Origin of the sequence: Vibrio injensis (assembly GCF_001895205.1) — a bacterium.
Classification (GTDB): domain Bacteria; phylum Pseudomonadota; class Gammaproteobacteria; order Enterobacterales; family Vibrionaceae; genus Vibrio; species Vibrio injensis.
Map to the genome: position 1 here is coordinate 288,358 of NZ_BDJF01000016.1, position 115,343 is coordinate 403,700.

100 protein-coding genes, 1 tRNA gene and 2 pseudogenes (2 of these 103 only partly in view) are annotated in these 115,343 nt (G+C 43.7%); 43 read left to right on the forward strand and 60 right to left on the reverse strand.

What is annotated here, in order from left to right:
- Positions 1–609, forward strand: the 3' portion of a protein-coding gene (locus BSR11_RS06450; RefSeq protein ID WP_004395036.1) for a MurR/RpiR family transcriptional regulator. The gene continues 246 nt to the left of window position 1, outside the view; the window shows 609 of its 855 coding nt (coding positions 247–855); its start codon lies off the left edge, out of view; its stop codon occupies positions 607–609.
- Between the two features lie 84 nt (positions 610–693).
- On the opposite strand, the gene BSR11_RS06455 is transcribed toward BSR11_RS06450, so the two are convergent.
- Positions 694–1,947 carry an iron-containing alcohol dehydrogenase gene (locus BSR11_RS06455; protein ID WP_072669622.1) on the reverse strand — a complete coding sequence of 418 codons (1,254 nt, stop codon included), beginning with the start codon at positions 1,945–1,947 and terminating at the stop codon, positions 694–696.
- 268 nt (positions 1,948–2,215) lie between these two features.
- Here BSR11_RS06455 and BSR11_RS06460 point away from each other — a divergent pair, with 268 nt between their 5' ends.
- Together BSR11_RS06460 and BSR11_RS06465 are read left to right on the forward strand one after the other, a co-directional pair.
- Positions 2,216–2,482: a GrxA family glutaredoxin gene (locus tag BSR11_RS06460; protein WP_072669623.1), complete on the forward strand. Its 267-nt coding sequence runs from the start codon at positions 2,216–2,218 to the stop codon at positions 2,480–2,482.
- A gap of 179 nt (positions 2,483–2,661) precedes the next feature.
- On the forward strand, positions 2,662–4,344 hold the full coding sequence (locus BSR11_RS06465; RefSeq protein ID WP_072669624.1) for an aspartate:alanine antiporter: 1,683 nt from the start codon (positions 2,662–2,664) through the stop codon (positions 4,342–4,344).
- An 89-nt stretch (positions 4,345–4,433) separates the two neighbouring features.
- On the opposite strand, the gene fabV is transcribed toward BSR11_RS06465, so the two are convergent.
- The 3 genes and pseudogenes from fabV to psrA all read right to left on the reverse strand — a co-directional run bounded on the left by fabV (position 4,434) and on the right by psrA (position 8,874).
- Positions 4,434–5,636 (reverse strand): enoyl-ACP reductase FabV, encoded by a 1,203-nt coding sequence (gene fabV, locus BSR11_RS06470; protein ID WP_072669625.1) that lies wholly within the window; start codon positions 5,634–5,636, stop codon positions 4,434–4,436.
- Positions 5,637–5,884: 248 nt separating this feature from the next.
- A pseudogene (locus BSR11_RS06475) lies at positions 5,885–8,186 on the reverse strand (acyl-CoA dehydrogenase).
- Positions 8,187–8,247: 61 nt separating this feature from the next.
- Positions 8,248–8,874, reverse strand: a complete 627-nt coding sequence (gene psrA, locus BSR11_RS06480) for a TetR family transcriptional repressor PsrA (RefSeq protein WP_181397466.1) — start codon at positions 8,872–8,874, stop codon at positions 8,248–8,250.
- A 506-nt stretch (positions 8,875–9,380) separates the two neighbouring features.
- Between psrA and BSR11_RS06485 the strand changes: the two genes are divergently transcribed.
- Positions 9,381–10,277, forward strand: coding sequence for a pyridoxal-phosphate dependent enzyme (locus BSR11_RS06485; protein ID WP_072669627.1), 897 nt, complete (start codon positions 9,381–9,383; stop codon positions 10,275–10,277).
- A gap of 64 nt (positions 10,278–10,341) precedes the next feature.
- Here the strand turns inward: BSR11_RS06485 and arsJ are convergent, their stop codons facing one another.
- From arsJ to BSR11_RS06505, 4 genes are all read right to left on the reverse strand, one after another.
- On the reverse strand, positions 10,342–11,568 hold the full coding sequence (gene arsJ, locus BSR11_RS06490; protein WP_072669628.1) for an organoarsenical effux MFS transporter ArsJ: 1,227 nt from the start codon (positions 11,566–11,568) through the stop codon (positions 10,342–10,344).
- A 53-nt stretch (positions 11,569–11,621) separates the two neighbouring features.
- Positions 11,622–12,116 carry a cyclin-dependent kinase inhibitor 3 family protein gene (locus tag BSR11_RS06495; RefSeq protein WP_072669629.1) on the reverse strand — a complete coding sequence of 165 codons (495 nt, stop codon included), beginning with the start codon at positions 12,114–12,116 and terminating at the stop codon, positions 11,622–11,624.
- Positions 12,117–12,126: 10 nt separating this feature from the next.
- Positions 12,127–13,128, reverse strand: a complete 1,002-nt coding sequence (locus tag BSR11_RS06500; RefSeq protein ID WP_072669630.1) for an ArsJ-associated glyceraldehyde-3-phosphate dehydrogenase — start codon at positions 13,126–13,128, stop codon at positions 12,127–12,129.
- Positions 13,129–13,196: 68 nt separating this feature from the next.
- Positions 13,197–13,538, reverse strand: a complete 342-nt coding sequence (locus tag BSR11_RS06505; RefSeq protein WP_072669631.1) for a metalloregulator ArsR/SmtB family transcription factor — start codon at positions 13,536–13,538, stop codon at positions 13,197–13,199.
- A gap of 337 nt (positions 13,539–13,875) precedes the next feature.
- Here BSR11_RS06505 and BSR11_RS06510 point away from each other — a divergent pair, with 337 nt between their 5' ends.
- The 5 genes from BSR11_RS06510 to phoU all read left to right on the forward strand — a co-directional run bounded on the left by BSR11_RS06510 (position 13,876) and on the right by phoU (position 19,356).
- A complete protein-coding gene (locus BSR11_RS06510) occupies positions 13,876–14,898 on the forward strand; it encodes a substrate-binding domain-containing protein (RefSeq protein WP_072669632.1) in 1,023 nt (340 codons plus the stop codon).
- 71 nt (positions 14,899–14,969) lie between these two features.
- A complete protein-coding gene (gene pstC, locus BSR11_RS06515; protein WP_072669633.1) occupies positions 14,970–16,355 on the forward strand; it encodes a phosphate ABC transporter permease subunit PstC in 1,386 nt (461 codons plus the stop codon).
- A 4-nt stretch (positions 16,356–16,359) separates the two neighbouring features.
- Complete coding sequence (gene pstA / locus BSR11_RS06520) at positions 16,360–17,742, forward strand: phosphate ABC transporter permease PstA (protein ID WP_240004048.1); 1,383 nt, start codon at positions 16,360–16,362, stop codon at positions 17,740–17,742.
- Between the two features lie 39 nt (positions 17,743–17,781).
- Entirely contained in the window at positions 17,782–18,588 is an 807-nt protein-coding gene (pstB, locus tag BSR11_RS06525; protein WP_422636401.1) for a phosphate ABC transporter ATP-binding protein PstB, read from the forward strand.
- A gap of 24 nt (positions 18,589–18,612) precedes the next feature.
- The gene (gene phoU / locus BSR11_RS06530; RefSeq protein ID WP_072669635.1) at positions 18,613–19,356 is read left to right on the forward strand and encodes a phosphate signaling complex protein PhoU; all 744 of its coding nucleotides are present in this window, start codon (positions 18,613–18,615) and stop codon (positions 19,354–19,356) included.
- Positions 19,357–19,509: 153 nt separating this feature from the next.
- On the opposite strand, the gene arsB is transcribed toward phoU, so the two are convergent.
- Positions 19,510–20,526 (reverse strand): ACR3 family arsenite efflux transporter, encoded by a 1,017-nt coding sequence (gene arsB, locus BSR11_RS06535; protein WP_072669636.1) that lies wholly within the window; start codon positions 20,524–20,526, stop codon positions 19,510–19,512.
- A 405-nt stretch (positions 20,527–20,931) separates the two neighbouring features.
- On the reverse strand, positions 20,932–21,108 hold the full coding sequence (locus BSR11_RS17275) for a hypothetical protein (protein ID WP_167363646.1): 177 nt from the start codon (positions 21,106–21,108) through the stop codon (positions 20,932–20,934).
- A 244-nt stretch (positions 21,109–21,352) separates the two neighbouring features.
- Here BSR11_RS17275 and BSR11_RS06540 point away from each other — a divergent pair, with 244 nt between their 5' ends.
- Positions 21,353–23,077, forward strand: coding sequence for an SgrR family transcriptional regulator (locus BSR11_RS06540; protein WP_072669637.1), 1,725 nt, complete (start codon positions 21,353–21,355; stop codon positions 23,075–23,077).
- A 52-nt stretch (positions 23,078–23,129) separates the two neighbouring features.
- Here BSR11_RS06540 and BSR11_RS06545 read toward each other — a convergent pair whose 3' ends face one another.
- Positions 23,130–23,456 carry a metalloregulator ArsR/SmtB family transcription factor gene (locus BSR11_RS06545; RefSeq protein ID WP_072669638.1) on the reverse strand — a complete coding sequence of 109 codons (327 nt, stop codon included), beginning with the start codon at positions 23,454–23,456 and terminating at the stop codon, positions 23,130–23,132.
- A gap of 275 nt (positions 23,457–23,731) precedes the next feature.
- Here BSR11_RS06545 and BSR11_RS06550 point away from each other — a divergent pair, with 275 nt between their 5' ends.
- Both BSR11_RS06550 and BSR11_RS06555 read left to right on the forward strand, forming a co-directional pair.
- Positions 23,732–25,222, forward strand: coding sequence for a SulP family inorganic anion transporter (locus BSR11_RS06550; RefSeq protein ID WP_072669639.1), 1,491 nt, complete (start codon positions 23,732–23,734; stop codon positions 25,220–25,222).
- A 10-nt stretch (positions 25,223–25,232) separates the two neighbouring features.
- Complete coding sequence (locus BSR11_RS06555; protein ID WP_072669640.1) at positions 25,233–26,081, forward strand: universal stress protein; 849 nt, start codon at positions 25,233–25,235, stop codon at positions 26,079–26,081.
- A 102-nt stretch (positions 26,082–26,183) separates the two neighbouring features.
- Here the strand turns inward: BSR11_RS06555 and BSR11_RS06560 are convergent, their stop codons facing one another.
- From BSR11_RS06560 to BSR11_RS06575, 4 genes are all read right to left on the reverse strand, one after another.
- Positions 26,184–27,827, reverse strand: a complete 1,644-nt coding sequence (locus BSR11_RS06560; protein ID WP_072669641.1) for a BCCT family transporter — start codon at positions 27,825–27,827, stop codon at positions 26,184–26,186.
- A 240-nt stretch (positions 27,828–28,067) separates the two neighbouring features.
- Positions 28,068–28,925 (reverse strand): hypothetical protein, encoded by an 858-nt coding sequence (locus BSR11_RS06565; protein WP_072669642.1) that lies wholly within the window; start codon positions 28,923–28,925, stop codon positions 28,068–28,070.
- Positions 28,925–29,782, reverse strand: a complete 858-nt coding sequence (locus tag BSR11_RS06570) for an ABC transporter ATP-binding protein (RefSeq protein ID WP_072669643.1) — start codon at positions 29,780–29,782, stop codon at positions 28,925–28,927. Before BSR11_RS06570 ends, BSR11_RS06565 begins: the two co-directional genes overlap by 1 nt.
- Positions 29,779–30,150: a GntR family transcriptional regulator gene (locus tag BSR11_RS06575; RefSeq protein WP_072669644.1), complete on the reverse strand. Its 372-nt coding sequence runs from the start codon at positions 30,148–30,150 to the stop codon at positions 29,779–29,781. Before BSR11_RS06575 ends, BSR11_RS06570 begins: the two co-directional genes overlap by 4 nt.
- Before the next feature lie 230 nt (positions 30,151–30,380).
- Here BSR11_RS06575 and BSR11_RS06580 point away from each other — a divergent pair, with 230 nt between their 5' ends.
- Positions 30,381–31,064, forward strand: a complete 684-nt coding sequence (locus BSR11_RS06580) for a VC0807 family protein (protein WP_072669645.1) — start codon at positions 30,381–30,383, stop codon at positions 31,062–31,064.
- Positions 31,065–31,140: 76 nt separating this feature from the next.
- Here the strand turns inward: BSR11_RS06580 and BSR11_RS06585 are convergent, their stop codons facing one another.
- From BSR11_RS06585 to sufB, 7 genes are all read right to left on the reverse strand, one after another.
- The gene (locus BSR11_RS06585; RefSeq protein ID WP_072669646.1) at positions 31,141–31,551 is read right to left on the reverse strand and encodes a SufE family protein; all 411 of its coding nucleotides are present in this window, start codon (positions 31,549–31,551) and stop codon (positions 31,141–31,143) included.
- An 86-nt stretch (positions 31,552–31,637) separates the two neighbouring features.
- Positions 31,638–32,171 carry a putative Fe-S cluster assembly protein SufT gene (gene sufT, locus BSR11_RS06590; protein WP_072669647.1) on the reverse strand — a complete coding sequence of 178 codons (534 nt, stop codon included), beginning with the start codon at positions 32,169–32,171 and terminating at the stop codon, positions 31,638–31,640.
- 45 nt (positions 32,172–32,216) lie between these two features.
- Positions 32,217–32,582 carry a HesB/IscA family protein gene (locus tag BSR11_RS06595; RefSeq protein WP_072669648.1) on the reverse strand — a complete coding sequence of 122 codons (366 nt, stop codon included), beginning with the start codon at positions 32,580–32,582 and terminating at the stop codon, positions 32,217–32,219.
- A 10-nt stretch (positions 32,583–32,592) separates the two neighbouring features.
- Positions 32,593–33,825, reverse strand: a complete 1,233-nt coding sequence (locus tag BSR11_RS06600) for an aminotransferase class V-fold PLP-dependent enzyme (protein WP_240004049.1) — start codon at positions 33,823–33,825, stop codon at positions 32,593–32,595.
- Positions 33,822–35,081: a Fe-S cluster assembly protein SufD gene (gene sufD / locus BSR11_RS06605; protein ID WP_072669649.1), complete on the reverse strand. Its 1,260-nt coding sequence runs from the start codon at positions 35,079–35,081 to the stop codon at positions 33,822–33,824. Before sufD ends, BSR11_RS06600 begins: the two co-directional genes overlap by 4 nt.
- Positions 35,081–35,842, reverse strand: a complete 762-nt coding sequence (gene sufC, locus BSR11_RS06610; protein ID WP_072669650.1) for a Fe-S cluster assembly ATPase SufC — start codon at positions 35,840–35,842, stop codon at positions 35,081–35,083. Before sufC ends, sufD begins: the two co-directional genes overlap by 1 nt.
- Positions 35,843–35,849: 7 nt before the next feature.
- Entirely contained in the window at positions 35,850–37,286 is a 1,437-nt protein-coding gene (sufB, locus tag BSR11_RS06615; protein WP_072669651.1) for a Fe-S cluster assembly protein SufB, read from the reverse strand.
- A gap of 390 nt (positions 37,287–37,676) precedes the next feature.
- Here sufB and BSR11_RS06620 point away from each other — a divergent pair, with 390 nt between their 5' ends.
- From BSR11_RS06620 to BSR11_RS06630, 3 genes are all read left to right on the forward strand, one after another.
- Positions 37,677–38,267 (forward strand): LemA family protein, encoded by a 591-nt coding sequence (locus BSR11_RS06620; RefSeq protein WP_072669652.1) that lies wholly within the window; start codon positions 37,677–37,679, stop codon positions 38,265–38,267.
- Positions 38,267–40,171 carry a M48 family metallopeptidase gene (locus BSR11_RS06625; protein ID WP_072669653.1) on the forward strand — a complete coding sequence of 635 codons (1,905 nt, stop codon included), beginning with the start codon at positions 38,267–38,269 and terminating at the stop codon, positions 40,169–40,171. The genes BSR11_RS06620 and BSR11_RS06625 overlap by 1 nt, the downstream gene beginning before the upstream one ends.
- Positions 40,172–40,525: 354 nt before the next feature.
- Positions 40,526–42,181 carry a S1 family peptidase gene (locus tag BSR11_RS06630; RefSeq protein WP_072669654.1) on the forward strand — a complete coding sequence of 552 codons (1,656 nt, stop codon included), beginning with the start codon at positions 40,526–40,528 and terminating at the stop codon, positions 42,179–42,181.
- A gap of 84 nt (positions 42,182–42,265) precedes the next feature.
- On the opposite strand, the gene BSR11_RS06635 is transcribed toward BSR11_RS06630, so the two are convergent.
- The 3 genes from BSR11_RS06635 to BSR11_RS06645 form a co-directional block, all read right to left on the reverse strand.
- Positions 42,266–42,934: a DUF1826 domain-containing protein gene (locus tag BSR11_RS06635; RefSeq protein ID WP_072669655.1), complete on the reverse strand. Its 669-nt coding sequence runs from the start codon at positions 42,932–42,934 to the stop codon at positions 42,266–42,268.
- Complete coding sequence (gene zigA / locus BSR11_RS06640; RefSeq protein WP_072669656.1) at positions 42,931–44,136, reverse strand: zinc metallochaperone GTPase ZigA; 1,206 nt, start codon at positions 44,134–44,136, stop codon at positions 42,931–42,933. Before zigA ends, BSR11_RS06635 begins: the two co-directional genes overlap by 4 nt.
- 277 nt (positions 44,137–44,413) lie before the next feature.
- A complete protein-coding gene (locus BSR11_RS06645; protein WP_083544921.1) occupies positions 44,414–44,668 on the reverse strand; it encodes an alternative ribosome-rescue factor A in 255 nt (84 codons plus the stop codon).
- Between the two features lie 306 nt (positions 44,669–44,974).
- On the opposite strand from BSR11_RS06645, the gene BSR11_RS06650 reads away from it, so the two are divergent.
- Positions 44,975–46,120: a DUF418 domain-containing protein gene (locus BSR11_RS06650; RefSeq protein WP_072669657.1), complete on the forward strand. Its 1,146-nt coding sequence runs from the start codon at positions 44,975–44,977 to the stop codon at positions 46,118–46,120.
- A gap of 216 nt (positions 46,121–46,336) precedes the next feature.
- Here the strand turns inward: BSR11_RS06650 and BSR11_RS06655 are convergent.
- Positions 46,337–46,424, reverse strand: a tRNA-Ser gene (locus BSR11_RS06655).
- A 218-nt stretch (positions 46,425–46,642) separates the two neighbouring features.
- On the opposite strand from BSR11_RS06655, the gene BSR11_RS06660 reads away from it, so the two are divergent.
- Entirely contained in the window at positions 46,643–47,218 is a 576-nt protein-coding gene (locus tag BSR11_RS06660) for a UPF0149 family protein (protein ID WP_072669658.1), read from the forward strand.
- A 72-nt stretch (positions 47,219–47,290) separates the two neighbouring features.
- Here BSR11_RS06660 and nadA read toward each other — a convergent pair whose 3' ends face one another.
- The 16 genes from nadA to cysS all read right to left on the reverse strand — a co-directional run bounded on the left by nadA (position 47,291) and on the right by cysS (position 61,816).
- Entirely contained in the window at positions 47,291–48,352 is a 1,062-nt protein-coding gene (nadA, locus tag BSR11_RS06665; protein WP_072669659.1) for a quinolinate synthase NadA, read from the reverse strand.
- A 150-nt stretch (positions 48,353–48,502) separates the two neighbouring features.
- Entirely contained in the window at positions 48,503–49,282 is a 780-nt protein-coding gene (gene ybgF / locus BSR11_RS06670; protein WP_072669660.1) for a tol-pal system protein YbgF, read from the reverse strand.
- 14 nt (positions 49,283–49,296) lie between these two features.
- Complete coding sequence (gene pal, locus BSR11_RS06675) at positions 49,297–49,836, reverse strand: peptidoglycan-associated lipoprotein Pal (protein WP_072669661.1); 540 nt, start codon at positions 49,834–49,836, stop codon at positions 49,297–49,299.
- A 47-nt stretch (positions 49,837–49,883) separates the two neighbouring features.
- Complete coding sequence (gene tolB, locus BSR11_RS06680; protein WP_375152940.1) at positions 49,884–51,188, reverse strand: Tol-Pal system beta propeller repeat protein TolB; 1,305 nt, start codon at positions 51,186–51,188, stop codon at positions 49,884–49,886.
- 60 nt (positions 51,189–51,248) lie between these two features.
- On the reverse strand, positions 51,249–52,328 hold the full coding sequence (tolA, locus tag BSR11_RS06685) for a cell envelope integrity protein TolA (RefSeq protein ID WP_072669663.1): 1,080 nt from the start codon (positions 52,326–52,328) through the stop codon (positions 51,249–51,251).
- A gap of 17 nt (positions 52,329–52,345) precedes the next feature.
- On the reverse strand, positions 52,346–52,786 hold the full coding sequence (locus tag BSR11_RS06690) for an ExbD/TolR family protein (protein ID WP_072669664.1): 441 nt from the start codon (positions 52,784–52,786) through the stop codon (positions 52,346–52,348).
- Positions 52,787–52,789: 3 nt separating this feature from the next.
- Positions 52,790–53,473, reverse strand: a complete 684-nt coding sequence (gene tolQ, locus BSR11_RS06695; protein WP_072669665.1) for a protein TolQ — start codon at positions 53,471–53,473, stop codon at positions 52,790–52,792.
- Entirely contained in the window at positions 53,463–53,873 is a 411-nt protein-coding gene (gene ybgC, locus BSR11_RS06700; protein WP_072669666.1) for a tol-pal system-associated acyl-CoA thioesterase, read from the reverse strand. Before ybgC ends, tolQ begins: the two co-directional genes overlap by 11 nt.
- 174 nt (positions 53,874–54,047) lie before the next feature.
- Complete coding sequence (ybgE, locus tag BSR11_RS06705; RefSeq protein WP_072669667.1) at positions 54,048–54,359, reverse strand: cyd operon protein YbgE; 312 nt, start codon at positions 54,357–54,359, stop codon at positions 54,048–54,050.
- Entirely contained in the window at positions 54,352–54,459 is a 108-nt protein-coding gene (gene cydX / locus BSR11_RS06710; RefSeq protein ID WP_010319196.1) for a cytochrome bd-I oxidase subunit CydX, read from the reverse strand. The genes ybgE and cydX overlap by 8 nt, the downstream gene beginning before the upstream one ends.
- 11 nt (positions 54,460–54,470) lie before the next feature.
- Complete coding sequence (gene cydB / locus BSR11_RS06715) at positions 54,471–55,607, reverse strand: cytochrome d ubiquinol oxidase subunit II (RefSeq protein ID WP_072669668.1); 1,137 nt, start codon at positions 55,605–55,607, stop codon at positions 54,471–54,473.
- Positions 55,608–55,623: 16 nt separating this feature from the next.
- Complete coding sequence (gene cydA / locus BSR11_RS06720; protein ID WP_072669669.1) at positions 55,624–57,210, reverse strand: cytochrome ubiquinol oxidase subunit I; 1,587 nt, start codon at positions 57,208–57,210, stop codon at positions 55,624–55,626.
- 703 nt (positions 57,211–57,913) lie between these two features.
- Positions 57,914–58,918, reverse strand: coding sequence for a Holliday junction branch migration DNA helicase RuvB (ruvB, locus tag BSR11_RS06725; RefSeq protein WP_072669670.1), 1,005 nt, complete (start codon positions 58,916–58,918; stop codon positions 57,914–57,916).
- 111 nt (positions 58,919–59,029) lie between these two features.
- Entirely contained in the window at positions 59,030–59,647 is a 618-nt protein-coding gene (gene ruvA / locus BSR11_RS06730) for a Holliday junction branch migration protein RuvA (RefSeq protein WP_072669671.1), read from the reverse strand.
- Between the two features lie 75 nt (positions 59,648–59,722).
- Complete coding sequence (gene ruvC / locus BSR11_RS06735) at positions 59,723–60,244, reverse strand: crossover junction endodeoxyribonuclease RuvC (protein ID WP_072669672.1); 522 nt, start codon at positions 60,242–60,244, stop codon at positions 59,723–59,725.
- 189 nt (positions 60,245–60,433) lie between these two features.
- Positions 60,434–61,816 (reverse strand): cysteine--tRNA ligase, encoded by a 1,383-nt coding sequence (gene cysS / locus BSR11_RS06740; protein WP_072669673.1) that lies wholly within the window; start codon positions 61,814–61,816, stop codon positions 60,434–60,436.
- A gap of 146 nt (positions 61,817–61,962) precedes the next feature.
- Between cysS and BSR11_RS06745 the strand changes: the two genes are divergently transcribed.
- The 4 genes from BSR11_RS06745 to BSR11_RS06760 all read left to right on the forward strand — a co-directional run bounded on the left by BSR11_RS06745 (position 61,963) and on the right by BSR11_RS06760 (position 65,073).
- Complete coding sequence (locus BSR11_RS06745) at positions 61,963–62,457, forward strand: peptidylprolyl isomerase (RefSeq protein WP_004394955.1); 495 nt, start codon at positions 61,963–61,965, stop codon at positions 62,455–62,457.
- A 39-nt stretch (positions 62,458–62,496) separates the two neighbouring features.
- Positions 62,497–63,228, forward strand: coding sequence for a UDP-2,3-diacylglucosamine diphosphatase (lpxH, locus tag BSR11_RS06750; RefSeq protein ID WP_072669674.1), 732 nt, complete (start codon positions 62,497–62,499; stop codon positions 63,226–63,228).
- A gap of 115 nt (positions 63,229–63,343) precedes the next feature.
- A complete protein-coding gene (locus BSR11_RS06755) occupies positions 63,344–64,555 on the forward strand; it encodes an EAL and HDOD domain-containing protein (RefSeq protein ID WP_072669675.1) in 1,212 nt (403 codons plus the stop codon).
- 59 nt (positions 64,556–64,614) lie between these two features.
- Positions 64,615–65,073, forward strand: a complete 459-nt coding sequence (locus BSR11_RS06760; protein WP_072669676.1) for a YchJ family protein — start codon at positions 64,615–64,617, stop codon at positions 65,071–65,073.
- A gap of 21 nt (positions 65,074–65,094) precedes the next feature.
- Here the strand turns inward: BSR11_RS06760 and BSR11_RS06765 are convergent, their stop codons facing one another.
- Positions 65,095–65,763 carry a DUF2057 family protein gene (locus BSR11_RS06765; protein WP_072669677.1) on the reverse strand — a complete coding sequence of 223 codons (669 nt, stop codon included), beginning with the start codon at positions 65,761–65,763 and terminating at the stop codon, positions 65,095–65,097.
- A 72-nt stretch (positions 65,764–65,835) separates the two neighbouring features.
- A complete protein-coding gene (locus BSR11_RS06770; RefSeq protein ID WP_072669678.1) occupies positions 65,836–66,795 on the reverse strand; it encodes a porin in 960 nt (319 codons plus the stop codon).
- Positions 66,796–67,344: 549 nt separating this feature from the next.
- Here BSR11_RS06770 and dinG point away from each other — a divergent pair.
- From dinG to xthA, 4 genes are read left to right on the forward strand one after another with little or no spacing between them, the layout of a single operon-like run.
- Complete coding sequence (gene dinG, locus BSR11_RS06775) at positions 67,345–69,417, forward strand: ATP-dependent DNA helicase DinG (RefSeq protein WP_072669679.1); 2,073 nt, start codon at positions 67,345–67,347, stop codon at positions 69,415–69,417.
- Positions 69,418–69,419: 2 nt separating this feature from the next.
- The gene (gene priC, locus BSR11_RS06780) at positions 69,420–70,052 is read left to right on the forward strand and encodes a primosomal replication protein PriC (RefSeq protein WP_072669680.1); all 633 of its coding nucleotides are present in this window, start codon (positions 69,420–69,422) and stop codon (positions 70,050–70,052) included.
- 17 nt (positions 70,053–70,069) lie between these two features.
- Positions 70,070–70,231, forward strand: a complete 162-nt coding sequence (gene rsmS / locus BSR11_RS06785) for a pleiotropic regulatory protein RsmS (RefSeq protein ID WP_072669681.1) — start codon at positions 70,070–70,072, stop codon at positions 70,229–70,231.
- Complete coding sequence (gene xthA, locus BSR11_RS06790) at positions 70,228–71,040, forward strand: exodeoxyribonuclease III (RefSeq protein ID WP_072669682.1); 813 nt, start codon at positions 70,228–70,230, stop codon at positions 71,038–71,040. Before rsmS ends, xthA begins: the two co-directional genes overlap by 4 nt.
- A gap of 101 nt (positions 71,041–71,141) precedes the next feature.
- Here xthA and BSR11_RS06795 read toward each other — a convergent pair whose 3' ends face one another.
- The 4 genes from BSR11_RS06795 to BSR11_RS06810 form a co-directional block, all read right to left on the reverse strand.
- Complete coding sequence (locus BSR11_RS06795) at positions 71,142–71,819, reverse strand: ABC transporter permease (protein WP_072669683.1); 678 nt, start codon at positions 71,817–71,819, stop codon at positions 71,142–71,144.
- 2 nt (positions 71,820–71,821) lie between these two features.
- Positions 71,822–72,562, reverse strand: a complete 741-nt coding sequence (locus BSR11_RS06800; RefSeq protein WP_072669684.1) for an ABC transporter permease — start codon at positions 72,560–72,562, stop codon at positions 71,822–71,824.
- A gap of 63 nt (positions 72,563–72,625) precedes the next feature.
- Entirely contained in the window at positions 72,626–73,402 is a 777-nt protein-coding gene (locus tag BSR11_RS06805; RefSeq protein WP_004394944.1) for an ABC transporter substrate-binding protein, read from the reverse strand.
- A 147-nt stretch (positions 73,403–73,549) separates the two neighbouring features.
- Positions 73,550–74,320 (reverse strand): ABC transporter ATP-binding protein, encoded by a 771-nt coding sequence (locus BSR11_RS06810; protein WP_072669685.1) that lies wholly within the window; start codon positions 74,318–74,320, stop codon positions 73,550–73,552.
- A gap of 662 nt (positions 74,321–74,982) precedes the next feature.
- On the opposite strand from BSR11_RS06810, the pseudogene BSR11_RS06815 reads away from it, so the two are divergent.
- From BSR11_RS06815 to BSR11_RS06835, 5 genes and pseudogenes are all read left to right on the forward strand, one after another.
- Positions 74,983–76,544: pseudogene (locus tag BSR11_RS06815) on the forward strand (DUF3360 family protein).
- Between the two features lie 313 nt (positions 76,545–76,857).
- On the forward strand, positions 76,858–79,134 hold the full coding sequence (pflB, locus tag BSR11_RS06820) for a formate C-acetyltransferase (RefSeq protein WP_072669686.1): 2,277 nt from the start codon (positions 76,858–76,860) through the stop codon (positions 79,132–79,134).
- A gap of 219 nt (positions 79,135–79,353) precedes the next feature.
- Positions 79,354–80,346, forward strand: coding sequence for a lipid A deacylase LpxR family protein (locus tag BSR11_RS06825; protein WP_072669687.1), 993 nt, complete (start codon positions 79,354–79,356; stop codon positions 80,344–80,346).
- A gap of 190 nt (positions 80,347–80,536) precedes the next feature.
- Positions 80,537–81,277 (forward strand): pyruvate formate lyase 1-activating protein, encoded by a 741-nt coding sequence (pflA, locus tag BSR11_RS06830; protein ID WP_072669688.1) that lies wholly within the window; start codon positions 80,537–80,539, stop codon positions 81,275–81,277.
- 275 nt (positions 81,278–81,552) lie between these two features.
- Complete coding sequence (locus BSR11_RS06835; protein ID WP_072669689.1) at positions 81,553–82,053, forward strand: YfbU family protein; 501 nt, start codon at positions 81,553–81,555, stop codon at positions 82,051–82,053.
- Between the two features lie 118 nt (positions 82,054–82,171).
- On the opposite strand, the gene BSR11_RS06840 is transcribed toward BSR11_RS06835, so the two are convergent.
- The gene (locus BSR11_RS06840) at positions 82,172–82,927 is read right to left on the reverse strand and encodes a MipA/OmpV family protein (RefSeq protein WP_072669690.1); all 756 of its coding nucleotides are present in this window, start codon (positions 82,925–82,927) and stop codon (positions 82,172–82,174) included.
- 300 nt (positions 82,928–83,227) lie between these two features.
- On the opposite strand from BSR11_RS06840, the gene BSR11_RS06845 reads away from it, so the two are divergent.
- The 3 genes from BSR11_RS06845 (at position 83,228) to BSR11_RS06855 (ending at position 88,083) form a co-directional block, all read left to right on the forward strand.
- Entirely contained in the window at positions 83,228–85,162 is a 1,935-nt protein-coding gene (locus BSR11_RS06845) for a PrkA family serine protein kinase (RefSeq protein ID WP_004394936.1), read from the forward strand.
- Between the two features lie 107 nt (positions 85,163–85,269).
- Positions 85,270–86,538, forward strand: coding sequence for a YeaH/YhbH family protein (locus BSR11_RS06850; protein ID WP_072669691.1), 1,269 nt, complete (start codon positions 85,270–85,272; stop codon positions 86,536–86,538).
- 12 nt (positions 86,539–86,550) lie between these two features.
- Entirely contained in the window at positions 86,551–88,083 is a 1,533-nt protein-coding gene (locus BSR11_RS06855) for a SpoVR family protein (protein ID WP_072669692.1), read from the forward strand.
- Between the two features lie 268 nt (positions 88,084–88,351).
- Here BSR11_RS06855 and kdsB read toward each other — a convergent pair whose 3' ends face one another.
- Genes kdsB through BSR11_RS06880 form a run of 5 tightly spaced genes read right to left on the reverse strand, consistent with a single transcriptional unit; the run spans position 88,352 to position 94,292 of the window.
- Entirely contained in the window at positions 88,352–89,098 is a 747-nt protein-coding gene (gene kdsB / locus BSR11_RS06860; protein WP_072669693.1) for a 3-deoxy-manno-octulosonate cytidylyltransferase, read from the reverse strand.
- Positions 89,098–89,277, reverse strand: coding sequence for a Trm112 family protein (locus BSR11_RS06865; protein WP_072669694.1), 180 nt, complete (start codon positions 89,275–89,277; stop codon positions 89,098–89,100). The genes kdsB and BSR11_RS06865 overlap by 1 nt, the downstream gene beginning before the upstream one ends.
- A complete protein-coding gene (gene lpxK / locus BSR11_RS06870; RefSeq protein ID WP_072669695.1) occupies positions 89,258–90,265 on the reverse strand; it encodes a tetraacyldisaccharide 4'-kinase in 1,008 nt (335 codons plus the stop codon). The genes BSR11_RS06865 and lpxK overlap by 20 nt, the downstream gene beginning before the upstream one ends.
- A 3-nt stretch (positions 90,266–90,268) precedes the next feature.
- Positions 90,269–92,017, reverse strand: a complete 1,749-nt coding sequence (gene msbA / locus BSR11_RS06875) for a lipid A ABC transporter ATP-binding protein/permease MsbA (RefSeq protein WP_072669696.1) — start codon at positions 92,015–92,017, stop codon at positions 90,269–90,271.
- Between the two features lie 31 nt (positions 92,018–92,048).
- Positions 92,049–94,292: a DNA internalization-related competence protein ComEC/Rec2 gene (locus tag BSR11_RS06880; RefSeq protein ID WP_072669697.1), complete on the reverse strand. Its 2,244-nt coding sequence runs from the start codon at positions 94,290–94,292 to the stop codon at positions 92,049–92,051.
- A gap of 8 nt (positions 94,293–94,300) precedes the next feature.
- Here BSR11_RS06880 and BSR11_RS06885 point away from each other — a divergent pair, with 8 nt between their 5' ends.
- The gene (locus tag BSR11_RS06885; RefSeq protein WP_072669698.1) at positions 94,301–94,822 is read left to right on the forward strand and encodes a DUF2062 domain-containing protein; all 522 of its coding nucleotides are present in this window, start codon (positions 94,301–94,303) and stop codon (positions 94,820–94,822) included.
- A 147-nt stretch (positions 94,823–94,969) separates the two neighbouring features.
- Here the strand turns inward: BSR11_RS06885 and lolE are convergent, their stop codons facing one another.
- The 3 genes from lolE to lolC are packed head-to-tail and all read right to left on the reverse strand — an operon-like array spanning position 94,970 to position 98,101.
- Positions 94,970–96,214: a lipoprotein-releasing ABC transporter permease subunit LolE gene (gene lolE / locus BSR11_RS06890; protein ID WP_072669699.1), complete on the reverse strand. Its 1,245-nt coding sequence runs from the start codon at positions 96,212–96,214 to the stop codon at positions 94,970–94,972.
- Entirely contained in the window at positions 96,214–96,900 is a 687-nt protein-coding gene (lolD, locus tag BSR11_RS06895) for a lipoprotein-releasing ABC transporter ATP-binding protein LolD (protein WP_072669700.1), read from the reverse strand. The genes lolE and lolD overlap by 1 nt, the downstream gene beginning before the upstream one ends.
- On the reverse strand, positions 96,893–98,101 hold the full coding sequence (gene lolC, locus BSR11_RS06900; protein WP_072669701.1) for a lipoprotein-releasing ABC transporter permease subunit LolC: 1,209 nt from the start codon (positions 98,099–98,101) through the stop codon (positions 96,893–96,895). Before lolC ends, lolD begins: the two co-directional genes overlap by 8 nt.
- Positions 98,102–98,319: 218 nt before the next feature.
- Here lolC and BSR11_RS06905 point away from each other — a divergent pair, with 218 nt between their 5' ends.
- The 7 genes from BSR11_RS06905 (at position 98,320) to BSR11_RS06935 (ending at position 108,591) form a co-directional block, all read left to right on the forward strand.
- Positions 98,320–98,889, forward strand: a complete 570-nt coding sequence (locus tag BSR11_RS06905; RefSeq protein ID WP_072669702.1) for a PilZ domain-containing protein — start codon at positions 98,320–98,322, stop codon at positions 98,887–98,889.
- A 14-nt stretch (positions 98,890–98,903) separates the two neighbouring features.
- Positions 98,904–102,365: a transcription-repair coupling factor gene (mfd, locus tag BSR11_RS06910; RefSeq protein ID WP_072669703.1), complete on the forward strand. Its 3,462-nt coding sequence runs from the start codon at positions 98,904–98,906 to the stop codon at positions 102,363–102,365.
- Positions 102,366–102,416: 51 nt separating this feature from the next.
- Positions 102,417–103,187, forward strand: coding sequence for a peptidoglycan binding protein CsiV (locus BSR11_RS06915; protein WP_072669704.1), 771 nt, complete (start codon positions 102,417–102,419; stop codon positions 103,185–103,187).
- A gap of 94 nt (positions 103,188–103,281) precedes the next feature.
- The gene (locus BSR11_RS06920; protein ID WP_072669705.1) at positions 103,282–103,872 is read left to right on the forward strand and encodes a GNAT family N-acetyltransferase; all 591 of its coding nucleotides are present in this window, start codon (positions 103,282–103,284) and stop codon (positions 103,870–103,872) included.
- A gap of 233 nt (positions 103,873–104,105) precedes the next feature.
- Positions 104,106–105,638 (forward strand): nitric oxide reductase transcriptional regulator NorR, encoded by a 1,533-nt coding sequence (gene norR / locus BSR11_RS06925; RefSeq protein ID WP_072669706.1) that lies wholly within the window; start codon positions 104,106–104,108, stop codon positions 105,636–105,638.
- 192 nt (positions 105,639–105,830) lie between these two features.
- The gene (gene hcp / locus BSR11_RS06930) at positions 105,831–107,492 is read left to right on the forward strand and encodes a hydroxylamine reductase (protein WP_072669707.1); all 1,662 of its coding nucleotides are present in this window, start codon (positions 105,831–105,833) and stop codon (positions 107,490–107,492) included.
- A 55-nt stretch (positions 107,493–107,547) separates the two neighbouring features.
- On the forward strand, positions 107,548–108,591 hold the full coding sequence (locus BSR11_RS06935) for an FAD-binding oxidoreductase (protein ID WP_072669708.1): 1,044 nt from the start codon (positions 107,548–107,550) through the stop codon (positions 108,589–108,591).
- A 147-nt stretch (positions 108,592–108,738) separates the two neighbouring features.
- Here the strand turns inward: BSR11_RS06935 and BSR11_RS06940 are convergent, their stop codons facing one another.
- Together BSR11_RS06940 and adhE are read right to left on the reverse strand one after the other, a co-directional pair.
- A complete protein-coding gene (locus tag BSR11_RS06940) occupies positions 108,739–110,028 on the reverse strand; it encodes an NAD(P)/FAD-dependent oxidoreductase (RefSeq protein ID WP_072669709.1) in 1,290 nt (429 codons plus the stop codon).
- Between the two features lie 424 nt (positions 110,029–110,452).
- On the reverse strand, positions 110,453–113,125 hold the full coding sequence (adhE, locus tag BSR11_RS06945; RefSeq protein ID WP_072669710.1) for a bifunctional acetaldehyde-CoA/alcohol dehydrogenase: 2,673 nt from the start codon (positions 113,123–113,125) through the stop codon (positions 110,453–110,455).
- 628 nt (positions 113,126–113,753) lie between these two features.
- Here adhE and BSR11_RS06950 point away from each other — a divergent pair.
- Positions 113,754–114,389 carry a YchE family NAAT transporter gene (locus BSR11_RS06950; protein WP_072669711.1) on the forward strand — a complete coding sequence of 212 codons (636 nt, stop codon included), beginning with the start codon at positions 113,754–113,756 and terminating at the stop codon, positions 114,387–114,389.
- 95 nt (positions 114,390–114,484) lie between these two features.
- On the opposite strand, the gene asd is transcribed toward BSR11_RS06950, so the two are convergent.
- Positions 114,485–115,343 carry the 3' portion of an aspartate-semialdehyde dehydrogenase gene (gene asd / locus BSR11_RS06955; RefSeq protein ID WP_072669712.1) on the reverse strand. The gene runs 257 nt beyond the window's last position, so the window shows 859 of its 1,116 coding nt (coding positions 258–1,116); its start codon lies off the right edge, out of view; its stop codon occupies positions 114,485–114,487.

Here is a 115,343-nt window from a genome sequence, read left to right on the forward strand (position 1 = left end):
CGCAACGTGGAAGAAGACGATGGTCCCGATGCGTATACCCATAAGATTTTCGAATCGACCATGGCCTGTTTGGATGTTGCCAAAAATAGTCTCGACCCAATGCAAATTAACCGAGCGGTTGACCTATTAACACAAGCCAAGCGCATTTCGTTTTTTGGTTTAGGCGCATCCTCTTCCGTCGCACGTGATGCACAAAACAAATTCATTCGTTTTAATATTCCGATCTCTTGTTTTGAAGATATTGTTATGCAACGGATGAGCTGCATTAACTGTACCGACAATGATGTGATCGTGTTGATTTCTCATACCGGACGAACAAAAAGCCAAGTTGAAATCGCTAATCTTGCACGAGAAAATGGCGCAACCGTTATTGCTATTACCGCAAAAGACTCGCCGTTAGATAAAGCGAGCTCTTTATCGATTTGTCTTGATGTCCCTGAAGATACCGATGTTTACATGCCGATGGCGAGTCGAGTTGTGCAGATGACGGTGATTGATGTGTTAGCGACCGGTTTCACTTTGCGCCGAGGTTCTGGTTTTAGAGAAAACCTCAAACGCGTTAAAGACGTGTTAAAAGACTCTCGCTACGATAAATTATCGCAGTTTTAATTCTTTTTTCTCTCCCCCAACCGAAAAAGAGAATGGAGCTATTCATGGCTATAAGATGAATAGCTCCATTCTCTTTCTACTTTTTTAGCTTCCTTGTTCACTTCCTTCGACAAGGCGAGAATTATAAATCCACTGCAATCTTTTCTCGCTAACCAAAGGCGGGATAATATTCTGCGTTTCTGATTGAGAACATGAACAAACTTGCCATAAAATATACACTAATCTCTCATAAGTTAACGGAAATGGGTTGCCTTTAATCGCTTGTGACCGCAGCGCATCCGTAGCGACTTGCTCGAAAGAAGTAGTGCATACCCCAAATTGACTCAAGGACGGAAGTTGTAACTTGTCGAGCATCATCTGCACCCAAAGAATACTATCATCGATGTTGACATTTTTACGCTTCGTCAGTAATTGCGCAATTCGGTAATAACGCTGCAATACTTCCGTACGTTGGGCCTTTTTGGCCGCATGAATATTCTCTCGCATTACATACGGGGCAAGACGAGCGGTGATCACGCTGTGCGGTGCGTCGAGCTTACCTCCCAACGCAGAGGCCAATCCATGCGCAGCCCCCAACTTAGCGTTAGTGATTGCCATTCCACCCAACATGGCCGCAAAGGATAAATCCTCACGAGCAGGTTTATCATCCAAACAACACGCAGCAAGCGTTGAACGTGATAAACGGCGCAATCCCTCTTCACAGATCATATCCGTTAAAGGATTAGGCTCACCGCAAACATAAGCCTCCATGAGATGAGTAAAAGCGTCCATGGCACCACGACCAGATGTATAACGATCGGTGCCGTACGTTAAACTCGGATCGATAATCGCCACGGCGGCCAGCATATCAGGGCTACGTAAACTCACTTTAACTTTATCTTGCCCTGATTTTAACACTGCGTTTTTCGTGACTTCCGAGCCCGTACTGGCGGTGGTTGGAATCGCAATAAATGGCAATGGCTTAGCTTTGAGTGGCACATTACGACCGACGACTTCAACATAGTCATACACATTTCCTTGATTAGGAATAATCGCCGCTAAAGCCTTTCCCATGTCTAAAACACTACCGCCTCCGATAGCCACCACCACCTGTGGCTGAAAGCGTCGCCCAACGATAGCCGCTTCTTCGACCATAGTAATATTGGGCTCACCATCAATAGCAACGTGCTGATAGGGCATTTTTTGCTGTTGTAAATAATCACTGATCACTTGAGCACGTTGCACATTTTTACCTGATACCAGTAGCACACTGTAACCATATTGATTGATCAGCGACAACGAGTTTTGCAGTGCCCCCGCACCGAATACAATTCGATTCGATGTTATAAACTGGAACATGTGCCCTCCACCCAATCACTCTAACAACATTTAGTGTGCTTCTCTTTGTAAAATTTTTTTTTGACTCAGTGCAACCTGTTGCTAAATAACTCAAACTTCATCTCAGACTATGCACGACATCACAATAGATAGTATAAGCATCGCTGCTTTATTTAACTTGGGCATAAATTATCCAATCAATTTTACCTATTAAAACAACTGGTAAATGACGCTTTATTTCCTAATTCGAATCGGGCATAGTGACGCAAACGAAACAGAGGAGAAAGTGATGTTCGTAGTGATTTTTGGCCGCCCGGCTTGCCCATATTGTGTCCGTGCAAAAGAGCACGCAGAAACCTTAAAAGCGAAACGTGATGACTTCAATTACCGTTATGTTGATATTCATGAAGAAGGCATTACTAAAGCTGATCTAGAAAAAACCGTTGGCAAGCCTGTTGAAACAGTGCCACAAATTTTTATTGATCAACAACATATTGGCGGCTGCACTGAATTTGAAGCCTATGCAAAAGAGCATTTAGGTCTATTTGACGAATAAGCTTTCGACACACCATTTTTAATCTTAGTCAACCCGCTGATGTTTCGCGGGTTTTTTAATAACTTATTTATTAAAAAATGACCTTGCCCTGAAAAAATTCACTTATCTTTTTGCCTATTTACGATACAATCGTCACAATTTAATCATCCTCCTCTTGCATGCCAATATTGAGCTAAATTGTGAATATCGACGTCGTACTGTTGTTAGAACAAAACCCTATCTTATTGATCTTCGTTGTCCTCGCCATTGGCTTGGCATTTGGCAAAATTCGCTTTGGTAGTTTGCAATTAGGCAACTCGATTGGCGTGCTGATCACCTCTCTTGTTATGGGGCACTTGGGCTTTTCATTTAATGCCGAAGCGTTAACGATTGGCTTTATGCTGTTCATTTATTGTGTAGGAATTGAAGCGGGGCCAAACTTCTTTGGTATCTTCTTTCGTGATGGTAAGCATTATTTAATTTTAAGCCTAGTTGTGTTAGTTACTGCCACCAGTTTAACCTATTCCGCCAGCCATTTTTTTAATCTCGATTATGGCTTAGCGGCTGGGATGATGGCCGGAGCGTTAACGTCGACTCCTGTCTTGGTGGGTGCACAAGATGCCCTAAACTCTGGTCTCGCCAGTATTCCCCGTAATATGGATCTGACCTTGATTTTAGAAAATGTCTCGGTTGGCTATGCGATGGCCTATCTGATTGGCCTGATCAGTATGATCATGTTTGCGAAGTTACTGCCTAAGTTACAAAAACAAAATCTCTCTGATTCAGCGCAACAAATTGCTCAAGAACGGGGAATTGGCGGCAGCGGACAACGCAAGGTCTATTTGCCGATCATTCGTGCTTATCGGGTTGGCCCAGAGCTAACCAATTGGATTGATGGCAGAAATTTACGAGAGCTTGGTATCTATCGTCAAACTGGATGCTATATCGAGCGTATTCGTCGCAATGGTATTCTTGCCCACCCTGATGGTGATGCTATTTTGCAAGAAGGTGATGAAATTGCTTTAGTCGGTTTTCCAGACAGTCATGCACGCCTCGATCCGAGCTTTCGTAATGGTAAAGAAGTGTTTGATAGAAACTTACTTGACCTACGGATCACTGAAGAAGAAATTGTCGTCAAAAGTGACAGTATTGCTGGAAAAAGGTTGTCTGATTTAAACCTCTCAGAATATGGCTGTTTCTTGAACCGCGTGGTGCGTGCGCAAATTGAAATGCCGATGGATCTCGATATTGTGCTGGCGAAAGGCGATGTACTTCAGGTCAGTGGAGAAAAAAGTCGTGTTAAAGGGCTAGCCGAACGAATCGGTTTTATCTCTATTCATAGTCAGATGGCCGATCTCATGGCTTTTTGTAGCTTTTTCATTTTAGGGATTCTCTTTGGCTTAATTACCATGACCTTTGGTCAAGTCTCCTTTAGTCTGGGCAATGCCGTCGGCCTACTTTTGTCCGGTATCTCGCTTGGTTTTTTACGAGCCAACCATCCAACCTTTGGTTATGTCCCGCAAGGTGCATTAAATATGGTCAAAGATCTAGGACTGATGATATTTATGGTCGGTATTGGCTTAAGTGCTGGTGGACGAATGTTTGAACATTTAACCGAAGTTGGTCCGCAAGTGATTGGCTTAGCATTCATCGTGAGCGTTGTCCCCGTCGTTTTTGCTTATTTGGTCGGAGCGTATCTATTAAAAATGAATCGCGCTTTACTTTTTGGAGCGATCATTGGTGCTCGTACCTGTGCTCCGGCGATGGATATCGTGAATGATTATGCCAAATCGACCATTCCAGCGCTTGGCTATGCGGGAACTTACGCCATTGCCAATATTTTGATGACGCTTGCTGGTACCATCTTAATTATTCTCAACTAAGCAATTCCTCAGTGAATATTCTTGATAGAGATAAGCACTAAAGAAAAAGGCGCATAAAGCGCCTTTTTTACTCTTTGATAAGACATCGATTAAATGTCAATCACATCAAATTCAACCTCTGGGCTGACATCGGCATCGTAATCAACCCCCTCAACACCAAAGCCAAACAGCTTAAGGAACTCTTCTTTATAGAGTTCATAATCTGTTAACGTCTTGAGATTTTCAGTCGTGATTTGTGGCCATAACTCACGGCAGTGCTGTTGAATATCTTCACGCAACTCCCAATCATCAAGACGCAGACGGTTATGAGCGTCCGTTTCCGGTGCAGAGCCATCATTTTTATACAAACGCTGGCTGAACAAACGATAGATTTGCTCCATACATCCTTCGTGGATGCCTTCTTCACGCATTTTCTTAAAGACCATTGCGATGTATAACGGCATGACAGGAATCGCCGAGCTAGCTTGAGTGACAACCGACTTTAACACGGCCACATTAGCGCTACCTTGCTTGGCGGCTAATTTTTCATTTAATGCTTGTGCAGCGCGATCTAAATCCATCTTCGCACGACCCAATGCACCATCCCAATAAATTGGCCACGTTAGCTCAGTACCGATGTAGCTATAAGCAACGGTTTTACAACCATCCGCTAAAACGCCCGCATCATCGAGGGCCTGCATCCATAACTCCCAATCTTGACCGCCCATTACCGTGATGGTGTCGTTGATTTCTTGTTCAGTGGCAGGTTCAACGCTGGCTTCGATAATGATGTCTTTATTGGTATCAACGGCAGTAGCGGTGTAAGTTTCACCGATTGGTTTCAGGGCTGAACGAACCACTTCACCGCTATCTGGCATCTTACGAACCGGAGAAGCCAATGAATAAACCACTAAATCAATTTGACCTAGGTCTTGTTTGATCAACTCAATGGCTTTTTGCTTAGCTTGATCAGAAAAGGCGTCACCATTGAGGCTCTTAGCGTATAAACCTTCTTGGTGAGCTAACTTATCAAACGCCGCGGCATTGTAAAATCCAGCGGTTCCGGTTTTCTTTTCCGTACCCGGTTTTTCAAAAAAGACGCCAATCGTTGCAGCACCACCAGCAAAGGCGGCAGCAATACGTGAAGATAAGCCGTAGCCACTAGATGAGCCAACGACCAACACACGTTTTGGTGCATTCTTAATCGGGCCTTGTGCTTTAGTATAAGCAATTTGTTCTTTTACGTTCGCTTCACAGCCCACTGGATGAGTGGTTGTGCAAATGAATCCACGAATTTTAGGTTTGATGATCATATTCAACTTCCTTCAAAAATCTCGGTTAGGATAAAAGTTTCAGCGCCACTTCGCATCTTATTTCGGCCCAAAAGCACCTTTTTACGGAGTGGTTGGAGCTGTTCTTAACCTAAATGGTTCAGGATCATCCTATCTTAAACACACAAGACAAGACCAATCACAAAAAATTAGCGCTACTGTACCATTAACAGCAAAAAAATAAGGCCTCAAAAGAGGCCTTACAACATTAGCAAATTAAATAGGATGAGTTACGCCACATTATTCAATTTTGGTGGATTAACGTTGTGAGTGCGCACTTCGCTTAAATCATGACTGAAATGGTCCACTTGAATCGCTTTCGAGCGCAATTTGTCTGCAGCTAAAATCGCTTCAACTTCATTGTCAGTCAAAACACCAGCCGCTTTCGCTTGAGCAAGACGCTCGACCAAAGGTCCTTTACGAGCCACCTTACCTTCTTTCACCGCTTTATTCATTTGTCGCTCCAACCCTTTCACACTATACATAGCAAGGAAGGCACTCTCCATTAAACCTACACTATCATCTTCATCTTTACCGATGTAACACAAATGGGTTAGGCGATCACGATGCGCTCCTGGCGTCATTAGACTTTCAGCAATCTTGACGGTAAGTGTATCGCTAGGCGCTTGGTAGTGATTACCTAGTGGGAATATTAACCCCTTCAATAATCCACCGACCGCTTTAATCGGATAATTACGATAAGTATCACTCAGGGCTTTGGCAGCATGATGTAAACAATGTTGCATTGCGTAGTGCACATAATCGAGATCCGTTTGTTGACGGCCTTCATCTTCGTAACGCTTCAATACCGCTGACCCCATATAAAGGAAGCTCAGTGCATCCCCCAAACGCGCGGAGATCATCTCTTTACGTTTCAACTCACCGCCCAAGGTCAACATAGCAAAGTCGGCGCTAACCGCTAAGGCACGGCTTAAACGGGTCATTTCTTTATAATACCCTTGGGTCGGCCCACTCATCTCTGCTTTGATGAATCGCGAACCCGTCAGAGCAGCACCAAAAGCACCAAAGGTATTTTTGACTGCATGACCAATGTGTTTAAACAATAACTTATCAAAATCCTTCGCGGCTTGTTCGCTATCTGGGTTAGCAGCCGCTTCCATTTCTTTGAGAACATAAGGATGACAACGCGTCGCACCTTGACCAAAGATCATCAGGTTACGGGTCAGGATATTGGCCCCTTCCACCGTAATCGCAACGGGTACGCCAAGGTAATGGGTCGATAGGTAATTCATAGGCCCATCTTGAATCGCACGTCCTGAATGAATATCCATTGAATCGTTTAAGATGGTTCGCGCCATTTCTGTCATATGGTATTTAGCAATCGCGGTAATGATCCCTGGGCGCTCTTTCATATCGAGAGAAGTTGTCGTCAACGTCCGCGTTGCTTCGAGTAGGTAAGTCAAACCACCAATTCGACCGAGCGCTTCTGCAACACCTTCAAACTTACCGATCGACATACCAAACTGCTTACGAACATAAGCATAAGCTCCTGTGGTGCGAGAGGTGAGATGACCAATCGCCGTGCCGAGAGCCGGTAAAGAAATACCCCGCCCAGCAGAAAGACACTCAACCAGCAGAAAGACACTCAACCAGCATGCGCCAGCCTTTACCAGCATAGTCCACGCCACCAATCAGCCATTCCATCGGAATAAAGACATCATTACCACGAGTTGGTCCGTTCATAAACGCTAAACCGAGCGGGTCATGACGCTCACCAATTTCAACACCGGTATGGTTGGCAGGGATTAAAGCACAGGTAATACCGAGCTCTTTTTTATCGCCAAGCAATCCATCCGGATCATTCAATTTAAACGCTAAACCAAGTACGGTTGCCACTGGTGCTAGTGTGATATAGCGTTTGTTCCAACTTAAACGAATACCTAAGACTTCCTTACCTTCATGCTTGCCATAGCACACGACACCTTGATCAGGAATACCACCAGCATCTGAACCCGCTTCTGGGCCAGTTAATGCAAAACAAGGAATATCCGTACCATCAGCTAAACGTGGCAGCCAATAATCTTTCTGCTCTTGAGTACCATAATGAGAAAGCAGTTCACCTGGGCCTAGAGAGTTAGGCACCATGACGGTAACGGCAGCACTGATACTGCGCGTCGCAATACGTGATACGATGGTTGAATTGGCCAGCGCCGAGAATTCACGGCCACCATATTCTTTAGAAATAATTAATGAGAAGAAGCGCTCTTTACGCAGATAATCCCATACCTCTTTGGGTAGGTCACGATCGTGTTTGATGATTTTATGGTCATCAATCATACCGAGTAGCGTTTCAAGCTCATTATCCATGAAGGATTGCTCTTCCGCCGTGAGAGTTGGCTTAGGATAATGATGTAGCGTCGTAAAGTTAGGCTTACCAGAGAACAACTCTCCATCCCACCATACACTTCCCGCTTCCATGGCTTCTTTTTCGGTTGCAGACAACGGAGGCAACACTTGTTTGAAGAGTTTGAAAGCTGGGTCACTAATCCATTTTCTTCTTAGAGAGCTCATAATTCCGATCCTTTTGTTCACTGGTTAAGATTTATACTTATTATGGTTTCGTTTAGTTCAATTACTTGGCTGCTACTCCAGCAGCTAAATAAGGAATAATCTGGTCGATCATCGAGTTAGCATCCACTTTAGTCGCAAAATCATTTTCAGCAATTTGCGCTAAGGCTTGACTGGATGCCATGGTAAAAACGCAGGTCCCAAGCGTGAAATGCAACCGCCAAAACAACGTTTCACGAGTTAAGTTGGGGTTTGCTTTCATGACCGACTGAGTAAATAGGCTGAGGACTTCGTCATAACGAGTGGTAATAAACCAGCGTAAATGCCCTTGTACATCGGTATAACCGCGGCCAATTAACAGCATGAAGCGACTGGTACCATTTGGACGTATTTGATTTAACGCTTTTAAAGGTCCACGTAACGATTCAAACACCTCTTCCATGCTGTAACTTTCTTGCTCATTCAACGCCATCAATGACTGTTTAACGGCCGGCATAAATGCTTCCAGGTAACGATTCAGTACTGCACGTACCAAGGTTTTTTTATCACCAAAGTGATAATTCACCGACGCCAGATTGACGTTAGCTTTGCTAGTGATCGTGCGAAGAGACGTATCATTAAAACCATGCTCAGCAAATAGCCCTTCTGCTACATCGAGTATTTTTTCTTTGGTACTGCTCTTTGGGGCCATTTCAATCATCCGTATCAAACAACTGTTTGAAATATACCTTTGAAACACCAGATTAACAAGCAATTAACATCACACTTTTAAAACATGGTCGGACTAGATATTTTCGACGCGAGACAAAATCAATCTGTCATCCACATCATCCCGCACTCTTAGGCTCTTAAAGGGGAGCAAAGAGAAATAATCATTTTTTTTGATCATTTTTCTATTATTTGGGAACTCTTTGTTATTCATCCAGTCTGACTTAGTGTAGTTGGTAGAGCATTCAGAGTTTTACGGCCGTCGAACTTTCTTGGTCACTGGCAACTACACGATACCGATACGACTTGAAGATTGGACGCACACTGTCAATGCTTCAAGTGGCAAGGTAAATGCTGCTTTTTCCTTATTAACTCCTATGTTTGTATCCGCCCAGTTCATTTTGTTCTGGGCTTTTTTTTGCACCTCATACCGCTAATGACTAAGAAAGCGTATAATGCTCGGCTAACCTTGTTGACCCCCATAAATTCATGAAACTCTCTCATAGCCCAATCACCCAGCATCGCTTTCAAGGTGTGGATTTCTATTTAAAACGTGATGATAAATTGCATCCACAATTTTGCGGCAATAAAGCGCGTAAATTTCTTGGTCTACTCGAATTGGAAGCACCAGAGATCACCACTTTAATTAGCTATGGATCCGTGCAAGCCAATTCTTTGTATTCACTGGCAGGACTCGCGGCGATTCGTGGTTGGAAATTAGAATATTATGTTCATCGGATCCCTAAGTGGCTGCAACAACGGCCAATCGGTAACTATCGGGCAGCGCTCGAACTGGGTGCGCAAGTGATGACGACGGAATCAGCCGTGATCAATCATCCACACAATCATATCGTGCAAGTTCGTCAGCCTGATGAGCACTGCCTATTTATCGAAGAAGGAGGGCGCTCTCCTTTGGCTGAGTATGGCGTTAAGCAACTCGCTCTTGAGTTACTCGAATGGATCCAACAGCAGCCAAAACAGCACTGGATTATTGCTTTACCGTCAGGCACCGGAGCAACCTCGCTCTACCTGCAAAAGGCACTGCAACCTCATGATATCCAAGTGATTACTTGTCCTTGTGTCGGTGGCGCGGATTATTTACGCCAGCAATGGCAACAACTCGCAGATACGCTTTATCCAACGATTATCGAACTTTCGCATAAACATCACTTTGGTCATTTATATCGCGAGGATTATCAAATTTGGCAGCAGCTCTATGAGCAAACTCATGTTGAGTTTGATTTGCTGTACGACCCATTAATGTGGCGCTGTTTACTTGATTGGCTACCTAAGCAGCAACCATGTTCGTTGATCTATATTCACCAAGGCGGGTTGTTAGGTAATGAAAGTATGTTGCCCCGTTATCAACGTTTGTGTGGGGAGTAAAGGCTGTGCGAAAAAGCACGCACCAGCACTTTACTGTATCATGTATTTTATTATGCAATGATCGCTAATAAGATAATCTATCTTGTGGTTTGACTTTTGGTAAGCCAATCGAAATTAACATCGTCAGTAACAAGAAAGTAAAAGAAACCCATAAGCACGCGGCTAATCCCCACTCTTGAAATACCCAACCAGATAAAATGGTGCCAATCAAGCGCCCCATCGCATTAGCCATGTAGTAAAAACCAACATCCAATGACACGCCATCTCCCTTGGCATAGCTGACAATTAAATAAGAGTGCAAGGAGGAGTTAACCGCAAAAATCGCACCAAAAAGTAATAACCCACCGATGATCACCACTTGTGGATGCCATTGGGCCTGAATACTGTAAGCAATCACTCCGGTTACGAAAGCCAATAAAGCAGCCCACCCCATGGCAGAACGACCATCCGGCACTTGACCAGAAGCACTACCGGTGATTTTCGGCGCAACCCCTTGGATAACACCGTAGCCAATTACCCACAACGCCAAAAAACCACCAACAGTACTGTGATCCCAACCAAATACACTACCAAGATAAATTGGTAAAGCGATTACAAACCAAACATCACGCGCACCAAATAAGAACATCCGCGCCGCCGATAAAATATTCACGCTACGTGATTTGGAAAAAATTTCTGAAAATTTGGGTTTATTTTTGGCTTTGCCAATATCGGCTTGTAGACTAACAATACTGCCAACAAAGACGACCAATAATACGCCAGCCATCGCCAGCACTGCGTATTGAAAACCGATCAGCGAGAGCAAAACGCCACCAAGGAAAAAACCAGCGCCTTTCAACGCATTTTTTGACCCAGTCAAAATAGCTATCCATTTATACAACGCCCCTTGTGCATCATCTGGCAGCAACGTTTTAATCGCACTTTTCGCGCTCATTTTATTGAGATCTTTGGCTATCCCAGATAAAGCTTGCGCTGCCATCACTAACGGGATCGTCAACCACGCGGCAGGTACGGCTAACATTAATAACGCGATGATTTGCATACCTAAGCCAATATTCATGGTGCGATTTAAGCCAAGCCTTGCACCAAGCCAGCCACCAATTAAGTTGGTCACCACGCCAAAAAATTCATAGAATAAAAATAACGACGCGATCGCTAACGTCGAATAACCTAAATCATAAAAATACAGCACCACCAACATACGCAATGCGCCATCGGTAATGGTAAAATTCCAGTAATTGAACGTCACGAGCATGTATTGACGAACACTGTTATTGAATTGGGACAACATGGATGATCACTCTTTTTGAAAAAGAGCTGCATCAATGCAGCTCTTACTAGGGGTTATTGACCAACAAACTGATGAATATAATCGACCTGATCCGCTTTAGTGAAAGCGCCTGGACGTAGGGCCTGCACCTTGGCAATGATCGTTTCCAGTGGCCAGCCCTTCTCAAGCAAAACATGAGCAGCTAATAATCCCGTACGACCCGATCCCCCCATGCAGTGCAACGCCACTTTATCACCATGACCTAAGGCTTTATGTACTAAAGGCGCAATGTGTTGCCAGCGAGCGTGGAACGCTTCATCGGGCGCACAATCATCAGCGATTGGGGCATGCAACCAAAGCAGTCCGGCTTTCTCTACTTCTTCTGGCAATTGGCCCACACCATGTTCTTGCATCTCTTGTTGGCTCAGCGCCGTCACCACGACCGTGACACCCTGTGCTTTTAATTGCGCAATACTTTCGGTCAGCGCTGTTTGTTTTGTGCCCGGACAAGGCGTGAGGATCAACCCAGCTTGATCGGTAATCGGCAGTTCCCAAGTTGGATGTGTCATCGTCTTTTCCTTATACTGAGCCAACGTTACGCACCAGTTCAGCGGTACGCGTTGCGTAGCCCATTTCGTTATCGTACCAAGCGTAAATTTTCACCATCCGTTTACCCACCACCATGGTTGATAAAGCATCAACAATTGTTGAACGCTGATCGCCTTTATAATCAATCGATACCAATGGACGTGTTTCAAAGCCTAAAATACCTTGCAGTTCATTCTCTGAGGCCACTTTAAGCAAAGCATTAACCTCATCAGCGGTGGTATCACGTTTAACATCAAAAATAATATCGGTCAGTGACGCATTAGCCAGTGGTACTCGTACCGCATGACCATTAATTTTATCCTTCAAATCTGGAAATATTTCGACAATCGCGGTTGCTGAGCCAGTCGTTGTTGGAATGAGGCTCATCCCACACGCACGAGCGCGGCGCAGATCTTTATGCGGCGCATCTAAAATAGTTTGCGTGTTGGTTAAGTTATGAATCGTCGTGAATGATGATTGTTCGATGCCTAATGTTTCATGAATTACTTTCACAATCGGCGCAATGCAGTTGGTCGTGCACGATGCCGCCGTAACAATTCGGTGTTGGTCTGGGTTAAAAATATGATCGTTAACACCGACGACAATGTTCGCTACACCCGGCTCTTTTACTGGAGCGGAAACCACCACACGCTTGACGCCTTGAGCAAGATACAGATTAAGTAACTCCGTTTTACGATGTTTACCCGTCGCTTCAATCACCACATCACAACCTGACCAATCTACGGCATCGATAGCTTTTTGTTGGGAGGTTTGAATTTTATGTTGACCAATAATGATACTATCACCATCAGCCAAGACGGGGTGATGCCAACGACCTTGTACAGAGTCAAACTCTAACAAATGAGCCAACGTTGCCGCATCGCCAGCCACATCATTAATCTGCACAAATTCCAGCTCTGGCCAATCATAAGCCGCACGCAATGCCAAGCGGCCAATACGGCCAAATCCGTTAATTCCAACTTTAATCGTCATGATTTATTTCCTTAATAATGATCCGTTCATCCCTGTCACTTGAAAGCCCTTCAAGCCACAAGAATTAATTAAGCACAACATGTTGGCCGCGATTTCATCGCTGCCAATCGCGCAATATCAAGCTGATATTCAGTTCGTAAACACTGAGAGTCGACTAAGCCTTGGATCTGTTTTCTCATCCAGCCAGGTAGCTGATCAGATAAACGATAAAATACCCACTGACCTTGACGGACATCGACAACAACGCCACTCGCTCTTAATAAAGCAAGATGACGCGATATTTTGGGTTGGCTCTCTTCTAATGCCGCGGTTAACTCCGCGACACAGATGTTCTGTTCACGAGCAATCATTAATAGACAGCGTACCCGAGTTTCATCAGCCAATAGTTTAAAAAATTGATGAGGCAACATAATCTTATAACCTTATGTGGATATACGAATATATTAAATTCATTATCATCCCTGTCAATCCTCAACCAACGATTGTCATGAAATTTTCATATTCAAAAAGATCATCTTGGTAATGCCATTAGAACGTCATACTACCGTGCTAGCCTACGCTAACGAGTTGAAAGACTCGCTTCTAACCCCCTATCCTCGCCCTACGCTGTCACATGATTGTCATATAACTTCCATTTTACTGTCATACAAACCACCCAAAATCCGTTTTAGTTAAACCAAACACAGCCGCAACTTGAAAGGCATGATGCCAAAGCGGTTAACAACGTGAATGAACGAGGGAAATACTATGAAGTTTGGACGCAACGCGCTATTGCTTGCCTCAACCATCGCCACGGCTATCTCAGCACCTGCAATGGCTCGTGAAACTATCCAAATTGCTGGCTCATCGACGGTGCTGCCATTTTCATCAATCGTTGCTGAAGAGTTTGGGCAAACTTTTGCTCAATTTAATACACCGATTGTTGGATCAGGTGGCTCAGGCGGCGGCCTTCGCCAGTTTTGTCAAGGCGTTGGTGTCAACACCATTGATATTGCTAACTCTTCTCGTGCTATTCGTCCCAATGAGCTTGCCAACTGTAAAGCCAACGGCGTGAATGAAGTCATCGAAGTGAAAATCGGTTACGACGGTATTGTCTTTGCTTCACGCACAGACAGTGGCAGTTTTGCACTAAAACCTGAACACGTCTTTAAAGCAGGCGCAGCGCAAATTCCTCAAAACGGTAAAATGGTTAATAACCCTTACACCAACTGGAAACAGATTGATCCTTCACTACCGGATCAAGATATCTTATTGGTGATCCCTGGCTCTAACCACGGCACGCGTGAAGTGTATGAAGAAAAAGTGGTCCACCCGGGTTGTGCAACGTTTGCTGAAGTCAAAGCCATGGATAGCAAAGCCAAAGAAAATTTCTGTAACGCGATTCGTACCGATGGACGCGTAGTGGAAGTCGCTGGCGACTATACTGAAACACTGGCTCGTCTCGATGCACAGCGTAACGCATTAGGTGTATTTGGCCTCAGCTTCTATGACCAAAACCGTGACCGCTTAAAAGTAGCAACGGTCGATGGTGTCACTCCAAGTTTAGAGACTATTTCAACGGGTGAATATCCGGTATCTCGTCCTTTATTCTTCTATATCAAAAATGCCCACGTTGGTGTTGTCCCTGGCCTACTTGAATACGCTCAATTCTTCGTCAACGAGCAGATTGGTGGCATGGGTAGCCCATTAGAAGAAGCTGGCCTAATCCCAATGGATGACGCTGAGCGCGCGCAAGTTTCAAACGACATTCGCAACCGTAAGACTTTATAAATAAAGTAATAATTCAGTAAGAGAGGCATTAACGTCTCTCTTACTATTGCTTTTAAAAGGTAATCACAATTATGAATAATATGATGCTAATGGTGGTACTACTGGCAGTCATGGCTCTGGCTTATCAGCTCGGGCTAGTGCGCAGTAAAAGAGTGGCATCAACCAGCAGCGGGCAGACTCAACGCCTGCATTCTCGTCCAGTTTATCACGGTGTATTGACCCTACTTTGGGCAGTCGTACCCGCTTTTTTAGTGTTTATTTTATGGACGATATTTTCCCCTAATTTCATTCAAAACTTAGTGCTCAGCAGTATCCCCAGTGAGTTTCAACCCACTACCGCCGATCACGCTCGCGTATTGATGAACCAATTGAATAACTTAGTCAGTGGCTTTGCCGTAGTGAGTGAATTCAGTGATTATCAAATCGCGGCGGCGGAATACTTACAACAAGTACAATTTACGAGTCACGTTATCTTAAGTAGCTTAATGGCAACGTTAGCTGCGACGGGCGTCGTCTTTAGTACCCGTCGTATTCGTCCCGATCTGCGAGCTCGTAACCACGTTGAACGTGCGTTGCACATTGTACTTATTCTCTGTTCTGGTGTAGCCATTCTGACGACGATCGGCATTGTGCTATCAATGCTAGGTGAAGCCTTTCGCTTTTTTAGCTTTGTCGACCCACTCGATTTCTTTTTTGGTACGACATGGAATCCGCGTTTCTCAACCGTAGGCACCAGCGGCCAAAGTGGTTTTGGTATGCTGCCGCTGTTAGCGGGAACGTTCATGATTGCGCTTATCGCTCTTGCCGTCGCCATTCCAGTCGGTTTGATGGCAGCAATCTACTTAGCCGAGTATGCCCCAAGTCGAGTTCGCTCTGTGGCGAAACCGATTATCGAAGTACTAGCTGGGATCCCAACGATTGTCTATGGCTTCTTTGCCTTGATCACCGTCGGCCCTTTTCTGAGTGGAATAGGCGAAGCATTGAATATTGATATTCGTGCCACGTCAGCCCTAACAGCAGGGGTCGTGATGGGGTTAATGATCATTCCGTTCATCTCTTCTCTTTCGGATGACATCCTCATCCAAGTTCCTAAAGCTTTGAGAGATGGCTCGCTGGGTCTAGGAGCGACAAAATCAGAAACAATACGTAAAGTCGTTCTGCCCGCAGCATTACCGGGCATTACCGGAGCCGTACTACTCGCCGCCAGCCGTGCGATTGGCGAAACCATGATTGTCGTTTTGGCTGCGGGCAATAGCCCGGTCTTAACGGCCAATCCTTTTGAAGCTGTATCGACAATGACCGTGACAATCGTCAATCAGTTAACCGGCGATCTGGATTTCTCTAGTCCGCAATCACTGGTGGCCTTTGCCTTAGGGTTAACGCTGTTTGTGATTACCCTATTTCTTAACGTCATTGCGTTAGTCATCGTACGTAAATACCGCGAACAATATGAGTAATTTCATGGACAGTATTATGCCAACTTCAACTCAATCAATGAGTGATACGAATAAGCAACGTGAAAAAACGCAACTGCGTATTGCAAAATCACTCAAAAAACGCCATGCCAGTGAACGTCGTTTTAAAGCGTTTGGCATCGGAGCTGTTGGCTTAGCCCTCAGCTTTGTATTGATTCTGTTTGTTTCCGTTTTTTCCAAAGGTATTCCTGCTTTTTGGCAAGCAACGGTAAGTTTGAACGTTTATTTCGATCCTGAGATCATCAATATTGAGCCGAAACCCGTTCAGCTCAGTGGCGAGTCCGCGGGTGAATTTCAACAAAGGATGCTCGCTTGGCAAGGTCAAGTGGGGATGGTCAATTTCAACCGAATTATCGTCAATAGTTTAGCCAAAGAAATACCCGAAGCGCCCCGCTATCAACGTGATGCTTTACGCTTAATCACCAGTGGTGAACGTTTCGCACTGCGCGACATGTTAGTCAATGACCCGTCATTGATCGGTAAAACGCTACGCTTAGATTTATTAGCCGATGCGAATGTCGATGTGTGGTTAAAAGGCAATATTGATCGCGATTTACCCGACTCACGCCAGCAATTAAGCGCGCGTACTCGTGCTTGGGCAGATGAACTGGCAGACCGTGGGGTGATTCAAAATAAATTCAGCACCGCTCTATTTATGAATGTCGACTCACGCAGCTCTTTAGCTTCTGCAGGCTTAGCTGGTGCGTTTATGGGTTCGGTGTTTATGATGCTGATTGTTATGATACTCGCGGTACCCATTGGGGTGGCTTCCGCCATTTATTTGGAAGAGTTTGCACCGAAAAATAAGCTGACGGATTTTATTGAAGTAAACATTAATAACCTCGCCGCCGTGCCTTCGATTGTGTTTGGTCTACTCGGTGCATCAGTGTTTATTTTATGGTTTAAACTGCCGTTATCCGCACCGTTTGTTGGCGGTTTAGTGTTAACCCTGATGACACTGCCAACGGTGATCATTGCGACTCGTTCAACCTTAAAAGCGATTCCGCCATCGATCCGTCAAGCGGCACTCGGTATTGGCGCATCAAAAACTCAAGCGGTATTTCACCACGTGCTGCCGCTCGCTCTTCCAGGCATTTTGACCGGTGCTATTTTAGGTATCGCACAAGCATTGGGCGAAACCGCACCGCTGTTATTAATCGGTATGAACTCGTTTGTTGCCAGTATTCCAAGTACGCCGATGGATCAATCAACCGCTTTGCCAGTGCAAATTTTCTTATGGCAAGGTAATGAACTCCGTAACTTCTTTGAAGCAAGAACCTCTGCTGCAATCATCGTATTGCTAGCATTAATGATCAGTCTGAATGCGTTGGCCATCTGGTTACGTCGACGCTTTGAAACACGGTGGTAACCCAAAATGATAAGTGAAGCAGTAATGAATAAACAGCCGATGATTAACCCTGATATTGTGCGTAAAGCATCGTCATCCACTGCGGTAAAAAGTACCAAAATGGCCGCCCGTGATGTCAAAGTGTTCTATGGTGAATCACAAGCATTGCATGGCATCAATATAGATATTATAGAAAATGAAGTCGTCGCTTTTATCGGTCCTTCCGGCTGTGGAAAATCGACCTTTCTACGTTGTTTAAATCGCATGAATGACACCATTGATAGCGCACGCGTTGAAGGGTCCGTCACCTTGGATGGGCAAGATATCTATCACCCTAGCCTTGATGTCGTACAACTTCGTGCTCAAGTGGGTATGGTATTTCAAAAACCAAACCCGTTTCCTAAGTCTATCTATGAGAACATCGCTTACGGACCTCGTTTGCATGGCTTGGTGGATAATAAAGCCGATCTAGAAGAAATTGTCGAAAACAGTTTGCGTCGAGCGGGGCTGTGGAATGAAGTCAAAGATCGCCTTTTTGCTCCGGGGACAGGGCTGTCTGGTGGTCAACAACAGCGCCTTTGTATTGCGCGCGCGATTGCCGTCAATCCTGAAGTTATCTTAATGGATGAGCCTTGTTCGGCACTCGACCCTATTGCGACCTCAATTATTGAAGACTTGATTGATGAACTGAAAGGCAGCTATACCATCGCGATGGTCACGCACAATATGCAACAAGCCGCTCGCGTCTCGGATAAAACCGCATTTTTCCATATGGGAAATCTCGTCGAGCTTAATGATACACGAGAAATATTCACCAATCCGCGTGATAGTCGTACGGAAGATTACATCACGGGTCGCTTTGGTTAATTTACAATTTTTCAGGAGAGATTTATGCCAACTCATCGTATTGATGGGCACACCTCACACAGTTACAACAGCGAATTGCGCTCGATTGTCGATTCTGTGGTTAATATGGGCGACTTAGTGATAGAACAGGTTCGCCACGCACTCAATGCCTTCATGACTGGTGATACTCGACTCGCTAAACAGGTAATAGAAAATGATCATCAGATCAACCTGCTCGAGCTAAATATCGACCAAAAATGTGTGGATATTCTCGTTAAACGTCAACCAGCAGCGCGAGATTTACGAGCAATCTTTTCTATCATGAAGGCAATCATGGACTTAGAACGGATTGGTGATCAATCAAAACGCATTGCCAACGCCGTATTGCGTTTAAAAGATCAGCATCCAGGAAAGAAAAATTACTTTGATGGTATCGAACTGCAAGAAGATGAGTTCGAACAAATCAACGCTCACGTGATCAATATGCTACAAAAATCCATGGATGCGTTTCATGATATGAATGCCGAAGCGGCCTTAGAAGCCGCAATGTTGGATAAGCATATTGATAACAGTTATAGCGAGATTTTACGCCAAAACAACCAAAATATGCTGCTTAACTGTACTCATTTCCAAACTATCTTAGAGATCACTTGGATAGGCCGTGCCGTTGAGCGAATTGGCGATCATGCGCGCAACGTTTGTGAGTACACCATCTATTTTGTTAAAGGTTTAGATGTGCGTCATAAAACCGACCAAGAGATGGCTGAACTACTGGCTAAAAAGTATTAGTTCTCTCTGACTCGACGAACACACTGAATCTCTATCGAATCGAGATTCAGTGCTCTGAGAAAAACAGCCATTTCTATACCGAGATGGCTGTTTTTTATTGAGGGAATAACCAATAACGCTACTCTATTCGGCAGCGACTAATCGATCGGGTGATTAATTAAACCAATGACGTGTGCGGTTGGCAAACCAGACTAAACTTAGCATCACGGGCACCTCCACCAGCACACCAACCACCGTCGCCAGCGCGGCACCAGAATGTAATCCAAACAGGGCAATGGCTACCGCCACGGCCAATTCAAAGAAATTAGAAGTGCCGATCATGCACGCTGGCGCGGCAATATTATGTGGTAAATCGATTTTCTTAGCGGTGAAGTAAGCCAACGCAAAAATCCCATAGGTTTGGATTAATAGCGGAATGGCAATTAATACAATCGCTAACGGTTTGGAGAGAATGGTCTCAGCTTGAAACCCAAATAGCAGCACTACGGTTGCTAACAAACCAATAATCGACCACGGCTTCATTGTTGCACTAAAAGCATTTAAACGTGACAGATCATTATTTTTAGCTAGCTTTTTGCGCGTATACACTCCAGCGAGTAACGGGATCAGCACATACAAAACCACTGAGAGTAATAAGGTATCCCAAGGGACGGTGATATCGGTCATCCCCAGCAGCAGCCCAGCGATAGGCGCAAAAGCGAAGATCATGATGACATTATTTACCGAAACCTGAACTAAGGTATAGTTTGCGTCTCCTTTGGTTAATTGGCTCCAGACAAACACCATTGCCGTACAAGGGGCAACACCAAGTAAAATCATGCCAGCAATGTATTCATTGGCGGTTTGTGGATCGACCCAGTTCGCAAAAAATACCTTAAAGAACAACCAACCTAAAAATGCCATGGTGAACGGTTTAATCAGCCAGTTGATCACCAAAGTCAGTATCAGACCTTTAGGCTTTTTACCGACATCTTTAATGGAAGAAAAATCAATTTGCACCATCATTGGGTAAATCATTAACCAAATCAGTACCGCGATAACAATATTTACCTGCGCATATTCAAAGCGAGCAAATAGTGCAAAAACATCCGGTGCGATTGACCCTAAACCAATACCAGCAATGATCGCCAGCCCCACCCAAACGGATAAGTAGCGCTCAAATAATCCCATGTTTTCTCTCCTAGACATTTTCGATTGATAAAATTTCAATAGCTAAAAATAACGCATCATCGATGATTGTCTTAGCCATTATTAAGATGATGCGCGTGATTTTCATAGGTAGATTCACCTTATTAGCAACAAACGATCAGACTAATGAGTGGCGCTGCTAGGTTAAGAATCGAGCGCTATCACATTCGATTTTTCAGATATATGGTAAATCATATATCTTATTTTGCGCCCGTCAAGCACAACATGTTGAAGTCGTAATCAAGCTAGCAAAGTGAAGTTTTGTGAAGTTTTGCAGAAACATCGATGAATGGAAAACGTAAAAATGGCACCTTACTTGCCTCTTGATGGGGGTCAGGAGCAGGCGTAAATAAGGTGCCATGGTGGTTATTTAGTTAAATTGACTATTCACTCTTTTTGCCATTGGCATAACTGGATCAAGGCTAATAGCGCCAATCTTTCTGAACGATGTTGACATTCAACTAAGCGTTGTAAGTAATACGCCGTCAGTGGTTGCTTTTGAGTAGAACAATCATATTCAATGGGTTTGGTGGAGCGAACAGCGGCTGGTGAAGTTGGCATCATGGTATCCTCTTCTGGCTTGGGATATCTGTAGTATGCTAGATTTAAGGAAAAGAAAAACTGACAGAATAATTTATTTTATATCCTTATTTAAAAAGACATTGAACAACTCATTGACATCGCCAATACATAATCGACTAGAAAAGCTCGGATAAACTTAAAATAGACGATAGTAAGCCTCTTAATGGAAAACGATTTATCATTACTCCCTTAAATAGGGAACAAACATTTAAAAAGGAAACCCATTTTGTCTATCCTTAATTTATATCGTTATTACTTACGCTTCGATGGTTATGCGATAGAACAACCCATCAGTGCTACGTTAGAGGACATTGCCAATCGATTATGCAGTAGCCCGCGCTATGCGCGTGTCTTGCTGCAACAAATGCAGCAACAAGGCTGGCTCTCGTGGCAGCCTAAGGTTGGCCGAAATAAGCGCTCAACGCTGTGTTTATTGCAAGATCCTGAGCGGCTCAAAGAACATCTAGCCAGTGACTGTCTTTTGCGTGGACAGTATGACAAAGCCTTGGATCTGTTAGAGCAAGATGAACAGGTTTTTGCTCAGCTATTACAGCAAACCTCCGGCGCTTCAATGCACGAAGGGCGATTACATATCCAACTGACCTATCGCCGCCCCTTTCAGGCTCTGTTGCCCCATCATCCACAACGTAACAGTGAACGTTTTTTACTACGGCAAATTTACGCTTGCTTGGTCTGTTGTGATGCTGACGGACAAGTACATCCGGAACTGGCTCACCACTGGCATTATGATGCTGAGAATTATCAGTGGTGCTTTTATTTACGCCCAGAGCTGACTTTTCATGACGGACAAATGATTGATGCACAGAGTGTTGTCGACCTCTTTTCACACTTAAAATCCTTACCGAACTATCAGCATGAACTTGCTCATTTAAAACGCATTGGTGCTCCGCATCCGCGGGAAATACTGTTTGAATTCACCGTCCCGGATCAAAGCTTTGCGGGTCTGATTAGCGGTGTCAGTTATTCTATTCAGCCGGTTAAACAGCTTCAGAAAACGACTACCAACGTGATTGGCAGTGGCGCATTCAAGGTTTACAACCATAGCGATAAACAATTAGTACTGCATGCTTTCAATCGATACTATGGTTGCCGTTCCTTATGCGACCAAATTACTATCTGGCTATTCGACCAAGACGTAACGACTGCAACCGACGCTATTCCTCACGCTGGCCGAAGCTGCCAATATTACGTATCGGCAGAATCCCCGAACATGGAAAACGAACAAGTCAATCAGTTCTCACGCCAAGAAGAGGGTGCGATCTTTTTATTAAATAATCACCACGCAGATACGCGGCTCGATTCCCAACAACGCCAATGGCTACTTAATCTGCTTGAACCAAACTCGTTACGGAGCAATTTAGTACATTCAAATCTTAATCCAGCCGATCATTTGTTACCTTGTTGGAGTAAATTATCTCGATTGCCGGTCATTAAAAGTGACTTACCGGCCTCAATGACCATTGCCGTTTACAACTACATCACCTTGACTGAATGTGCCGAAGCGATAGCAAAACAGCTCAATGGTCAAGGTATCGAAGTCACCATAAATAGTTACAGCTATCAGGAATTACTACGAAAAGCCCAACAAGGGCAACTGCACGAAACACTGATATTAAGCAGTATTAACTTAGATGATAATCGTCATGCCAGCGCCTACCAGTTTCTGTATAGTAACCCTCTGCTGCATCATGCACTTGGTGATACGCTCAGTAGCTGGCTACGCCAATCGTTAGCGGATATACGCGCAAACGTCTGTATAGAGCAGTACCTTGTGGTATTAGAGCCTTTGGTAGCAACCTTGATCCACCATGGTGTTTTACAACCACTCTATCACGAGCAACAAGTACTCAGGTTTCATGATTTAATTCACAATGTCGCTTTAACCACCTGGGGATGGCCAGAATTAAAGCAAGTCTGGACTGGCAGTTAGAGACTGCACTTAGATAATCATCCGCTATAAGCCCAATAATGGATAAGAGGCATCAGTTAGTACAAGAGTGCTGCCTGATGGTTTGGCTCTCTTTTTCTATCAGTGCTCGGTCGTTTTCTAGCGACGAGATTAATATCTGCCGCATCCAGCTCGGCAATTGTGGATTTATTTGGTAATACACCCACTTTCCCCGCCGCTCATCAATCACCAAACCGTTTTTACGCAGCTCAGCCAAATGACGAGAGACTTTGGGTTGACTAAGAGAGAGTGCGGTCATTAAGTCACACACGCACAGTTCTCGATGCTGACTTATTAGTAATAATGATTTAAGCCGAGTCTCTTCAGCTAATGATTTATAGAAGGTTAACGTATCGCACATAACAAACACATATGAAAAATCAGATGCGTTTGAAATTAAGGCTTTCGAAGCAAAAAGTCAAAGATCAATGCTGTTTTTTTCCTTACTTATTCGCAAAAAGTAAAAAGCAAAGAACCATCTTAACGGTTTCCTTGGTTGACCTTCAGAACAGCAATGATTAGGATCACATTTCTAAATGGCCAATAGGAGATTCCGTGCATGTCACTTACGCCGCCCTAGAACAATGATCACCTCTCACTTCACACCTTTTATTTACCTATTTATAGAGAAAACAGATGTTACAGAATATTAAGCGCGATTGGTTCTCCAACGTGCGAGGGGATGTTTTAGCTGGTTTAGTGGTTGCGTTAGCACTGATCCCAGAAGCAATTGCCTTTTCAATTATTGCTGGTGTTGACCCCAAAGTGGGTCTATATGCCTCTTTTAGTATGGCGGTGGTTATTGCCTTTACTGGCGGACGCCCGGGGATGATTTCTGCTGCAACCGGCGCTATGGCTCTATTAATGGTCACGCTGGTTAAAGAACACGGCCTAGAATATTTATTAGCGGCGACACTGCTCACTGGGGTACTACAAATTGTCGCCGGTTATCTAAAACTGGGGAATTTTATGCGCTTTGTTTCGCGCTCAGTGGTCACCGGTTTTGTTAACGCCTTGGCAATTTTAATTTTTATGGCTCAGCTTCCAGAGCTAACCAATGTCACTTGGCATGTCTATGTGATGACTTTAGCTGGCTTAGGCATTATTTATCTTTTCCCTTATGTACCCGTTATTGGCAAAATGCTACCTTCTCCGCTGGTATGTATTATCACCTTAACTCTTATCGCCATTAGTTTTGGCATCGATATTCGCACGGTAGGCGATATGGGCGATCTACCCGATACACTGCCAATTTTCTTGTGGCCTGATGTACCGCTTAACCTAGAAACCTTAATGATCATCTTACCTTACTCTGCTGGCCTTGCTGTGGTGGGTTTGCTTGAGTCAATGATGACCGCGACGATTGTTGATGATCTCACCGATACCGACAGCGATAAAAACCGCGAATGTAAAGGTCAAGGTGTGGCAAACATTGCGACTGGTTTTCTTGGCGGAATGGCTGGTTGCGCGATGATTGGTCAATCAATTATTAATGTTAAATCTGGTGGTAGAGGCCGTCTATCGACTTTTGTCGCGGGTGTACTGCTGCTGATCATGGTGGTTTTTCTTAGTGATTGGTTAAGCTTGATCCCTATGGCGGCTCTAGTCGCCGTGATGATCATGGTTTCTATCGGCACCTTCTCTTGGAGCTCAATTAGAGATCTTAAATCGCATCCACTTTCTACCAATATTGTCATGATTTCGACTGTGATTGTGGTGGTCATGACCCATAACCTTGCAATTGGTGTTGGAGTGGGTGTGCTACTGGCTGCACTATTCTTTGCCAATAAAATTGGCCGCTTTATGGTTATCAAGAGCGACTTAGCAGAAAACGGCAGCCAGCGTACTTATCGCGTTGTTGGGCAAGTCTTTTTTGCCTCGTCAGATCAATTTATCAACTCATTCGACTTCAAAGAAGCCTTAGATCATGTCACCATCGATCTGTCTGCAGCACATTTCTGGGATATTACTGCCGTCTCTTCCCTTGATAAAGTGGTGATTAAATTCCGCCGTGAAGGGGCTGAAGTAACATTAATCGGTATGAATGAAGCCACAGCCACCATTGTCGACAAGTTCGGTGTTCATAATAAACCCGAAGAAGTGGCAAAACTGATGAGCGGTCACTAAGGAGCAAAGCATGACCAATATTATTGCCTGTATCGATGGAGCGAGCTATTCACAGTCGGTAGCGGATCTGAGTGTTTGGACCGCGAAAACGTTGTCCGCACCGCTAACTCTGCTGCATGTGCTCGATAAGTCCGATCGAGAAATTGCCATTGAATTATCCGGCAATATTGGCCTTGGCAGTCGTGAGCACTTACTGCAAGAGCTGGTCGAGCTTGATGAAAAACGCGCCAAAGTAGCCTTAAGGCACGGTAAGGCCTTACTCAATGAGTTAGAAGCCAAAGCCCTTGAATCTGGTTTTACGGACCTACACAAACTGCAAAAACACGGTGACTTGCTGGAAACCCTGCTCGATATGGAGAAAGATATCCGTGTCCTCGTGATCGGCAAATCTGGTGAGCTCAACCAAAGTAATACCAAAGCCGTGGGTTCTCAGTTGGAAAGTGTGGTCCGCACCATTAAAAGCCATATTTTAGTCGCGACCGGGGACTTTGCAGCGCCGCAAAATTATTTGTTAGCGTTTGATGGCAGTGAAGTGAGCCAAAAGCTGGTTGAGAAAGCAATCAATACACCGCTACTCAAAGGGCTGACTTGTCACTTAGTGATGGTCGAAGACTCAGATGAAAAAGCGACCGCATTTGCTAGCGCAGTGGAAAAGTTGCGTACTCATGGCGTCAATGTGGTAGAAGCCAGCTTAACCGGCGACGTGCACCGCGCGATTCTTGATTACCAACAACATCATCAGTTGGGAATGATAGTGATGGGCGCTTATGGTCACTCAAAACTGCGGCAGTTTTTTGTAGGCAGCAATACCACCAAGATCATCGTTGAATCCAACGTTCCGCTACTTTTGATTCGTTAACTTTCAGTCGTACAACAAAAAGCCCTAACTCTTTGTTAGGGCTTTTTTTATCGATAAACAACGGTATCCTTCCGACTTTCGGTATATACCGTTATTGGCGCTTTATTTGACTTTAGCTTTTCTGGGTTCGCTCATTAATCCCTTAATCAGTGACACCGTCGCGACCAGTAAGACAATAGTAAACGGGAAACCGGTTGTGACTGCCATCGCCTGCGCTGCCGCTAACCCGCCACCTAGCATTAATGCAATAGCGACTAACCCTTCAAAGGTACACCAGAAGATACGCTGTGGTGTTGGTGCATTTACTTTTCCTCCAGCGGCAATCGTATCAATCACCAATGACCCTGAATCTGAAGACGTGATAAAGAAAACTACCACCAAAATGATACCGACGACCGAAGTAATGCTTGCCAATGGCATGACATCAAGCATCGCAAATAACTTGACGGGTAGTTCCGCCCCCATCACTGCTTGATAACCATCATTAGCGTATTGACTAATCGCCGTGCCACCGAAAGCAGTCATCCAGAAAGCACAGACCGTTGACGGGATCAACAACACACAAATAATAAACTCACGCACCGTACGACCGCGCGATACTCGCGCAATAAACATACCGACAAATGGTGACCAAGAAATCCACCAAGCCCAGTAAAACGCCGTCCAACCTTGTGAATAATTCACATCTTCACGGCCAAATGGCATGGCTAATTCAGGTAGATAAGTCACATAGGCTAAAAGGTTATCGAAAAATCCCGTTAAAATCGCTAACGTCGGACCAACAACGACGATAAACAGCAGCAATAAGGCAGCTAAGCCCATATTGATTTCTGATAAGCGTTTAACGCCACTATCTAATCCTGCAACGACTGAGATCAATGCCAGCGCGGTGATGACAATAATCAAAACCACTTGTGTGGTATCGGTGAATGGAACATCAAATAAAAAGTTAAGCCCAGTCGCAGCTTGAGAAGCCCCATAACCGAGCGATGTTGCTAAACCGAATACGGTTGCCACCACTGCCAAAATATCGATCACGTGACCAGTCCAACCCCATACCCGCTCACCAAAGAGCGGATAAAAAATTGAACGCATCGTTAGCGGTAATCCTTTATTAAAGGAGAAAATAGCTAACCCAAGCGCGAGCAATGCATAGATTGCCCATGGGTGCAGCGCCCAGTGGTAAATCGTTGCTGCCATACCTAATCGACGAGCCGCTTCGGTATCTCCCATTGCGCCGCCCAGTGGCGCCCAATCGGTACGTAGGCCATCTTCTATGGCTGTGCCCGATAAGGAACTACTGAAATGCGACATTGGCTCTGATACACCAAAGAACACCAAACCAATCCCCATTCCTGCAGCAAATAGCATGGCTAGCCAACCTGCGTAAGAATAGTCAGGCACTGCGTCAGTGCCACCAATACGCACTCGACCGAGTGGAGACACCACCAAACCTAAACACACTAAAACGAAAATATTCGCCGATAACATGAAGAACCAATCTAAATGCGAAGTCAGCCAACCACGCATATGTAAAAAGATAGGTTCTACTTGTTCACGGAAAATCAGTGTCGTAAAGACAAAAATAATGATTGCTAATCCAGATACAGCAAACACTCGGTTATGAATGTCTAAACCAAAAGGCCCAACCGATAACACCACATTATCTTGACCTACGGTGTAGTCAGTATCGATTGGGTTAACCTTACCACTTGGGCGCGGGATCCCACCGTTATCACTACTCACATTCCTCTCCTCTCATTGCTTTTCTTTTTAACTCCCAAATAAAAATCTCAATACTGGCGGTAATAGACGTGATGAGAAGAGATAACCTTACCATCACCGTCTATTTATATCCTTCCTACTTGAAACTGCAGGGGCGTTGACTACGTTCGTTACCCCAATCACCTAGTTTGTCTATGCTCATCGGGATTCACTCACTTGCCGCCTACCTGTAACTCCAAGTTGTTTGGGTATATATCGTATTTATTTCGCCCATAGTGCGGCCCATGAACTTTCATTGGTACGATAAAGCCGATAACTAGCCCAATAACTGACTATGCCAAGCAGAAGATAGACAAGCAAATTGCCAATGCCAACCTCATTAATAATATTGGACATAGTCGAGGCTGTGACTAATTGTAGCGGAAAATGAAGTACAGCGTTGAAAAAATTACTGATCAGATAAGAATTAAACATCGCGATAGACAACCATTTTAAGCTAAAACCACCAATAAACATGACCAATAATGGCGAATTAAACAGTTGTGACATCAGGAGAGTAAAACAAGCTAAGGGAATTAAACATAGACCCACCAACCACATTAAACCTACGAAATTTAGGCCATGCTGTAATGCATACCACCAAGAACGCTGAGCAAATAAAAATCCAAATTGCTCATCAGTTACCATGTTGAGTATCCATAGAAAAATATCCGAAAATACAATCAGTAAAGAACAGATAACTGGGATTAAAAATAACCCAAAACCCAGTTTCACCATATGAACCATATTATTGGTGACTGGCATGCTCCGCCAAAACATCGAGCTCCCCTCTTTTCGTTCTTTACGAAACGTTTTCGGGAAATATAAAGCGCTTAGCATCAATGATACAAAGCCAATAATCATTGTGATGAATTGATTAAAGCTATCCACAACGGAGGAATCAACGTGAGCAAGTGAATCAGAATATTCGACATCAAAAAATAGATTATTCCCAAGTGAAACATTCATTAATAAGCTGATAAATAATACTATCCCGCAGACTAATAAAAACAGAGGAATTCTAGTCACACTTTTATTTTCAATCAGCTCTTTTTCAAGCATATATAGACTCGCATGCATTATGCTTTCTCCTTTTGTAGAGCAAGAAATAAATCTGCTAACTTGATATTATGTACCGTTCCAAGAGCGTGTACTGCTTCTCGATGTTCTGCTGTAAGCAACCACTTAGTGGTGCCTAATCCAACTTGTGCGCGTAAAGGATTCCGCTTTTCAATCTCGTCTGCGTAGCTAGAGTTCGCCTCTAATACACAATAATTCTGGGTTAGATTATCCATCGAGTCTTGCAGGACCACTTTACCTTGTTTGAGCATCACAACATCGGTCAGAAGATGCTCAATTTCCGCAACTTCGTGGCTAGCAATAATTAATGCTCGCTCACCATCGTGAAACCATTCAAGCAAATGACGATAAAAGGTTTCTCGATACATAAGGTCAAGGCCTAATGTCGGTTCATCCAAAATCAGTACTTTGGTATCGGTTGCAATGACGACAGCCAAATGCAGTTGTACTTTCATCCCTTTCGATAGCGTGCGAATTTTACTCGATAAATCAATATTGGTTTCAGCCAATACTGAATGAGCTTTCACTAAAGAAAAACTAGGATGCACACCACTGGTGTAACGCAATAACTGCTTAACCGTCATCCAGTCTGGAAGTACATTGACATCTGAAATATAGGCCAGTATTTCCATCACCTTAGCATGGTCAGTAATCGGATGAAGTCCGTTAATGGCGATATCACCCTGATAATAGTGAGCCCCTAGTAACGCTTTGATTAGAGTGGACTTTCCCGCACCGTTGTGGCCTAAAATACCTAGCACTTGTCCAGCATGAAGGGTGAAACTCACCTCATGCAGCGCTTCTGCTTTTTTGGAATATTGTTTAGAAACCTGCCTAGCTTCAACTAATGGATTCATACTTCACCTTCAATATGCCGTTTTAATTGGCTAATAAAATCATCTAAGGGCATCTCCAGCACACGAAGTGTATGTGCTATCTCTGGGATCTGCTGCTGTAAAAAATACTGTTTTTGGCGGTTTTTTAGCTGCTCAAGCGCGCCTTTCACGACATACATTCCTTGTCCACGACGTTTTTCAATCAGTCCTTCATCGACCAGTAGCTGGTAACCTTTCATTACCGTTAAGTGGTTGATTTTAAGTTCAGCCGCGACCGTTCTTACCGATGGTAGTGCCTGATCCTCTAGCCAAATTCCTTGTAAGATCTGTTCAATGATCTTGTCGGCTAACTGACGAAAAATAGGCTGATTATCTTGCCACTCTGTCATATTTCTATACCGATATGGTGATATACACAGATATAACACTAAACCCAAAAGCAACCGTTGGCAAACTCTTTTTACTCAAACACAAAAATAAACGTGACTATAAATCGAAACCGTAAAAGGAAAATATGAGACGACTGCTTACAATTGAGATCAACTTGAGGTCATTCATAGGCTTGCGTTAGTAAACGGCATTAGTATACTTTGCATTCTGCAAGTAGGAATTATTTACAATGAAATCAAATAAAAACAAAAACTTAATCAGTAACCTGTTACTGAACATTATCATCCCGGTAATCATCCTCAGCAAGATGAGTGGCGAGGATAAGCTTGGACCAACTTGGGCGCTCATCGTTGCACTCGCCTTCCCATTAATTTTTGGTATTGTAAGTTTTGTTCAAGAAAGAAAAATCAACTTCTATTCCGCACTCGGCTTAATTAGTGTGCTTTTGACAGGCGGGATTGGTTTACTACAGCTGGACCCAGCCTATATTGCCATTAAAGAAGCGGCCATCCCGGGGATTATTTTCATCGCTATTCTAGTGAGTAATATTACTGGCTACCCGATTGTGAAAAAGATGCTACTTAACGACGATATCGTTGATAACGAAAAGCTTAATCAAGCGTTAGAAAAATCGAATAATCAAGCAGAGTTTGAGAGCAAAATAAATATCTGTTCATACATCATTGCCTTTTCGTTTCTTCTTTCAACCATCTTAAATTACGTGCTCGCTAAATGGATTGTCACCAGCCCTGCAGGAACAGAAGCATTTAATGAAGAGATCGGTAAAATGACTGCCCTCAGCTTTCCAGTCATCGCTTTACCAGTGACCGTCATTATGATGGGTGCACTGCTCTACTTATTTAAAAGTATTTCAACCATTACTGGGAATAAGATTGAAGATTTTCTGCGCTAAATCGCTTAAGGTGACAGCATAAATAATAAAACCCACGATTATCGTGGGTTTTATTATTTATAACTCAGAGGCTAACTTAGCGTTGCTGGCGCGCTAATTGTTGAATCTTACCCACAATGGCTCTTAATCCATTGCCCCGTGTTGGGCTAATATGGCGCTCTAAGTCTAATGTTTTGAAATAACTATCGATATCAAATGCTAGAATCTCACTAGCCGTCTTATTGTGATAAGCCGCTAAGACAATCGCCAATAAACCGTTAACGATGATCGCATCACTATAAGCAAAAAGCTGTAAACGCCCCTGCTCAACTTTAGTATGCAACCATACTTGACTCTGACACCCAGGTACTAGATCTTCATCTCGCTTTTGTTGCTCATCAAATGGGGTTAATGCCTTGCCTAAATCGATGATGTATTGGTAGCGTTGCTCCCAATCGTCAAAAAAAGCCAAATCTTCGATGATTTCTTGGTCACTTGGTAAGTTCATTTTAGGCTCTATATCCTTACGAATTGATACGACATCGACTGGATTGAGGTGTCGTAACGGTTCTACGGCTCTCGTAGAACCGAGAATTAAAAAAACAGTCCGGTTTCGAGCTGGGCTTCTTCGCTCATCATTTCACGTGACCATGGTGGATCGAACACTAAGTTGACGTTAACCCGCTCCACATTGGGAACCATGTGCACTCGGTGCTCAACATCACCGACTAAAACAGGTCCCATGCCACAACCGGGTGCCGTTAATGTCATATCGATGTCTACAAGATGTGATGCTTGATCAATAGAAACTTGATAGACCAAGCCGAGTGACAACAAATTGACCGGAATTTCCGGATCGTAAACCGTTTCTAACGCTTGATAAACTTGGGCTTTATCGATGTTATCATCCAGTGGCGCATCAAATTCAAGCTTGAGCGGTTGGCGTCCAATCGCATCAGCATCAGTGCCATCAACACGATACATATTACCACGCCAAGTAATGGTGTAATTACCACCTAGGTCTTGCGTAATGGTGACAAATTCGCCCTGCTTAAGTATCTGCTGTTCTCCAGTTGGTACTCGTCTAACCATGCAATCGCGTTCAAGGTTAACAATTCTCTGCGTCATTGGCTAACCTTAGTCAAAAAAAATCCCACGCAAACAAAAGCGAGCTTAGCTGACATTAAAGCTTTCTCCACAGCCACACTCACCGACGACGTTTGGGTTATTAAACTTCAATACTCCGTTAAGCCCTTCTTTCACATAGTCCATTTGTGAACCGTGTAGCATAGGGATAGCGTCTTGAGCGATCTTAACTGTCAATGTATCGGTGATTTTAAGAGCGAGATCCGATTCAGGGGTCTGCTGCTGAAGCTCTAATACATAAGCATAGCCATTACAGCCACTAGTTTTTATCGATACACGCAACACATGATCCGGCTGTTTTGCTAATTTAGCTTCAAGATGACGAATCGCGCTGTCGGTTAATGTCAACACGGCTTGATTTGACACTTCAGGGGTATAGGTTTCTACCTGCATATGATTTACCTTAAACTAACATTTGCTGAGCTTTTTTCAGTGCAATAAATAACGCATCAATCTCTTCTATCGTGTTATAGATAGAAAATGACGCTCTCGCGGTACCAGGAACGCCCAGACGACGCATTAATGGCTGCGCACAATGATCGCCGGTACGAATTGCAATCCCTTGTTTATCTAGAATAAAACCGATATCTGCTGGGTGGCAGCCTTGCAATAAAAAGCTCAACACGCCAATTTTCTCGCTTGCATTACCAATTAATTGGAATCCCTCTAGCTCACTGGCATGTTGTAATGCGCGCGCCATCAAGGCCCGCTCGTGAGCTTGCACAGCTGCGGGGTCAAATTGGCTAAACCAAGTAATGGCAGCGGCCAAGCCAATCACACCAGCGATATTGGGCGTACCTGCTTCTAATCGGTTAGGAAGGCTTCCCCACGTAGCGTCTTGATAAGTCACCTTAGCAATCATCTCACCGCCCGTTTGCCATACTGGCCAATCTTGCAATACCTCAGCCTTTCCCCAGAGTACACCCACTCCTGTTGGACCAAAGATTTTGTGGCCAGAGAAAGCGTAAAAATCACAGCCAATCTCAGCGACGTTAACCCCGCCATGAGCAATGCCTTGCGCGCCATCAATTAAGACCAGTGCGCCTACTTCTTTGGCTTGTGCGGTTAATTCATGAATCGGATTAACCGTACCAAGCGCATTAGAAATGTGTGGCATCGCCACCAATTTGGTTGATGAATTCAGCAATGATGCAAATTGCTCGACATTTAGCTCACCGTTGTCTTGGATAGGCGCAACGACTAACTGAGCACCGCTTTTAAGACACGCTTGTTGCCAAGTGACTAAATTAGCGTGATGCTCCATTTCGGTAACCAAAACTTGATCGCCCGGTCGCAAACGCTGTGCCATGCCATGCGCAACAATATTAATTGACTCTGTGGTGCCGCTGGTCCAAATCACTTCGCTGCGATCAAATGCATGAATAAAGTTAGCGACTACGTCACGACCATGTTCATAACGTTGCGTTGCTTGATCCGCTAAACGGTGAACGCCACGATGGACGTTCGCATTACACTGAGTATAAAAATCGGTAATGGCTTCAATGACCGCCATCGGTTTTTGCGTGGTTGCTGCATTATCTAGGTAAACCAGTGGTTTTCCTTCAACCATCTGATTTAAAATAGGAAATTTCGCTCTAACCGCAGCCACATCAAACGAAGAGGTTTCGATCATCATCTTACCTCCATCTCTTTAAAACGAGCACTCAATATCGGTGCTAACCATTCTGCCAAAGCTTGATTTGGCATTTGGTTAATCAACTCTTGAATAAAGCCAACGTTAAGCATGACTAATGCCTGTGAACGGCCAATGCCACGCGACATCAAATAATACAGCGCTTCTTCTTCAATTTCAGCCACCGTTGCACCGTGAGCACATTTCACATCGTCAGCGTAAATTTCTAGCTCTGGCTTAGTATTGATCTGACCACGACGTGACAAAAGTAAGTTGCGGTTATTCAGTTCGGCCAGTGTCTTTTGCGCATCACGATGGATGTGGATACGGCCATTAAACACCGCCGTTGCTTTATCACCAACAATACCGCGTACATTTTCTTCACTAGTACCATTAGGTTTTGCGTGTTCAATGGTACTGTGCAGATCAAAATGCTCCGACTCGCCCAATAGATAAACAGCATTCATTTTTGCTTGAGCATGCTCACCATTATGAATGATATCTACATCCAAACGTGACAGTTGGCTACCAAAGCCAATCACCGTGCTGTTTAGCTGAGCATAATCATTAAGCGAGAAATGCGTGCCACCAAAATACAGAGCCTGTGGGCTATTCATTAAAAATTGGTAATGCTCTAGCTCAGCATGCTCATCAAGTAGATATTCCGCAAAATCAGTTCGTAGATTCTCACCAGCACCTTGAGTGTGCTCAATCAACGTTAATTTACTACGCTGACCAAGGCTAACTTGCACACGATAATGGGCTTCATGACCATGATCATTGTGATGAATAATTCGAACCGGAGTTGCGCAGCAGCTCTCAGCTGCAACATCAATAAACAGTACATTATCAGCCAGTAAATCATTGACCATACCAAACAAATGGCGTGATGGTTTGACCTGAGAAAAATGGCTCACCGCAGCTGCTTGTTGGTCAGCGGGTAGGTTTTGAGCACTATAGATACTGACACCCTGTGGTAAATTTAGCGCGGTTAAATCGGTCTGCAATTGACCATCAACAAACACTAAATCGATGGTTTCAAGCCCAGCGATTGGCGCTAAGTTGAACGGTGCATTGCCTGATTCTGGCGACAATTCCAACTGCTCTAAACAAGAGAGTGGTGTATAACGCCAAGCTTCAGTGCGTCGAGTCGGCCAGCGAGTTTGACGCAAAGCATGAAGCGCTTGTTGACGAACCGGGCTCAGCCAATCATTGGTTTTTGAGCCACGGTCTATCACTTGCTGAAGCCATTGGCTCATTACTCCGCCTCCTCGTGATCTTCTAACCCAAGGAATGCGTAACCCTGTTGTTCAATTTCTCTGGCTAATGAGGCATCACCGCTTTTGACAATTTGGCCGTTGGCAAGAATGTGCACAAAGTCTGGTTCAATATAGTCCAGTAAACGCTGATAGTGAGTAATGACCACAAAACTACGCTCGGCGCTACGCTGGCTATTTACACCGTTAGCAACCACTTGCAAAGCATCAACATCCAACCCTGAATCCGACTCATCTAAAATACATAGGCTTGGCTCTAGTAAGATCATTTGCATGATTTCATTACGTTTTTTCTCACCACCGGAGAAGCCTTCATTAACGCCTCGCTTCAAGAAATCGAGTGGTAATTGAACTTGCTTACTGGCTTCTTTGGCTTTTTTCAAAAACTCAGCAGCCGTCAATGGCTCTTGGCCACGATGGGCACGCATAGCATTCACTGACTCTTTCATAAATTCCATATTGCTCACACCAGGAATTTCTACTGGGTACTGAAAGGCAAGGAATAAACCATGACGAGCACGTTCTTCAACGTCCATATCCAGTAAGCTTTGACCATGTAACATGGCTTCACCGCCCGTCACTTCGTAACCGTCGCGTCCAGACAGAACGTAGCCTAAGGTACTTTTACCCGCACCATTAGGACCCATGATGGCATGAACTTCACCAGGCTTAATATCAAGGTTTAACCCTTTCAAAATATCTTTTTGCTCCACACGAGCGTGTAAGTTTTTAATATTTAACATGTAATTATTATCCTACTGAGCCTTCTAGGCTAATTTCAAGCAGCTTACCGGCTTCCACGGCAAACTCCATTGGCAATTCTTTAAAAACTTCTTTACAGAAACCATTGACGATCATCGATACCGCTTTTTCAGTATCTAGACCTCGTTGTTGGCATAAAAACAGCTGTTCATCGCTTACTTTTGAGGTTGTCGCTTCATGCTCAACTTTAGCGGTCGGGTTACGACTCTCAATGTATGGGAAAGTGTGCGCGCCACAGCGATCACCAATCAGTAGCGAATCACATTCAGTAAAGTTACGCGCCCCATCTGCTTTTGGCCCCATATGCACCAAACCACGATAGGTATTGTTACTCTCTCCTGCACTGATCCCTTTCGAGATAATGGTTGAGCGAGTATTTTTACCCAAATGAATCATTTTGGTACCGGTATCCGCTTGTTGGCGGTTACGTGTTAAGGCAACAGAATAAAATTCACCCACACTGTTATCGCCTTTCAAAATACAGCTTGGGTATTTCCAAGTTACTGATGAGCCCGTTTCCACTTGTGTCCACGAGATTTTCGCATTGGTCTGACATATACCACGCTTAGTCACGAAGTTATAAATACCACCTTTACCATCCTCATCACCGGGATACCAGTTTTGTACGGTCGAGTACTTAATTTGCGCGTCATCCATCGCAACCAGCTCAACCACCGCAGCATGCAGTTGGTTTTCGTCACGCTGCGGTGCAGTACAACCTTCAAGATAACTGACGTAGCTACCTTCATCAGCAATTATTAAGGTGCGTTCAAATTGACCGGTGTTTTGCTCATTGATTCGAAAATAAGTCGATAATTCCATTGGACAACGCACACCCTTTGGAATGTAAACAAATGAACCGTCAGTGAAAACAGCGCTGTTTAAAGCAGCAAAATAGTTGTCTGAACGAGGGACTACGGTACCTAAGTATTTTTTGACTAGCTCTGGGTACTCTTGTACCGCTTCGGAAATCGGACAGAAGATCACACCAGCTTCTTTTAACTTTTCTCGGAAAGTTGTTACGACAGATACCGAATCAAAAACAACATCAACCGCCACACCCGCCAACATTTCCTGTTCGTAAAGAGGGATGCCTAATTTTTCATAAACACGCAAGAGTTCAGGATCGACCTCATCAAGTGATTTAGGCTTATCTTTCATGCTCTTAGGCGCAGAATAGTAGGATATAGTCTGATAGTCGATTTTGGGATAATGCACATGAGCCCACTCCGGCTCTTCCATCGTCAGCCAATTGTGGTAAGCTTTTAGTCGCCATTCTAACATCCATTCTGGTTCGTTTTTCATGGCAGAAATACGACGAATCACACTTTCATCCAAGCCTGTAGCAAAAGTTTCAGACTCAATATCAGAGACGAAGCCTGCCTCATATTTACGGGATAATGCTTCATGAATTTGTTCAGTCATAACTTCGGTTCTCGCTGATGTCTTTATTCGCTGCTGGGTCGTAGGCCTATAGTGTACCTATAATAGCGACCGCAGACGATAATCTTATGACGCAAAGATACAATACCCGAGTAAAATACTCAAGTATTAATCCTTACCTCATCACGATAATGATTTTTTATCTATTTGTTTTATATGAATTTTATGGAATTTCATCTCAAAAGTAAAAAACATTCATCAATGATTTAAACGAAGAAAAAAAGCAAACCCTTTGATTTATAAACTATTTTTATTTTTAGTCATAAATCTGCTGTTCTTGGTAACGAAATAAAGTGTAAACATATAGATTTGCTTTTCGAACTCAACTGGTTATATAACAAGCTTTAATCTTTCTTATTAACCGAGTCCATCATGATAACGTCTATTATTCTCATCGCTATTATCTTACTAATCGTGATGTACGCGATCGCTATTTACAACAAGCTGGTTACTTTGCGTAATCGATTTAAAAACAGTTTTGCACAAATTGAAGTTCAGCTTAAACGCCGTTATGACTTAATCCCTAATTTGGTCAGTACCGCTAAAGGCTATATGCAGCATGAGCAAGAAACATTTGAGCGTGTCATTCAGGCGCGTAATCAAGCGATTTCTGGTTTAAAAGCCGCAAGTGAAGCGCCAGAAAGTGAAACCGCCATACAGCTACTCGGCCAAGCGGAAGGAATGCTCAAAAATGCACTGGGACGTTTAAATGTCGTGGTTGAAGCTTACCCTGAGCTTAAAGCCAGCCAAACCATGATCCAACTACAAGAAGAGCTCACTAGCACAGAAAATAAAGTCGCTTTTGCTCGTCAAGCCTTTAACGATTCCGTAGCCAGTTATAACACCTACAAACAAACCTTCCCACCGGTACTATTTGCTAATTTGTTTGGTTTCCAAAACGGTAATTTGCTTGAATTTGCTGACAGTGAAGCACTCCAAGAAGCACCTAAGGTGAGCTTTTAATGGATTTCTTTCAACATCAAGATACCGCTCGGCAGCAAACTCGGCTCTTGGTGCTGTTATTTGCGTTGGCGATTTTGTCGATCACAGCCCTAATCAGCATGGGCAGCACATTCATTTACCTTAGTATCTCAAATGCCCCTTTTGACTGGCAGGCCACAGCACGATTAAGCGCCATTTGTTTTGTTGCTCTGAGTCTTGTCATTAGTTTAAGTGCTTGGTTGCGTTTATACGATCTACAAAAGCAAGGGGGCGCTAGCATTGCGGAAAGCCTAGGCGGTCAATTACTGGCCAGTGATACGACGCACCCTAAACACCGCCAACTGCTTAATGTGGTGGAAGAAATGGCCATCGCCTCCGGCATTGCGGTCCCCCAAGTATATTTATTAGCCGATGAACCAGGCATTAACGCCTTTGCAGCAGGAATGCATATTGATGATGCGGTGATAGGCATTACTCAAGGTGCGCTGGATAATTTTAATCGTGATGAACTACAAGGTGTTATCGCTCATGAGTTTAGCCATATCCTCAATGGTGACATGCGCCTCAACACTCGCTTAATCGGTTTACTCTTTGGTATTACTTGCGTGGCCTATTTTGGTCACCTTATCGTTGATAGTTTATCTCTCTCTCGGCGACGGATGAGACGCCGATCGTCAGATTCCGACAAAGGCGTTGCAGCGCTGTTTGCCCTTGGAGTGATTTGTATCGTGCTAGGTTGGCTTGGTACCTTGTTTGGTTCTATCATTAAAGCCGCGATTTCACGTCAGCGAGAGTTTCTTGCCGACGCCAGCGCGGTGCAATTTACCCGCAACGATCAAGGCATTGCTGGCGCACTAAAAAAAATCGCCGCTTATTCTCATGGTTCAACCTTAGAATCAAAGGCCAGCAATGAAGTCAGTCATATGATGTTTGGCCAAAGCCGTCGTGCTGGCCTTGCAGTACTGTTCGCTACTCATCCGCCCCTGGAAGAGCGCATCCGGCGAATTGAGCCATATTGGGATGGGACTATACAAAGCGCTAATGACAATCAAACTCGCTCTTTTGCTCATTCATCCGTCAGCGGCTTTGCCGCGAGTCCACATTCTACAGCGAGCGAACCATCTTCAAGTACAGCATCAACATCCGCTGAACGATGCGCCAACGGCCAAGCCCTGATTAACCAATTACCTCTGCCATTACTCGATATGGCGCGCGAGCCATACAGCGCGCGCTTTGTCGCCTTTGCGCTTATCTTTGATGGCAGTGAAACGCAGCGTGATATTATCAAGCAGCATATCCCGATGGTCGCTCAGGCTAAAGTCCTACCTTGGTTAAATTATGCGATACCAGCGCACCTACGTTTACCTTTATTGGAATTAGCCATTCCAGCGCTTAAATCACTCAGTGAAGGGCAAAGGCACCGTTTGTGTGAAGTATTACGTGAACTATCACTGACTGATCATCACTATTCTCTCGCCGAATGGTGTGTGATTAATCTTCTAGAGAAACAATTACTCGCTACATTTGGTCATACGCGTCAAAACAAATCTCTGCAGCAGTTGCAAACTAGCGTCTATTGGTTACTGCGTGAACTAGCTTGGGTTTGCCATGATGAGCCGCAAGGCGCACAAATCGCTTTTGAAGATGCGTTACGTCATCTGAATTTGCCAATAATTCCCCTTGAAGCAGCGGAGAATAACTGGCCTTTAAGTCGAACCGCACTTGAGCTATTGTTGCAATTAAAGACGAAAGAGCGCACACAATTTGTCAAAGCCTGCCGATTAGCCATTGAATCAAATGGTAAAATCACTGTTGCTGAAGGTGAATTGTATCGCGTCATTGCCTGCTTTTTGGAGATACCTGAACCGCCGTTAAGCCTATCGTCAAAGGATAATTTGTCTTCCACTCAATCATTGTCTGATTAATTCCGTTGATTGCGTGACGAGTTAAGTTTTATAACCACTTAATTAAACTTTCTATCGCAATCAACCAATCGTTTACTTTGAGTCAAGAGCGACATAATAGCTCACCCGTAATTGGACACAACTTTGTCACCCCCCCAAAGAGACCTCAACAATAATCGAGGGTTATTAGGCCATCTTGTTGTTATCCACTGAAGAACCATCAAATTTCATCCGAACTCTTAATATCAAGCATTGGTATCTTAAGCATGCAAAACATTCACCATGGTCATACCAGATAAAATTTTGTTTACTATTTGCACGACTTACAATATGGTACCGATCCCAACGAAAGTGTGGGAACTTATTGAGGTCTCTATGAAGCACAACATTTTATCAGCGGTAATAGGAACATTACTGCTGTCATCTTCTCCTTTGATAGCTTCTGGAACGGATTCTGATATCACCACACGTATTATTGGCGGTGAAAAAGCACAACCTAATGATTGGCCGTATATGGTTTCATTGGTTCGCACTGGTAACAATGACCCATTTTGTGGCGGTACTCTTCTTTCACAACAGCATGTACTCACTGCCGCCCATTGCGTGATTAAAAATACCGCTGATTTTGAAGTTCTGACTAACGCGTATCATATGGATAACCTATCCTCATCTACGCGCGTTGGAATAAAAAACATTTATATTCATCCAGCTTACAATAAAAATGAAAATGCTGGGTTAAATGATATTGCTATTTTAGAGCTCACCAATACTGTTGATGGTACTGCCGTAGTACGGGGGAATCATGCTGATTTTACTCAGTTGACTGATGGCTCACCAATGAAAGCTATTGGCTTTGGTAATCGTCAACACAACGGAACATATGGTTTTGATGCGCCAAAGGTTCTGCATGAAGTCTCCTTACCTTTCGTATCTATGGACGAATGTAAAAAAATAGCCACGTATAAAAACCTAAAAGGTGATGGCGTACTTTGTGCAGGTCAGGAAGGGAAGACTATCTGTCAAGGTGACAGCGGTGGCCCACTATTTTTTGATAGTAACCTAGGTGTGAAACGCCAAATGGGGATCACCAGTTTTACTAAAAAGGGATGTACTACAGCGGCCGTATTTACCAACGTTAGCCATTATCAAGATTGGATAGACGATCACATCAAGGGCCTTTCTTATCAACAACATAAAGATCTGGGTATTGTTCTATTAGGCACAAGTAGTCGTACTTTTGTCTTTACGAACAACTCTAATGAAGTTATCGAACTTAAAAATCCAACACTATTGAATAATGGCGAAATAGACCATAGCTTGACTATTCTGAGCAATTCCTGCATAGGTAATTTAGCTGTAGGTAAACAATGCGAAATTAGTCTCATCTACACATTAGAAGAGTATGGCCAAGGTCGCATGACACTTGAATTTAAATCCGATGCTTTTGCCGAAGGTAAAGTATCAGCTTGGCTAGATTATGATGCATTAAGAACTGCAACTCGAGACGTAAAAAACTACCTAGCCTTCTTACCAACACATAAAGCCTATGGTAACGACAAGCTGTGGACCGTTGAGGGCAAGTTTTTAAGAAGTGCACAAGATCTTGAAAAGGACGAGCAATCTGAACTTATCTTGGAAAACGTTCCTCGCGGTGAGCTTAGTTTTACCTATAATATTCAGTCAGATTCTCTATTAGATTCTTTGACTATTTATATTAACGATAAATATGAGCAGAAAATTCGTATACGTAACCTTCTCACAGATGAATACACAAAACTAGGTTATCTAGCTCTTGAATTGACCAAAGAAAATAATAAAGTGCGTTTTGTTTATTCTCGTTCTGATCTCAGTCAGCAGCAAGATAGCCACATTCAGCTTTATGATATCAAACACCAAAAGCTTAAAAGCGATCTGATCAATGAAATTTTAGTAGAACAAGCCAAAAATAGTGGCGGCGGTGGTAGTATTGGATTTGGCACAGGACTGGGGTTATTTGCGCTAATGTGGATGCGTCGTTCACGGCAACAATAGCCATGATTGATTCTATTGAATATTGATAATATAAAACTAAATCAAAGCCCAAGCCGTCCGTGGATTGCTTGGGCTGCTTTTGATCTATATGAAATCGATGGTCAATAATAAACGTCGTTCGTTCGGCACATATGCTGGTGAACGGTGCACTAAGCCGTTGTTTTCGTTTCCCTCCCAGCCACTGCCTTTTAGCAATGCGACATCACCCGTCGCCATTTGATGGATAACACTCTCTTTCGCGAATAAACCGGAGCAATCATCAGGTTGGCCCAAACTGCCCGCCCCCAGTTTCGTTCTATCGAGCCCTTGGTTACTCAACCACTGCGTGGCAGAACCCGCATAAGTGGTCACCAACCGACATGGAACATGATCGACGTGAAATTTAGGACACATAGGTTTATCAAGTATCGTTAGCCGCACCCCGACCTTTTGCGCATCAAACAAACAGCAAAACATATCAACGATAAGAGCAATATCTTCACTCAATACTTTAGCACCAGCATAATCCACAAGTTTATCATGGAGCAGCTCAGCCGCATTCGCTGGGGTCACTGATAACGCTAAAGCCAATGATTTTGCTTGCTGCATCAACAATTCAATGTTGTGCTGCAACTCGGTAGATAAACCACGTTGCCATATCGCAATGTTATGCTCAGGTTGATAAATATCCGTTAAGATGCTCGGCAATGGTCCAATCGGTGCAATGGCCATCTTTTCAACCGCAACCTGTTTTAGCACTATTTCATGACTCATATCTCTCCCTCCCATCCTACAAATGGATCGGGTAAAGTCTGCCAAAGTACTTCACCAGCCAAGAAGGCTTCTTCGCTTAACAAACAGTCATCTAACGCTTTAATCATTGCCGTCTTATCTAGCCCCTGACCAATAAACACTAACTCCTGACGCTTATCGCCAAAGGGCTCTAGCCAATGTTCTTCAATCGCGGCTAAATCATCTTCATTTGTTGGCCATTGGTCTTGAGGAATAGCTTTCCAAAATAAACCAGCAAAACCATAATCTGCAATACCTCCAGCTTGATTCCACTGCCCAACCAGATCCGGACGAGAAGCTAACCAAAAATGGCCTTTCGACCGCAGTAATTTGCCAAAATCACTAGTATTATGTAAAAAACGATACAGTTTTTCAGGATGAAACGGTCGACGAGCCTGATAACTAAAACTACTGATCCCATACTCTTCTGTTTCTGGGATATGTTCACCTCTTAGCTCTTTTAACCAACCTGGCGCCTGTTGCGCACGTTCAAAGTTAAATAGCCCAGTATCTAATACTTCGGCGATATCAACTTGTCCGTTTTGGATAGGAATAATGCGAGCATGGGTATTCAACACCTTTAAAATAGAGGTCAAATGTTCGAGAGCCGTTTGAGAGACAAGATCCACCTTACTGATCAAAATAACATCAGCAAACTCAACTTGTTCAATCAATAAATCCGTTACACTACGCTCATCTTCGTCACCGAGATGCTCTCCACGCTCCTGCAATGACTCAGCCGCGTGGTAATCACGCAGAAAATTCACCGCATCGACCACAGTAACCATAGTGTCTAAGATCGCAATATTGGAAAGTGAAAACCCATCCTCATCAGCAAAAGTAAACGTCTCCGCAACCGGCAGTGGCTCAGAAATCCCTGTTGATTCAATCACCAGATTATCGAAACGCCCTTCCTTCGCCAATTGATTGACCGTCACCAACAGATCTTCACGTAGGGTGCAACAAATGCAGCCATTGCTCATTTCTACTAACGTTTCTTCTTGATGACTCAGTGACACTTCGTTTTTTAGCGTAACTGAATCAATATTGATTTCACTCATATCGTTGACGATCACCGCAACTTTCTTGCCCTGACGATTATTCAAAATATGGCTGAGCACGGTGGTTTTTCCTGCGCCAAGAAAACCAGACAGGACCGTGACCGCAAGTTTTTTCTGGTTCATAGCAGTGACTCCAAACTGAATATGAATTCGAATCAGTAACCAGAATGAACATAAGTGCACGGTAACTGATCAATGTCGTTTTCGAACTTGATAAACGGTGACTTAGTGCGGTTTAGATTGATACCACCACCAAGAAAAACCAAATGTTATAACATAACAATCTGGTTGCCAATCTTTGGTTGGAAATAAAAAATCGTTTATTAATGTGACGAGAAAGTGTCAGTGTTCATTCAAGTTAGAATGTTTACAAGAAAAGAATAGCGTTTATGGCAGGAGGTTAAGCAGTGATAAAAGAAAAACCCTGTACAAAAAAGAACCTATTCCCTTTTGTACAGGGTTCTTGACCCTTATGTTTTGCTTGTCGTTTAAAACTACCTTTGCCTTTTTGCGCCTTAACTACTCGAGTACGAAATAGCGAACTGGTGACTACGGCTTTCAGCGCATTATCTTTGATCACCCCTCGGCCATGCTCTAACGCTATTTCCTGCGTATACTCTGTATTGAGCGGCGAAAGCAGTTGTCTTTTCTTCACCTTTTTCTTCACAGTAAACCTCACTTAAATGACACAATTATAAAATCTATTAATTAACCAAAACCTAAACTGGCAGGGCCGAAGCGTTCACCGCCAGCACTTTCAAGAATCTACCAACAGTAGCAAAAAATATAACCAACATGACTACGACCTCAAACGTCATGAGTATATCAAAAATTAGCATAATAACGATAGACAGTCTGAGACAGGGTAATTCTGCTTTGGTGAACGGCATTTCATCACTTATAGTACAACTCTGAACTTTATAGCCAGCGCTTGGCAAGCGTCGATAATAAGGAAAATACAATGGCTGAACGCATTGAAAGCCTAGATTTTATCCGAGGGGTTGCCGTTCTCGGTATACTGTTTATGAACATCATGGCAATGGCAACCCCTATTGAGGCCTATTATAGCCCTTTTTGGCGTGAAGGTTTATCAACATGGGAAGTGCCTTTTTATCACCTACAAAGCCTGTTGTTCGAGAGCCGCTTTATGTCGATCTTCAGCCTGCTGTTTGGTGTGGGATTGTATATTCAGTATCAAAGTGCGCTAGCAAAAAACCTTCCTGTACAGGCCAGGTTGTCGTCACGGCTACGTTGGTTATTATTATTTGGCCTTTTGCATGGTTTTTTACTTTTTGAGGGCGATATTTTAACTCTATACGCATGCTGTGGTTTTTTACTCATTCGTTTACTTGCTCTTAGCAACAAAAAGCAGTTTATTCTCGCATTGCTTCTAATAGGCTTAGGCCAAATGTTAATGCTGGGGTTCGTTGCCCTACTACTATATCACGACATCCCGATTTTCACCGCAGAGTTACCCTTGAGTGGAACTGCCCTCACAACACTCCAACAAACATGGACAAGCTATCCAGATCGCCTACTTGCCCAAGCAATTAACTTTACTCAATTCTTATTATTTATCCCATTAACCGTGCTTTGGTATAACACTGGCTTAATGCTGATCGGTATTTTGCTGTACAAAAACGGCTTCTTTCAACAAAGTCGCTGGCTACCTTGGGGACTTGGCTGCTTACTACTCGGATTAATTTTAGGATGGGGTGTACAGCAGCTACGGATAACATTCGGGCTGAGCTTGGACGTTGGCTTCTCAACGATACTTTTGATGATGTTGACGGGCTTGCTCTCAGCGATTGGTTACTGCTCATTACTGATGTTATTCGCCAACCATCACCATGTGTTGGTTCGCTTATTAAAGCAAGTCGGCAGAATGGCCTTTACGCTTTATATATTACAAAGCGTCATGGTTTATCTGATCTTTGTATGGCTCGCTCCACAGTTATGGGGCCAACTCGGTAGGCCAGAGCTGATGGCCTTAGTCATTGTGTTAACCGTTTTTCAAATATGGTTTGCTGATTTCTGGCAGCAGCGCTACGGGCAAGGCCCTTTGGAAAGAGGCTGGCGATATTTAGCCTATCGACGGTTTAGATAACCTTTGTACGTCTTTAAACTTGAATATGGCGAAATTATTCGCCATATTGACCCGTCAAGTAATACCTGAACAAAGCTCAATTTTCGAAAAATCTAGGTGTTACTCTAGACAAGCGCTTTTACGACAATTTATGGAACGCTACGAAATCGTCACTCATTGATTTGAGAATCTTTAGATAAGAAAAAAGACGCCTTTGGACGTCTTTTAACATGAATGTGGCGGTGAGTGAGAGATTCGAACTCTCGGTACGTTGCCGTACACACACTTTCCAGGCGTGCTCCTTCAGCCACTCGGACAACTCACCGTAATATGCTAGCATGTTGTGCTAACGAGGCGCTAATTTAATGATATTCATTAATAGGGTCAAGCAGAAATCTGAAAAAAACTCATATCTTGACTTGTTTGGCTAATTATTGCCTCATTTGTTCAAAAACCCCTCATCAGTCTCCTTGAAGCTCGCATTGATCGTACGTTTAGAGTTAAGATAACTTCACTTTTTGCTGTTGACTATGAGGCTTTACTTTGACCTTAAACGATATTCTAAGCGCTGCAGATTTAGAAGATAAACTTCTTAATGAAGCGAAAACCCAAGGCTTTATTACTGCCATGGCCCTCGCGCCGAATGTTCTTCCTCCTTCAGAATGGTTGCCATTTTTGTGGGGTGGTGATGATACGGCCCCTTTTAGTGATGCAAAGCAGATGGAAAGCTATTTTGGGTTGATTATCCGTTTATGGAATGAATATCGCCCTGCTCTTTTAGACAGCAGTTGGACTTGGCCTGAGGGATGTGAACTGGATGAAGAAGATATCGTCACACAGAATACTCGTGATTTCTGTGAAGGAGTTTTACAGGGCTGGCAATTAACACGTGATGATTGGGAAGTGTTGATGCCAGAAAATAGCCAAGAGAATGCTCTGATGGGTGGTGTATTGTTATCGTTGAGCATGTTGTACGATCCAGAAACGTCTTTGGCCACCTTAGCTGAACAAGGCATGAACGATTTAGATCAGTTTACTGAAATCTATAACGCGATTCCTGTGATGCTATGTGGTTTAACTCAGCGCGCCGTCGATTTAGCAGAGTCCGACTCTCAATAACCACGCCAGCAATCACGACCATCTAAAGCATTAACTCAAAAAAACCGCCAGTCGCAACTGACGGTTTTTTCGTTAAGCATTACCTTGTACTTGGCGATTGAGCTGCTCAGCAAAATCAAGCATACGATTTAACGGAATCAGTGATTTTACTCGTATCGCTTCGTCAACAAACACCTCATGTTCACGGCCGCCTTCAAGTAGGGCTTGTTCAATTGCTTTTAGGCCGTTCATTGCCATCCACGGGCAATGTGCACAGCTGCGGCAGGTGGCTCCAGCGCCGGCGGTTGGTGCTTCAATTAGCTCTTTTTCTGGCACCATCTGCTGCATTTTAAAGAAGATGCCTTTATCCGTCGCCACGATCATTTTTGACTGTGGTAAGGTTTTCGCCGCTTTGATTAATTGACTGGTCGAGCCAACCGCATCAGCGAGTTCAACCACACTGGCCGGAGATTCTGGGTGAACGAGAATCGCAGCATCTGGATACAAGGCTTTCATTTTACGTAAGGCATCAGCAGAAAACTCATCATGCACCACGCACTCACCTTGCCACAAGAGCATTTCTGCTCCGGTTTTTTTGGCAATATAAGCGCCAAGGTGACGATCGGGACCCCAGATTATCTTTTTATCTTGTGAATCAAGATGTTCAACAATATCTAAGGCAATACTCGAGGTGACCACCCAATCAGCACGTGCTTTCACGGCCGCAGAAGTATTAGCGTATACCACAACGGTATGATCTGGATGGGCATCGCAAAATTCGGTGAATTTATCGGCCGGACAACCTAAATCAAGTGAACACTCGGCTTTTAAGGTTGGCATCAGAATCCGCTTTTCTGGGGTCAGTATTTTCGCTGACTCCCCCATAAAACGCACACCAGCAATGATCAGTGTCGTCGCAGAATGACGATTACCAAATTTAGCCATTTCAAGTGAGTCGCCGACAAAACCGCCCGTCTCTTCTGCTAAGGCTTGAATTTCTGGGTCAGTATAGTAATGGGCGATCAGTACTGCATCTTTCTCTTTTAGTAACTGCTTAATACTTGCTAAATAAGCCGTTTTCTCCATCTCACTAAGAGGAATAGGCTTCGCTGGGAAAGGGTAAACGGTGTCTATTTTATCCAGTATGTGACTCATTGCTCTGCTCTATGGATCATTGTAATAATCCAGACATTGTACACTGTATCGGTCATCGGACACAAAAAAACCAACTAAGCACCATATAGTATACAGAATAAAAAGCCACTCCGAAGAGTGGCTCAGCATTATCAGGGTGATATAAACACGTTACTTTAATTTATCCTGAGCAGCTTTCGCCGAAGCACTATTCGGATATTCATTAATTACTTGCTGATAATATTTTTTTGCTTGAGCCGTATTATTATTACGCGCAGCGATATCACCGAGCTTGACTAAAGCATCAGCGCGCTTATTCGAATCTGAATAGCTTAATACCGCCGCAAAACTTTTCGCTGATTGTTGATCTTGACGCTTGGCGAAATGTAACTGACCAAGCCAGTAGTGGGCATTTGCCGCAAAACTGGAATCCGGATAATCAGCTTGGAATTTTTCAAATGCAGCTATCGCACCAGCGTAATCACGCTTTTTTAAAATTAAATCCACAGCGTTCTGATAAGCCGCTTGCTCGTTCACATCGCTACTAAAAGTGCCTAGTGGCAGTTCATCACTTTGATTGGCAGCGATGGCATCTGCAGATGGCGATTGTTTAGCTGCACTACGTAAATTATCGAGCTCAACAAACAGTTCACGCTGGCGCTGCAACATTTGCTGCATATCGTAAGTATTTCTTTCTAGTTGCCCACGGAGCTCATTAATTTCTAGTGCCATTTCGTCGAGTTGCTGCTGCATTTGCAACTGCATACGGTTGCGATTTTCAAGCAAACGTTCTAAACGGGCAACATCACCTTCATTTGGCACGGCGCGATTAGCCGACGTTGAGACTGAACGCTGACTAAGATCGGATACTGGAGCTGGTGCAGCGAGCGTAATGCTCGCTGCACTTGCCAGTAACGTAAGCGTAAAAACTTGCTTTAAGTTACTGAACATGAGGGATACCTCAATTAGTAAACAAGAACAGCTCGGCGGTTCTTCGCGTAAGCTTCTTCAGTTTGACCTAGAACCAATGGTTTTTCTTCACCATAGCTCACGATCGAAATTTGATTGGCTTGTACACCTAGAGCCTCTAAATATTTGGCTACGGCGTTAGCACGACGCTCACCAAGTGCAATGTTGTATTCTGGCGTACCGCGCTCATCAGCGTGGCCTTCTACCGTCACTTTTAGACTCGGGTTTTTGCTTAGGTAAGCAGCATGAGCTGCAAGCATTTCTTCGTAACTACGTGCGATAGTGGCATTGTCAAATGCAAAATAAATGGTTTGTGTTTCACGAAGTGCTTGTTCTTTAAGCTCTTGCTCTGACAACTGCCCATACTCACCAATTGGAGAAACAACGGTGGTGTCTACACTACCCGCGCTACCAGACGTTGTTTGGTTAGTCTGTGAACCTGATGCTGATGCGGCATCATCACTTGAGCTACATGCAGTAATAGCTAAAACAGGTAGCGCAATTAGGAGTCCCTTGAGAACTTTATTAAGTTGCATCTTATTTTCCTTACTATGAAATAGTTAGTTGCTAAATTATATGTTGGCTATAAAAACGGAGACCACGCTGGCGATCTAACTCGTCCATTGGTTGCCGGTAACCTTGCTTTAAATCGCCCATCAATAGAAACCATCGATAAGACGTTGGCTTGATTATACATCGAACTATAAATAACCATGCCACCATTTGGAGCAATACTTGGAGACTCATCTAACAAAGTTTGTGTTAACACTTGTAATGCACCAGTCTCAAGATCTTGTTTGGCGATATGAAAGCCTGAATTACTTCGATTAACCATGATCATGAATCGGCCATCCGGTGTGATCTGCCCACCAAGATTCTGCCGTCCTTGCCATGTCAATCGGTCCACCGCCTGATTTGCCAAATTTACTCGATAAATCTGCGGGTTACCACCCCTATCTGAGGTAAATATGAGCGACTTACCATCCGGGTGCCAAAATGGTTCGGTATTATTTGAACGGCCATGAGTAATTTGTGTCAGCTTACGAGAAGCCAAATCAAGCGTATAGATTTGCAGCGTCCCAGTTTTCGACAGAACTAATGCCAGTGTTTTACCATCTGGAGAAAACCTCGGTGCACCGTTATGCCTTGGGTATGAGGTTAATTTTTCACGTTCCCCAGTGTAGATATCCATAATAAATATCTCAGCTTGACCATTTTGAAAACTAACATACGCCAACTGGCGGCCGTCAGGTGACCACGCTGGAGACATCAATGGCTGTTTAGAACGCAGCACTAAGCGCTCGTTATAACCATCATAATCGGCAACACGTAATTGATAAGGGAAAGAATCTTTATCATTGACGACAACATAAGCGATACGCGTTAGAAAAGCGCCTTTTTCACCGGTTAGTTCTTCATAAACCAGATCAGAGATACGATGCGCATATTCACGCATCCGTGGCGCAGGCACCGTAGCGACTTTGTTAAATAACACATGATCTTTAGACAGCACAAGCTGCCCATCAGCACTTAACGCTCGGCTTTGTCCTTGAGTCAACTGGCCACGAACCACGTCAACTAACTGATAATTAATAACATAATTACCTTGTTGATTGAGAGTAATTGAACCTGTCAATAATGCATCAACACCAATACGTGTCCATGCATCGAATGTAACCTCAGTTTCACTGTAAGGTGTTTGTGGCATTCTATCGGTGGCAATGGGACTAAACTTACCACTGCGTTGTAAATCAGAAGCTATCACCGCCGAAATATCTTCCGGCAGTGGTGTTTTTCCTTCCCATTTAAAAGGAACAATGGCAATTGGACGAGCAGAATTAATACCGTCGGTAATCACCAACTCTAATGCCCCATAGGCAAGTTGCATACTACTGGTGAAAACCAGTAACCATCCTATTATTAATCGCTTTAACACAAACAGTTCCTTTTACTCAGGTGCTACAGTTAAATTAATGTTTTTCAGCCTTTCAATAAGATCCTTTTCATCGGCGGTAGGAAGAGGAAAACTACCAACTTTTGCTACCGCTCTCTTAGTGGCTGCACACAGCCGATTATCGCCGTTGAGTACTTGAACGTCACCGACTATAGCATCGGCACCAGTAGGAATGAGACGTAGATTAACTCGACACTGTCTCCCCCGAAAACTGTCTTCAAGCAACAGGTTTTGTTGGATCATTTGGGTATAAATTGCTCCCCAACGCTGCGCCTCATTGGCAATATGTTGTGATCGGGCTGTAGAGATACTTTGCGCTTCACTTTCCAGACCAGAAAAAATGCTGTTCATCGCCGCTTCTTGTTCTTTGCGCTCACGCTCTAGTCGAGCCAAACGCTGCTGTTCTTGTCGAGCTTTTTCTGCCGCCTCTTTAGCGGCTTTTTCTTTGGCAATTCGTTCTTGTTCAGCGCGTTTTGCCGCTTCTTGTTCTTGGCGTGCCTTTTCTTGCGCAGCCTGGGCCGCTTTCTCACGAGCAACACGCTCTTGTTCTGCTTTCGCCGCCGCAGCTTCTCTTGCTACTCGCTCAGCTTCGGCTTTTTTGGCCGCTTGCTCTGTAGCTTTACGTTGCGCTTCAGCTCTTGCAGCACGTTCTTGCTCTTGACGTGCTTTCTCTTCAGCCGCTTGACGTTGTTGCTCTTGCTGTTGACGAACACGTTCGGCTTCTCGAGCCGCTTGTGCTTCTCGCGCTTGCTGCTCTTTCAGTTGACGAATACGTTCTTCTTCGGCTTTTCGGTTACGCTCGAGCTGTTCTGTCTCACGACGCAGTTTATCTAGCCGCTCTTGCTCTTGTTTTGCCGCGGCCTCGCGCTGATTACGTATCTGCTGTGCTTGTTGTTGAATCAAGCTCGGATCAATGACAACGGCTTGCATCATGGCACCAGCTGAAGGCGTTTCTGGTTTTGACTGTGTAAAATCCGCTCCCCAAAAAAGCACCACGACCAAAACAACATGAAGCGCAACCGAAATCAGCCATGGTTTTTTATCGGCACGTTGCAATGTTTTTTTTGCTTTCATTAGCAATGGCAAACCTATTATTTTATGTCTGTTAATAGACCGACTTTTGCAACACCGGCTCGACTTAATTCATCTAAGACTAAAACGATTTCCGCATATGGTGTCGCAGCATCTCCCCCAACAGCAACAGGTGAATCCGGTTTTAATGATAACTCTGCTTTTACTCGAACAATCAAATCTTGTAATGAAAGTCCGCGTTGCATTTCTTCATCATTGACACTTAATCCTAAGTTACCCGTTTGATCAACCTCAACAATGATAAAGCTTGCTTCACTGTCGCCAGCAAGCTCTGCCGTTGATTGAGCAATGGTCGATCTTGGTAACTCAACTTCTACCCCTTGAGTAATAAAAGGTGAAGTCACCATAAAGATGATCAACAACACCAACATGACATCGATATAGGGTACAACGTTGATCTCTGCTGTCATCTTCCGTTTCTTCGGTTGATAGCCAGTCATAGGTTATTCCCTACCCGCCATGGCTTGGCGGTGTAAAATACTGTGGAACTCTTCAGAAAACGTAGCATAGGTATGCTCTAGTTTAGTCACTTTACTGCTGAATCGGTTGTAGGCGATGACAGCAGGAATCGCAGCAAATAAACCCATTGCGGTAGCGACTAAAGCTTCAGCAATACCTGGGGCCACCATCGCTAACGTAGCCTGTTTAACAGCACCTAATGCGATAAAGGCGTGCATAATTCCCCAGACCGTCCCAAATAAGCCGATATAAGGCGTAATTGAACCAACTGTGGCTAAAAAGGGCAAATGCGCTTCTAGATCGTCAACTTCACGCGCTACCGTCACTCTCATCGTCCGCCCAGTACCTTCCATAATATAATCTGGCGCATTGGCATTACTTTTGTGTAAACGAGCAAACTCGGTAAAGCCACTGTAAAAAATCTCTTCGGTACCTTCTAGCGTATCTTTACGCTTTTTAACTTCTTGATACAAAACAGACAAATCGGTACCTGACCAAAATTTGTCTTCAAATTCTTCCGCTTGGCGTTCCGCTTGAGCCAACGCTTTGTGACGTTTAATAATCACCGCCCAAGATGCAACCGACATACCTAGAAGAATTAACATCACCAATTTAACCAGTAAACTGGCTTGTAAAAATAGATCGAGCATTGAAATATCAGCAGTCACTATGAGTAAACTCCAAAATCATTGATTGAGGCAATCCAGTCGGCCTCATTTTCTGGTTATCGATACATGCTACCTTAACTAAGGCTTTACACAATAGCTGACCGTTAGGATTGACCAGCTCTTGACAGAAAGTTAAAGAGGCTTTTTTAAGTTCAACGACCGAGGTTTTTACGGTTAATTGATCATCCAAACGTGCAGCACGAATGAAATCAACATTTGCTGTTCGGACCACGAAACCAATATTTTGTTCCAATAATCGCTGTTGAGAAAAACCAAACGCACGCAGTATTTCCGTCCGTGCACGCTCAAAAAACTTCAGATAATTGGCATGATAAACCACACCACCAGCATCTGTGTCCTCATAATAGACCGTTATCGGCCAGTCAAAAACTTGCCCCATAATGCTAAGTTGCCTCAGTCATGGTTAGATAAGGGTATTACTATAACGCATCTCAGCGGCGTGAGCACAAGAAGAAGCGTAAGATTTTGTTGGATTACACTAAAAAAATAGCGCTATCTAATAAATAGATAGCGCTAACATTACATTGATATGATAACCGTTTTATTAATAACTTTACGATAAACCTGAAAAACGCAAGAACAAGAAGCCAACAAGGATCGGCAATGAAAAGTAAGGACTAAAAATCCCCTGCCATAACCAATAACGTGGTTTGAAACCGACCCCGTAAACCATACTTGAACACATTGCCCAAATCAGTAATGGACCAATAATGGCATTAAACCCACCAATACTTACTGCATAAGCCTCAGGATCCCACATGACCATTGCAACATGGTAAAATCCTAATAGCATAACTAACGCTCTCAGAGCACCATTATCTAATGGCTGATGCAGCTTAGTGAGTCGTTCAGACCAATTACTCACGGTCTTTATCCATCATTTCAGAGTGCTCTAACCAAAGAGCATTGATGATGCCAAACGCACAAGCCAGCAACACACCAAGAATCCATGCAAAGTACCACATTGTTTCGCTCCTTAGTAAAGTGAGTGTTTGTTATCTTCGATAAACTTGTTATCCAAGCGACCGAACATTTTGTAGTAAGACCATACCGTGTAACTCAAGATAATAGGCACCATAACAAAGGCCACCCCAGTCATTAGGTTAAGAGTTAACTCACTCGATGTAGCATCCCACATGGTTAAGCTATGACTTGGTACTAAATCTGAAGGCATAACAAATGGGAACATCGCAAAACCAGCCGTTAGGATGATTCCTGCATTACCTAAACTTGAAACCAAGAACCCTAGCGCACATTTTTCAAAACGAGAAGCCAGTACAGCTAAAAGTGGCATGATCACACCCAAAGCTGGCGCAAGCCATAAAATTGGGTACTGTTGGAAATTATGCATCCAAGCACCAGCTTCACGAACCACTTCTTTATTCAGAGGATTTGACGCAGCTGAGGTATCTATCGCACTAATAATAACGTAGCCATCAATATGCTGAATCCAAAAACCACCTAATACGAATAAAGCACAAGTCAATAGACCAGCAATTTGAGCGGTATTGCGCGCACGGACATGTAAGTCACCGGTGGTCTTCATTTGTAACCACGTTGCGCCTTGCATCAAGATCATAAACAAGCTAACCAATCCGCACACTAGAGCAAAAGGATTAAGCAAACCAAAGAATGAACCATGATAACTTGGCATCATCAATTCGTTCAATTGGAAAGGCACCCCCTGTAACAAGTTACCAAACGCGACACCAAAAATGATTGGTGGAACAAAGCCACTGATCGAGATACAAATGTCCCAAGTATTACGCCATTTTGGATCTTCTATCTTAGAGCGATAGTCTAAACCTAGAGGACGTAACCATAATGCCGCTAAGGTAATGATCATCGCCAGATAAAAACCTGAGAATGATGTAGCATAAACCAAAGGCCATGCAGCAAATAGCGCACCACCTGCAGTAATGAGCCATACTTGGTTACCATCCCAGTGAGGGGCAATCGAGTTAATCATTACACGACGCTCAGAATCATTTTTACCCAAAATAGGCACTAATGCTCCAACCCCCATATCAAAGCCATCGGTGATGGCAAAACCGATAAGTAGGACGCCAATCAGTACCCACCAAATCAGTCGTAAGATCTCATAATCAAACATATTGCTTTCTCCTTGCCTAGGCTTCGACTTGACGGTTGACTTTGTCTTCCAACGAGCTGCCATTTTGTTCAAAATGGTAGCGGCCAGTTTTCAAGCTACTTGGGCCTTTGCGAATAAACTTAAGCATCAAATACACTTCAGCAATAAGGAATAACGTATACAGTGCTAAAATCGCAATCAATGATGTCCAAATTTGTCCAGCCGTCAATGCGGATGCTGCAACGTTAACCGGAAGTATTTCACCTACCGCCCAAGGCTGACGACCATATTCAGCGACAAACCAACCTGCCTCAGCAGCAATCCACGGTAATGGAATACTCCATAGTGCCGCTTTGAGAACCCACTTTTTCTGCTCGATTTTTTGGCGACAAGTTTGCACAAACGCCGCGCCGAAGACAAACAGCATAATGAAACCACAAGCAACCATGATTCGGAAAGACCAGAATAGCGGCCATACCGTAGGGATAGAATCGTCTGCTGCTGCTTGGATTTGCGCCTCTGTGGCATCAACAACATTCTCAGTGTATCGTTTTAGCAGTAAGCCATAACCGAGATCTTGCTTAACCTCATTAAAGGCCAGCATATTCTCTTCAGATTTATCACCAGCACGAAGCTGCTGTAATAGGTCGTAGGCATACATACCATTACGGATACGATCTAAGTGCTCTTCACGTAGATCACGTAAACCTGTGACTTCTTTATCTAATGAACGAGTCGCGATAATCCCCATCAGATAAGGAATTTTGACCGCATAATCCGTTTGCATCGTTTCTTGGTTAGGAATACCAAATAGGGTAAACGCAGCAGGAGCAGGTTCAGTGTGCCATTCAGACTCGATAGCCGCTAGTTTTACCTTTTGTACATCACCCAATTCGTAGCCTGATTCATCACCCAGTACAATCACTGATAGAACAGCGGCAATACCGAAAGAGGCGGCGATAGCAAATGAGCGGCGAGCAAACGCAACATCACGTCCCTTCAGTAGGTAGTAAGCGCTGATACCAAGAATAAACATCGCACCAGTGGTGTAACCAGCAGCCACTGTATGAACAAATTTAACTTGTGCGACCGGGTTGAGCACCACATCGGCAAAGCTAACCATTTCCATACGCATGGTTTCAAAATTGAACTCAGCACCTACAGGGTTTTGCATCCAACCGTTAGCAACAAGAATCCACAAGGCAGAGAAACTAGAGCCTAAAGCAACCAGCCAAGTTACGGTAAGGTGTTGGCGTTTAGAAAGCCTATCCCATCCAAAGAAGAACAAACCGACAAAGGTTGATTCTAAAAAGAAAGCGACCAGCGCTTCAATGGCGAGCGGCGCACCAAAAATATCGCCGACGTAGTGAGAATAGTAAGACCAGTTGGTTCCGAATTGGAACTCCATGGTCAAGCCAGTCGCTACACCCAGTGCAAAGTTAATCCCGAAAAGCTTACCCCAGAACTTAGTCATGTCCTTATAGATTTGCTTATCGGTCATTACATAAAGTGACTCCATAATGGCGAGTAAAAACGCCATGCCCAAAGTCAATGGAACGAATAAGAAGTGATACATCGCTGTCAGTGCAAACTGCAACCGCGATAGCTCCACTACATCAATCATGGTAACTCCTTTGTGTCGGCTGAATGACACTTATGACATAACGCCCAACGTATACATGAATTAAACGTAAGATCACCGCTTAATTTCCTGTAATGAATTGTTGCAATTATGTGCCGTTGTGGTTAGTAAATCGTTAAGCTCTAGCTAATATAGCTGCGACTAATACTACTGCCAAAGACCCTGAGTTTCAAAGGGTTTGTTCGGGAAAGCGCTTTGATTTAAATCAATTTCCATGACACATCAATGCGCAAAAAAACAACAAAATGATACAAATCAAGAAAAGGTCAGATTGGGTGTTTTAATAAGGTAAAAAAAAGCAGAGCGGATACGGATATTAAACACAATCAGTTAACAATAAACTCAATTAGTCTATTTTTCGTCATTTTAAGTAATGTGTAAAAATGTGACCGAAATAAAAATATTTTGAGCTTATTCCACCGTTTCTATCGTCGAGTATTCAGCGCTCTTCTCTCGTTGGTTCATGTCGCCACTCACTAGCCAGTAGGCTCTGACATAAACACACCTAAATCATACAGAGCGTGTATGACATGGCTATAAAACGAATACAGGAGATATTTTGCAGATAAGGCCGCTTCAATACTGCCGATAGTTGAAGCGTTCGACAGTATTGAGTTTATTGATCAGGAAAGCGAAGCTTTACTTAGATTGATGCTGAAATGGCGTATCAAATTGAAATCAGAGACTACTTTTCTATTCCAAAATGCAGATAGGCTCGATCGGTTGCAATGCGTCCACGAGGGGTGCGCTGCAAATAACCTTGCTGAATAAGGAAAGGTTCTAATACATCCTCAATGGTATCTTTCTCTTCGCCAATCGCAGCCGCTAAGTTGTCAAGTCCAACGGGACCACCAGAGAATTTTTCCATGATCGCCAACAGTAGCTTTCTGTCCATATAATCAAAACCGAGATGATCGACATCAAGCATATCGAGCGCTTTACCCGCCGTATCCAGACAGATATGTCCATTGCCTTTCACTTCTGCATAATCTCGTACTCGGCGCAATAAACGGTTAGCAATCCGTGGTGTACCTCGCGCGCGGCGTGCGACCTCTAATGCCCCATCGGCATCCATTGACAATCCAAGGCATTGCGCGCTGCGCTGCACAATATTCTGTAAATCAGCGACATTATAATATTCTAGACGTTGCACAATACCAAAGCGGTCACGTAAGGGCGAAGTGAGCGATCCAGCGCGGGTAGTCGCTCCAATTAGGGTAAAAGGCGGTAAATCTATTTTGATCGATCGTGCCGCAGGACCTTCACCTATCATAATATCTAATTGATAATCTTCCATGGCAGGATAAAGTACTTCTTCAATCATTGGGCTCAAACGATGAATTTCATCAATGAATAAAACATCATTTTCATCCAAATTAGTCAGCAGCGCCGCCAAATCCCCAGCCTTTTCTAAAACTGGACCTGAAGTAGTACGAATATTCACTTCCATTTCGTTGGCGACAATATTAGCTAACGTAGTTTTACCCAGTCCAGGTGGACCAAAAATTAATAAGTGATCAAGAGGTTCACTGCGTTTTTGTGCCGCTTGGATGAAAATTTCCATTTGATCACGAACATGATCTTGTCCTTGATAGTCGGCAAGTTTTTTCGGTCGAATGGCCCGATCAATCACTTCTTCCTCTTTAAAAGCAGGACTGATTGGGGCAATAAGGCGATCGGCTTCGATCATAACAGAGATTCCCATGATGTAATGATAAGGGCAACAGAGTCAGTATTCATTAGCATAGTTCAAGGCGGAAAATGAGACGCTGCCGCCACCCAGATAATAGACTGAACATCATCAAACCATTGATTTTAATGCTTCTCTAATTAATTGCTCACTGGTCATTCCTGGTTTTGCCATTTGAGAAACGACTTTAGAGGCTTGAATGGGTTTATAACCTAAAGAGAGTAAAGCGCTGATCGCTTCTTCCTGTGCATTTTGCTCTGAATGCACTGGAGAGGAGTCTAATGGTGCAGCATCCGTCGCTGGGGTAAATAAGTCACCACTTCCCCAGCCTTTTAAGCGATCTTTCATTTCAACTAACAGACGTTCGGCGGTTTTTTTACCTACTCCAGGTAGTTTAATCAAAGTTGAGATATCCTCGCGTTCAACGCAAGCCACAAACTGACTCGCCGTCATACCGGATAAAATCCCTAGCCCCATCTTAGGACCAACGCCATTAGCTTTAATCACTTCTCGAAATAAAGCTCGCTCGCTCACGGTATTAAATCCATACAAAAGCTGGGCATCTTCGCGAACCACAAAGTGTGTGTAGATGATCGCTTCTTCATTAATATTCGGCAATTCATAAAAACAACTCATCGGCATTTGTACTTCATAACCAACGCCATTGACTTCAATCACAATTTGCGGAGGTTGTTTTTCTATTAATAGGCCACGCAGACGTCCAATCACTGGGATTTCCTTGCTAATAACTAGGAGAGAATGTGTTAGATAATAATAAATAACTGGATGGATAGCCAGTTAAACTCAGCGATAACGTCCACGCCGAGCATGAGTGGCTTTACCAGCTAAAGCCAATAACGTTTTATTGGTGTTGGCATGGCAAATAGCGACACCTAATGCATCTGCGGCATCCGCTTGAGGTTTTGCTGGTAATTTCAGCATTTGCTGCACCATATGCTGGACCTGAGTTTTATCTGCCCCGCCCGTTCCAACCACCGCTTGTTTGATCAAGCGTGCCGCGTATTCATAAACGGGTAAATCAGCATTCACGGCGGCGACAATGGCACTACCACGAGCTTGACCTAGCTTTAACGCTGAATCGGCATTTTTCGCCATAAAGACTTGTTCAATAGCAAAAGCGTCTGGCTGAAATTGAGTAATAATTTCACTCACTCCAGCGTAAATTTGTTTGAGTCGCAAAGGGAGTTCTTGATCCGAGGTACGAATACAACCACTGCCAAGATAAATAAGTTGACGGCCTTGTTGACGAATAACGCCATAGCCAGTAATGCGCGATCCGGGATCAATACCCAGGATTATTGACATGTTTTATTCCTAGTTGATATACCTAAACGATGTTTCGTCATTGGGCACCGTTGTTATCAGCATAGCCAAAATAGGACAAACAATGCCTAAAGCGAATCCCATCACTCAATCACGTCAGGTACAAGAAAATACTCAGCAGGAAAAGAATACAGCGGGCGATTCACCCGCTGTATCGTGGAGATGGCACGCTTATTTACGTCGCCAAGTGGTTCCGTTAGGACCATCTTCTAAAATAATCCCCATCTCCGTTAATTTATGACGAGCAAGATCGGCATTCGCCCAATCTTTATTCGCTCGTGAGTCATTACGCAGTTTGATCAGCGCTTCAATTTCACTGGTTTGTTCATCATTGCCAATCGAACCTTGCAAAAAGCTTTCTGGTTCTTGATAGAGAATACCGATCACATCCGCTAACTCACGCATTAATGCCCCCAAAGCACTGGCTTGAAGCATATCTTCTGTTTTAAGTCGGTTGACTTCACGCGCCATATCAAATAATACCGAGTAGGCCTCTGGGGTATTAAAATCATCATTCATCGCGCTGGTAAAGCGGCTAACGTACTCTTCACCACCAGCCGCTGCGACCGTCATATCCAAACCACGTAAAGCAGTATAGAGACGTTCTAAAGACGCTCGAGCTTGGGTGAGGTTTTTTTCACTGTAATTCAACTGACTACGATAATGACCAGACATTAAGAAATAGCGTACAGTTTCTGGGTCATAATGCTGCAACACATCACGAATGGTAAAGAAATTACCTAATGATTTTGACATTTTTTCTCTGTCTACCATCACCATGCCACTGTGCATCCAAGTATTCACATACTGGGTATCATGAGCACAGCAAGATTGGGCAATTTCATTTTCATGATGCGGGAACTGCAAATCAGAGCCACCACCATGGATATCAAAATGATTACCCAAAATGGATGAGTTCATCGCTGAGCATTCAATATGCCAACCGGGACGTCCCTGACCCCATGGTGATTGCCACATTGGCTCGCCCGGCTTAGACATCTTCCATAATACAAAATCCAGCGGGCTACGTTTTGCCGTCTCAATATCAACCCGAGCGCCCGCTTGAAGTTGAGTTAGATCTTGTTTGGATAATCGGCCATACTCTTTAAATTTGCTGACTTCAAACATGACATCACCGTTATCGGCAACATAAGCAAAGCCGCGATCAATCAGCCGTTCTACCAAGGCAATAATTTCTTCAATATAAGCCGTGGCACGTGGTTCGATATCTGGACGCAATATATTGAGCGCATCAAAATCGGTGTACATTTCTTGAATGAGTCGCTCCGTCAATGAATCGCAAGACTCTTGATTCTCAGCGGCACGTTTGATGATTTTGTCATCAATATCGGTGATGTTACGCACAAAGGTGAGATCGTAACCCAAATAGCGTAAGTAGCGCGATACCACATCAAAAGAGACAAAGGTACGACCATGACCAATGTGACAGAGATCGTATATGGTGACTCCACAGACATACATGCCGACTTTTCCGGCCGTAATGGGTTTGAATTCCTCTTTCTGTCTTGTGAGCGAGTTATAAATCTTCAGCATGATCTCTATCTACTTACCGTTAATTACTAAAATGATAAGCGAGTATAACAACTCTATTATCACTAGGTCATCCATTTGGTGTTTTGAATGCGCAAAAAGTTAGGCTAAAATCAGCCATTCATACAAAACAAGTAAAGGTAATAGCTATGATCACCCTACATACCAATTTTGGTGACGTAAAAATTCAACTCAATACCGAGAAAGCGCCAGAAACCAGTGCCAATTTTTTACAATACTGCCGCGATGGCTTTTATGACAATACGCTTTTCCACCGTGTGATTGATGGATTTATGATCCAAGGTGGTGGTATGACTTCTGGCCTACGTGAAAAAGCGACTCGTGCACCTATCCGCAATGAAGCAAACAATGGTTTGAGCAATAAAACGGGCACACTAGCAATGGCACGCACCATGGACCCACATTCTGCAAGCTCGCAGTTTTTTATTAATGTCAATGACAATACTTTCCTTGATTTTAAGTCTGAAAGTCGTGACGGCTGGGGATACTGCGTATTTGGTGAAGTGATTGAAGGCATGGATATCGTCAATAAAATCAAGACCGTTAGCACAGGTTCTTATGGCATGCATCAAGACGTTCCACTGGATGAAGTTGTGATTACTCATACGACTATTGCAGAATAATCAATGGATGGAGCGCGGCTGCGCTCCATTAACGGCCTTATGTACACATTATTTATCTCAGATCTTCATCTTACCCCTTCACGTCCCGATATTACGGATTGCTTTATTCAGTTCATGCGTAATGATGCGACCCAAGCCGATGCTTTGTATGTATTGGGCGATTTATTCGACTTCTGGATCGGAGATGATGACCCGACCCCTTTTAGTCGACAAATTAAGCAAGAATTTCAGCAACTGACGTCTGCTGGCGTACCGTGTTACTTCATCCATGGTAATCGCGACTTTTTGGTAGGTAAACGTTTTGCGAAAGACACGGGTGTGATGTTACTTGAGCAAGAGGCACGGATTAACTTGTATGGCACATCTGCGGTGGTATTACATGGTGATACCCTATGCACCGAAGATGTTCGTTATTTAGCCTACCGTGAAAAAGTCCATCAACCTTGGCTACAATGGGTATTTAACCGATTACCTTATTGCCTAAAAAAACGTATTGTTCGCCGTGTACAAAGCGATATTCGCAGCGATAAAGTCCATAAAGCCATGGAGATCATGGACGTCACTCCTAGTGAAGTCATCAAAGTGATGGAAGAGCATCAAGTTACATTAATGATCCATGGCCATACCCATCGCCCTGCTATTCATCATATCGATAACGAAGAGACAAAAATCCGGATCGTTCTTGGCGATTGGCATCATCAAGGATCGGTACTACGCTATTCTCCACAAGGCTATGCTTTAGAAACAATCCCTTTTATCACCAAAAGTTGATTAGCTTTTCGAACATAAAAACGCTTTTAAATAACATCCATTGGGTTAGCTTAACAGACGTACTACTATTAATGGTGGTACGTTAAGGCGATAGATAACTAAGAAGGGCGTCCTATTGAAGTACTCCTATATTGCAAGGCAACCGATTTTAGATCGAGAGCGTAACACAGTCGGTTATGAACTACTGTTTCGTGATGGTCCTAACAATACCTTCCCACAAATCGACGCCGAACTTGCCACCAGTCGATTGTTATCGGACCACTTTTGGTCAGTACAATATCGTGCCGGAAAATTATGGGAGTTTGTTAATTTTCCTTATCAAAGCTTAATTAACCTCGTACCTACCCTATTTCCTTCCAGTAACTTGGTTGTCGAGGTACTGGAAGGCTGTACACCCACCGAGGAACTGCTTAAGGCGATCATTGAGCTCAAAAAGCTCGGTTATACTATTGCCCTCGATGATTTTGTACCCAGTAAAGAGTGGGCAGCTTTTTTGCCTCATATCCACATTATAAAATTTGATATTCATACTGTTCCTATCGAAAAAGCTCGCTTATTTATTAAGCAATATCAAAAACACAACATACAATTTCTAGCCGAAAAAGTTGAAACCTATCAAGAATTTGAGTCAGCAAAGCAAGCTGGATTTGAATACTTTCAAGGTTATTTCTTTAGTCAGCCAGCGTTAATTCAACGAAAAGCACTGGAACCCGCATTTTTAACCATCGTGCAACTCTGCAAAGAAATTGCCAAGGAAGAGATTAACTATCAAGAGTTAGGAAGATTAATCAGTAAAGATTTGACGCTCTCGTATAAATTACTGACCTTTGTCAATTCTTCGGCCATGGTGAGCTCAAAAATACGCTCCTTTAAACAAGCCCTAGTTTATCTAGGTGAGACAAGATTACGTCGCTTTGTCTCTTTAGTCGCGATTGCCTCCACTCATAAAGATAAGCCTGATGCACTGTATGGTTTATCCATTCAGCGAGCTCGTTATTGTGAATTATTGTCTCTCAATATTGCCAATGCCGACCAATCAGGCAATGCTTTTCTAACAGGAATGTTCTCACTGATTGATGGCTTACTCGATCAACCCTTAGCAGATATTATTGAAGAGATGCCGATTGAACAGCAAGTCAAAGACGCGATTGTTTCAGGGGCCGGTCAGTTAGGTAAGGTACTGCAACTGATTAAAGCGTATGAACAAGCTGAGTGGCAAACCGTGAACGATCTGGCTAAGCAGCTCTCATTAGCGGAACAAACCATCAGTGATTGTTATCATCAAGCGGTTAATTGGACTGCGGATTTGTTTAATAGCCATCAGTAGACAGCTATCTCCATTATCCTTAAACTTCGTTGACTCTTTTTCTATGATGATTTTATTTTATGGATATCTGCTATTGTCAACGTCAAGTTGAATATGCCAAATGCTGCCAACCGATTCATTCTGATCCTACTAATGCACAGACCCCAGAGCAATTAATGCGGGCTCGCTATAGTGCCCATGTATTAGGTTTAGTCGATTTTGTCATCAATACCTACCATTCTTCTTGCCACGCCGATCTTCAGCGCGAGGCGATCGCAGATTCGATCAATAGCCAATGGACAGGATTAGCAATCATACGAACCTGGTTGGGGAGTGATCCCAACGAAGGTTTTGTGCACTTTAAAGCCTTCTTTGTTGATCAGCAGCAAACACTTTGCTTAGAAGAACAATCACGTTTTGTGAGGGAAAATCAGCAGTGGTTCTACATTGATGGCACCTTTCCAAAGCACAATAAAGTCGGACGTAATGAGCCATGCCCTTGCGGGAGCGGTAAAAAATTCAAGCAATGCTGTGGGTAAACTGTTTTTCAGTCTTCCCAATTACTCTTGCTGACCGATCCATTGACGAAAGATGGCTTTCTGCTGCTGATTCGCTTGCAAATAGAGCTGTTGCAATTGACTGACAAGAGAGTCTTCATCGGCTGAGGGAAGCGGCTGAGAGTGACTAGGTATCAATTTAGTCCGATTATCCACCGTCAGGTAGCTCATGCTAATCGACGCTTTACCGGATTGTTTATTGTATTCCATCACGCTATCAATAAAATTTTGTCCAAGTACAAAACCGCTGATGGCGATAATGTCACTGGTCTGTTCAATTGGTCGTTGGTTAGTGGCATCAACCAATTGCCAGGTAAACTGATCAATCTCTCTTCGTGCTTGCTGGGCATTGCGATAATCGGGTAACTGAAATGTTAGCTCTTGATTTTCAGCATTAAAGCGCACGATGACTAATTCACTGCTGACCGTCTCTACCGTATCGCGATTCACAAATGGCTGGGAGTAACGAAAAGCGATTTGATGCGTCCCATTAGGCAAAACCAGCGTTTTATTGCTACTAAATAACCCACCTTCGAGCCGCGGTTTTTCTAAATTGACTACGGATAAGTTAATCGCCTCAGGCACCACTAATTGTACTTGAGCATGAGCCAGACTAACCATACTGCAGGCCAGTAAGCATCCACGCCAGATTAGGTTGATATAAGTCGTCATTACGATAGTTTCTCCCATAAAACATAAAAAAGCCCAGCATAGCTGGGCTTATAGTAACAATAACGTTATGAATTACCAGTAAACACGAGCACCGATAGCAAGGCTGCTTACGTTTTTCTCGTTATCAGTATCGTTGAAACCGTATTCAACATAAGTACGTGCCCATTTAGCAAACATATACTCAGCACCTAGGTATAGGTTAGTAATGTCGGCCGCATCGTTCTTACCATCGATAAATTGTGCACCACCGTAAAGCGAAGTTTTTGGAGCAACTTCGTACTTAGCACCTAGGTGGAAACCGTTAGATTTCACTTTACCATCAGTCAGTTTATTCTTATCTTCGTTATAAGCATAAGTAAAACCAACCGTACCTTTACCTAATAGGTACTCAGCTGTCGCTTCAAAGTAAGTTGACTCGACATTTTTCACGCCAACTTTGTCAGTCATTGAAGCGCCACCAATATGCAGAGCCCATGAATCATAAGTAGTACCAGCGTAGATCTCGAACAACTCAGCATTGGTGTTATTCTCAGCTAGGTTGTATTGTGCCTTCACCCAGCTATTGTCTAGAGCCAACTGGTATTTAATTGCACTGCTTTGCCAAAAGTTTTCTTTAGTATCCAGACCACCACGGTATGGTGCCAAACCATAATGGTATGAATATTCAGCACCATATACATCATCATAAAGAGGGCTGTGCTTACCGTAGGTCATAACACCGTACTCTGAGCTCATACCGATGTAGTGCTGACGCAATTCCCAGCTTTCACCAACACGGTACTCAACTTTAGCAACAACATCCAAACCTTCTTCAAGAGCTTTGTAAGTGAGGTTTACCCCAACACGTGAAGAACCTTGGTCAATTTTAGGATCAACACTGTTACCGTTTGCGTCTTTTTTGTTTGTAAACTCAACGTGCTGACGAAGTTGACCGTAAAAATCGACAGTCACGTCGTCTGATTTGTAGATATCTGCTGCGTTTACTGACGTTGCTGCTGAAGCAACCAGTAGTGCGACTAGAGTTTTTTTCATAATAATCCACTGCCTTTTCTTAGTATGGGAATTCCGTTTCGGTTCCCTTAGTTTTAGAAGATGGTCGGCTAACTCTGCGGTTAGTTACCATCGCCACTAAATTCGAGCTTTAGATTGCAAAAGAATACGGCGCATGTCAAATATGAAAAAAAATATTTATAAAAACAACATAAACCATTAAATAACAACAAGTTAAATCTAAATCCCACTCTATTGATAAGCATTGAAGGTGAAAAATATAATTAATAATAAATGTTAAATAGTTTAACAATACACCAATAATTAGAACTTAAATCTAAATTAAATGCGACTTTCAGATTAGTAGACCAAATTTAAGAAAACAAAAAGCATTAAAAACTAAAATGCATCTTGAACATCTTAAGTGTATGAAGGTTCAGTTTTTTTTTGTGAGCAAGATCTAGAATTGATTTAAAAGCAGGCAATTATCGGACTCATGGCGGCAAAGTTTTCGATTTCATCCAACAAAATTCCCCACCGCTCATCCAAAAAGCTGTGTTACTATCCTGCTCCTGCTACTTAGGTCCAGTTATGTTAACCACAAAAATTCAACAATCCATTCGTACCAGTTACCAAAACCTGCACCATCAGTTGGATAATTTTATCCCTCGGCGCGCACAAAATTTTCTGGTCGCAGAAATTGCCAAAACACTCTGTGGTCAATATCACGCTTCAACCCGCATGATCGTCGCAGAAGCAGGAACTGGGATTGGTAAATCACTCTCTTATTTAATGGCCGTCATCCCTGTCGCACGACTTAATCAACGTAAAGTGGTGATATCCACCGCAACCGTTGCTTTGCAAGAACAGTTGATGCACAAAGATTTGCCACTGTATCGCCGCATCACCGATCAAAACTTTTCTTTACTGATCGCCAAAGGCCGACAACGTTATTGCTGCACCGAAAAATTGGCGGTGGCTTGTGGTCACGATAACAATCAGTTAGCGATGTTTGAGAGTAAACCAACAGCAAAAGACACTGAACAGTTGCAGACGCTTTATCAACAGCTAAAAAACGGGCAATGGGATGGCGATCGTGACAGTTGGCCAAGCCCTATCTCTGATTTAGTGTGGTCAACTATTGTCAGTGATAAACACAGTTGTAATGGTAGCTTCGCCGCTCATCGAGATTGTCCTTTTCAAAAAGCACGCTCCGAAATGGATAAAGCCGATGTCATTATCGCCAATCATAGCTTGGTGATGGCCGATGCCGACTTAGGTGGAGGCGTGATTCTTCCTGAACCTGAAAATACCATTTATGTGTTTGACGAAGCGCACCATCTGCCTCATGTGGCCCGTGAACATGCCTCAGCCTCAGCCAGTATGAAAGGCAGCGTTAGTTGGTTAGAAAAGCTCAATCAAGCGCTCGCGCGCGCGATATCGCTAGCGGATGCCAAACGAGTCGCACGCTTTGAAAATGAAGCCCGTAACGCCTTGCAACAACTGATCCCGCTCCTCAATCAACTACCCAATCAGTTTGATGCCAGCGCTTTTGAAGAGAATGTGCTGCGATTTGAACATGGTGAACTTCCTAGCTGGCTTGAAGAACAAGCCAAAGAACTTAAGCTACATTCTCAAAAAGCCAACCAAGCCGTGAGCAAAATTACGGATTTAATCGCCGAACGTGTCAAAGACGGTGAACTGGCCAGCCGTTTAGCTGAGCCTGTTCTCGCCGAATTAGGTTTCTTCTTACAACGTTTAGAAAAACTCGCCCAAGTTTGGCAATTAATGGCTGAGCCTAAACGAGAAAAAGGAGCCCCACTCGCACGCTGGTTAGCAATCCATAATGGACGAGAAGGCGACTATATTGTTAATGTCTCACCTCTTGAAATTGGTTGGCAGTTGGATCAAAAAATTTGGAGTCGCTGTGTTGGAGCCATTTTGGTTTCTGCGACGATGCGAGCCTTAAATTCATTCAGTTTCTTTTGTCGTCAGGCCGGGATCAGTGAAAAGCCAGAAGATGGCGTACGATTTTTAGCCTTATCGTCGCCGTTTGATTATCAAAATCAAGCCAAGCTATTGATCCCTAAGATGGATTATGAGCCGCAAGCGGCACAATATACCGATCATCTCGTCGAAAAGATTCATCAGTACATTGTCCCTAATCAAGCCAATTTGGTCCTGTTTGCTTCTTACTGGCAAATGAAAGAGGTTGAGCAAAAAATCAGCAAAAAATTTCTAAAAAAAGCTTGGGATTGGCAAATGCAAGGTACAACATCCAGAACTGAGCTGCTCAATAAACATAAAATGCTCGTGCAATGCGGCAAAACAAGCATCCTTTTTGGTACTGGTAGCTTTTCGGAAGGGCTGGACCTTCCGGGTGAACTTTTACAAAACGTCATCATAACCAAAATTCCTTTTGCTGTGCCTAGTTCTCCCGTTGAACAAGCCCATGCTGAATATATTCAGCAACGCGGGGGTAATCCCTTCTTGCAAATTAGTGTCCCTGAGGCGAGTAAAAAATTAATTCAAGCCGTGGGGCGATTATTGCGTAAAGAAAGTGATTCTGGCCGAGTAGTTCTGCTTGACCGACGTATCGTTTCTAAACGCTACGGCAAAGCACTCTTGGATGCGCTTCCCCCTTTTCAACGGATTATTGAATAATCATGGTGAAAGCATTATTTCCCGCTCGCTCTAAACAATTAACTCACCGTAAACCTATCACTAACAATGACCGGTTCGGATCGGCGACTAAACGACTGCAACGCTTAATGTGTTATAGCGAACTTATCGACCAACAATATCGTCATCAGGCAAGGCGCTGGTTCGACAGTCAATTGTTTAAGAAAAACGTATACTCCTTGAAGTCATGTGTACATGAAACACAACACACGCTCTCTCAGTTGAGCCAAACTTGCTGTGAATCTAATCCCAACCTAGTGCAAGTACAACACCTAAGCGATCGTTTATGTACTCAATTAGAGGCGTTGCAACGCGTGGTTGACGAATGGGAGAATACTTTGCAACGCGATGGGCTAGACAGCGAACGTCCTACTTTAGCTAAGGATATGAGTGAATCTCAATTAGCCGAACAGTTAATCCAGCATCAACGATGGGAACAGCGTCTATTGACGCTGGTACTTAATCGACAATATCAACTTGAACAAACCTCAGCACGCTACTATCAACAGGCACAACAAACCCTATCTTTAGCCAAACAGCGTCTTAACCGTTGCCAACAAGCGAAAGCGATCATTGAAGCGCAACTGATTAACCTGCAGAATAACGGCTCACAATAGAACGATGAGAACGAGATATGTCCCCTCTCCCAACTTTAGATGATGCGCCCGATGAAATTAAGTTGGCCGTCGATCTTATCTATCTTCTCGAATCGAATCAGGTGGATCCACGCACTGCCTTACTCGCTCTCGATTACGTAAAACGCGACCTTGAAAGTAAATTAAAGGAAGAGAAATGAAAATTGTCAGTTTTAATATCAATGGATTGCGCGCACGACTGCATCAACTGCAAGCCCTGATCGATAAACATCAACCCGATATTATCGGCTTGCAAGAAATCAAAGTGCACGATGAGGCTTTTCCGGTCCAAGCGGTAGAAGCGATGGGTTATCACGTCTATTTTCATGGTCAAAAAGCCCATTACGGCGTTGCATTATTGTGTAAACAGCCGCCGCTAGCGATTCAAAAAGGCTTTCCGACAGACAATGACGACCACCAGAAACGAATGATTATCGGCACATTTCTTGATGAGAATGGCGATAAAGTAACGGTATTGAACGGTTATTTCCCACAAGGAGATAATATTCATCACGAAACCAAGTTCCCTTATAAGCGTCAATTTTATCAAGATTTAATGAATTATCTCACTGACTATCACACACCAGATGAAGCGATCATTGTGATGGGTGACATCAACATCAGTCCTATCGATTTAGACATTGGTATTGGTGAAGTGAACCGTCAACGTTGGTTAAAAACAGGGAAATGCTCTTTCCAACCGGAAGAGCGTCAATGGCTACAACGCTTACTGGATTGGGGATTAGAGGACACTTTCCGTAAACTTCATCCCAGCGTTGAAGATAAATTTTCGTGGTTTGATTACCGCTCTAGAGGATTTGATGATAACCGTGGCCTGCGTATTGATACCATTCTCGCGACACCTTCACTCGCTGTAGACTGTGTTGAATCCGATATTGATTATCCACTACGAGCGATTGACAAGCCCTCTGATCATGCGCCGATTTGGGCAGTATTTAAGCGTAATTAATCATTTACTCGGTGACTTGCTATGAACAGTCACCGAGTAAATTACCCTCTGATAGTAGAGCATCTGATCGACGAAAAGCCTATATCAGCGTTTATTTAGCGCTAACTGATCGGCCTTAAATAAGCCAAGAAACGCTTTTCGGCGCACTTGAAGCACCATAGAATCAAAAATGTCAGCAATAAATAAAACAGTCCAGCGACTAAAAACGCTTCAAAAGGGGCATAGTAGCGAGAGCTGACTAAACGAGCTGTCCCCGTAAGATCAAGTATCGTCACAATGCCAGCCACCGCGCTGCCGTGCAGCATAAAAATGACCTCATTACTGTACGCAGGGAGCGCCCGACGTAATGCACTGGGTAAAATGATCCGCCGATAGGTCAACCATGGACTCATGCCATAAGCTTTTGCCGCTTCGATTTCTCCTTTCGATAGACCATTAATCGCGCCACGGATAATCTCGGCAGTATAAGCGGAAGTGTTTAAAATAAAGGCAACCAAAGCACAGAACCAAGCATGTTCCCACCAGGTATCTTTTACTGGGAAGAATTGATCCATGCCGTAATAGATCAAATACAGTTGCACTAACAGTGGAGTGCCACGCAAGAAATAGATATAGCACCAAGCGGGCATCCATATCACCCACAGCGAATTATTTCGAGCAATCGCTAAGGGAATAGCCACAACCAAGCCGATCACTAAAGATAGCCCTACCAGCCAAACTGTGGTCCATAACCCAGAAAAATACAGAGGTAAGCTTTGTAAAATGACTGAAAAATCCATCGCTACCTCGTTTGGATAGTAAATTTACGCTCAACCCACTTTAGTAATCCGGTGGAAACGCTGGTGAAAAATAGGAAAATCAAGGCAACAGATAAATAGAAAGTAAAAGGCATTTGCGTTGAACCGGCGGCTAATGAACTGACACGAACCATGTCCTCTAGACCAATGATCGAGACCAGCGCGGTGGTTTTTAACAAGACTAACCAGTTATTACCAAAACCAGGCAGTGCGTGTCGTATCATCTGCGGCAACAGAATTCGGCGAAAAGTGAGCAACCCACTCATACCATAGGCTTTGGCCGCTTCTAGCTGACCTTTATCGACCGCCATCATCGCGCCGCGAAAGGTCTCTGCCATGTAAGCCCCAAAGATGAATCCTATCGTCAACACTCCTGCAATAAATGGGCTGACATTGATATAGTCCGGTAGATAAGAGATCCAGCGATGATCGGGATTGCGCGATAATAAGAGTGAATTAAGCCATTCATTGATGGCAAATAAACTGTTATTTAATAAGATTTGCCCACCAAAAAAAATCAGCATCATTAAGACTAAATCGGGGATACCTCTGACTACCGTGGTGTACAACGTGGCAATACTTCTTGCAAAACGGTATGGCGCTAGCTTAGCTAATGCACCGAGCATGCCCAGTATCATCGCTAATAACAGTGACCATAATGCCACTTGAATCGTCAGCCACGCGCCTTGCAAAATAGCTATTTCATATCCTTGAAGATCGAGCATTTACGCCTTCCTTGCTCAAAATATGGGGGCGAATTCACCCCCCAATTGCATAGGTTTTCGTGGTTACTCACCATAAACATCATAACTAAAGTATTGTGCCGCGATTTGTTGATAAATGCCTTTTTCTCGCAGCGACGCTATCGCACGGTTAAGTTGTTCGGTTAGGGCTTTATCTTGTTTACGAACTGCGATCCCCATCCCTTCTCCAAACCATTTAGGATCGGTTAATGAAGGTCCGACAAACTCATAACCGTCGCCTCCTGGTCGATTAAGCATCCCTTCTTCAAGCGCAGAAGCATCGCCCAATACTGCAGCAATTCGTCCATTCGCTAAATCAAGATACGCATCATCAAATGATCCATATCGAACGATATTGACTGAACGACCATAGTTATCGGTTAGGTATTTATCATGCGTGGTAGCTCGTTGAACACCGATGCGTACTCCTTTTAGGCCTTCTGGCGTAAAATCAAGATTAGCGTCCTTTTTAGCAATGAAACGATTCGGGATTTGCGCATATTTTTTTGTAAAATCAACACGCTTTTTACGCTCTTCAGTAATCGACATCGCCGCAATAATAGCATCGTAACGACGAGCTAATAGTGACGGAATGATGCCATCCCAATCTTGTGGAATAATCACGCATTCCACTTGCATTTCAGCACAAAGCGCATTCGCCATATCCACATCAAACCCACGTAATGAACCATCCGCCTCAGTCCAACTAAAAGGAGGATAAGCACCTTCGATACCAAAACGCACTGTTTTCCATTCTTTCGCTTGCGCAATACCCGACAATGCTGAGGCTGCTATCGCTACGATTAATAACCACTTTTTCATTTCACTACTCCTGTGATGGTATGGTTGCCCTGCTCTTTTTCTCCTCAAGAAGGCTTAAGAAACAGTGACGATATAACACTTTGAAATCCCTATCTGAGTTACTGTTAAAACCAAGGGCTTAGCCAAGGTAGCGCGACAGCCTCAGCGTTAATAAATCGATGAGATAAATTGCTTTAATCGAGGAGAATTGGGTTGAGTAAACAATTGGCGAGGATCGCCCTGCTCTTCAACCACACCTTGATGCAAAAACAGCACATGATTAGAAACATCTCGTGCAAAGGCCATTTCATGGGTGACAACCAACATGGTTCGGCCTTCTTGCGCCAAGTCTTTCATTACCCCTAGCACTTCCCCAACCAGTTCGGGGTCTAATGCCGATGTGGGTTCATCAAACAGTAATACTTCTGGTTCAACGGCTAAAGCTCGAGCAATCGCTGCGCGTTGCTGCTGACCGCCAGATAAATGACCAGGGTAATAATCACGGCGTTCATATAACCCAACTTTTTTGAGCAGTTTTTCTGCACTCGCGATGGCTTGATCTTTACCGAACCCCAAAACATGAATGGGAGCTTCAATTACATTTTCTAATACCGTCATATGTGACCAGAGATTAAACCCTTGAAAGACCATGGCAAGGCGCGAACGAACTCGTTGAACCTGCTTCTCACTGACCGGTGACGATGCGCCTTGTCGATTGGTTTTCATTTGGATTAATTCATTGTTCACCCAAATTTCACCGGAAGTCGGTATTTCCAGAAGATTAATACAGCGTAAAAAGGTACTTTTTCCTGATCCCGATGAACCAATAATCGAAATCACATCCCCTTTGTGAGCTTGTAATGAGATACCTTTTAACACCTCATTTTGTCCAAAGGCTTTGTGGAGGTTTTTTATATCCAGCGCGGGTACATCATTCATGCGCTTTCACTCCCTGTCATAAATCAACACTGAGCAATCCTGCTCATTTTTGGTACAAACTAGCATTCAAATTGCGAGTGCGCAACAAATTGTTAACTAAAGGTAATTTGGATTTTTATTTTAAAAATTCGCATTTAAAGTCAAATAAAACCGTCAAACAGTAACATTTAAGACATAAAAAACCACAAGCAGCGAAAGCCATTCATATAAATAAGTATGTTTTTTGTTAACAAAGAGCGTTTTTTGTGTCCTGAATCCCTCTTTGTTAACAGGTTTCCTTTAATGATGAGCTGATTTTTAATACTACGCCCCCGACGAAAAGAGCGTCTCGAAGCGTCGCACCCATGATTTTGCGCTTTGTTGCAAATTCTATTTTGTGTAAAAACATTTCAAACAAGTAGGCACTATGTGGCTGATTTTTGGGATTTTATGTAGTTTTATTTCATATAATATCTTAAAGTGATCAAGATCAATCATCCTCGTCGATTAGCACGTTAAACTCGCCAACAAATAAAAAGATTAATAATGCTCTATAGTCATAATGTTAGTTAACACAATGGCATAACAAAACTAACGTTATCTCTACGCAAATAATCGCTTTCCCAATCGCCAGTTACATTGAATTCAACCAGAATTATTAACTTTATTAATATGAGGAATCTATGTCAGACGTCATCAATCAAGAGCGTTCAGACATCGAGACGAAGAGTTATCAAGAACTGCATCGTCCATCATCTGAGTTTGCTAGCCGCTCCGATTATCTAGACCATGAACTGCAAATCATGAAGCCTCGTCGCTTCGCGTTGAATTTGCCTGGTCGTGATTTTCGCTTTGAATGGGAAGATTTGGTCCCAGCTCTCGCTGGAACGATTGGTATTATTGCCATGTACTCAGCGGTAATGATGTCTTGGGCAGAAGGATTAACCGCTGCTTGGGATCATATCGAACTGGGTAAAGAGTTTGCTATTGAGGTCGCTCGGGTTGAAATGCTGATCCCCGCGCTTTTGTTCTGTATTCTTTCTTCTGGATTTTTTAATCCACGCGCTAACCTTGCTGGCAACCACGGACCAATGATCCCCCTCATTGCTACCATCGCCCTGGCAGGTGCTCACCCACTTGCTTTAGCCATTTTATTGGGGGTATTTGGCCTATTACTCAGCTACTTTTATTACTCAGCTACTTTAAAGGTGGCTCTAAGCTGGTCAACCTGACATCGGAAGGCACCGCTGGCGGACTATTAATCTTCCTCGGTTTTACCGGCGCGATGAGTCAAATTGGCTCCATTCAGACCTGGGCAACCAGTTTGGAATCTGCAACTAACGAAGCGGGGAGCCTTGGTTATATCGGTTTAATCGTATTAGGCATTAACATTGTTATCTATGCACTTTTAGCTAAATACGGTAAACGCTGGTTAGCGATCCCTATCTGTGCTTTTTCTGGTTTAATGATTGCCTTGGCACTCGGTGCTGGCTTTGATTTAACCTTTCAAACGGAAATGGGGCTACCAAATTTAAATCCTGTTTACTGGTGGGGCTCAACCGAACAAGGCTGGATGCTTGGTTTACCTAACTTAGAGCACTTTATTGCGTCGCTACCATTCGCTATCTTAGCGGTTGCCATGTGGTCACCAGATTTCTTGGGCCATCGAATTTTCCAAGAGCTTAACTATCCGCGTAAAACAGAAAAAGTCTTGATGGATGTGGATGACACTATGACCATGTGCTCGGTTCGTCAAATGGTAGGTACTGCTGTTGGTGGGGGTAACATTACGTCATCTTGGGGAACCTATATGATCCCAGCAGCCATCGCGAAACGTCCGATCCCAGCAGGCGCGATTTTATTAGGTTCATTGTGCATTATCGTCGCGATTCTTGGCTTCCCAATGGATGTTGCGGTATGGCCACCCGTTATGCGTATTGCACTATTAGTCGGCGTATTTCTTCCACTACTGGAAGCGGGCATGCAAATGGTCAGAAATACCAAAGATGCACAGGCAGCGGGGATCTGTATTTTTGGTTCTGCGGTCGTCAATCCGGTATTGGCTTGGGCATTGACCATGTTTTTGGATAATAATGGTTTTATCGGCGATAAAGAACGCGCCTCACGCTTATCTTTCATCGATAAAATCATCATCCCTTGTGGTGTATTAATTATCTGTTTAGTCGCTATGCTGGCTGTCGGTATGCTTGAGAGTCAATACGGTCTTAAGGCGTGGCTACATTAAGCAAGATACCGAAATTGAGTCTACAATGATTCACAAGTCTTGGTAGTACCTTGGGTAGTGTGTAAACACTACCCAAACTTTATCTGAATTTTTGAAGTTTTATTGATTTAGTTTAAGGTTTGCAATTTTTTTTTAGCTTACATTGGTCATTAAAGGGAACGAGTAATCCTATTTATACTCAAACAGATGTGTATATCGGTTTAACGATAAATAAGGTTATTCATAGAGTGTACTGCCTCTTGTGTGACACAAGATAGCTGGCTCAACGGCGAAACAGTACGTGTTTTTTCTACTATATAAAGGTAGGTATGTCATGGCAGAGCAATTTGCTAAAGCTTGGGAAGGTTTTGCTGCAGGTGATTGGCAAAATGAAGTTAACGTTCGCGATTTTATTCAAAAGAACTACACCCCTTATGAAGGCGATGAATCTTTCCTAGTTTCTGAAGGCACTGAAGCAACCAATAAGCTTTGGGCACAAGTAATGGAAGGCATTAAACAGGAAAACGCAACTCATGCGCCTGTTGATTTTGACACTTCCGTTATCTCTACCATCACTGCTCACGATGCAGGTTACATTAACAAAGATCTAGAAACTATCGTTGGTCTTCAAACTGAAAAGCCACTTAAGCGCGCGCTGATCCCTAACGGTGGTATCCGTATGGTTGAAAGCTCATGCAAAGCCTACGATCGTGAGCTTGATCCTCAAGTTAAAAAAATCTACACCGAGTACCGTAAAACGCACAATGCGGGCGTATTCGATATCTACACTCCAGAAATTCTTGCTTGTCGTAAATCTGGCGTATTAACAGGTCTTCCTGATGCTTATGGCCGTGGTCGTATCATCGGTGACTATCGCCGCGTTGCGCTATACGGTATTGATTTCTTGATGCAAGATAAACTTGCTCAATTTACTTCGCTGCAAGAGAAATTCGAAAACGGCGAAGATCTGCAAATGACCATGCAGCTTCGTGAAGAGATTGCTGAGCAACACCGCGCGCTTGGCCAGATGAAAAAGATGGCAGCAAAATACGGTTGCGATATCTCTCGCCCAGCAGAGACCGCACAAGAAGCCATTCAGTGGACTTACTTCGGTTACCTTGCTGCGGTTAAATCTCAAAACGGCGCAGCGATGTCTCTAGGTCGTACCTCTACGTTCCTTGACGTCTATATCGAACGCGATATGAAAGCAGGTAAAATCACTGAAGCTCAAGCTCAAGAGATGATTGACCACTTCGTGATGAAACTACGTATGGTTCGCTTCCTTCGTACCCCTGAATACGATGAACTCTTCTCTGGTGATCCAATCTGGGCAACCGAGTCTATGGGTGGTATGGGGCTTGACGGACGTACACTAGTTACTCGTACTAACTTCCGTTTCCTAAACAGCCTATACACTATGGGACCATCTCCAGAGCCAAACATCACTGTGCTTTGGTCTGAGAAATTACCTGATGGTTTCAAACGTTTCTGCGCTAAAGTCTCTATCGATACTTCATCGATTCAGTACGAGAATGATGACTTGATGCGTCCAGATATGGAATCTGATGACTACGCTATTGCTTGTTGCGTATCACCAATGATCGTTGGTAAACAAATGCAGTTCTTCGGTGCTCGTGCTAACTTAGCGAAAACCATGCTTTACACCATCAACGGTGGTGTCGATGAGAAACTGAAAATCCAAGTTGGCCCTAAAATGGACAAGATCACTGGTGAGTATCTTGACTATGATGAGCTGTGGGACAAGATGGACCACTTCATGGATTGGTTAGCCAAACAATATGTCACCTCATTGAACGCTATCCACTACATGCACGATAAGTACAGCTATGAAGCCGCATTGATGGCACTACATGACCGCGATGTACGTCGTACTATGGCTTGTGGTATTGCTGGTCTGTCTGTTGCGGCTGACTCATTGTCTGCTGTGAAATACGCGAAAGTGAAACCGATTCGTGATGAAGATGGTATTGCTATCGATTTCGAAATCGAAGGTGATTACCCGAAATTTGGTAACAATGACTCACGCGTTGATGATATCGCTTGCGAACTGGTTTCTGTGTTTATGAACAAAATTCGTAAACTGAAAACTTACCGCAATGCGATCCCAACTCAGTCTATCTTAACCATTACCTCTAACGTGGTTTATGGTAAGAAAACCGGTAATACACCAGACGGTCGTCGTGCTGGCGCGCCATTTGCACCAGGGGCAAACCCAATGCATGGTCGTGACGAAAAAGGTGCAGTTGCCTCATTGACTTCAGTGGGTAAACTACCGTTTGCTGACGCGAAAGATGGTATTTCTTACACTTTCTCTATCGTGCCAAATGCACTAGGTAAAGATCAAGATGCACAACGTGCTAACCTAGCGGGTTTGATGGATGGTTACTTCCACCACGAGTCAGGCATTGAAGGCGGCCAGCATTTGAACGTTAACGTGCTTAACCGTGAAACGTTACTTGATGCGGTTAAACACCCTGAGAAGTACCCACAATTGACTATTCGTGTGTCTGGCTATGCGGTGCGCTTTAACTCATTAACGACTGAGCAACAACAAGACGTTATCGCGCGTACGTTCACTGAATCACTATAAGTTATTCAGACCCTCGATATTGCTCAAAAACCTCGCTCTCTGAGCGAGGTTTTCTTTTGCATGGTATAAATCGTTGTAATATCACATCCTCCATCATCACATGAAAAAATCTGCTTACCTACTGAAAAATAAGCGTTACACTAGAGCCTAATGGATCTGAATGATAGGCATGCCCATCTCTGACCTAATCTTATGTTTACTACGGACAACGAAAAACGTATGGCTTTAACATTGCTACGCATACTCCCGCTGATTCTTTTTGCTCCATTTGTGTGGTCATCCACCCAATCGACCCTTTCCCTCAAAGTCGATAATGACGGTGTTTATGGCATGGATAGGGAATACACTAGCGGGCTTTTTCTTTCCTATACCTCAAGACCGATTACCCCCTATTGGTTTGCCAAGCCATTCAGCCTTTCAATCTGGGGAGCATCAAGTATTGATAAATGGGAGGTAATGATTGGTCATAAAATGTGGACGCCTTCTGATATTGAGCAATATACCCCTGCACCGAACGAACGTCCTTATGCTGGATTTTTACACAGCGAGTTTAATTACATCAGTTTACATCCCCAGCAAGCACAACGATTTAATCTCACGATAGGTACGACTGGAGATAGTGCGTTATCCGAACAAGCGCAAAAAATCGTTCACAGCATCACCAAATCTGGTGATCCAAACGGTTGGGATTACCAAATCGATGATAAAGTTGCTGGTAGTATTGGTTATCTTAGTCACTTCAATCTTTATCGCACCGCCTATGACCCACATTATGCTTGGGAACTCTCTGCGATTGGCGAAGTGAACGTAGGTAATTTTCGCAGCGATATTTCCTCAGGTATGATGCTGCGCTGGGGAAGTGATTTAGCGGCTAACTTTGGTAGTGCGCAAATTGATAGTGAAACTCCTTTTCGTGCGGGTATGATCGGTGCATCTCGCTCCGCTTGGTTCGTGTTCGCAGGCCTCGAAGCACGTTATCGATTTAATGACTTAACCATTGAAGGGGACAGACCTTTAGATGGATTAGCACTTCCCCCCAGTGCATACCAAGTGACGCTAGAACCTTTACAAGCAACTGCCGTCCTTGGCGCGGTCTGGTACGGCCCCTATGTTGGAGCCAGTTTTACGTTGACCACTAGTAATGCCGATTATAAAGAAAGTAAACACCGCACCCACGGCACTGGAGCACTGTCTTTATTTGCCTTTTTCTAAATTAAGATAGTCACTCTCACTGATTGAGGATTGAGCTTCCCCTTACTGAGCTTAATCCTCTTTGGGACTTTAACACCGTATCATCAGTACAAAACTCATCCAATAGCAGCTAACTTATCCGAAGAAGTCCTATTTAAACCCTACCTTTTGTAATAAAATAGTCGGTAAATTCAGCAAATGAGAGCAACTTATGTCTACTACTGGTCGTATCCATTCATTTGAGTCTTGCGGTACAGTTGATGGCCCCGGTATTCGATTTATCCTCTTTCTGCAAGGTTGCTTATTTCGTTGTAAGTATTGTCACAACCGCGACACTTGGGATACTCATTCAGGTAAAGAGGTCTCTGTAGAAGAGATCATCAAAGAAGCAAAATCTTATCGACATTTTATGAATGCCTCTGGCGGTGGGATCACCTGCTCCGGTGGTGAATCTATGTTGCAACCTGAATTTGTCCGTGATGTCTTCCGTGCGGCTAAAGCCGAAGGAATCCATACTTGCCTTGATACCAACGGATATATCCGCAAATACACCCCAGTGATTGATGAAGTGTTGGATGTCACTGATTTAGTGTTACTGGATATTAAACAAATCAAAGATGATGTCCATCAAGACTTAATCGGAGTATCCAATAAACGTACGTTAGATTTTGCACGCTACCTACATACGATTGGCAAAGCGACTTGGCTACGTTATGTCGTTGTGCCCGGTTATACTGACGATGAAGAATCCGCCCATTTACTCGGACAATTTATTCAAGACATGGATAACATTGAAAAAATTGAGTTATTGCCTTACCACAAATTAGGCGCTCATAAATGGGAAGCGATGGGAGAGACTTATCCTTTAGAAGGTGTCAATCCGCCAAGTAAAGAAACCATGGATAAGATTGTTGATGTTCTAAAGCAATATCATCACAACGTAAAATACTAGGCTCCCCTTCTACAAATCCAACACCAGCACATGGCTGGTGTTTTGCTTTTTATTTCCCCAGCTCGTATATCGACTCTCCTGCCCAGTACCTAACGACTGAGAAATAAACGTGCTAGAATTGTCGATAATTTACTCGGTTAAGATTAAATCTGTGTTGAGATCATGTTTCACAATCCCCCATTGCTGTTAACCTAATCTTAAGCAAATTTATCCCCAAAATACTTGGCAGTTCAGGTAGGAAGGGAATACCAACATCGATTACAGTGAGGTCAATAATGGAAATGACTAATGCACAACGTCTGATCCTATCAAATCAATACGTTTTAATGTCCCAGCTTGATCCGGCCAACGCCGAACAATATAAACGGCTACAAACAATTATTGAACGAGGTTATGAGTTACAAATGACCGAACTCAATAAAGAATTTGGTGCAATTTCTGAAGCACAATGCCGAGAAGTAATCGATGTCATGGAAATGTATCATGCCATGCAAGAGTCATACAAAATGCTCGATAGCAAATTGAGTAGTGACGTTGATGCTCGTCGCTTAAATTTTCTTGGTTATGATAGTGCCTCTGAAGCTCAACTAGTCAACTACGTGCGTTTTCTAATCAATACTGAAGGTTTATATCCGCAATTTGAACGTGGTGAGCACCACTTCAACAGCCAAGTGGCTATGGCTGAAAAATACCGACGCATGCTAACCACATGGCGAAATTGCCCAAGGCAATATCACTTATCAACCAACGAACTCAACAAAATTATTAACGCTTAATCTTTACCACTAGTGCGGAGAGAGTGGATTGAGCTATCTCTGCACTAACCATCGTTGCCGTCAATCACATGACACTGTTCAACATAAATGTGCTCTGAAATAACCGCATTCTTATCAATTAAAATAGATAGACGACACCGAGTGTACTGGCCACTGATGAATCTCGACCAATCACAGGGCTTGACGAGATATCACTATCGAGATTGGTATAGCGAAGACCGCCTGATACTCTAACGTGTTGAGAAACGGACCAATAAACCATCGCGCTAATAAAGTACTGCCCACTCCAGCCAGCATTGTATTGTTCTAAGCCACTGCTCAGCGACTCTTGAGCTGACACACCATAAAAATGGTTGTTGAGCTTATCAGAATTATAAGCATAACCCACCGAAGGCGTAATGCCCCAACGTGCAAAACGCAATGGGAAGCGCCAAGCCACTTCCGCATAAACACCATCATGTCGTCCAGCGATATCCGAGCCAATCGTTGCCTCCCATAATCCCACTGCCGTACGGTGCTGATAACTCACTCCCCCTAAAATCGTTGACTTACGTTTATTGAGCTGACGTATCTGTGGGTCATCAGAATCATTAGGCTGTAGTGTGCGAGGATCATAAGCCAATCGCAAGATTAGGTTTTGCTGAGAACGAATCGGCAACAGGCGGTATCCAGCATCAAAACCACGAAAAAATAGATGCTCGCCTTCGTAACCAATTATTGGTATCACGGTACGGTTGGAAGGCGTATCTTTATAAACGGCGGGCGAATAGGCAGCAGCAGCACCCACTGACCATTGAGATATCTCAGCGTTAACGTACCAAGGTGTAAATAGCATCGTTAACCCGCTAATGGTTTTCACTATCGAATCTCTCATTCCTCACCTATTCTATCGATTATGTTGCAAAGATAACCATCATAGAAGTTCCCCTTAAGAGAAACAATCTTTGTTGTTCAATCACTTTTCACCACTTTGCTCTGTTGGTAAGAATAAGATTGATAGCAACAATTCATCAGCACAATACCTCTTGGCCAGAGACGTAATTTACGTCACGATTTGTAAATAAATACATAATCTTTAAGCAAAATCATCAATTGCGATCTAGGCTTAACGTATTAGGGATTTGTGTGTTTAAGCGGTTGTATGTCGAAGAGACATTTTTAGAGGGGAACTACCATGAGTATTTTTAACCACTTTCAGGCACGCTATGAAGCAGCCAAGGATGAAGAGATATCGATTCAAACGTTTTTGGATCTCTGTAAGGAAGACAAAAGCGCTTATGCAAACGCGGCAGAACGCTTACTGCTCGCCATTGGCCAACCTGAATTGGTCGACACTGGCAAAGATCCTCGTTTGAGTCGGCTCTTTTCTAACCGAGTCATTTCTCGTTATAAACCGTTCCAAGACTTCTACGGCATGGAAGAAGCGATTGAGCAAATTGTTTCTTATCTTAAGCATGCAGCGCAAGGCTTAGAAGAACGTAAACAAATTCTTTATTTACTCGGTCCTGTCGGTGGTGGTAAGTCATCGATTGCTGAAAAGCTAAAGGCCTTGATGCAGCAATGCCCCATCTACGTATTATCAGCAAATGGTCAACGTAGTCCGGTTAATGATCACCCATTTTGCTTATTTGATGTCAATGAAGACGGTGACTTGCTTAAACAAGAATACGGTATTGAAAAACGCTATTTGCGTTCCATCATGTCACCTTGGGCAGCAAAACGTCTGCATGAGTTTGGCGGTGATATCACGAAGTTTAAAGTCGTTAAAGTACGACCTTCTATATTGGACCAAATTGCGATTGCCAAAACAGAGCCGGGCGATGAAAACAACCAAGATATCTCATCGCTGGTCGGTAAAGTGGATATCCGTAAGCTAGAGCACTATTCACAAGATGATCCCGATGCCTACAGCTACTCTGGGGCACTCTGTCGAGCCAACCAAGGGTTGATGGAATTCGTCGAAATGTTTAAAGCGCCAATCAAGGTGCTTCACCCGCTACTTACTGCAACTCAGGAAGGCAACTACAACGGAACCGAAGGGCTTTCTGCACTACCTTTTGACGGTATGATTCTCGCTCACTCCAACGAGTCCGAGTGGCAAACGTTCCGTAATAATAAAAATAATGAAGCGTTCTTAGATCGAGTTTATATCGTTAAGGTACCTTATTGTCTGCGCGTCTCTGAAGAGGTCAAAATATACGAGAAACTACTTGAGCACAGTGAACTGACCAAAGCACCACGTGCACCAAGTACGCTTGAATTACTTGCCCAATTTAGTGTGTTATCGCGACTAAAAGTGCCAGAAAACTCGTCCATTTTCTCTAAGATGCGCGTTTATGATGGTGAAACGCTGAAAGATACTGATCCGAAAGCGAAAAGCTATCAAGAATACCGTGATTACGCTGGCGTTGATGAAGGCATGTCCGGTCTCTCGACTCGTTTTGCCTTTAAAATACTCTCACGAGTATTCAACTTTGACCAATCAGAAGTCGCTGCAAACCCCGTACACCTGTTTTATGTTATCGAACAACAGATTGAACGCGAACAATTTCCACAAGAAGTTGCCGAGCGTTACCTAGAGTTTGTCAAAGGCTATCTGGTTCCACGTTATGTCGAGTTTATCGGCAAAGAAATTCAAACCGCTTATTTAGAATCTTATTCTGAATACGGTCAGAATATTTTTGACCGTTACGTCACTTACGCTGACTTCTGGATTCAAGATCAAGAGTATCGTGATCCAGAAACCGGCCAACTGTTTGATCGCTCAGCCCTTAACAGTGAGCTAGAGAAGATCGAAAAAACGGCCGGGATCAGCAATCCAAAAGATTTCCGTAACGAAATCGTTAACTTTGTACTTCGTGCTCGGGCTAACAATAGTGGTAAAAACCCAGTTTGGACGAGCTATGAAAAACTGCGCACGGTTATTGAGAAAAAAATGTTCTCTAATACTGAAGAATTACTGCCAGTGATCTCTTTCAATGCCAAAACCTCATCGGAAGATCAGAAAAAACACGACGATTTTGTCGCTCGTATGATGGAGAAAGGCTATACCGAGAAACAAGTTCGCTTACTGTCTGAATGGTATTTACGCGTGCGTAAATCCTCTTAGCAAAACCTTGGTTAATCCTCTGACCCAAAGATTCTGGGTCAGAGGCTAACTGGCCAAAGCGTATGAGTAGTTAGAACTCATCGAGTGACGTTTAGAGGGAGAATCTCATGGCGCAATTTATCGACAGAAGGTTGAACGGCAAGAACAAAAGCGCCGTTAATCGGCAGCGCTTCTTACGCCGTTATAAAGAACAAATTAAAGAGTCCGTTGCGGATGCGGTTAATCGCCGCTCCATAACCAATACGGAGTCAGGTGAAGATGTGGCGATTCCTCATCGAGATATTAAAGAACCCATTTTCCATCAAGGAAAAGGCGGTGTTCGCGAACGCGTTCATCCTGGTAATGATCAATACATACGTGGTGACAAAGTAGAGCGTCCAAAAGGCGGTCAAGGTGGTGGTTCAGGCGAAGGTGACGCCAGTCAAGATGGTGAAGGCGAAGACGATTTTGTATTTCAAATATCTAAAGATGAATACTTGGATATCTTGTTCGAAGACTTAGCACTGCCTAACCTGAAAAAAAATCAAGTCAACAAAATTAAAGAGTGGAAAACTCACCGCGCAGGCTTCCAAACCGCCGGTGTTCCCGCCAACATTGCGATTGTCCGCTCCTTACAACAATCGCTTGCCCGACGCACGGCGATGACATCAGGCAAGCGGCGCCTTATGCATGAGCTTGAGCAAGAGCTGGAAAATATTCGCAACTCTGAGCCAGCTCAACTATTGGAAGAGAGACGTTTAAAAGAAGAAATAGACGAACTACGCCGGAAAATAGACCGTGTACCGTTTATCGATACGTTTGATTTACGTTTTAAAAATTATGAAAAACGCCCGATCCCTTCTAGCCAAGCAGTCATGTTTTGCTTAATGGATGTGTCGGGGTCAATGGATCAGCCTACTAAAGATATCGCAAAACGCTTTTATGTCTTGCTCTATCTGTTTTTAACTCGCACCTATGAAAATGTTGAGGTCGTGTTTATTCGCCACCATACCCAAGCCAAAGAAGTGGACGAACACGAGTTTTTCTATTCACAGGAAACCGGCGGAACCATTGTTTCCAGTGCATTAAAATTAATGCATGACATTATTCAACAACGTTACCCTCTCGGTGAGTGGAATATTTATGGCGCACAAGCCTCCGATGGCGACAACTGGGCTGACGATTCGCCTCGCTGTAAAGAGTTACTGGCGAATAAACTCCTACCTGAATGCCAGTATTATGCTTACATCGAAATTACGCGTCGTTCTCATCAAACCTTATGGCATGAGTATGAAAAACTATCTGAAAGCTTTGATCACTTCGCTATGAAAAACATTCGTAGTGTTGAAGATATTTTCCCTGTGTTTAGGGAGCTATTCCATAAGGAAACGGCATAAGGGGATAAGACTATGACAGTCAAAACAGCCACCACGCAAAAGCGTAAGAAAAAAAACAAACGTCTGGCTGATGGTCCAGATTGGACTTTTGATCTTTTGCATCAATACCACCAAGAAATTAAACGTGTTGCCGAACATTATCGTTTAGACACCTACCCCAACCAAATTGAGGTGATCACTTCTGAACAGATGATGGATGCCTATTCCAGTATTGGCATGCCGATCAATTATAACCATTGGTCATTTGGTAAAAAGTTTATTCATACTGAGAAAAACTATAAGCACGGTCAAATGGGATTAGCCTATGAAATTGTGATTAATTCAGACCCCTGTATTGCTTACTTGATGGAAGAAAATACCGTCACTATGCAGGCTTTGGTCATGGCTCATGCCTGTTACGGACATAACTCCTTTTTTAAAGGAAACTATTTATTTCAAACCTGGACTGACGCCAGTTCTATTATCGATTATCTACTGTTTGCTAAAAACTACTTAGCTAAATGTGAAGAAAAATATGGGGTGACCGAAGTCGAGCAATTATTGGACTCATGCCATGCGTTAATGAACTACGGCGTCGATCGTTATAAGCGACCAGAAAAGATTTCGATTGCTGAAGAAAAAGCACGCCAAGAAGAACGTGAAGCTTATTTACAATCACAGGTGAATGCCTTGTGGCGAACCGTGCCTAAGAAAGCCAAAGAAGCCGAGTTGCAACGACGTTTTCCTTCTGAACCACAAGAAAATATTTTGTATTTCATTGAAAAACATGCGCCTCTTCTAGAGTCTTGGCAACGTGAAGTCGTGCGTATCGTGCGTAAAATCAGCCAATATTTTTACCCACAAAAACAAACGCAAGTCATGAATGAAGGTTGGGCCACTTTCTGGCATTACACAATTCTGAATCATCTTTACGATGAAGGGTTATTGTCCGATAAGTTTATGCTCGAATTTTTACATAGCCACAGTAGTGTGGTGATGCAGCCTGCGTATAACAGCCGTTACTACAGTGGTATTAACCCGTACGCGCTTGGGTTTGCGATGTTTCGAGACATAAAGCGAATTTGTGAAGAGCCAACGGATGAAGATAGACACTGGTTCCCTGAATTAGTCGATACCAATTGGCTGGATGCCGTACACTTCGCAATGCGCAACTTTAAAGATGAGAGCTTTATTAGCCAATATTTGTCACCAAAGCTTATCCGTGACTTTAAATTGTTCGCCATTTCTGATGATGATCATAAAAACTTCATTGAAATTAGTGCGATTCATGATGAGTTGGGATATCGCCAAATTCGTGAAAAGCTCGCAGCACAATATAACTTGAGTAATTTAGAACCCAACATTCAAGTTTACAACGTAGACGTTCGTGGGGATCGTTCATTAACACTGCAATATGTACCTCATGATCGAATTCCACTCGATCCAAGCTACGATGAGGTGCTCAAACATTTACATCGTCTATGGGGTTTTGAAGTCAAATTAGAAGAACGTAAAGACAACGGTAAACACGAGCTGCTTGCCACTTGTCCAAAGAAAAACGATTAATATTCCGCTGAATAGAACGTTAAACGGAGTATCAATAAATAAGCCCCATCAACCAATGGGGCTTACTATTTTACAAGGCTGAGCTATCTCAATCTCTTGCTACGATGACTTATACCCTTCCTACTTGAAGCTGCAGTGGTGTTGGCTACGCTCGTTCACCCCAATCACATAGTTTGCCTATGCTCATGGGGATTCACTTACTTGCCGCCTACCTGCAACTCCAAGTTGTTTGGGTATACAATGAGAACAATGTGGTCATTTTCCAACTTTATCCGATGAGCTTACGCACCGCCGCTAAGTCCTCAGGTGTATCAACACCAGCTGGCGGCGCTTCGTGCGCAACGGCCACATGAATTTTTTCGCCGTACCATAGTACCCGTAGCTGCTCTAAATTTTCGATTTTCTCTAATACACTTGGTGACCAGTGTATGTAGGTATTAATAAACCCTGCTCGATAAGCATAAATTCCAATATGGCGCATTAATGGCTGAGTAATCGCCTTGGGCTCAAGAGCAAAATTATCGCGATCCCATGGAATGCTCGCACGACTAAAATACAACGCATAGCCTTGTTGATCAGTCACCACTTTAACGGCGTTAGGATTGAAAATTTCTTGTGGATCATCAATTTCAACCGCTAAAGTCGCCATTGGTGCTTGGCTTGACGCTAAGTTTTCCGCGACTTGGCGAATAATCACTGGCGGGATGAGGGGTTCGTCTCCTTGTACGTTAACAATGATATGCTCATCGTCAATTCCCATTAAAGCAATCACTTCAGCTAGACGTTCCGTACCAGATTGATGATCCGTTGATGTCATGCATACCGCCCCGCCAAAACTTCGGACCGCATGTTCGACTCGGGTATCATCAGTAGCGACAATCACCCGCTCAGCTCCAGCTTGCAATGCTTGCTCATAGACCCACTGAATCATTGGTTTACCACCAATATCAGCCAACGGTTTGCCCGGCAAACGAGTCGATTGATAACGAGCAGGAATGATGACCGTAAATGACATTAACGCCCCTCATCCATTTTCATACTTCTAGCCTCAGGTTCGAGCAGTACTGGAATGCCTTCCTTTATTGGGTAAGCTAGACGATCTAATTTACAAATCAGTTCCTGATTACCTTTATCGTAAGTTAACTTACCCTTGCATACGGGACAAGCCACAATTTCAAGCAGACGGTGATCCATAATGATCCATAACCTCTTTAATTTTATCTAATATGCGCTGTTGGTCAGAGGGTGAAATCTCAGCCGATACGGGTAAATACCACCAATTTTTCTCTGCAAAAGCCGTGCACTTAACGGCGTCTTTCTCCGTCATGATCACATTCTTACCTTGGCTGGATAGCTTGCGTAGTGTCGTTGCATCAAACGCTTGATGATCGGCAAACGCATGGGTAAGAATTGGAGAGGCACCTAATTGTTGTAATGTATTAAAAAAACGCGCTGGATGACCAATTCCAGCCCAAGCCACTAAACGGCTCAGAGCCGCAACATCAATGCGCTCTCCGCTGATAACATTAACCGCTAAGCTGGGTTTGAGTGTCATGGCAAGTTCACCCATAACCGGTTCTCCGCCATTATTGATCACAAAATCGACTTGCTGTAAACGTTCGACAGGTTCGCGTAATGGCCCCAACGGAAGCAGTTGTTGGTTACCAAATCGGCGAGCTCCATCAACAACCGCAAATTCGATATCTCGTTCCAACGCATAGTGCTGTAAACCATCATCGGTAACAATAAGATCAACCCCTTGGCTGAGCAATGCTTGAACCGCATGCGCACGTATCGGGTCGACGGCCACAGGAGCACCTGTACGTTGATAAATCAGCTTAGGTTCATCACCACATTCCGCCGGTGAAGTTTGCGCGGTAACCAATAACGGGTATTGAGCCGCCTTACCGCCATAACCTCTTGAAACCACGCCCGGTCGATAGCCTTGACGTTGTAATAGCTCAACGAGCCAAACCACGACGGGAGTTTTACCATTACCACCAGCGGTAATATTACCGACAACGAGCACAGGCACAGGGGCTCGGTAACGCGCTTTTTTACCCGACAAGAAGGCCTGTCGACGACGACTGCTAATCAGATAAAACAGTCGACTTAAAGGCCACAACAGTGGCCAAAGCAAAAAATAGAGCGGATGGCGTCCAAACCATAATTTGTCTATCACGGGTTAATCGCCAAACTGAATACGGTGCAATTGCGCATACGCACCATTTTGTTTAATGAGATCAGCATGATTTCCGCGCTCAATGATCTCACCTTCATCAACCACTAAAATTTGATCAGCTTGTTCAATCGTTGAAAGGCGATGAGCAATCACTAACACGGTTTTATTTTTCTGTAATTCCTCAAGCGCGGCTTGAATCGCTCTTTCCGACTCAGTATCTAATGCAGAAGTCGCTTCATCTAAAATGAGCACAGGGGCATCACGTAACAGAGCGCGAGCAATCGCAATACGCTGACGTTGGCCACCAGAAAGGCTCGCACCATTTTCTCCAATAACCGTATCTAGACCTTGTGGTAAATGCTGTATAAAGTCCATCGCATGAGCTAAGCGAGCAGCCTCCTCTATTTGCTCTCGGCTATATTGCTCTTGTGCCGCGTAAGCGATGTTATTGGCTATAGTGTCGTTAAATAAATGAACATTTTGTGAAACTAAAGCGAAATGTTGTCGCAAATTACTTAGCTTATAATCACGAATATCGTGGTCATCAAGGTAGATGGCACCAGAATCGACATCATAAAAACGGGTAAATAAATTAGCAATGGTTGATTTGCCCGAACCAGAACGTCCAACGAGGGCAACGGTTTTACCTTGAGGAATGGTAAAACTCACATGCGATAATGCGGGCTTTTCTTTACCTTGATAAGTGAAAGAGACATCTTTTACGGCAACATCACCACGCACTTTATCTGTCACAAACTTACCGTTATCACGTTCTGTTTCAAGATCCATTAAAGCAAATAACGTTTGTGTTGCCGCCATCCCTCTTTGAAACTCTGACGTTACATTCGTTAGCGCTTTTAAAGGACGCATCAGACCAAACATCGCAGAGAAAATAACCGTAAATGTACCAGGCGTTAAATCTGCACGAATAGAATCAACGCTAGCTAAGAATAAGACTGTCACCAAGGCTAATGAAGCAATCATCTGAATAACGGGATCAGCAACAGCTTGAGCCGAGACTAACTTCATGGTCTGCTGACGCATTTGATTACTGACTTTATCAAAGCGTTTACTCTCAACCTCTTGGCCGCCATAGCTTAAAACGACTTTGTGGCCCTTGAGCATCTGTTCTGCAGACGAAGTGACCTGCCCCATGGTCGTTTGCATATTTTTGGAGATTTTCCGAAAACGTTTAGAGACCACTCGAATGCCAATCGCAACAATCGGAGCAACCACAATTAAGACTAACGAGAGTTGCCAACTATTCCAGAACATCAAGGTTAATAAACCAATGATGCTTGCCCCTTCACGAACAATACTGACCATCGCTCGGCTCGTAGCCCCCGCGACCTGTTCAGAATCGTAAGTGATCCGAGATAACAATCCACCCGTCGATTCACGATCGAAAAAACTTACTGGCATATGCATAAACTGATTAAAAATCCGCCTACGCATCAACATCACGACATTACCAGATACCCAACTTAAGCAGTAAGCAGAAACAAAACCGCTACAACCACGAATAAACATCAGGCCAAGAATAAGAAAAGGTAAGATCTGCAAAAAATTAGAGTCCGTACCACCAAAACCTTCATCTAATAATGGTTTTAGTAAAGAGATCATGTAGGTATCAGAGATCGCATTGATCACTAAAGCAATCGTTGCTACCACCAATCCCACTTTATAAAGACGGATATAAGTCCAAAGACGCTTAAAGGTTTGCCAAGTTGTTTCGTCAGAATTGAGTGACATAAAGCTGCTTTATCGATATTACAAATTGACCTCATTCTACCTCTTTACGTAGCATCTGCCTATACCAAGGCGTGATTCGACCTTCTCGTAAAGTTAAAAGCTGACGATGAGGTCCATGATAACGGAGTGTTATTTGTCCAGCTTCTCCTGTATCAAGCCATGGAACGTCTAAAGATTGATAACGTGCCACTACGTCTGGGTGAGGTAATCGCCATCGATGACCTTTCGCCAATGAAGCAATCGCCAACTGTGGATTGACCTTTTCTATAAACGCTTGTGTAGAAGAAGTTTGACTTCCATGATGAGGAACCACTAACACATCACTGTCTAATAACGCGTCCCGACTGAGTAACCACTCACCAATCGCCGTCACATCACCCGTCAATAACATACTATGCCCATACTGCTGATCAACCATACGAACCACACAAGAATGAGGGTTATCAGCGCGCTCAACTAAACGAGGCGGCCAGACGACTTCAAAAGTCAATTCTTGCCATTGCCAGAATTCACCTTGAATACACGGAGAGAAATGTTCATTGTGGTAACTAGCGCGAATCCAAGCTGGTTTCAGCCGAGATTGAATATCGACAACACCTCCCGCATGATCATTATCACTATGGCTAATGATCAGCCCATCAACAGCATTTAATCCGCCACGCCGAGTTAATAACGGAATAATCAGTGATGTCGCCACACTCCCTTCATGCCAACTGCTCCCCGTATCGTATAAAACATAACGTCCGTTACGCTCAATGACCATCGCTAAGCCATGTCCAACATCCAACATATCCACTTGCCAATAAGCCTTCGGTTGTATCGTTAACCAAGTAGCGCTAAAAAGTAACCCAATCGCAATAAGAGATCGCGCTGTCAACAGTGGCCGTAACATCATCACTAAAAATAAGGCCAACAAACCATATTGCCACGCTTGATTAACGGATAACCAACTGTGTTCAGCAAAACGTAACGACCAGCTAAAGGGTATTAAAGCAGTATCAACCCAAGTCCAAAGCCACTGGATATGATCGGCTATCAACACATTGCCGCACAAGACAATAAACAGTAAAGGAACAACCACAAAGCTGAACCAAGGAATAAACACGAGATTATAAAGCGCGGAATAAAGGCTAACGCCAGAGAAGAAGTAAGCCGTCACCGGAGCCATTAACATCACTAACAATAGATGACCAGTAAGCACTTTCTTCCATAGCGACCATCGGCTATCGATGACGGAGACTTGGTAAATGACAAAGCTGACTGCTAAAAAAGACAACCAAAAACTCGTGCTTAATGAAGCGAAGGGATCCAAGGCCAATACCGCAGCTAACGTTAATAATAGCCGCTGAATAGCTGCCACTCGAACATTGAACATGACTAAAAGGATATTCAACCAACACATCATCAATGCTCGCTGAGTCGGTAGCGTAAAACCTGCCAGCCAAGCATAACCAAGCGCAAACAATCCACCGCAAATAAAAGGCAGCCATAAGCCTTTTCTCAAAAGACGGCTACCCATGCCCCCTAACAAATAGCCGAATCCAAATGCCATACCGATATGTAACCCTGAAATCGCAGTAAGATGGATTAAACCGCTATTGCGTAATCCTAACCACTGCTGTTCAGTAATCCCACCACGCTCACCAAAAGTGAGTGCTAAAATAAAGCCTTGAACCGCACTAGATCGCGTTCGTTGTTCAATCTGTTGAAAAAATATCGCCCTGAGGCTAGAACTTGGAATGATTTGGTGAGGGGTATGAGGACGAACGTTCGCCTTTGCTATCCAGCCTTGACTCAGAAAAAATGCCTCTTGATCAAATCCGACTTCATTCAATCGTCCATAAATTGGCTTTACCTGAACCACAAATTGAGCGTGGTCACCCAATTGTAAAGCAATCGGGGAATTTAAACGTACAGTAGGAGACAGAAATCGGGGTAAAGATTGACCATTAATTGATCTCACCACAAAAGAGCCGCTAAAACCGTAACGATTTGCAGTAAAAAAGCTGTCAGCGACACCTTTTATGGTAATATCTGTGGCAAATTGTAAGATATTATTGGACTGTGCAGTTACTTTATTTCCGTGTGTTATTATCAACACTAAGGCCAGTGCAATTCCGATGCATCCCCTGCCTCGGCGTGTCACGAGACTCATCATCAATACAACAACAATGCCAATGATAATCGGCCATTTGGGCATCCAAGGCCAAAATGGGGCAGAGAGTATCGTTAACGAGAACGAAGCCAGCGTCCAGTAATTCGATAAGAGAGCCATGTTTCCTTATGCCAAGAAAGTTTATTAAACGTTTTATGCCTGATCACGCTGTTATTAAGCGTCAAAAGGCATTACAAATTTTTGGCTCCGTCCTCTATAACCCGAATCTATGGTGTTTAAATAGACGCTCTGCTGCTGGTGCATTTGCAGTCGGTTTATTTATGGCCTTTGTGCCGCTACCTAGCCAAATGATCATGTCTGCTGGCGTGGCCATTATTTGTGGAGTGAACTTACCTCTTGCCGTTGCTTTGGTATGGATCACTAACCCGATCACTATGCCATTTATCTTTTATTTCTCTTATAAAGTCGGCGCTTGGTTAATGAATACTCCTCCACAGCCCTTTCATTTTGAATTGACGTGGGAGTTCCTTCACCATCAAATGCATACTATTGGTCCACCGTTTTTGTTGGGCAGTCTAGTCTGTGGTATTGTCGCAGGCCTATTAGGCTACTTTGGTATTCAGGGTTTATGGCGCTATTCTGTTGTGCGCAGCTGGCAAAAACGTCGCGTTACCAATACGATAAAATAAACCATATTGATTTTGTTCGTGACTGTGCAGCTTTAGCGAATCATCGTGCGAGTGATACAACATTTTTCTGAGTAACCAGCAGTATACAAAAGATGAAAAAGGACCATTAGGTCCTTTTTCTTTTTATTAACGAAGGGAATAACGGGGTTATTTACTGCTTAGAACCGCAGCAGGATGCAAACGGCTGGCGCGAGAGGCCGGATACCAAGTCGCCAGTAAACTCAAAATAATCGCGGTACTTGAAACCAGCAGGACATCTGACCACTCAAGCTGAGAAGGCAAGAAATCGACAAAATAAATATCCCCTGAAAGAAATTGATGGCCCAATAAAGTTTCTAAACTCTGAATAATCGGCGTTAAATTTAAAGCCATAAACACCCCCACAATGCTACCCACAACGCTACCCATAACACCAGAAAATACGCCTTGCCAAACAAAAATACGTTTAATTAAGCGATCATTAGCCCCCATGGTGCGCAAAATAGCGATCTCTGAAGCACGATCTTTGACTGCCATCATCAGAGTAGAGACGATATTAAAGCTCGCCACTCCAATCACCAGCACCATGACTAAGTACATGATGGTACGAACCATTTCAATATCACGGTACAGAAAGCCATACTTTTGTTGCCAGCTACGTAAATAGACGTACTCTTCTAGCGTATTGCCCACTTCACGAACAATTTGATTGGCTTTGAGAACATCGGCGACTTTAATTGACACCCCCGTGACGTTGTCGTTTAAATTGCTGTATTGCTGAGCGTCTTCTAAAGGCAACAACGCAAGGCTATGATCGATTTGACCGTTTAATTCCAGCAACCCAGCAACCTTTACCCGCACTCTTTTCGGCGCTTGGACTGCCTGCCCAGTATGACTACTTGGGATCAGCAAAGTAATCCAATCCCCCACCGCCGCTTGTAGTTGATCGGCAACACCTTTGCCTAAAATAACTTGCTGTTGAGCAGGAACAAAAGTTTCCCATACTCCAGGGGTAACATAGTCAGCCAGTCGAGATACAGCACGCTCTCTTTGCGTATCCACCCCTCGTACTTCTATTGCTTTTAACTGCGCACCTCGCTCGACCAATGCGGTAAACTTCACGTATGGTGCCGCCGCTTGGACTTGAGGATGCTGAGTCGATTTTTGGACGATATCAGGCCAGTGTTCGATTGGCCCACGCACGCCTTCGAATTCACCGTGAGGGATGACCGACAATACACGTTGTTGTAGCTCTCTCTCGAAGCCATTCATCGCCGACAAACCAATAATAATCACTGCAACCCCTACAGCGATGCCTAATGTCGAAGATAAAGAGATAAACGACACCAGCTTATTCCGCTGTTTAGCTCGGCTAAAACGCGCGCCTATTACTAGCGCCAAATCAGCAAACATTATGCCTCCGCAACGTTAAGCAATAGGCCATCTTGCATATGCAGTTGTCGATCCATCTTCGCTGCCAATTCGCCATCATGAGTCACCACTAAAAAAGCCGTATTAAACTCACGATTTAATTCACGCATCAGATCATAAATAGCCAGTGCCGTAGTATGATCCAAATTGCCAGTGGGCTCATCAGCCAGCACTAAGTCTGGTTGATTGACTAAGGCTCTAGCAATCGCGACACGCTGCCGTTCTCCGCCCGATAGCTCTGAAGGACGATGTTGCAAACGGTGACTCAGCCCTACTCTCGCCAACAAAGCCTGAGCCGAGCGTTTCGCTTCGCTGACTTTTTTACCGCCAATTAATAGTGGCATCGCGACATTCTCCAACGCCGTAAAATCAGCAAGCAGATGATGAAACTGATACACGAAACCAAGATGTTGATTACGCATCTTGGCCTGTTTATTTGAACTCAGTTGGTGCAATGGCTGACCAAGAAATTCAACATCGCCACTGCTCGCTTCATCCAGCGCACCAAGTATGTGTAATAAAGTACTTTTTCCTGAGCCAGAAGAACCAATGATCGAGACCAGATCACCGCGTTGCATCGAAAAACTCACCCCTTTCAACACTTGAGTCTGCAACTCACCTTCTTGGTAGATTTTATAAAGCTGCTGACAGCGTAAAAGATCATTCATAACGTAAAGCCTCAGCGGGTTTAACTCTAGATGCGCGATAAGAAGGAAATAAAGTGGCTAAAAAACTGAGCAGTATTGCCAACAATACCACCACCACAATTTGTATCGGATTGATCACCACGGGCAACTCCCCGCCTAATGAAAATAAAGCGACGCCTAATGTGCTCATGATATTGTTAAGGTTACTCGCCAGTAGAGCGCCTAATGCCCCACCAACGACCGCTCCAATCACTCCACTGCTCGCGCCTTGCACCATAAAAATGGCCAGAATTTGTTGATCCGTCATACCTTGAGTTTTTAAAATAGCCACTTCCGCCTGCTTTTCCATTACCACCATAATTAGAGCGGCGATAATATTAAACGCAGCTACCCCAACAATCAGTCCCAGCATTAAACCCATGATGTTTTTTTCCATTCTGACTGCTTGAAATAACTCGCCACGCTGTTCACGCCAATCGCTCCAATGCCAACCGTCAGGTAAAGCGGTCGTCGACAACGTTGCCACATCAAAAGGGTCGGTCATAAACAGTCGCCAACCAGAAATCGTATCATCGTCGAAACGTAGTAACCGGCCAGCATCTCGTAAATGAGTGATCATCAGTTGGTTATCAACATCAGAGCCGGTATTAAACAATCCAGCTACCGTGAAATTGCGTTGGCTAGGAATGCGTCCTAACGGAGTAAATTGACTGGCGCGAGTCACCATTAAGCGAACCGTATCGCCAACAGAAACATTGAGATCGCGAGCAAGGCTGTGACCTAAGAAAACACGATAGGAGCCCGGTTGTAGGTCAGTTAGTCGACCAGCTATCAGATAGTCAGCGATCGGATCCTTCGCTTGCGGAACCACACCGACCAATAACCCCGCCGATAATTGCCACGAGCTTTGCACCACCGCTTCGCTTCTCACAATCGGTTGTGGCGCTTTGTAAGTAGATAAATCACGAACAAAATCGGGGGCTTGTGCTTGCCATTGGGTTTTTTCCTGTGCTTGTCCGATCACCGCTTGTGGTAAAACCCCCAAAATACGATTTTTCAACTGTGATTCAAAACCATTCATCACCGACAATACCGTCACTAAGGCCATCACACCAATTGTGATCCCAGCGGTCGACATATAAGAGACAAACCGACTGAATCGGTCACCTGAACGTCCACGTAAATAGCGTAAGCCGATAAATATCGAAATAGGATGAAACATAATACAAACCAAAGCCATAATAGGCCGCTACTGTAACGAGAATCGGTCCAAGGTTGTAGTTTTTCTTTGCCAAATCTTTGTTAAACGCCGTTATCACAACAAAAATGGCGGTAAGATTTGTTTGCCATCGCGCTGATTGATTTACAACAAAACCGTCACTTTGCTTGATTACTGATTCTTTATGACGATAATCAACAGAGGTGAGAAGGAAAACCAATATGACTGACCAAGACTTTTTTTCGGTATATCACGCACTGACGATTAACATAGAGCCGTTAGCGGCTAACTTTAGTTTGCCTTCTCAGATCGATTTTGAGGCGGAAATTCCCGCGCCTTTCGTCGTTGCTAGTGAGTTTAGCCAACTCGACCATTTAAACGATGCTGCGCGACTCGAACTCAAAAATAGCGATTTTAAGCATCTTATCCAACTACTAGAAACACAAAATTCTAAGCTAAATCTGTTACTTAGTTTTATGCTCGCGCAGCAAGACGACCCCACTCAACGAGCCTCAACCTTGTCGTTTGGAGCCAGTCAATTTACCTATAGAGCCGAACAAACCCTCGCCTTAGGCACTCCGTTACGCATTAAATTATTCCTAGAGCATCCCGCAGCGGCCATTTATTGTTATGGCGAAGTTATCGATTGTGAAACGGATGCAAACTCCACGATTATTGGCGTCAGATATACCCTACTGCGTGATAATGACCAAGATCTCCTCATTAAAGCTGCGCTTCATTGCCAACAAAAACTGTTGCGTCAACGCTCTTTAGATCGAGAAAAACCATAACGACCTACTCTATAATGATGACAAAAACTGTATTAACACTCCCACACCTACGTGGTGCTGGGGATAAGAAGCAACTGGGCAATTTACCTGGTGCCAGTCTCGCGCTAACCATCGCTGAATGTGCTAATCGTCACTCAAGCCATACCTTATTAGCGGTACCCGATCCACAGACAGCATTAAAACTGGTTCAAGAGCTAGAGCAATTCAGTCAAGCCCCGGTTGGCCTATTTCCTGATTGGGAAACCTTACCCTACGATAATTTTTCACCTCATCAAGAGATTATTTCGGATCGCATCGCTCGCTTATATCAGTTGCCCTCTTTAGGTAGCGGGATCACCGTCGTTCCCGTCAGTACCTTATTACAACGCCAAACGCCTCGGGATTTCTTACTGCAACATACCTTGATGATTAAACAAGGCGACCGATTCTCTTTAGCTAAATTGCGTGTTCAGTTAGAAAACTCTGGTTATCGTCATGTAGATCAAGTGTTTGGTCCAGGAGAGTACGCCAGTCGAGGGTCAATTTTGGATCTCTTCCCTATGGGCAGTGACTCCCCTTATCGGATTGACTTTTTTGATGATGAAATTGATACCATTCGAATTTTTGATCCAGAAAATCAACGTTCTATTCAGCAAATTGACCAGATCCGCCTGCTTCCTGCTCATGAGTTTCCGACCACCGAGCAAGCTATAGAAGCATTTCGTGCCCGTTTCCGGCAACGATTTGATGCCCGTCGTGAGCCTGAATCTATCTACATGCAGGTTTCTAAAGGCACGTGGCCAGCAGGGATTGAATATTGGCAACCGCTATTTTTTGAACACACCGAGACACTGTTTGATTACCTCCCGGATCAAAGCCAATTAATTCTGCTAGGTCAGGTTGAAAGCGCTATCGACCAATTTCTCGCTGATGTCGCGTATCGTTATGATCAACGGAACATAGATCCGTTACGTCCCTTACTCGCTCCTGACGAATTGTGGCTAAAAAAAGACGATTTATTCGCGCGTGCGAAAAATTTTGCTCAGTTGCAACTCTCCATCGAACCCATTACCGAAAAAGCGGGTAGAAGTAACTTAGCCATTACCGCGTTACCTGATTTAGCCATTCAACAGCAAAATAAAGAACCGCTTGCCGCCTTACGTCAATTTAGCGAGCAATTTACCGGTAAGATTATTTTCTCGGTTGAATCTGAGGGACGACGCGAAGCACTACTCGAACTGTTGCAACGAATTAAGTTACGCCCTACCGCATTCGCTTCTTTTGCCGAAGCATGGCAAAGTGCCGAACGATTGGCCTTGGTGATCGGCGCTGCCGAACGCGGGGCGATTTTCACTGATCAATCTCTTGCCTTAATTTGTGAAGCCGATTTACTCGGATCTCGAGTAGTTCAACGTCGCAAGAAAGAACGTAAATCCACCAATAGTGATGCGGTGATCCGCCATCTTGCCGAGTTAAAACCGGGACAACCCGTCGTGCATATCGACCACGGTATTGGACGTTACTTAGGCTTGCAAACCCTCGAAGCAGGCGGCATTACTACCGAGTACGTTACCCTTGAATATCAAAATGAAGCCAAGCTTTATGTTCCCGTTTCATCACTGAACTTAATCAGCCGTTATTCCGGAGGTGCAGAAGAATCCGCACCGCTCCATAAACTGGGGGGAGAAAGCTGGGTTAAAGCACGCAAGAAAGCGGCAGAAAAAGTCCGTGATGTGGCCGCTGAACTGCTTGATGTCTACGCTAAACGCGAACTGAAACCAGGGTATCCCTTCCGTTTGGATCGTGACCAATACGCCACCTTTAAAGCCACCTTTCCCTTTGAAGAAACCGACGACCAAGCGATGGCCATCAACGCGGTACTCTCGGACATGTGTCAAGCCAAGGCGATGGATAGACTTGTGTGTGGCGATGTCGGTTTCGGTAAAACTGAGGTCGCGATGCGCGCCGCTTTTGTTTGTACCGATAACAATAAGCAAGTGGCTATTTTAGTACCCACAACTTTATTAGCTCAGCAACATTTTGAAAATTTCCGCGACCGTTTTGCCAATTTACCGATCCGTGTCGAGGTGCTATCACGCTTTAAATCAGCCAAAGAACAAAAGCAGATCATGCAAGACGTTGCTGAAGGCAAAGTCGATATTGTCGTGGGCACACACAAGCTGCTCTCCAGTGATCTCACCTTTGCCGATTTAGGGCTATTAATCGTTGATGAAGAACACCGCTTTGGGGTCCGTCAAAAAGAAAAAGTCAAAGCCATGCGTGCCGATGTAGATATTTTAACGTTAACGGCCACCCCGATTCCACGGACATTAAACATGGCGATGAGTGGTATGCGCGATTTATCGATCATTGCGACACCACCCGCTCGACGCTTAGCAATTAAAACCTTTGTCCGTCAACATGAAGACAGTGTTGTCCGCGAATCGGTGCTGAGAGAGATCATGCGTGGTGGTCAAGTTTACTTTTTACACAACCAAGTCGAAAGCATCGAAAAAGTTGCCGCCGATTTGGAAGCGCTTATCCCTGAAGCTCGAGTCACCGTCGCCCATGGACAGTTGCGTGAACGTGAGCTCGAACAAATCATGAATGATTTTTATCATCAGCGTTACAACGTACTGGTGTGTACCACCATCATTGAAACGGGGATTGATGTACCAACCGCCAATACCATTATCATTAATCGCGCCGATACTCTTGGATTAGCTCAATTACACCAATTACGCGGACGAGTAGGTCGATCTCATCATCAAGCTTACGCTTATCTATTAACCCCACATCCTAAAGCGATGACCAAAGATGCGCTAAAACGCTTAGAGGCGATAGCTTCACTTGAAGATCTCGGCGCAGGATTTACCTTAGCAACCCACGATTTAGAAATTCGTGGTGCTGGTGAGTTACTCGGCGATGAACAGAGTGGCCAAATTCAATCGATTGGTTTTAGCTTATATATGGAGATGCTGGAACAAGCAGTTGAAGCCTTGAAATCAGGCAAAGAGCCATCATTGGATGATCTACTGCGTGAACAAAGTGAAGTGGAATTGCGCGTTCCGGCACTGTTGCCTGATGATTATATTCCAGATATCAATAGTCGTTTATCACTGTATAAACAAATTGCCAGTGTCGCCGATGATACTGAGTTGGCAGAACTTAAAGTCGAGTTAATTGATCGTTTTGGTAAACTGCCGGATGCGGCTTTGAATTTGCTGACCATTGCCCAACTGAAGCTCAAAGCTGGTGCACTTAAAATTCGTAAAATCGAAGCGCATGAGAAAGGCGGGTATATTGAGTTCTACCCTAACGCTGACATTAATCCGATGTTTTTGGTTAAACTACTCCATGCACAACCGAAACAATTTGCGATGGAAGGCCCGACTAAATTGAAGTTTATCCTTCCACTGGTTGATAGAAGAGAAAGAATTCAATTTGTTACAGATATGCTGCAAGAATTCCAGCACAATCTATTACCCGTTGCCTAATGGTAGGCTCAATAGAATCAAACACGTGCCCAGCACATTGACGGAGTCATAATGAAAAAACTGATCCCACTACTGCTTTTGCTCGTTGCCATGCCCAGCCTAGCGCAGCGACAATTCGATATTGAAGTGATCATCTTCCAACGTGCAATTGACGCGGAGAAAACGCAAGAGTCATGGCCGGATACGTTGCCTGAGATTAATCTCTCGCGTGCCGGCAACCTGAGTGATGCTCAATATCGGCAAAGTAAAGGCGTACGTATGCTCTCTCAATCGGATTATCAACTGACTGATCAAGCTCAGCGTTTACGCAATCATGCCGGCTTTCAAGTATTATTACATACTGCTTGGCGTCAAGGGGATCAAGGGCGAGCTTCAGCACCGGTCTTTCATATTCAAGCGGGGAAAGACTACTCAACCCAGTTTAATCCTGACGGCAGTGAACGAGTCGCACAAACTCAGCAATATCGCCCAATTGATGATGTAGTTGAACAGACCATCACTCCACCGCTGTATGAGCTTGATGGCACCCTACAAATTTATGTCCAGCACTTTCTGTTTGCCGAAGCAAATTTTGATTTAAAAAAACCGAGTGTGCGTGAAGTCATCCTTCAAGATCCCTCTATTGACTTAGATGAACTCAACCAAGATACACGCACCACTGTGCAAGATGGGCACCTCATTGCCATATCGCCAACGATGGAAAAACAATCTTTCTTGAAAAGTTATCGTCTCGATCAAAAACGCCGTATGCGCAGTGGTGAAACCCATTATTTGGACCACCCTCTTATGGGTATCATTATCCAAGTCCGCCGAGTCCAATAATCCTATCCAACGCCCTATATGGGCGTTGAGTTGTTATATGGCACGATAGAAAATTCAACGGCAAAGACACACAGTGAAAATGAGGCAATCTGTCATGAGTCCAGAATTCTTAATCAATACTCAACATGTGCAATTGCGCCTTTTATCGATTGATGAAGCCGCTGATTTTGCACAGTTGATCCAAGACTCGCCATCATTACATCAATGGATTGATTGGTGTCATGCCCACTTTAACCAACAAGATGCTGAACGGTTTATTCTGGCGACACGATTAAACTGGATAAAAGCGGATGCCTATGGCTTTGTGGTGATCGATAAAGCAACGCAGCAACTCGTTGGTATGGTGGCGATTAATGAATTTTCTACCACGTTTAATATGGCAAGTTTAGGCTATTGGATAGGAGACGAGCATCAACAACAAGGGTTCGCCAAAGAAGCGCTGTCCGCTTTGATAGAATGGAGTTTTGCCCAGCTCAAACTGACTCGCTTAGAAATTATCTGTGATCCGAACAATATCCCTAGCCAACAGCTCGCTAAAGCGTGTGGTGCGAAGCATGAATGTCTTGCCCAAAATCGATTTATTTTTCATGGTCAACCAAAAGCAGGACTGGTTTTTTCAATTATTCCAGAGCCAATCTCAAGTGGTTCACATCAGTACAGTAATCAATATCAGTTAAAACAATAAAATAAGTCCTGCTAAGCATACTCTCTATCTCAATGATATAGATTGACTTTTTAGCATAAGCCACCGATCACCAAATACTTTAAAAGCGCCAACGTCATCAACATGACTGACTCAGTTATAATGTTATTGAAAATTGATCGATGTCAATCACACATCAATAAAAATAACCATGCGATGTTAATATGACATCTAACTGTTAGCATATTGAGCTCGATGATTAAACAGAGCTACTTATGTCCAAAGCGATAGATCAAGTTGTGCTTAACATAGCATTGAACTTAAGTTCCAACCTATCTAGTCAGCAACAATATCAATGTATGATTGATGGCGTCGCTTGCGTTTTTCCTTGCGACGCGGCCGCCCTATTTGTTTTTGATCACGATGGATTTTTAACACCTGTCGCGGTAAAAGGCTTATCAACGAGTGTCTTGGGTCAACGCTATTTTCCTAAAGTGCACCCTCGTTTAGAACAAATTCTACATAGCCAACAAACCGTCCGCTTTGATGCCAATTGTCCATTACCCGATCCTTTTGATGGTGCTTTACTCAATGAACAGCCTTCACTCACCGTGCATGATTGCTTAGGGCGTAGCCTTTATGTTGATGGCCAGTTAGTCGGAGCGTTAACGATGGACTCACTGACCATCGGCGCTTTTGATCATCTTGACCCCATGATGATCGACACCTTCGCGGCACTGACCGCGGCCACTTTACGCAACATTGCTCAATTAAAAGCACTTAAAGCACAGAATAAAAAACAAAGTACCATCACCCAAACGTTGATTCAGCAAGCCCGCTCACAACAAGGTGAGATGGTCGGTCTTAGTCCACAAATCCAGCAACTTCGTCAGCAAATCGCTATCGTCGCCCCCTCAGACTATGCAGTATTGATTTTGGGTGAGACAGGAACCGGTAAAGAATTAGTCGCCCATCAAGTGCACGCTCAATCTCATCGTCGTGACCATCCGATGATTTATGTCAATTGCGCAGCATTACCCGAAAGCCTAGCGGAAAGTGAGTTGTTTGGTCATGTCAAAGGCGCCTTCACTGGTGCAAATCAGCACCGAGCGGGTAAGTTTGAACTTGCAGATGGGGGAACACTGTTTCTCGACGAAGTCGGCGAATTGCCGTTAATCCTGCAAGCCAAATTGCTCCGTGTGATTCAGCAAGGAGAACTACAACGTGTTGGCAGTGATAAACACCTATTGGTTAATGTCCGGATCATTGCAGCCAGCAACCGTAATTTAGCTCAAGAAGTCGCAGAGGGACATTTTCGTGCGGATTTATTTCACCGCCTCAATGTTTTTCCCATAACGGTCCCCCCATTGAGAATACGTGAAGGGGATATTCCTGTACTGGCTGGTTACTTACTCGAAAAAGTACGTCACCAATTCAATACCCCAAATTTACATGTTCACCCCAGGTTGCTCAGTCAATTAGAAAGCTTGCCTTGGTATGGTAACGTGCGTGAACTGGAACATGCGCTAACGCGAGCAGCACTTCATGCTATTCAGCAAGCTCATACGACGATTAATATCGACCATTTTGATATTTTACCCCACCGTTCGGATGTGAAAACAACATCAAGCTTTTTTCCTATCCATCCAGAATCGATGCGCGATCTGGTAGAAGTGTATCAAAAGCTCTTAATTGAACATGCATTAAGACAATCGGATGGAGTTTGGTCAAAGGCCGCCGATTTTCTGCATATGGATCGCGGTAATCTGTACCGAATGGGGAAAAAACTCGGAGTAAGCTCAAAATAAACCACTAAGCAGATGTCAATATCACATCCTACCGGTGTCTTTTTTACATCAACCATAGTCCACTAGTTTAATTTACTCATTTAAAATCAATAAATTACAAGTTGGCATAAATTCTGCTCTTCGGTAAAGGATTCTACCTTTAGCCCTTCCCTAGACATGAACTGTTTAGGGTTAACACACCGGAGATTTATTATGTTCTGTATTCAATGTGAACAGACTATCCAGACGTCAACCATAAAAGGTTGCTCATTTACGCAAGGTATGTGTGGCAAGACTGCGGAAGTTTCTGACTTACAAGACATCTTAGTCTATACATTGCAAGGCGTTTCATTTTGGGCAAACCAAGCCTACTCGTTCAATATCATTGACGATGAGATCAATCAATGGGCTCCTAAAGCTTTCTTTGCTACCTTAACCAATGTCAATTTCGATCCACAGCGTATTCTTGAGCTGACTCATCTAGCTGCAGAATATCAAGTGCGCTTAAAGACACAAGTGCTGGCGGCCAGCCAACTCACTAACCAACCTATCACACCTCTACCCGCCGTTGCCCAATTTGAATTACCTGATTCGGTTGAGGCAATTTTAACTTTCGCACCACAAGTGGCGGTTAATCGGGGTAAAGAGATGCTTCACGAGGATGTGATTGGCTTACGTTTACTGTGTTTATATGGCTTAAAAGGCGCAGCTGCCTACATGGAACATGCGCGTGTACTTGGTCAAACCAGCAACGATATCTACGCCCAATATCATGACATTATGGCTTGGCTTGGTACCGAACCTGACGACCTCTCAGAGCTACTCGATTGTTCAATGAAGATTGGTTTGATGAATTATAAAGTCATGGAGATGCTTGATCTCGGTGAAACGGACACATTCGGCCATCCACAGCCAACCTCTGTTAATGTTAAACCTATCAAGGGGAAGTGTATTCTAGTCTCTGGTCACGATTTACATGATCTAGAAAAAATCCTGCAACAAACGGTCGGTAAAGGCATTAATGTTTATACCAATGGTGAAATGCTGCCTGCCCACGGCTACCCTGAGCTCAATAAATACCCTCACTTGGTTGGCAACTATGGCAGTGCTTGGCAAAACCAACAAAAAGAATTCGCTAATTTCCCTGGAGCAATTGTTATGACCTCCAACTGTTTACTCAACCCAAATGTAGGCCAATACGCTGAGCGCTTATTCACCCGCAGTATCGTTGGCTGGCCGGGTGTTGCACATATCGAAGGTGACGATTTTAATCAGGTAATTGAGTGTGCATTAAACCAACCGGGTTTCCTGCATGACGAAATAGAGCAGATGATCACCGTTGGTTTTGGTCGCAATGCGCTCATGAATGCTGCTCCAGCCGTCATCGATCAAGTTAAACAGGGTAATATCAAACACTTTTTCCTAGTCGGTGGTTGTGATGGCGATAAAGCCGAACGCAGCTACTATAGCGACTTCACCGCCGCAGCGCCTGACGATACTTTAATTCTCACTCTTGCCTGCGGTAAATTCCGTTTTAATAAAAACCAGTTTGGCGACATCAATGGTATCCCTCGTTTATTGGATGTGGGCCAATGTAATGATGCTTACTCAGCCATTCAGTTGGCCTTGGCACTGGCAAAAGAGTTTGATTGCAATATCAACGAACTGCCTCTAACACTCGTGCTTTCTTGGTTTGAGCAAAAAGCGATAGTGATCCTATTGACCTTGTTCGCACTCGGTGTGAAAGGGATCTACACCGGTCCAACAGCCCCTGCATTTTTAACCGATAATCTACTCACTATTCTTCAAAATAAGTTCGATATGCGTAGCATTGGCAACGTAGCAGAAGACTTAAAAACGATTTTGGCCGCTTAAGATTTAATGCCCTCATAAGAGGGCATTAAATTTGATGATCGTAGGAGAAAATATTATGTATTTTAAATGGCAAGGTCAAACGCCAGTCACACTGCACTGTATCGATAAGTTCTTTGAAACTGAAGATACGGTTTCTCTTCGCTTCGGTGAACCGAGCGAATCGTTACTGTTTGATTTTAAACCGGGACAATTTATCAATCTTGGAGTTAAAATAGCAGGAAAGATCGAATTTAGAGCTTATTCAATCAGTTCGTTGAACGCAGAGAATTACCTCCAAATTACCGTTAAACGTGTAGATGGCGGTAAAGTATCGAATTTTTTGATTGATCAATTACAGGTGACAGATACTGTCCAAGCACTTCCTCCGACAGGTGATTTTAATTGTATTGATCATCCACCGAAAATTCACGATGGGCAAAGTAAAGTGCTACTTATCAGTGCAGGATGTGGGATCACCCCTGTCATGGCTATGATAAAATATTGGCTTCACCATGCGATGGAGATTGATATTGAGTTTTTGCACATTGCTCGTTCACCCGAACAGACCCTCTACTTTGATACATTGGCAACCTATCACACCTTGTACGACAATTTTCATCTGAAATTATTGTTAAAAGACGCAAAGAACAGTGGCTATCCACAAGGAAAAATTGATATACACTGGTTGAAAACCCTAGTGCCAGATATGCATTCACGTAATATCTATTTGTGTGGCCCCGATAAATTCATGCGAGATATTGAAGGTTACTTACTCGAACTCGGCTTTGATATGGCTAATTTTTATCAAGAAAGTTTTAGCCCAATTCAAAATCAAAAACTTCTGATCTCAGACACCGAGGTCAAGATTGGCGTGGCTAACTTTGCTCAAACCATCAAGGCTCAGAAAGGACAATTGCTTGCTGATGTACTTGAAAATGCAGGAGTCCCTCTGATCATCGCTTGCCGCAGCGGTATTTGTGGCTCTTGTAAATGCAAAATCACTAAAGGTCATGTAACGACTTTGAATCAAGCCGCATTAACCGCGAAAGAAATCGAGGAAGGTTATATTTTAACTTGTTCTTCTACCATAGAGTCAGACATAGAAATCAATCTTAATTAAAAATAAATTATTTATCACTGAAGTGAAAAAATCGCATTCTTAGCCATATCAATGACAGATAAATCACCTCAATGTTCTTATCCTTATAAAAACAAGCCGCTCAGTGTTAAGTGAGCTGCTTGTTTTTATACTTCGGTTTTTATTTAATTAATGCAGCTTTAAGTTCGGACGTAAGACGCGATTAATTCTTCCCACCAACATCATTAGCCCAGTTTTAAAAATACCGTGTAAAGCCATTTGATGCATACGGTATAAAGAAATATAAACCACACGCGCAATACGACCTTCAACCATCATTGAGCCTTTGGTTAGGTTACCCATTAAGCTACCTACGGTAGAAAAACGACTCAGCGAGACTAAAGAGCCATGGTCTTTATAGATATAAGGTTTTAGCTCTCGGCCATTCAGTTTAGCAACGATATTTTTGAACGCTTGTGAAGCCATTTGATGGGCAGCTTGAGCACGAGGCGGGACAAACTTACCATCCGCTTGCGTACACTGGGCCAAATCACCAATCACAAAAATATCGTCATCACGCGTTGTCTGAAGGGTATCTTTAACGACTAACTGGTTGATGCGATTCGTTTCTAACCCTGCGATATCTTTCATAAAATCAGGTGCTTTAATGCCTGCCGCCCAAACCATGATCGTTGCCATGATTTTCTCACCATCTTTAGTGGTTAAACCATCTTTTTCGGCTTTAGTGACCATTGTCGTGGTGCGAACATTAACTCCTAATTTAGTGAGTTCACTGTGTGCAGCAGCAGAAATACGTGGCGGTAATGCTGGTAAAATACGCTCACCCGCTTCAATTAAATTGACATTAAGTTTACTGGAATCTAAGTCCCCAAAGCCGTAGCTGTGTAACTCTTTCACGGCATTATGCAATTCAGCGGATAATTCCACCCCAGTGGCTCCAGCACCAACAATCGCAATATCCACCGTTCCCTGACCATTTTTCGCATGCAGCTTTAAAAATTCATTATTCATTTCGGTACGGAAACGATGCGCCTGTTCAGGACTATCAAGGAAAATACAGTGTTCTTTCACTCCGGGTGTATTGAAATCATTAGATTTCGAGCCAATCGCTAATACCAGAAGATCATATTCTAGTTCACGTTTTGGCATTAACAGCTCATCATGTTCGTCTCTCAGTTCACTCAACGTGATCCGTTTAGCATCACGATCAATCGCTTCTAGACTACCGAGTTGAAACTCAAAACAGTGATTTTTAGCATGAGCACGGTAACTTAGAGCATCGACACCTTCATCCAAAGATCCCGTTGCAACTTCATGAAGTAGTGGTTTCCATAAATGGCTGGAATTACGATCCACTAAAGTGATTTTAGCGCGATTCTTTCGCCCTAATGTTCGACCTAGCTTAGTGGCCAATTCAAGTCCACCTGCGCCTCCACCGACAACAATAATACGTGTCACAATAACTATCCTCAAACAAATGGTAACAATCAGGGATCAGCACGACGAGTCACACTGAGAAAATTAGTCATACAGTTGTAGGTCTGTAGAGGTTTGCTATTTATCACTCTGAACAAAGGAAAAAAACTCAAATTGAGTGTTCCTGGCAAGTTGTTTATCTTGCTCTTCATTTTTTGATACTCATCAAGCTTTCTGAGCTGAAGGCCATTATATAGAGCTAAAATGGTGACGCAACCCTAGATTTTCATCGTTTTTGTCACGGCTATTGCTGCGTTAATCGGTCGGTATATTGATTATTGATCGGATTAATCATTCACAAAACTTTCTCAGATTGCCACAAAAAAAGACCCTACCATAAATTATGATAGGGTCTTGATTCAATTCGAGAAGTATCGTGCTAGCGAAAACTTCCCATTAACTCAGCTTACTTTTTCTTTGCTGGTTTTTGGTCATCTTTTTTCTTGATAACGGTCGTGCCTTCGAAGGTTTCACCTTCAACAAAAGCTTTACCGTAGTAAGAAGTAAACAATACTTCTTTCAATTCAGTGATCAATGGGTAACGAGGGTTAGCGCCTGTACATTGGTCATCAAAAGCACGTACTGATAAATCATCTAATTTCGCTAGGAAATCAGCTTCATTAACACCAGCAGCTTGAATTGAAGTTGGGATATCAAGATCTTTCTTCAGATCTTCTAACCAAGTCAATAAACGCTCAATTTTCTGTGCAGTACGGTCACCCGCTTGACTTAGACCTAAATGATCCGCCACTTCTGCATAACGACGACGTGCTTGAGGACGGTCGTATTGAGAGAATGCGGTTTGCTTAGTTGGGTTATCATTAGCGTTGTAACGAACCACGTTAGAAATCAATAACGCGTTTGCCAAGCCGTGTGGTAAATGGAACTCAGCGCCAATGTTATGAGCCATTGAGTGACACACACCCAAGAATGCGTTAGCAAAAGCAATACCGGCAATTGTTGCAGCGTTGTGCACTTTTTCACGAGCGATTGGGTCTGCAGCGCCATTTTTGTAGCTTGATGGTAGATACTCTTTCAACATCTTCAGCGCTTGCAGAGCTTGACCGTCTGAGTACTCATTCGCCAATACAGAAACATAAGCTTCTAGAGCGTGAGTCACTGCATCGTAACCACCAAAGGCTGTTAGTGATTTTGGCATATTCATCACTAGGTTAGCATCAACGATCGCCATGTGAGGAGTGAGTTCGTAATCGGCTAGTGGGTACTTAGCACCCGTTTTGTCATCGGTTACTACCGCAAATGGCGTAACTTCTGAACCTGTACCAGATGTTGTAGTGATACACACTAACTCTGCTTTTTTGCCCATTTTAGGGAACTTGTAAATACGTTTACGGATGTCCATAAAGCGCATAGCAAGCTCTTCGAAGTGAGTTTCTGGATGCTCGTACATCACCCACATGATCTTCGCAGCGTCCATTGGTGAACCACCACCAAGAGCAAGAATCACATCAGGTTGGAAGCTTTGCATCGCTTCGGCACCTTTCTTAACCACAGATAGCGTTGGATCGGCTTCCACGTCAAAGAACGTTTGTACTTCCATACCTTGAGCTTTCAACAGAGAAACAACTTCATCAGCGTAACCGTTGTTGAATAGGAAACGGTCTGTCACGAGGAACGCACGCTTCTTACCTTCAAGATCACTCAAAGCAATCGGTAGGCTTCCACGACGGAAGTAAATAGACTTAGGTAGTTTGTGCCACAACATGTTTTCAGCTCGCTTCGCAACCGTTTTCTTGTTGATTAAGTGCTTAGGACCAACGTTTTCAGAGATAGAGTTACCACCCCAAGAACCACAACCAAGAGTTAGCGATGGTGCTACGTTGAAGTTGTACAAATCACCAATACCGCCGTGGGTAGTTGGAATGTTGATTAGAATACGGGCTGTCTTCATTTTGTCACCGAAGTAACGAATGCGATCAGCATTAGTATCTTGGTTGGTATACAGACCTGAAGTATGGCCAATACCCCCAATTTCTACCATGGTCACCGCTTGAGCAACCGCGTCTTCGAAGTTGTCAGCACGGAACAAACCTAGTGTTGGAGACAGTTTTTCGTGAGCAAATTCGTCTTCATACGAAACTTTACCCAAACCTTCACCAACCAATACTTTTGTATCAGCTGGTACTTTAACGCCAGCCATTTCAGCGATAGCGGCTGCAGGTTGACCGACGATTTTCGCGTTCAGAGCACCATCGATCAGCAATACTTTACGCACTTTATCTGCATCTGCTTTGCTCAGAACATGAGCCTTGTGGCTAGCAAAACGCTCTTTTACTTCATCATACACTTCACTCACGACGATGGCTGCCTGCTCAGAAGCACACACTACGCCGTTATCAAACGTTTTCGACATTAAGATTGACGCAACTGCACGCTTAATATCCGCTGTTTCATCAATAACAACAGGTACGTTACCAGCACCAACACCGATAGCTGGCTTACCAGAAGAATATGCTGCTTTAACCATGCCTGGACCACCAGTAGCAAGGATTAGCGCAATACCTTCATGTTTCATCAGTGCGTTAGAAAGCTCAACGGATGGTTGATCAATCCAGCCGATAATATCTTTAGGGGCACCCGCAGCAACAGCAGCATCTAATACTAATTTAGCCGCATCGTTGGTTGAGTTCTTAGCACGTGGGTGTGGCGAGAAAATAATGCCGTTACGCGTTTTTAAAGAGATGAGTGATTTGAAAATCGCGGTTGAAGTCGGGTTAGTCGTTGGGACAATACCACAGATGATACCAACAGGCTCTGCAATCGTCATCGTGCCTAGACTTTCGTCTTCTTCAAGTACACCACAGGTTTTTTCGTCTTTGTATTTGTTATAGATAAACTCTGAAGCGAAGTGGTTTTTGATCACTTTATCTTCAACAATACCCATGCCTGATTCTGCCACCGCTTGTTGCGCTAGAGGAATACGAGCTTGGTTTGCGGCTAAAGATGCTGCGCGGAAAATTTTATCAACTTGCTCTTGAGAGTAAGTTGCAAATTCTGCTTGTGCCGCTTTAACGCGAGCCACAAGAGCATCAAGTTCAGCCAAATTAGTTACCGGCATAGTGGATCTCCTAAAATAGAAAAATGTTAAAAACTCTTTATTAAGCTTGCTGTCTCTCAATTTTATTTTGGTCTCACAAGAGCTTAAGTAACGACAGACTTAGTAAATTGCTTTCAGAACTGAGTATAATCTTTCACGGTTTGAAAAAAATTGACTCAGATCAGTTCTCAAAAACTAATTGATACCGCCCAAGAAACACAAGCAGAAAAAAACACATAAGAAGTTGAATTAACAAAGAAAAACAACAAATTAACACATGATTAAAAAAGAGGCTATCAAACACAATAAACTAGAAAAAGTACAACATTTTGTAAAAAAGTTTCATTTTTGTACAACATCACTGTCTGTAGCCAATGTTTTATGTGCCAGTTTGAGTATATAGACTCTTAAGCAACTCTCCAACCGCTGAGTGTTTTTTTACAGAAACTGTGTTGATGTTAACAATTCACTATTAAAAACCGATTTCGACTGCATTAATTGCAACAATGCATTATCACAATGATCCCATGATTAGTTTTTCTTAATCATGATCAGAGCCATGAACTAGTTTTTTTCATTCGTGATTTTGTTTCGATTAACATACATTATCCTCGCCTATCTACTTTACTCATCGTCAGAGACTGTTTTCATGCATTTTGAACTCGCCATTTTCCTGCAATTTTTTCTAGGACTGGTTGCCGCGGTTAACCCGGTTGGCATCATGCCTATTTTTGTGTCTTTAACCAGCCATATGACGTTGGAAGAAAAGAACAAAACTGCAGCCACAGCCAATATTGCAGTGGCTGTGATCTTAATTACTGCCTTACTTGCAGGGCAAGTTCTACTCGATATGTTCAGTATCTCACTGGATTCATTCAGAGTGGCAGGTGGCTTACTGCTACTGAGCATTGCTTTTTCAATGATGAGCGGAAAACTGGGTGAGGATAAGCAAAACAAGCAAGAAAAATCAGAGTACATAAGCCGAGAACAGATTGGTGTTGTTCCGCTGGCGATGCCTTTAATGGCAGGACCTGGAGCAATCAGTTCAACCATCGTCTATAGCTCACGTTATCCAAGTATGTTTGATACCGTAGGTATTGCTTTGACTATTGTCGTTTTTAGTCTCGGCTCTTGGTTGCTATTTCGCTCCGCACCTTACATTGTGCGTTTACTCGGTCAAACAGGTATTAACGTGATTACTCGGATCATGGGACTGATTCTTGGCGCACTCGGTATAGAGTTTATTGCTAACGGTTTGCGCAATTTATTCCCCGGTTTGACTTAACTGAATTCACTGAATAGCCATCAAAATACATAAAAAAGCGAAAGCACATAGGCGCTTTCGCTTGACGAAGTATGGTTTGATGACTTAACGCTGGCTTATTGCTTCTCCGCCAGAATGATTCGTAATGTACGACGAAGTGGCTCCGCCGCTCCCCATAACAGTTGATCACCCACCGTAAAGGCATTCAGGAAATCATCCCCCATCGACATTTTGCGTAAACGCCCAACAGGGATCGATAACGTTCCAGTGACTTTCGCCGGACTCAGATCACGTGCAGTGATATCGCGTTCATTAGGAACAACTTTAACCCATTGGTTATGAGAGGCAATAATCTCTTCAATTTCATCAAGTGGGATATTTTGTTTCAATTTAATCGTCAGCGCTTGTGAGTGACAACGCATCGCACCAATACGAACACAAGTACCATCAATTGGGATCGGAGTATTCTGTAAGCCCAAAATTTTGTTGGCTTCAACGCCAGCTTTCCACTCTTCTTTACTTTGTCCATTGTCACGTTTGACATCAATCCATGGAATTAATGAACCTGCGAGAGGCACACCAAATTGATCGGTGGGAAACGACGCCGAACGCATAGTTTCTGCTACTTTTTGATCAATATCTAGAATCGAGCTTGAAGGATTGGCTAATTCCGAACTAACCGCATCGTTAATCACACCCATTTGTGAAATTAATTCACGCATGTTTTGTGCTCCTGCCCCAGACGCCGCCTGATAAGTCATTGCACTGGTCCATTCAACCAAGCCTTTTTCATACAAGCCACCCAATCCCATCAGCATCAAACTAACCGTACAGTTGCCGCCAACAAACGTCGTCGTTCCTTGATGAATGCCTTGCTGAATCTGCGCTAAATTGACAGGGTCAAGAGTGATAATCGCTTCAGGATCCATTCGTAACGTAGAGGCCGCATCAATCCAATACCCTTTCCATCCCGCT

Bases quoted from the DNA above. Each gene is read 5' to 3' on its own strand.
- BSR11_RS06455 (WP_072669622.1), bottom strand. From the start codon at position 1,947: ATGTTCCAGTTTATAACATCGAATCGAATTGTATTCGGTGCGGGGGCA.
- BSR11_RS06460 (WP_072669623.1), top strand. From the start codon at position 2,216: ATGTTCGTAGTGATTTTTGGCCGCCCGGCTTGCCCATATTGTGTCCGT.
- fabV (WP_072669625.1), bottom strand. From the start codon at position 5,636: ATGATCATCAAACCTAAAATTCGTGGATTCATTTGCACAACCACTCAT.
- psrA (WP_181397466.1), bottom strand. From the start codon at position 8,874: ATGGCCCCAAAGAGCAGTACCAAAGAAAAAATACTCGATGTAGCAGAA.
- BSR11_RS06485 (WP_072669627.1), top strand. From the start codon at position 9,381: ATGAAACTCTCTCATAGCCCAATCACCCAGCATCGCTTTCAAGGTGTG.
- arsJ (WP_072669628.1), bottom strand. From the start codon at position 11,568: ATGTTGTCCCAATTCAATAACAGTGTTCGTCAATACATGCTCGTGACG.
- BSR11_RS06495 (WP_072669629.1), bottom strand. From the start codon at position 12,116: ATGACACATCCAACTTGGGAACTGCCGATTACCGATCAAGCTGGGTTG.
- BSR11_RS06500 (WP_072669630.1), bottom strand. From the start codon at position 13,128: ATGACGATTAAAGTTGGAATTAACGGATTTGGCCGTATTGGCCGCTTG.
- BSR11_RS06505 (WP_072669631.1), bottom strand. From the start codon at position 13,538: ATGTTGCCTCATCAATTTTTTAAACTATTGGCTGATGAAACTCGGGTA.
- BSR11_RS06510 (WP_072669632.1), top strand. From the start codon at position 13,876: ATGAAGTTTGGACGCAACGCGCTATTGCTTGCCTCAACCATCGCCACG.
- pstC (WP_072669633.1), top strand. From the start codon at position 14,970: ATGAATAATATGATGCTAATGGTGGTACTACTGGCAGTCATGGCTCTG.
- pstA (WP_240004048.1), top strand. From the start codon at position 16,360: ATGGACAGTATTATGCCAACTTCAACTCAATCAATGAGTGATACGAAT.
- pstB (WP_422636401.1), top strand. From the start codon at position 17,782: ATGATTAACCCTGATATTGTGCGTAAAGCATCGTCATCCACTGCGGTA.
- phoU (WP_072669635.1), top strand. From the start codon at position 18,613: ATGCCAACTCATCGTATTGATGGGCACACCTCACACAGTTACAACAGC.
- arsB (WP_072669636.1), bottom strand. From the start codon at position 20,526: ATGGGATTATTTGAGCGCTACTTATCCGTTTGGGTGGGGCTGGCGATC.
- BSR11_RS17275 (WP_167363646.1), bottom strand. From the start codon at position 21,108: ATGATGCCAACTTCACCAGCCGCTGTTCGCTCCACCAAACCCATTGAA.
- BSR11_RS06545 (WP_072669638.1), bottom strand. From the start codon at position 23,456: ATGTGCGATACGTTAACCTTCTATAAATCATTAGCTGAAGAGACTCGG.
- BSR11_RS06550 (WP_072669639.1), top strand. From the start codon at position 23,732: ATGTTACAGAATATTAAGCGCGATTGGTTCTCCAACGTGCGAGGGGAT.
- BSR11_RS06555 (WP_072669640.1), top strand. From the start codon at position 25,233: ATGACCAATATTATTGCCTGTATCGATGGAGCGAGCTATTCACAGTCG.
- BSR11_RS06565 (WP_072669642.1), bottom strand. From the start codon at position 28,925: ATGCATGCGAGTCTATATATGCTTGAAAAAGAGCTGATTGAAAATAAA.
- BSR11_RS06570 (WP_072669643.1), bottom strand. From the start codon at position 29,782: ATGAATCCATTAGTTGAAGCTAGGCAGGTTTCTAAACAATATTCCAAA.
- BSR11_RS06575 (WP_072669644.1), bottom strand. From the start codon at position 30,150: ATGACAGAGTGGCAAGATAATCAGCCTATTTTTCGTCAGTTAGCCGAC.
- BSR11_RS06580 (WP_072669645.1), top strand. From the start codon at position 30,381: ATGAAATCAAATAAAAACAAAAACTTAATCAGTAACCTGTTACTGAAC.
- BSR11_RS06585 (WP_072669646.1), bottom strand. From the start codon at position 31,551: ATGAACTTACCAAGTGACCAAGAAATCATCGAAGATTTGGCTTTTTTT.
- sufT (WP_072669647.1), bottom strand. From the start codon at position 32,171: ATGACGCAGAGAATTGTTAACCTTGAACGCGATTGCATGGTTAGACGA.
- BSR11_RS06595 (WP_072669648.1), bottom strand. From the start codon at position 32,582: ATGCAGGTAGAAACCTATACCCCTGAAGTGTCAAATCAAGCCGTGTTG.
- BSR11_RS06600 (WP_240004049.1), bottom strand. From the start codon at position 33,825: ATGATGATCGAAACCTCTTCGTTTGATGTGGCTGCGGTTAGAGCGAAA.
- sufD (WP_072669649.1), bottom strand. From the start codon at position 35,081: ATGAGCCAATGGCTTCAGCAAGTGATAGACCGTGGCTCAAAAACCAAT.
- sufC (WP_072669650.1), bottom strand. From the start codon at position 35,842: ATGTTAAATATTAAAAACTTACACGCTCGTGTGGAGCAAAAAGATATT.
- sufB (WP_072669651.1), bottom strand. From the start codon at position 37,286: ATGACTGAACAAATTCATGAAGCATTATCCCGTAAATATGAGGCAGGC.
- BSR11_RS06620 (WP_072669652.1), top strand. From the start codon at position 37,677: ATGATAACGTCTATTATTCTCATCGCTATTATCTTACTAATCGTGATG.
- BSR11_RS06625 (WP_072669653.1), top strand. From the start codon at position 38,267: ATGGATTTCTTTCAACATCAAGATACCGCTCGGCAGCAAACTCGGCTC.
- BSR11_RS06630 (WP_072669654.1), top strand. From the start codon at position 40,526: ATGAAGCACAACATTTTATCAGCGGTAATAGGAACATTACTGCTGTCA.
- BSR11_RS06635 (WP_072669655.1), bottom strand. From the start codon at position 42,934: ATGAGTCATGAAATAGTGCTAAAACAGGTTGCGGTTGAAAAGATGGCC.
- zigA (WP_072669656.1), bottom strand. From the start codon at position 44,136: ATGAACCAGAAAAAACTTGCGGTCACGGTCCTGTCTGGTTTTCTTGGC.
- BSR11_RS06650 (WP_072669657.1), top strand. From the start codon at position 44,975: ATGGCTGAACGCATTGAAAGCCTAGATTTTATCCGAGGGGTTGCCGTT.
- nadA (WP_072669659.1), bottom strand. From the start codon at position 48,352: ATGAGTCACATACTGGATAAAATAGACACCGTTTACCCTTTCCCAGCG.
- ybgF (WP_072669660.1), bottom strand. From the start codon at position 49,282: ATGTTCAGTAACTTAAAGCAAGTTTTTACGCTTACGTTACTGGCAAGT.
- pal (WP_072669661.1), bottom strand. From the start codon at position 49,836: ATGCAACTTAATAAAGTTCTCAAGGGACTCCTAATTGCGCTACCTGTT.
- tolB (WP_375152940.1), bottom strand. From the start codon at position 51,188: ATGCAACTTGCCTATGGGGCATTAGAGTTGGTGATTACCGACGGTATT.
- tolA (WP_072669663.1), bottom strand. From the start codon at position 52,328: ATGAAAGCAAAAAAAACATTGCAACGTGCCGATAAAAAACCATGGCTG.
- BSR11_RS06690 (WP_072669664.1), bottom strand. From the start codon at position 52,786: ATGACTGGCTATCAACCGAAGAAACGGAAGATGACAGCAGAGATCAAC.
- ybgC (WP_072669666.1), bottom strand. From the start codon at position 53,873: ATGGGGCAAGTTTTTGACTGGCCGATAACGGTCTATTATGAGGACACA.
- cydX (WP_010319196.1), bottom strand. From the start codon at position 54,459: ATGTGGTACTTTGCATGGATTCTTGGTGTGTTGCTGGCTTGTGCGTTT.
- cydB (WP_072669668.1), bottom strand. From the start codon at position 55,607: ATGTTTGATTATGAGATCTTACGACTGATTTGGTGGGTACTGATTGGC.
- cydA (WP_072669669.1), bottom strand. From the start codon at position 57,210: ATGATTGATGTAGTGGAGCTATCGCGGTTGCAGTTTGCACTGACAGCG.
- ruvB (WP_072669670.1), bottom strand. From the start codon at position 58,918: ATGATCGAAGCCGATCGCCTTATTGCCCCAATCAGTCCTGCTTTTAAA.
- ruvC (WP_072669672.1), bottom strand. From the start codon at position 60,244: ATGTCAATAATCCTGGGTATTGATCCCGGATCGCGCATTACTGGCTAT.
- cysS (WP_072669673.1), bottom strand. From the start codon at position 61,816: ATGCTGAAGATTTATAACTCGCTCACAAGACAGAAAGAGGAATTCAAA.
- BSR11_RS06745 (WP_004394955.1), top strand. From the start codon at position 61,963: ATGATCACCCTACATACCAATTTTGGTGACGTAAAAATTCAACTCAAT.
- lpxH (WP_072669674.1), top strand. From the start codon at position 62,497: ATGTACACATTATTTATCTCAGATCTTCATCTTACCCCTTCACGTCCC.
- BSR11_RS06760 (WP_072669676.1), top strand. From the start codon at position 64,615: ATGGATATCTGCTATTGTCAACGTCAAGTTGAATATGCCAAATGCTGC.
- BSR11_RS06765 (WP_072669677.1), bottom strand. From the start codon at position 65,763: ATGACGACTTATATCAACCTAATCTGGCGTGGATGCTTACTGGCCTGC.
- BSR11_RS06770 (WP_072669678.1), bottom strand. From the start codon at position 66,795: ATGAAAAAAACTCTAGTCGCACTACTGGTTGCTTCAGCAGCAACGTCA.
- dinG (WP_072669679.1), top strand. From the start codon at position 67,345: ATGTTAACCACAAAAATTCAACAATCCATTCGTACCAGTTACCAAAAC.
- priC (WP_072669680.1), top strand. From the start codon at position 69,420: ATGGTGAAAGCATTATTTCCCGCTCGCTCTAAACAATTAACTCACCGT.
- rsmS (WP_072669681.1), top strand. From the start codon at position 70,070: ATGTCCCCTCTCCCAACTTTAGATGATGCGCCCGATGAAATTAAGTTG.
- xthA (WP_072669682.1), top strand. From the start codon at position 70,228: ATGAAAATTGTCAGTTTTAATATCAATGGATTGCGCGCACGACTGCAT.
- BSR11_RS06795 (WP_072669683.1), bottom strand. From the start codon at position 71,819: ATGGATTTTTCAGTCATTTTACAAAGCTTACCTCTGTATTTTTCTGGG.
- BSR11_RS06800 (WP_072669684.1), bottom strand. From the start codon at position 72,562: ATGCTCGATCTTCAAGGATATGAAATAGCTATTTTGCAAGGCGCGTGG.
- BSR11_RS06805 (WP_004394944.1), bottom strand. From the start codon at position 73,402: ATGAAAAAGTGGTTATTAATCGTAGCGATAGCAGCCTCAGCATTGTCG.
- BSR11_RS06810 (WP_072669685.1), bottom strand. From the start codon at position 74,320: ATGAATGATGTACCCGCGCTGGATATAAAAAACCTCCACAAAGCCTTT.
- pflB (WP_072669686.1), top strand. From the start codon at position 76,858: ATGGCAGAGCAATTTGCTAAAGCTTGGGAAGGTTTTGCTGCAGGTGAT.
- BSR11_RS06825 (WP_072669687.1), top strand. From the start codon at position 79,354: ATGGCTTTAACATTGCTACGCATACTCCCGCTGATTCTTTTTGCTCCA.
- pflA (WP_072669688.1), top strand. From the start codon at position 80,537: ATGTCTACTACTGGTCGTATCCATTCATTTGAGTCTTGCGGTACAGTT.
- BSR11_RS06835 (WP_072669689.1), top strand. From the start codon at position 81,553: ATGGAAATGACTAATGCACAACGTCTGATCCTATCAAATCAATACGTT.
- BSR11_RS06840 (WP_072669690.1), bottom strand. From the start codon at position 82,927: ATGAGAGATTCGATAGTGAAAACCATTAGCGGGTTAACGATGCTATTT.
- BSR11_RS06845 (WP_004394936.1), top strand. From the start codon at position 83,228: ATGAGTATTTTTAACCACTTTCAGGCACGCTATGAAGCAGCCAAGGAT.
- BSR11_RS06850 (WP_072669691.1), top strand. From the start codon at position 85,270: ATGGCGCAATTTATCGACAGAAGGTTGAACGGCAAGAACAAAAGCGCC.
- BSR11_RS06855 (WP_072669692.1), top strand. From the start codon at position 86,551: ATGACAGTCAAAACAGCCACCACGCAAAAGCGTAAGAAAAAAAACAAA.
- kdsB (WP_072669693.1), bottom strand. From the start codon at position 89,098: ATGTCATTTACGGTCATCATTCCTGCTCGTTATCAATCGACTCGTTTG.
- BSR11_RS06865 (WP_072669694.1), bottom strand. From the start codon at position 89,277: ATGGATCACCGTCTGCTTGAAATTGTGGCTTGTCCCGTATGCAAGGGT.
- msbA (WP_072669696.1), bottom strand. From the start codon at position 92,017: ATGTCACTCAATTCTGACGAAACAACTTGGCAAACCTTTAAGCGTCTT.
- BSR11_RS06880 (WP_072669697.1), bottom strand. From the start codon at position 94,292: ATGGCTCTCTTATCGAATTACTGGACGCTGGCTTCGTTCTCGTTAACG.
- BSR11_RS06885 (WP_072669698.1), top strand. From the start codon at position 94,301: ATGCCAAGAAAGTTTATTAAACGTTTTATGCCTGATCACGCTGTTATT.
- lolE (WP_072669699.1), bottom strand. From the start codon at position 96,214: ATGTTTGCTGATTTGGCGCTAGTAATAGGCGCGCGTTTTAGCCGAGCT.
- lolD (WP_072669700.1), bottom strand. From the start codon at position 96,900: ATGAATGATCTTTTACGCTGTCAGCAGCTTTATAAAATCTACCAAGAA.
- lolC (WP_072669701.1), bottom strand. From the start codon at position 98,101: ATGTTTCATCCTATTTCGATATTTATCGGCTTACGCTATTTACGTGGA.
- BSR11_RS06905 (WP_072669702.1), top strand. From the start codon at position 98,320: ATGACTGACCAAGACTTTTTTTCGGTATATCACGCACTGACGATTAAC.
- mfd (WP_072669703.1), top strand. From the start codon at position 98,904: ATGATGACAAAAACTGTATTAACACTCCCACACCTACGTGGTGCTGGG.
- BSR11_RS06915 (WP_072669704.1), top strand. From the start codon at position 102,417: ATGAAAAAACTGATCCCACTACTGCTTTTGCTCGTTGCCATGCCCAGC.
- BSR11_RS06920 (WP_072669705.1), top strand. From the start codon at position 103,282: ATGAGTCCAGAATTCTTAATCAATACTCAACATGTGCAATTGCGCCTT.
- norR (WP_072669706.1), top strand. From the start codon at position 104,106: ATGTCCAAAGCGATAGATCAAGTTGTGCTTAACATAGCATTGAACTTA.
- hcp (WP_072669707.1), top strand. From the start codon at position 105,831: ATGTTCTGTATTCAATGTGAACAGACTATCCAGACGTCAACCATAAAA.
- BSR11_RS06935 (WP_072669708.1), top strand. From the start codon at position 107,548: ATGTATTTTAAATGGCAAGGTCAAACGCCAGTCACACTGCACTGTATC.
- adhE (WP_072669710.1), bottom strand. From the start codon at position 113,125: ATGCCGGTAACTAATTTGGCTGAACTTGATGCTCTTGTGGCTCGCGTT.
- BSR11_RS06950 (WP_072669711.1), top strand. From the start codon at position 113,754: ATGCATTTTGAACTCGCCATTTTCCTGCAATTTTTTCTAGGACTGGTT.